Below are 112,265 nucleotides of genomic sequence, written 5' to 3'. Positions count from 1 at the left end.
CCTCGGTTTCGCTGAGGCGGCGGCGCAGCGTCGAAGCGCTCATGTGGAAGGCCGAGGCGACCGCGTCCACGCTCCAGTCGGCATGCGGGCGCTGCGCGACCAGCCGGCGCACCCGCTCGTCCCAGCCCAGTTCGTCCACCGCGCGGAAGTGGTGGCCGCGTTCGGCCAGCAGCAGCAGGACCTCCAGCAGCCGGTGCCGCTGCACCGCAACCGACACCGCCTTGGCCTGCAGGAACGAGGCTGCGCGCTGCATCGCCTCCCGCAGCTCCTCGTCCACCACCAGCAACTGCGCGGCCGGCACCGCAGCGCCAGTCGGCGTGGCCTGGGCCTGGTGCTCTCGCACCAGCTCGTCGCCGAAGAACAGCGCCAGCGATTCGTAACGGCCATGTCCCGCGGGGTCGTTGATCACGTCCCAATGCGTGCCGCGCGCCACCAGCATGCCGTCGCCGCGCTCGGCCACCACGCTTTCGGCGCCAGCCGCCAGCAGCGTCTTGCGGCCCTGCTTGACGACGACCACCGCGTCGTCGCGCATGGTCAAGGTGCTCACGCGGTGGCAGGCCACGGCCGTCACGTGGGCGCACTGCCCGGGGCTGGGCTTGGGCGCGGCGGAGGCGCCGCCACGCGGTTTGGCATTGATCATCGGGGGAGTTTAGGCCGGCCCAAACCCATCGCCTCACCCACCGAAGCCACCGCGCCGGCACCGGCCCGCCAAACGGAACCGATTCCATTTCCGACCGACGCCCAAAGCCCTCGGCCGCCTCTCGACCGCCCACTTGACGCCGGTTTGCAGGAGAGTACGCTGCGCACCGGCCCAGGGTCCCCGCCCATGCCGCGGCGCCCGACAGGCCAAGCCCGAAGCCAAAGAGTCCCGCCCTGTTTGCCTTGTTCAAAGGTGACGGCGCACGCCTGCCTGCGGAGGAGCGAAATGTCGAACGATGATGAATCGCGTCAATACCTGGTGCAGCAAATCGAAGGCAAGCGCCGTTGCATTTCGGCCTTCTTGCGCAAGATGGAACCGCGCTCGGTGCGCCTGACCAACCAGGGCATCATCTTCAGCGCCGTGGCCGCCGCCTTCACCGCTGCGCCGGCCTTTGGGGGCGAGCAGTTCACCGAGTTCATGCGGCAACTGGTCGGCGCGCAGAGCGATTCGTCCATCTGGCGCCTGCTGTGCCTGGCCGCCATGCTGTGCTCGCTGCTTGCCTTGATCTCCACCACGCTGCACAAGACCCACAACCTGAGCGCCAACCTGGCCAAGGCCCATGACCTGAACAGCAAGCTCGAAGGCCTGGCGCTGAGCGTGCACATGGGCATGGACAACACCAAGGCAGCCGAGCTGTTCAAGCAGTACACGACCGAAGCCGCGTTTGTGCCACCGGACCTGACGCCGGTGATGGTCTGAAACCCGCCGGGCCCTCAGTTGCCTAGCGGCCGCAGCACATAGCCTCGCTGCTCGCCTGTCACGCTGTTGTACGCGGTGCCGATGATCGCGCCGCGTTCGTTGACGCCGTTGGCGTCCAGCAGCACCCAGCCGGCGGCGCGGGTCGCGTCGTCCAGCAAGGTGTTGAGGTCGACCGCCACGCCACCCTGCCACATCGCCGCATGGCCCGTCACGTCACCGGCCAGCAGGCTGTTGCCGACGATCAGGCCGGCGTTGTTGATGCCCGCGGCACTGCTGAGCGAGCCGCCCAGCGTGCCCAGGCTGGTCTGCACGCCATCGCTCCACAGCGTGGCCACCTGCCCGTCGGTGCCCACGACCTGGCCGGCGTCGTTGATGCAGAGTGCGTAGCCGCTGCCCAGGTCCGTCAAGCTGCCGGCTTGCCATAGCACGGCCCGCACGCTGGCATTGCCAGGCCCGGTGCTGCTGCCCACGACCTGGCCCCAGCGGTTGATGCTGCGGGCCGAGCTGTAACTGCCACCCAGCGTGCCAAGGTCGGTCACCGTCGTGCCCTGCCACAGCGCCGCATGGGTGGTGCTCAGACCGCCCACCAGCACGTCGCTGTAGCCGACGACCTGGCCCCGGTGGTTGATCGCCAAGGCAATGCTGTAGTGGCCGCCGCCCAGCGTGCCCAGGTCCACCGGCGTGCCGCCGGTCCAGCGCGTGGCATGGCCAGGGCCTTCCGTCGTGGTGCTGTCGCCCACCACCTGGCCCAGGTTGTTGATGCCCTGCGCGCTGCTGTAGGCACCCGGCCCGCCCAGCGACAGCAGCGCAGTGGGCACACCGCGCAGCCAGACGGTGGCACCGTTGGGACCGCCGCCTTCGCCCGAATCGCTGGTGCCGGCCGCCACGCCCAGGTCATTCAAGGCCACGCCAAAACTCTGGCTGGCCCCGGTGATGGGCGCCAGCGCCGTGAAGCGGTAGCTGCCGGCCGCCAAGGCCCCGGTGGCGACGGCGCACGCGGCGGCCATCAGCAGCAGTGGTGCCACAAGGCGCATGCGGCAGCGCGCACGCACAACTTCGAAAGTTCGGCCCATGTTGGTTGGCCCCTTGGTGAAAACTTTGTTGTCGAGGTGCACAGCCCCGGCCAGGCCCGCGGCGCTGCAGGCCGTGGCGCTGCAACGCGAGGCCGGCGGCTATGTGCGCGCTGGCGGACTGCATCGCCAGTGTGGGCCTGGCAAGCTCGCTGCACAAGGCGACAAACACGGCAGGCGCCGCCACCCCCACATCCACCACCTACATCCACCATCCACAACCACCTGCCCGCGTGCGCCCGCGCACCAAGTGCCAACAAATTCACATCCAGCACCCGGTTCCGGCTGTGCAAACGTGCAGAAGTCACAAACCGCGAGCGAACCCCACGCGAAAAATGGATCGCGTGGGGCGACGGGCCTGGCTCGTTGGCGAGGCCGCATCGCGCAGGCCGAATGCACAGAACAATCAACCTCGGGAGACGCAGCCATGGCCAGAAGCAGAGGCAAACGCAGCGCGATGGACGATCTGGCGGATCTGGTTTCGCTGATGCCCTGGTGGGCCGGCGTGGCCGCGGCGCTGGGCTTCTACCTGGTGCTGCACACGCTGGCACAGCCCGGTGCGGCGGCCGTCGTCGCCAAGCCCGCAGACGTCACCCAGGCGGTCGCCCACTCGCTGGGCAGAAGCGCCGCCACCATCGGCCAGTACCTGCTGCCCTTCATCTGCCTGGTGGGTGCGGCCATGTCCGCCTTCAAGCAGCACGAGCGCCGCAAGCTCGTCACCCAGGTCACCCAAAGCGCGTCGGCCGACGCGCTGAACGGCATGAGCTGGCAGCAGTTCGAACGCCTGGTCGGCGAGGCTTTCCGGCTGCAAGGCTTCAATGTCCAGGAAACCGGCCGCGGCGGCCCGGACGGCGGCGTGGACCTGGTGCTGCGCCGCAGCGGCGAGAAGCACCTGGTGCAGTGCAAGCAATGGAAGGCCTACAAGGTCGGCGTGGACGTGGTGCGCGAGCTCTACGGCGTGATGGCCGCCCAGGGCGCCGCCGGCGGCTTCGTCGTCACGTCCGGCCACTTCAGCCGCGAGGCGGAGGCATTTGCCGAAGGGCGCAATGTTCGGCTGGTCGACGGGCTGCAGCTGCAGGGCTTGATCCGGCAGGTGGAGCGGGCGCGGAAGGAGGCGTGTGCGGTACGTGGGGCGGCGAACGTTCGGGGCGCTTCCGCGGCGATGCCGCTGCCGCCGGCCCCGCAAGCTCAGCTGCAGCAGAAGCCAGCGACCGCCACGCCGCCCTGCCCGGCCTGTGCGAAGCCGATGCTCAGGCGCACTGCGCGCAAGGGCGCGAACGCAGGGCGGGAGTTTTGGGGCTGTGAAGCCTACCCGGCTTGCAAGGGCGTGCGCAGCGTCTGAGGGGCTGTTTGGTTCGTCGACCGCCGGGTGCCGACTCAGCAGCTTTTTCACCGAAGGACGATCATCCTTCGGCAGCACAATTTGGCCAAAACACAGAGGGAGTTTCCGCATGGCAATCAGCAATCCGTACACCGCGCCTCAAGCCGAGGTTGCGGACGTAGACAACGCCCATCAGGGCGCATTCCAGGAGATGAGGATTTGGGGATGGCGAGGCCGTTTGGGTCGTCTGCGTTTTCTGGCGTATGGCGCCGTGGCGTATTTGATTTACATGGTGCTGACGGTCGTCGTCACGATACCGGCGACCATGCTCCGTGCCAGTGGCGGCCCCGGCCTGCTTGCCGTTCTGTTCTCGCTGATGATGATTCCCTATTTCGTGTTTTCCGCATTGGTCCTGATCCGGCGTTCACACGACATGGGCTGGTCCGGCTGGATGTCGCTGCTGGCGATCATCCCGCTGGTGGGACTGATCTGGATCTTCAAGGCGGGCAGCCCTGGCGCAAACGCGTATGGCGCGCCGCCGCCGCCGAACGGCACCGGCGTCAAGGTCGCGGCGTTCGGCATCTTCGGGGTGGTGATCCTGGTTGGCACCTTGGCGGCGATTGCGTTGCCGGCGTATCAGCAGTACGTTCAGCGAGCTCAGGCAGCGAAGGCGCTTCAGGGCAAGTAGCGGACTCGCCCGCCCCACCGAGATCTCGGCAACACCGACCAAGAGATCCGACCCGAACGATGGTTCGCGAGGCAAGGTCACCCTGCTTCGGTGTCCGAATTCGTTGAACCGCGACACAAGCCTCCGGACACGCCAGCAAGGTCGGCGGGAAGCGGTTGTAGCCCCAGCATGCCATTGAAGAGCGCGGTCCTTGCGCACCGAAGGCGGTTCAGCTCGACTTGCGTGCGGCTCGCGCCGCGCGCCGGCGTTCCATCCACGCCTCCCGCTTCAGGCCCAGCACCGCGGCAAGGAGCGGCAAGGTCAGACAGCCCGAAACGATGCCGCCGATCAGGTTCGTGTAGGTCCAGTTGAAGGCCGGGTCCGCTTCGGCCGGCCGGCCGGCTTGCGACGCGACGGCGGTCACCAGCACCGCGTTGTCCGCGACCAGCACGCCATCGCGTTCGAAGACGGGCCGCGTCGCAGCGGGCACCGCGCCGTCGACACGCACCAGCAGCGTGGCGTCAGCAGCGCCGGAGCTGCGCTGAAAGTCGTAGAGCTGCTGGGTGCTGTCGAATTGCGCGACGAAATCCACCCGGTCGCCCTGGCGCCAGTCGGCGGCGGCCACCGGCACGAAGATCGCCTGGACCGCGCCGCCGCTTTTGCTGGAGCGGCGCGTCAGCGCGTGATCCCACAGCAGGCCCCCTTGAAGCGCAAGGTGGCTGCCGCTCCCCGGGTGCACCGGGTCCCCGCCGCGGCTCAGTTGCAGCGGGGCGTACGCGCTCACGACGTCGGCCCGGCGCAAGTGCCAGTCCCAGCCGTACCAGGCGAAGACGCAGATCCAGGTCAATGCGATGCAGGCGGCCCACACCGTCAAGCCCATGCGCCAGCCTGAGGGTGCCGGCTTCGGCACCACGGGCGCCATTGGCGCGGCTGCTGCCGCAGCAGGAGCGGGAGCAATCCGAACCGGGGCAGGCGCAGCAGGCGGCGCGGCCTGGCCACTGCGAGCGCGCCAGATGTTCTGGAAGAAGGTCAGCACCTGCAACACGCCCAGGACGACAAGGCAGATCGCCAGCAGCAGGACGATGGCGCTGATCGCGCGCGAGTAGCTGCCGTCGCGGCTGGCCTGCGCGGCGTTGAGCCAGCCGATGGGTCCGGTCTCGCCGAAGGTGGCGTAGCCCGAGAAGGCCAGGACCGCGACCACCAGCAATATGACGATGAATCCACGCATCTCGAATCCTCTGTTCGGTGAACCGACGGACACGCCCCGCCGCTGGCGGAAGGTCCTTGATTCACCGTACGGATTCGCGTGGGCAAACCGGACAGGTGCTGCGCTGCGCTGACGAGGGCCAGTCCCCGAGCAACCACGCCGCCCGGTCATCTCCCGCGTTCAATCCGCGCGGCGCAGCCGCTCGATGCGTTGTGCCATGGGCGGGTGGCTGGAGAACAGGGCCAGCATGCCACCCGGCCGGGCGCTGATGCCCATGGCGCGCATGGCCTTGGGCATCTCGCCCGGATCCATCCCACCCAGCCGGGCGAGCGCATCGATCATCGGCTGTTTGCGCCCCATGAGCCGTGCGGCGCCGGCGTCGGCGCGGAACTCACGTTGCCGCGAAAACCAGGCCACGATCAACGCAGCGACGACGCCCAGCACGAGGTCCAGCACGAGGGTCGTGACGTAGTAGCCCACGCCCGGGCCTTCGTTCTGGTTGCGCAGGACAAGCTTGTCGACGACATAGCCGATCATTCGCGACAAGAAGACCACGAAGGTGTTCATGACGCCTTGAATCAGCGCCATCGTCACCATGTCGCCATTGGCCACGTGCGCCACCTCGTGGCCGATGACCGCTTCGACCTCATCACGCGGCATCGACGCCAGCAACCCTGTGGACACCGCCACCAGGGCCGAGTTCTTGAATGCGCCAGTGGCAAATGCGTTGGGCAAGCCCTCGTAGATGCCGACCTCCGGTGTCTTCACACCCGCCTGCCGCGCAAATCGTTCGACCGTGGCCACCAGCCACGCATGCGCAGGGTCAGTCGATCCGTTGATCACCTGCAGCCGGGTGGTCCACTTGGCCATTGGCTTGCTGATCAACAGCGAGATGAATGCGCCACCGAAACCCATCACCAGCGCAAAACCCAGCAACCCCGTCACGCTCAGGCCGTTGGCGCTGAGAAACCGGTTGAGGCCCAGCACATTGACGGCCAGACCGAGGACAAGCATCACGGCCAGGTTGGTCAGCAAGAACAAGGCAACGCGTTTCATCTTCCAATCCCTCTGTCCATGTCAATGCAGCAGACGCGCGCTTCCATATCCCCGGTGGACAACACGCCCCACCCGGTCACCTGAGCATCTCGCGGTGCAGGCCCCAGTGCTCGACCGCGGCCTTCAGCACGATCGCCTCGCCATCGGTCACTCTCGTGTCGGCCTCGGCGATCTCGACGCACAGGTGCAGCAGTTTTCGACGCAAGGCCGGGTCTTCGATGTCGCCCATCAGGCCGGCCAAGGTGCGCTCATCCACCGGGCAGGTGTCGGACCATTGCAGTTGCTCACTGGACAAGAGGTCTTCGCAGAATTTGTCCAGCACCGCGTGCAACTCGTTGCGGTCGAGGCCGAGCTGTGCATGAACAGCCAGGCGGTCCAGCAGTTCTAGTTCGGAGCTGCCGATGTCCCGGTCTGCCAGCACGGCCAATGCCACGATGCGGGCGGCGGCCTGCGGACTGTCAGGGTGATAGAAGCGCATGTTGTTCGTCCGGGGGGTAAGAGGGCATGGGGCTCAGTCGAAGAAGTCGCTGAGCCACGACTTCCTTCGGGAGTGACTTCGGCTTCGGCCATGCGCATGGTCCGAGTCGACGAATCGGGGCTGTCTCTCGTGGTCGATCCCGGCGCTTCTGGCAGGCGCCGCATAGACCGACCGCTCGACCAGCTTGTCCAGCTCTCCTCGATCGAGCCAGACACCCCGGCAGTGGGGGCAATGATCAATCTCGATGCCTTGGCGATCGCTCATCAGCAGCGTGGAATCAGGACAGACAGGGCACTTCATGCTTTCTCCTTCACGGTTTCCCGGCGTCGTTGACTCAGCCGCGCTGCTCTTCAGCGTGGTTCAGAAAAATGGCGCGTGGGCGCAGCGCTCTCTTGTCATTCCCGCGTCGCCACTGGCGCACGAGAAAGCGCAAAGCGCGCGACAAGGCGTTGTCCAGGGCGGTACGCCAGTCATGCGCCACGGATGCCACCACCACGGTGCCGGCGACCCCGCTCCGGATTTCGACCTGGCAGCGCTTGTCGACGCCGCCGCGCGGGCCATTCACATCTGACAACTGCACGATGGCTTTTGGTGCCAGCCAGCCGAGGCGACGGAAGACGAAGCGCGCACGGCGTTGCGCCACATCCCGCAGTTCGTCGGCTTGCGGATCTCGGGATTTGAATAAAACCTGCATCACGGCGCTCCTTTGGTTCAGGTGTGAACCGAAGATAGGGCGCATTGCCATCCAGAAAAAGCAGCAAATCAGTGAGGCGAAGTTCGGAAAAACCGAACCCTCAGCGCAGCACATTTCCTGAAGAACAAGCCGCTTCCGCGGCATTTGCACCCAGGCTGTGCCCCCCGGCGCCGTCAGCCGCGCGCGCTGTCCAGCAGTTGCACGACAAGCGGGTGGTGTTGGCCGCGGCGCGACCTGATCGCGTGGATCTCCTCGGACACGCCAGGAGAGTGGCCCAGCAAGCGCAAGCCGTGCATCAGGGCCAGATCCGAGGCGCCAAGCTGGCTGACTGGAAACACACCCAGCCCACGCGCTGCGAAGACGGCCATCAGTGCACTGTCTTCGAATTCGCCCACGATCCGGGGCCGCAGGCCCTCGGTTTCAAACCAGCGGTCCAGGCTGAAGCGCAGCGCCGAGTGGCTGGTGGGCAAGAGCACCGGCAACCGGCCGAGTGACTCCGGAAACTCGGCCACGTCGGCTTTTCGGACCAGCGCGGCAGGCCCATACCACGCCACCGGCGATTGCACGAGGCGCTCGCTGGTCAACCGCAAGTTCGAGCTGTTGGGGGCGGACTGTCCGGCCAGCACCAGGTCCAGGTGGTGCATCGCCAGTTCGGCCAGCAACTGCTTCACCTCCCCTTCGTGGCAGACCAGCCGCAGCGACGGCGTGGCCAGAATCGGCGAGAGCATCGCATGCGCCGCCAGCTTGGAGATGCCATCCGAAAAGCCGACGGACAAGCGCACCACCTTGTGATTGGCCGCCTCCCGCACTTCTTCGGCAATCGCTTGCCCGATGTGGAAGACCGCCTCGGCACGCGCGAAGGCGACCTCGCCCGCCTCCGTCAAGGCGACGCCTCGCCCGGCGGGCTTGAGCAGCTGGTGACCCAGCGCCTTCTCCAGCTCGCGCACCTGGGCGCTGATGGTCTGCACGGCCATTTCAAGCCGCTCCGCGGCGCGGGCGAACCCGCCTTCTTTGGTGACGACCCAGAAATAGTACAGATGGCGGAAATTCAGCACGCGGACCTCACTTCGCAAAAGCCGCACCCAAGTGCACTTCAACGCTGTTTTTTCAAATCACCGGGACCCCGAATGTCGCCCCTCTTTTGCACCGCCACTGCCGCTGCCATGGACACTGCTCCCCAGCGGCTGGTGCTGGTGCTGCCCGGCTGCTACCGCACGGTGAGCTGCCTGACGAATGCGCTGGACTGCCGTTGAAGACGGCGGCAGCGAGGTTTCCGATGGGCGGCGAAATGCATGTCAGCTGAGCCTGGCCGTCAAGGGCTGAGACACCCGTGCCAGTGGCTCGACCACAGGTCCAGCAACATTGCGCGCGCAAGTCTGAGCCGCTGTCGGCGGCCTGCGACCCGTTCCAAACGAAGTCAAGTCACAACGCTCCGCCGAAGGCAGCCAGTTCGCGATGTCGCTGCTGTCAAGGAGTGTCCTCAAGCTCACATTCAGCGACAGCCGCATCGTGGTGCTGCGCGCTGGTCTGCGCTACTCATACAGCTCATCCCACGCCAGCCGCTCATTGACGAGTTCATCCAGCTCCGAGAGGTCCAAAGAGGAGAGCAAGGCGCCGAGTTTGACCTGCCCTTTGCACAATGCGAGGGAGGCCAGAATCGCTTGGACGGTCGAGGCGTCTTCTTGCGAAGCCAAGTCACGCAACGCCAAGCGCTGCATGTCCTGCAACGCATCGTCGTAGTCGTCAACCAGCCAGTTGGGCACTGGGGGACTGCTTGATTTGTGCCGTTCGACCTCCATGGTGGAAACGAGCCCGTAGAAATTCCAGTCCCGCTGGTGTGCCTGTGCCGCGATCCGGACCAAGTGCGGCACGGCGGCATACGAAGCTTCGCCGATGTCGCCCTGATGGTGCAGCTCGCTCCACAATTCGTCCCAAGCATCCTCGCCTTGCTCAAGGCGCGACAAGGCGCCAGATGGGTCGTATGGCACCCGATAGCCACCGAGCAGCGTGGCCCACTTCGGGTCAAACAAAGGCAACATGCAGGTCATCCGAGGATTGGCAAGCGATCATTTTGACAAGACGTCTGACTGCCCGAAAGCGCGCCCTGGCGGGCAACCGGAGGTGCCCGACCGCGCTCCGACTTTAGACCTTGCCGCGCTGTCGCATTCGCCGCAATTGGAAATCGAATGACCTGGTTGTCTTGGTGTCTGATCGCGCTGTTCTTGCTGAAGCTCACATGGAACATGCTCGTCCCATGCTTTCTGGAGCGTGCTGCGCGCGCTTGGAAGCGAGGCGACGGGCCGCCCCCTGGCGGGGTGTCGATGTCGCCCATCGTCGAGATGGTGCTGCTGGTCGTGGCTGCAGTCTGGGCCGCATTCCACTTCCAAAATGATCGGCCAGCCGTTCATGCAGCCAGCGTGCTTGGCATCGGCGTGGCGCTGACGGGCCTCTCCTATCTGGCTGCTGTGCTCTTGGGCCGACACCTGAGACGGGACCGAAGGTCGCGCTCCGGAGTCGGGCTCGCCGAATGATCAGGACGGCGAACCGCACCTTCGGGACCTGCAGCCCCTTCTCTACGCCAGCACCCCACCCGAAAAACTCTCGCACAGGCACTGCACGAACGCCGTCACCTTCGCGCTGACGAGCCGCCGGGAGGTGTGCAGCGCCCGGACTTCGACGGGCTTGCCCGGCACGGTGCCCCAGTGCACCAGCCGGCCGCTTGCCAGGTCTTCGGCGGCGATGGATTGCGGCAGCAAGCGCGGCGCCGGCACCGGCGCGGGCGGCGTCGCGCACCATCAGCGTGGACGACAGGCGCAGCAGGGGTTGGGGTTGGAAGCGGTGCTCGGTGCCCTGGGTGTCCTGCACGCGCCATTCGCCTGGCTCGCGCCGGGTGGTGAGCCCTTCCTCGGTCAGCCGGAACGCGCGGCTGCTGCGCTCCAGCAGGCGCAGGCCCAGGCTCTCTTCCAGCGCCATCACGCGGCGCGACAGCGTGGCCTTGGGCCGGCCGCTGGCCTGCGCGGCCTTGCCGAAACCGCCGTGCTGGGCCACCAGCTTGAAGTCGGTGAGGGCGAGCAGGTCCATGAGCCGGGCTTTCGGTTGTTGCCGACTCACTGATCCATCCGTGAGACAGCCTGTCCATTTTCAATGGCTTTCGCTCGCTGGTGGGACAACCTACATTGACTTCACCCCTTTGACTCTCTTTCAGGAGCAGCGACATGACGACCCAACAATCGATCAACCAAACGACCAATCAAGCCATGCGCATCCATGCCTACGGTGGCCCGGAGGTGATGCAGCAGGACGAAGTGCCCACGCCGGTGCCCGGCCCTGGCCAGGTGCTGGTGGCGGTGAAGGCTGCCGGCATCAACGGCCTGGACTGGAAGGTGCGCGCCGGCTATGTGCAGGATGTCTTCAAGCTGGCGCTGCCGGCCACGCTGGGCATCGAGCTGGCCGGCGTGGTGGTGGCGGTCGGCCCGGGCGCTTCGCGCTTCCAGCCGGGCGACCGGGTGATGGGCCCGCTGGGCGGGCTGGGCGCCTATGCCCGCTTCGTCGCGGTGGACGAGGCCAAGCTGGCGCTGACGCCGGCCGCGCTGAGCGACGTGCAGGCTGCCGCACTGCCGGTCGTGTTGCTCACGGCCTGGCAGGCCTTGCGCGCCGCCGGCGAACTGCGCGCCGGGCAGCGGGTGCTGATCCACGGCGCGGCGGGCGGCGTGGGCGGCATGGCGGTGCAGCTGGCCAAGGCGGCCGGCGCCACGGTGCTGGCCACCGCTTCTGCCGGCAGCCGGGCGCATGTGCTGGCGCTGGGCGCGGACGAGGTGTTTGACCGCCACGCGCAGCGCTTCGAGGACACGGCCCGCGGCGTGGACCTGGTGCTGGACCTGGTGGGCGGCGAAACGCTGGACCGCTCGTGGCAGGTGCTGGCGGCCGTGGGCGCCATCGTCAGCACCGCGGCGCCGGATGTGACGGCCCGGGCCCCGGCCGGCCAGCGGGGCCTCTGGTTCATGATGACGCCGGACACGGCACGGCTGGCCGAGCTGGCCGGTGCGGTGGCGGCCGGCCGGCTGCGCTCGACGGTGGCCGAGGTGGTGGGCTTTGCCGAGATTCCCGCGGCCATTGCCCGCAATCAGGCCGGGCATGCGCCGGGGAAGATGGTGGCCGACTTCAACCGCTAAGCCCGGCGCTCATCCGGTCAGAACCGATAGAGATACCCGAATCTGGCGCGGGCGATGTTGTTGCGGCCGACCAGCGGGCTGTCGGTGATGCCGCTGCCCAGATGCGTGCCGCCGACCTCCAGCAGCAGCATCTGGTGTGGCGCCAGCAGGTAGGCGGTGCGCAGGTTCAGGTCCAGGTTGACGGTGGCCTTGCCGTCGTATTGCGGGCGGCCCTGCAGCGCTTCTTCGGCCGTCACGCCGTAGTCGTAGGCCACCACTTTCTTGTCCAGCCAGGTGGCGCCCACGCCGGGGGTGAACATGAAGCGGCCGGCGCGGAATTCCCTGGACAGCATCAGCCTGGCCTGCAGGCCTTCGCTGTTGCCGGACACATCGCGCAGCAGCTCGGCCTGCAGTTCGAACTCGGGCGCATGCCAGCGCGCCGAGCCTCCCAGCCAGGCGCCGCCCTTGCGGTCTTCCATGCCTTCGAGGATGGGCGCGTCACCGCTCTTGTAGGCAGCGCCCATGTAGCGCGCGCTGAGGGCGAACGAGACCGGGCCGGCGTCCGGCAGCTTCAGGTCGATGCCTGGGCCGGCCACGCGCACGTAGCGGTTCTCGAACAGCAGGAAGGGCAGCGCGCACCTTGCGGTCCGCGCCCTCGTAGGCCCGGTTCTCAACGCCGACGCCCAGGCCGAGGCCCCACTGCGTGGCGTTCGGGTCGCGTTCGCCAGGCATGTCCTGGGCCAGCGCAGCTTGCAAGGGTGCGGCCATGCCGATGACGGCAGCGAGACAGATCAGAGGTTTCATGAGGTGAAGGTAGCAGAGTGGGAAGAAGCGCCGGTGGCGGACGATGGTGTGGCCGCGCCGATCAGGTGCATGCGCTGGGCCAAATGCTTCAGCCACAGCAGGAAGTCGTCCACATAGGTGAAGACGACCGGGACCACCAGCAGGCTGAGCACGGTGGAGGTGAGCAGGCCGCCGATGACGACGATGGCCATCGGGCCGCGGAAGCTGTTGTCGTTGCCAATGCCCAGCGCCACCGGCAGCATGCCGGCGGCCATCGCGATGGTGGTCATCAGGATGGGCTGGGCGCGCTTGTGGCAGGCGTCCATCAGCGCGTCCAGCCGGCTCATGCCTTGTTGCCGGTAGGCCACCACCGCGTACTCCACCAGCAGGATGGAGTTCTTGGTGACGATGCCCATCAGCATCAGGAGGCCGATCACCGAAGGCAGCGAAAAGCCGCTGCGGGTGATCCACAAGGCGAGGAAGGCGCCGCCGGTGGACAGCGGCAGCGCGGCCAGGATGGTGGCCGGCTGCATGAAGTCATGGAACAGCAGCACCAGCACGCAGTAGATGCACAACACGCCAATCGCCATCGCAATGCCGAAGCTGGTGAACAGCTCGGCCATGCGCTGGGCGTCCCCGGTCTGCAGCTGCTGCACGCCAGCGGGCAGCGAACGCATGGACGGGAGCGCCTGCACCCGCTTGTTCAGGTCGCCGGTGGCGTACTTGCCCAGCTCGATGCTCAGCGTGACATTGCGCATGCGGTCCAGCCGGCCGATCTGCGCCAGCCCGCCGCCCATGGACAGGTCCGCCACCGAGGACAGCGGCACCGCGCCGTTGCGCCCGGCCACGCGCAGCTGGCCCAGCGCTTCCAGGCTGTCGCGCGTGCCGTCGCCCACCTGCACGCGGATGGCGATCTGCCGCTGCGCGAGGTTGAACTTGGCCATCTGCGCCGAATAGTCGCCGTGAGTGGCCACGCGCAGCACCTTGCCGATGGCCTCGGTGGTGACGCCCTGCTCGGCCATGCGCACAGGATCCGGGTGCACCTGCACCTCGGGCCGTTGCAGCGCCGAACTGTCAGACACATTGCCAATGCCCGGGATGCCGCGCAGCTCCTTCAACACGGCCTGGGTGGTCTTGTTGAGTGCGGCGGCATCGTCGCTGGCCAGCGTGATGTCCAGCGTCTGGCCGTTGCCCATGCCCAGCACCGAAACGCGCGTGCCGGGCAGGCCCTTGAGCAGCGTGCGCAGCTGCTGCTCGATCTCGGGCTGCTTGCGGCTGCGCTCCTCGCGCGGCACCAGGCTCAGCACCAGCGTGGCCTTGTTGACTTCGCTGCTGCTGGCGTCGCTCTCGGCGTCGCCGATCACGGTGAACACCTGGCGCACTTCCGGCACCTGGCGCGCCAGCCAGGTGGCGCGCTCGGCGATGTCGCGCGTGGTCTCCAGCCGCGTGCCGGGCTCCAGCGACAGCGCGATGGTGGTGAGGCTGCGGTCGGCCGCGGGCACGAAGGAGGTGGGCAGCAGCGCGATCAGGCCCAGCGTGGAGATGAAGAACGCCAGCGCCAGCGCGACCGTGGTCTTGCGGTGCTGCTGGCACCAGCGCGCCGCCTTCAGGTAGCTGCGCATCACGCGGCCGTCCTCGCCGGCCGCGTGCCGGTCCACATGCGGCCTCAGGAGATACGCCGCCATCATCGGCGTGAGCAGGCGCGCAACCAGCAGCGAAACCAGCACGGCCACGGACGCGGTCACGCCAAAGGGCTTGAAGAACTTGCCCGGCACGCCGGCCATGAAGGCCGTGGGCAGGAAGACCGCGACCAGCGTGAAGGTGGTGGCGATCACCGCCAGGCCAATCTCGTCGGCCGCCTCCAGCGCGGCCTGCATGGGGCTCTTGCCCATGCGCAGGTGGCGCACGATGTTCTCGACCTCGACGATGGCGTCGTCCACCAGCACACCCACCACCAGCGACAGCGCCAGCAGCGTGATCAGGTTCAGCGAGTAGCCCAGCAGGCTCATCACCGCGAAGGTCGGAATGATGGACAGCGGCAGCGCCACGGCCGAGACCAGCGTGGCCCGCCAGTCGCGCAGGAAGGCCCACACGACGATGACCGCCAGCAACGCGCCTTCGAACAGCAGGTGCATGGACGCGTCGTAGTTGTCCTGCGTGGGCTGCACCGAGTTGTAGGCCTCCGTCAGCCTGACCTGCGGGTGCGCGCCGGCGAACGCCTTCACGGCTTCGCGCACGTCGTGTCGCACCGAGACTTCGCTGGCGCCGCGCAGCCGCTCGATGCGAAAGCCCACGGTGGGCGTGCCGTTCAGCGCGGCGTAGGCGAAGCGGGTCTCGGTGGTGTCGCTCACCCGCGCGATCTGGTCCAGCCGCACCGAGGACTTGTGGCCGCCGGCCGAGGTGACGGGAATCGCCAGCGCGGAGAGTTCGCCGGGCGTCTCCCGCCGGCCGATGGTGCGCATGCTCTGGTTGCTGCGGCCGATCTCGCCGCGGCCGCCGGAGGCATCGGTCTGCACTGCGGCGATCTGCGCCGACACGTCTGCCGGGCTCAGGCCCATGCCGGCCAGCGCAGCCGAGTCCAGCTGCACATGCACCTCGCGCTCCACGCCGCCGAGCCGCGTGAACGCACCCACGCCCCTGACGCCGCGCAGCGCCTTGCCGAGGTCGTTGTCCACGAACCAGGACAGGTCGGCCTCGCTGAGGTGCGGCGCTTGCACGGTGTAGGTGATCAGCGGGTCGCCGGCGCGGGTCACCTTCGCGATGACCGGTGGCGCCACGTCGCTGGGCAGGTCGGCGCGGGCGCTGTCCACCGCGTTGCGCACGGCGCTCAGGTCTTCCTCGGGGTCGGTGTCGGCCTCGAAGTTGATCGTGATGCTGACGGTCCCGTCGGTGACGGTGGTGCTGATGTGCTCGACGTGGCCCAGCGTCGCCAGCTTGTCTTCCAGCTTGCGCGCGACCTCGGTTTCCAGCTGGCTGGGCGCGGCGCCTTCCAGCGTGGCGGTGACCGAGATCGTGGGCGTGTCGAAGTCCGGGAAGTTCTGGATCGGGAGCTGGCGCAGGCCCAGCATGCCGGCCACGCACAGCACCAGGAACAGCAGCAGCGCCGGGACGGGGTTGCGGATCGACCAGGCGGAGACGTTCATGGCGCGCTCCCGGCCGGGGCTGGGCGTGCTGCGGAAGCCAGGTGGACTTCCACCACGTCACCGTCCTTTAGGAAGCTGCCGCCGCCATTGACGAAGCGCGCGCCTGCAGGCAAAGCGTCCAGCACCTGCACCATGTCGCCCACGCGCAGGCCGGTCTGCACCTGGCGCTGCTGCACGCGCGCGTCGGCACCGATCTCGAAGAGGTAGCTGTTTCCGTCGCGCAGCGTGATGGCCGAAGACGGCAGCACATTCGCTCGCGCCGTACCGGTGTGGACCTCGCCGGACACGTAGAGGCCGGGCGCGGCACCGGTTTTCATCGCATCGGCCGGCAGGTCGAAATAGGCCAGGCCCATGCGCGAGCTGGCGTCCAGCGTGGGCGCCACCAGGCGCAGCTTTGCCTCGACCGGCTGGCCGCCCGGCAAATGCAGCACGGCGCGCTGGCCCACGCGCAGCTGGCCGAGCTGGCGCCCGCTCAGCTCGGCGCGCCACTCCAGGCGCTGCTGGCGCACCAGCTGGAACAGCTCGGTGCCGGTGCTGACGACCTGGCCCAGCGAGGCGGTGCGTGCGGTGATCACGCCATCGTCCGGCGCGACGATGCGAGTGTGTTCGAGCTGGATGCGCTGGCTGTCCAGCGTGGCCAGTGCCGAGTCCAGCGCGGCCCTGGCGGTCTGCGCGCTGACCTGGTAGTCCAGCACCTTCTGTTCGGACAGCGTGCCGTTGTCCCGCAGCGTGCGGGCGCGAGCGGCCTCCGCTTCGGCTTGGGCCAGCTTGGCCCGCGCCTCGGCCACGCTGGCCTGTTGGGCGCGCAGCTGGGCGCCCAGGCTGTCGCTGGCAAGCTGGGCCAGCAGCTGGCCTTTGCGCACCACGCTGCCCACGTCCACCAGCAAGGCCTCGATGCGGGGGCCGCTCACTTCGCTGGCCACGCTGGCGCTCTGCCACGCAAAGATGCCGCCCGAGGCGCTCAGGTTCACCGGCCAGTCGCGGGCCTGGGCCTGCACCGCTTCCACCGCCAGCACCGGCACCGCGGCGCTGGGCGGGTTGGCGGCTTCGGCCTTGTTGGCATACGGCCACAGCATGATGGCTGCGGCCACCAGGGCCAGCACCAGCGTGGCACCGGTGATCGAGAGATGTCGTCTTGTGAACTGCATGGGAATCAACGGGTAAGCGTTGCCGTGGTGGCTTGCGGGTCTGGCAGGCTGGTGTCCCAGCCGCCGCCCACGGCCTTGTAGAGGGCCACGCCGTAGAGCAGGCGGTCGCGCTGCACGGCGAGCAGGGCCTGCTCGGCCGAGATGGCGTCGCGCCGGGTCTGCTCCAGCGTCAAGAGGCTTTCGCTGCCGGCGCGCCAGGCGGTTTCGGTGGCGGTGGCCACGCGGCGGTAGCCTTCGGCGCTGCGCCGCAGGTCGGCCTCGCGGGCTTCGGCGCTGCCCAGCCGCACCAGGCCTTGCTCGACTTCCTTGACGGCCGTGCCCACGGCGTCCCGGTAAGCCGCCAGCGCGACCTCGTAGTTCGCCTCGGCCGAGCGCACGTTGGCGCGCGCGGCGCCGCCGTCGAACACCGGCAGCGACAGGCTGGGGCCGAAGGACCAGGGCGTGCTGTAACGCGCGGCGCCGCCCAGGTCCGCCCCGCTGCGGCCGATGGAGCCCGCCAGCGACAGCCGTGGGTAACGCCCGGCCTCGGCCACGCCCACGCTGGCGCTCGCCGCGGCCAGCGCGCGTTCCTTGGCGACCAGGTCTGGCCGCTGACTCAGCAGCGCCAGCGGCAGCCGTTGCACCTCGAACAGCGCCGGCTGCAGTGGCTGCGCGGCCCCCTGGTCCAACAGCTGCTGCAACCTGGCTTCAGGCAGGCCGACCAGCGGCACCAGGCCTTTCACGTCGATCTGGCAATCGGCCTGCTGCGACAACACGCTGGCCCGGCCGCTGGCGGCGCTGGCATTGGCCAGCGCCACGTCAGACGACGCATTGGCCCCGGCGCGGAAGCTGCCCTCGGTGATGCGGGCGGTGGCTTCGCGTGAGGCAGCGTCCGCACGGGCCAGCTTCAGCGTGGCTTCGCAGGCCCGGTAGTTGATGTAGTCGGTGGCGACCTCGGCGGCCAGCGACACGCGAGTGTCGTTCCAGTCTGCCAGCCTGGCCTGTGCCGTGGCCTGGCCAGACTCGACATTGCGCCGCACGCTGCCGAACAGGTCCAGCTCCCAGCTGGCGTCCAGCGCCAGGCTGGCGCTGTTGGTCACGCTGGTGGCCCCGGTCGCACCCATGGCCTTGGCTCGCGAACCGCTGCCCGCCAGCGTCAGGCTGGGTACCTCGGCCGCTTCGGCGCTGGCCAAAGCGGCGCGCGCCGCGCCGATCTGCGCGGCGGCCTTCTGCATCGACGGATTGCTTTTCAGCGCCTGGGCCTGAAGCTCGATCAGCAGCGGGTCCCCGAGCCGGGACCACCAGTCTTCCAGCCCAGCCGTGCTGCCACCGTGCGGCAAAGCGGCCTGCCAATCGGCCGGCACGGTCAGGTCGTCCGGCGACGGGGCCAGGTAGTCCGGCCCGACCGCGGCGCAGGCTGCGAGCAGCAAGGCTGTGAAGCCCGTCACGCTGCGCGCCAACCAGCGGGGGCAGAGGGTCGCAGAGGCAGGGGAAGAAACGGTGGCCGGAGGCATCGGGCAAGGCATGATGACGATGTCGCCATGCTGCAGTGCGGCTCCGACAAGCTGCGTCCGGGAAGTCTAAAGAAACGTAAGGAAGCGCTCGGCCACGCGGGCCCGGCGCGAAGATGCGAGCCCTCAACCTGTTGATGCCTGCCGTGTTCCGCCCAGCCTTGCTCCCCCGCCGGAGCCTTTCATGATCCCCAGCGTGTTGCTTGTCGACGATGACGTGGAACTCGTCGGTTTGCTGGCCGACTACCTTCGCCAGGACGGCTTTCGCACTTCGATGGCGCATGACGGCGAAAGCGCGGTGGCCGCGGCGCTGAGCCAGCAGCACGACATCGTGGTGCTGGACGTGATGATGCCGCGGCTGACCGGCATCGAGGTGCTGCGCCGGCTGCGCGCGCAAAGCCGCATCCCGGTGCTGATGCTCACGGCCCGCGGCGACGACATCGACCGCGTGCTGGGCCTGGAGCTGGGCGCCGACGACTACGTGCCCAAGCCCTGCTCGCCGCGCGAGCTGGCGGCCAGGTTGCGCGCCATCCTGCGCCGGCTGCACCCGGTCGCCGAAGAGGCCGGCGGCCCCCCCGCGCTGCGCGTGGGCGCTGGCGTGCTGTGGCCAGCACGGCGCAGCGCCGAATGGGCCGGCCAGCCGCTGAGCCTGACCGGCGCCGAATTCAACCTGCTGGCCGAACTGATGCGCCAGGCCGGCCGGCTCGTCACCAAGGCCGAGCTCTCCGAGCGCGCACTGGGCCGCCCGCTGGCGCGCTTCGACCGCAGCATCGATGTGCACATCAGCGCCATCCGCCAGAAGCTGGCCAGCTGCCAGCCGGGCGCCGACCCCATCAGGACGGTGCGCGGCATGGGCTATCAACTCACACGAGACTGAAGCGATGCAGGTTGCAATGGGCCGGCTGTTCTGGAAGTTCTTCCTGGGCTTCTGGATCGCGCTGGTGACGGTGGCGGGCTCGGTGGCCGCCGGGGTGTGGCTGGCGCGCTGGTTCGACCTGATTCCCGTCTCGGCTGCCGAGGCGCGGCGCGCGGAGGTGGTGCTGAGCGTGACCAGCGGGCTGCTGGCCTCGCACGACACCGAGGGGCTCAAGCGCGTGGCCGAACTCTTCAAGCGCGCCGGCAAACCGCCGCCCTATCTGCTGGACGCGCAAGGCCACGATCTGCTCGGCCGCATGCTGGACCCGCAGCTGGTGGCCAAGGTCCTGGCCGCCCCCGAACAGACCGACCTGAAACATGGCGGCGACAGCCTGGGCCTGATCGAGCACACGCCCACCGCTTCCGGCCAGGCCATCACCGTCTTCATGCCGGCCGACACGCTGCGTTCGACCCAAGGACCGCTGGAGCGAACGCCACCACCGGTGTGGATTCCGATCCTGGCCACGCTGCTGATCAGCACCCTGTTCGCCACGTTTGCCGCCTGGCATGTGTCGCACCGCATCCACACGCTGCAGGCCGCCTTTCGCCGCCTGGCGGACGGGCAGCTCGACACGCGGGTGTCGATGCCGCAAGGTCGTCGCCATCGTCGCCGCCGCGGTCCCGAAAACGACGACGAAATGGTCCAGCTCGGCGCGGATTTCAACCGCATGGCGCAGCAGCTGCAGCAGCTGGTCGGCGCACAGCAGCGGCTGCTGCACGACGTGTCGCACGAGCTGCGCTCGCCGCTGGCGCGCATGCAGGCCGCCATCGGCCTGGCTCGCCAGCAGCCCGAGCGCATGCCAGCGATGCATGAGCGGGTGGAGCGCGAATGCATGCGGCTGGACGCGCTGGTTGGCGAAGTGCTCACGCTCGCGCGCATGGAGACCACGCAGGCCCAGCCGCCGCGCCTGCCCATCGACGTGGTCGCGCTGATGGCCGAGGTCTGCAACGACGCCCGCTTCGAGGCCCGCGCAGCCCACCGCGACCTGCAGTTCAGCGCCCAAGGCAGCTTCGTCGCCGAAGTCAACGCCGAACTGCTCTGCCGCGCCTTCGAAAACGTCGTCCGCAACGCCGTCAAGTTCACCCGTGAAGCCACCAGCGTGCAAGTCACCGCCGAAGCCAGCAGCACCGCCCTGCTCATCACCGTCCAGGACCAAGGCCCCGGCGTGCCCGAAGAAGCCCGCACTCGCATGTTCGAACCGTTCGAGCGGCTGGGCGAGGCGGGGGTGGAAGGCTTCGGGCTGGGCTTGACGATTGCGAAGCGGGCAATTGAATCGCATGGCGGGCGCATCGAGGCGCATGCGCCGGAAGGTGGTGGATTGGCGGTGGTGATGCGGTTGGGGGCGCGAGGCTGAAGCGGTGGACCGACGACCGCCGCGCGGGCTTCCAGGCCTCTTGCGCCGGCGCCCCCTTTGCGCCCCCCTTTGCGCCCCCCTTTGCGCCTCACTGGCAACTGAAATTCGCGGCGTCATCCAGGCTGCCGCTGCCCTGGTAGCGGGCGACCTGGGGTGACGGGCACAGCGGTCGCGTGCGGGTCGCGGACCAGGTGGCGGGCACGTCGGCGTTGACACCGCCGGCATTGCCAGGGCCGCGCGCAGTGGCGGTGATGGCGCCCGGCGCCTGGCCCTGCTCCACCCATGCCACCAGTTGCGAAAGCATGTCGAATTGGTCGGTGGCCGGGCCGCCGGAACAGTGGTTCATGCCGGGCACGCTGTAGAAGCGTGCGAAATCGCTGGCGTCCCCGCCGTTGGCCTTGGCCAGTGCCTGGTACCAGTTCAAGGTGTCGTCGTGGCTGAAGATCGGGTCGGAGGCACCATGGTAGACCAGCATCTTGGCGCCACGGTACTTCAGCGTGGACAGCTCGGTCTCGTTGGGCGGCACCATGAAGTGCCAGGCCGACTCGGTGAAGACGGCCGTGGTGGCCATCACGCGGGCCAGCATCTGGTCGATGCTGCCCGTGGCGGCGAAGGTGGTGGGCACGAAGGTCGCGGCGTCTTCTGGCGGGGCCTGCCAGACCTGGCCGACAGCCACGGAATCGCGGGTGGCGGGCGCAGAGAATTTCCATGAGGCCCAGCCGTTGGTGGCCAGGCCTGCGTCGTACGGCCAGGCCGCGTAGACCAGGCTGCCGTCGCCCGCCTTGGCGCCAGCGAATAGTTGCTCGATCACCGCCTTCTGTTCGCTGCTGAGGCAGGTGCCGTCCCGAGTGCCGGCGCAGGTGGGCACGTCGCGGTCCAGGCTGAAGGCGCCACGGCAGGCCGCCACGTCCTGCACCAGGCCATCTGTCGCGCCATCCAATGCATCGCACCTGGCCAGCACGGCATTGCTGACCAGCGCACGTTCGGCCTGGGAGAACCCGGTGGACGCATCGCCACTGGTGCTGGCCAGGGTGAGGTACTGCTGGTAGCCGGCGATGTTGGCGATGGCGGCGCGCGGCAGGTGGAAGCCTGGGTCGCCTACCAGGTAGCCGTCGTACTGCTCGGCATCGCGGGCCGCAGCCACCATGGTGTGGCGGCCGCCGTTGGAGCAGCCGCCGATGTAGGCGCGGTCGGGGGCGCGGCCATAGCTGGCCTGCACGAGTTGCTTGGCCATCGGCGTGAGCGTGCCCACGGCCTGGTAGCCATAGTCCAGCCGGGCCTGTGGGTCATTGCCGAAGTTGGCGGCACCCGGCGCGTTCTGCGCATTGCTGTGGCCCGCATCGGAGCTGAGCACCGCGAAGCCCTGCAGCAGCGCGCCGGTCAATGGACCGCCGCCGAGGCCGCCCAGCGCGGTGACCACCGCGCCATCCAGGCCGCCATTGGCCTGGTAATAGAAGCGGCCATTCCAGGCCACTGGCAGGCGCAGCTCGAAGCCGATGGCATAGCTGCCGTTGGTACCGGTGCGGGCGTTCATCGTGCCAGTGACCAGGCAATGCGCCGGCACGGGCTGACCCGCCACGGTCAGGGTCCCGGCCGCCACATCGGTGGCCGCGGTCAGGATGGTGTTGGCAAAACCGAAGCTGGCCACCAGCGTGCTGCACTGGCTCAGCGTGCCGGCGCTGGCCGGGCTCAAACGCGCGATCGGACGGTCACTGCCACCGCAGGCACACAGCGTGGCCGAGGCCAGCAGCGAGGGGAGGAAAAGAAAGGGAAAAGATCGCATGGCGAGGGCTCCAACGATGAGGTTCAGGCGCCGCGCCTGCGTCGCCTCGTGGCGAAATTTATTTCATCAACTAAATCAAATTAATGGCGTTATCCCCTAAGACACGGCGAAATCTCCACGAATTAGTTTCAGTAGGTTAATCAGATAAGACCAACCCACCAAGGCCAAGGCCGCCTTCCGGCCGTGCGTGCTCATCGCTGGACAAGGGAAAGCCCGGCGTCAAATTGACAACCTACCAACTAGTCGGTAGACTGCAATTCATGGCTGACGATTCCACCCTCGACCGAATCCTTCGGTCCGCGCACCAGCTCATCCTGCAGCGCGGCTTTCATGGCTTCAGTTATGCCGACGTGGCGGACCAGGTCGGCATCCGCAAGCCCAGCATCCACCATCACTTCCCGACCAAGGTGGACCTGGTGCGCACCTTGGTGGCGAACTACCGGCAAGCGGCCGCTGCCGGGCTGGCGGCGATCCGCACCAACGTGGCGGATCCTGCCGCACAGCTGCGGGCCTACGTAGGCTACTGGGAACGCTGCGTGGCGACGGACACCGACCCCTTCTGCCTCTGCGCGCTGCTGGCCGCGGAGCTGCCTTCGCTGCCACCGGAAGTGGCGGCGGAGGTGCGCGGCCACTTCCAGGCCCTGGTCGCGTGGCTGCAGGCCGCGCTGCAGGACGGCGCGGCCGGCGGCCAGCTGCGGCTGAGCCAACCCGTCGAAGTGGAAGCCCACACCTTCATGGCCGCCGTGCATGGGGCGCTGCTCACGGCCCGTGCCGCAGGCGAGCCCAGCCTGTTCGGCAGGGTCATGTCCTCCCACCTCCAGCGACTCACGCCTTCGGCGTAGCACGCCCTTCACTCGAAAGACCTAGCCTCATGCCTACCCCGTCCATGCGAGCCGCCGACACCCGTTGGCTGACCCTCTACAGCTTCACCCGCGCCGCGTTTTCGTTCGCCTGGGTCGCCGCAGCCATTGCGCTGGGCCGCCACGACGCGATGATCGCCGCCGTGCTGTTGTGCCTGTACCCCGCCTGGGATGCGGCGGCGAATTACCTGGACGCCATCCGCAGCGGTGGCCTGAAGCGCAACCCGACGCAGGCGATCAATGTCGCCGTGAGCGCCTTGACGACGCTGCTGGTGATCGCGGCAGTGCAGCACAGCCAAAGCTGGGTGCTGGCGATCTTCGGCGCCTGGGCGATTGGCGCGGGCGTGTTGCAGCTCGCCACCGCGGTTCGCCGGTGGAAGAGCCACAGCGGCCAGTGGGCCTCGGTGCTGAGCGGCGCGCAATCTGCGCTGGCCGGCGCGTTTTTCATCCAGCAGTCGTTTGCGCTGTCGGCGCCGCCCATCGTGACCCTCGCGGGCTACGCGGGCGTGGGGGCCGCCTACTTCCTCATCTCGGCGATCTGGCTCGCGGTGAACGCCTCGCGAAGCCGGGCACGCCAGGCCGCTGGCACCTGAGGCAGGCGCGCTCGCAAGCTCACATGGTCACATCGCGCGGCCGTCGTGGTGTGTGACAGGCAAGGCCGCGAGGTCGATGCCTTCGATGCAGCGCACATTGACCGCGGCCATCTCGTCGCCATTCGGCGCCTTGCCTTCGCCATACGGATGGATGCCGCAGGTGGGGCAGAAGCGGTGCTGGATCACATGCTTGTTGAACAGGTAGACGCTGGTGTCCTCCTCGGGCGTGAAAAGGCGCAATGCGCTGCGCGGCACGAACCACATCAGCGTGCCCTTGCGCTGGCACATCGAGCAGTTGCAGGACATGACCGAGGTGAGCTCGCCTTCGGCCTCGAACTTGATGCGGCCGCAGTGGCAGCTGGCCTGGTACACGGTGCTGGGCATGTCATGCCTCCTGAGGTTTGCGTTGCAGGAAGGCGCCCAGCGCCTCGAAGGCGGGCTGCCAGCCGCGCTCGTGGTTGGTGGCGGCCTGGGCGTCGAAGAAGCGGTCGTGCACGAAATGCATTTCAGTGCCTGCGCCGCCATCCACCGCGGCCAGCGTGACGCTGACGCGCGAGACGCGCTCGGGCGTGCTCTGCCAGGCCCAGGTGAAGACCAGCCGGCTGTGCAGCTCGACTTCCTGGTAGACGCCCGAGACTTCGTTCATCTCGCCGTTGGCGCCTTCGAACGCAATGCGGTAGCGCCCGCCCACGCTGAGGTCGATCTCGGCCACGGTGGGCGCGCGGTCCTCGCCCGGATGGCCGAACCACTGGCTCAGCGCTTGCGCCTCGGTCCAGGCGCGCCAGACTTTTTCGGGCGGGACGCGGTAGCGGCGCGTGAGGCTGACTTGGCCTGGGGCTTCGCCGAGGACGGCGGCACGGGATTGGGGCTGGGCAGCGGGCATGGCGTCGATGCTTCCTGTTGGTGGAGAAAACGATCGAGCGCGTCGAAGCGCTCGGTCCAGAAACGCTCGTAGCGGGAGATCCAGCGCGCCGCCGCCTGCATGGGCGCGGCGTCCAGTTCGCAGCGCACCACGCGCCCGGCCTTGGCGCGGGCAATCAGGCCCGCGGCTTCGAGCACGGCCAGGTGCTTCATGAACCCCGGCAGCGACATGCCATGCGGCTGCGCCAGCTCGCTGACGCTGCAGCTGACCTCGCCTTGCTGCGCCAGGCGCTCCAGCTGCACCAGTACGCTGCGCCGCGTCGCGTCTGACAGCGCGGCAAAGACCAGGTCGAGTTGGGTGGCTTCACTGTTAACCATTTGGTTTAGTGTTAGCCAGGGCCTCGGCCTTGTCAAGTCATTGTCTTCACCAGATCAGCTGCTCACAGGCTGCCGAGGTAGGCGCAGAACATGTCGGCCATCGCGTTGGCGTAGGACTTGATCTCCCTCGGCGTGCGCGGGCTTTCCGAGAACTCCTTGCCGACCGCACCCAGCGTGGTGGTGATGAGCTCTGCCGCCAGCGTGCGCGTGGCCTTCGATGCGCTTGGCAGCGCCTCGGCCATGAAGCGCTGCACGGTGCGGTTGCCGGACGCGCGGGCCTCGTGCGCCTCCGGTGCGTCGCGGTACAGCGGCGCGGCGGCAGCCAGCGCGGTGCGCACCTCGGCCTCGTCGCACTCCGAGCGGATGAAGGCATGCACCAGCACCCGCAAGCGCTCCAACGGCGGCTGGCGGGTGTCTTCCAGGATGCGGCTCAGCATCTCGGTGGTCTGCCGCCATTCGTCGCTCTGCAGGCGAAACAGGATGGCCGCCTTGTTCGGGAAGTACTGGTAGACCGAGCCGATGCTGACGCCGGCCCGCTCGGCCACGCGCGTGGTGGTGAAGCGGCGCGCGCCTTCCTTGGCCAAAACCTGAAGGGCCGCTTCGAGGATGGCGGCAACCAGGTCGTTCGAGCGGGCCTGCTTGGGCTGCCTGCGCGAGGCGATAGGGGCGCTGGGGCGGGTGGTCATGGCGATGGCTCCAAACGCGAATGGAAAACTTGAATGTTTCTTCATATTATTCCGCCACTCGGCGCCATGACGAAGGAGACCGTCACGGTCACACCCACCTTCCTGCCCCTTGCAGCGCCGAGGGAAATCGACAGCCGCCAGCCAGCTTGGCCGTAAGCGTTCACGTCAGTCAACGCACTCACCGATCTCGCTGATCGGGGTGTGCGCTTGCCTGTGCTTTCGCCTGCCGCATCCCGTCGACGCGAGACCCACTGGACATGCATGCCATGCGTTTCTCTTCTTTCTCGACCGATGCCCCCGCGCAGCGCCAGCTGCTGCTGCTCACCGCGCTGCTCTTCGTGGCCTATCTCTGCGTGGGCATGGCCCTGCCGGTGGTGCCGGTCTTTGTCACCGGCCGGCTGGGCCTCGGCCATGCCTGGGCCGGGCTGGCCGTGGGCATCGCCTTCCTCGCGACCATCCTGACGCGCGGCCACGCCGGCAGCATCGCGGACCGGCGCAGCGCCAAGCTCGCGGTGTCGCGCGGGCTGCTGTTCTACATCGCCGGTGCACTGGCCTCGATGGCGGCCGGCATGGCTTCGCTGCCTGCCGTGGCCGCTTTTGCGGTGCTGGTCGCCGGCCGGCTGTTGCTGGGGCTGGGCGAAAGCCTGGTCGCGGTGGGCGTGATCGCCTGGGGCATCGGCCTCGTCGGCCCGGCCCGCTCGGGCCAGGTGCTGGCGCTGGTGGGTGCGGCCATTTATGCGGCGCTGGCCGTGGGCGGGCCGCTGGGGCTGGTGCTGCAGCAGCAGGTGGGCTTTGCGGGCGCGATGGCTGCGAGTGCGCTGTTGCCCGCACTGGGCTGGCTGGCGGTGCGTGGCCTGCCCGTGGTGGCGGTGCCGTCAGCTGCGCAGCGGCCTTCGCTGCGCAAGGTGCTGGGCCAGATCTGGGCCCACGGCCTCGTGGTCTGCCTGCAGGGCATTGGCTTTGCGGCCATTGGCGCGTTTTTCAGCCTGAGTTTCCTGGACCGCCACTGGCCGCATGCCGGCCTTGGGCTGACGGCGTTTGGTGCCGGCTTTGTGCTGGTACGCGTGCTGTTCGGCCGGCTGCCGGACCGCATCGGCGGGCTGCCAGTGGCCATCGGTTCGCTGGTGGTGGAAACGCTGGGCCAGGGTTTGATCTGGCAGGCCACCACGCCGGCCCTGGCGCTGGCTGGCGCCTTCCTGACCGGCCTGGGTTGCTCGATGATCTTCCCGGCCATGGGCCGCGAGGTGGTGCAGCGCGTGGCGCCGCCGCTGCGCGGCACGGCCATGGGCGGCTTCTCGGCCTTCCAGGACCTGGCCTACGGCCTCACCGGGCCGTTGGCCGGGCTGCTGGCGGACAGCGCCGGCCTGTCCAGCGTGTACCTGGTGGGCTGCCTGGCTGCGGCGGCCGGACTGCTGGTGGCGCTGTGGTTGCGATTGCGGGAAAGCGCCCAGGCACGGTAGCAGCGGCCGGTTGGTGAAGGCCGAGGCGCTGCGCTGGGCCGGCGGGGTCAAGGCCAGCGGCTTCCAGGACGAGTGAGGGCCCGCCGTAGGTCGGGCCCTACGCCAGCCTCCGCGCTTGGCTGATGCGCGGCCAGGGAGCGGGCCCCTAAAGTGCAATCCACGCCGTGCCCTGCCCCCGGCGTTCAAAGGAGTTCCCCATGTCGTTTGCAATCTTCCTGATCGGGCTCGTGCTGCTGGTGGCCGGCGTGGCCTGGGGCATGGTCGCAGTGGGCATTGCGCCGCTGTACATCGGCATCACCTGCCTGATCGTGCTGGGCATCGGCATCATGTCGGCCGTCTCGCGCACACGAACCAAGGACGTGTCGAGCTGACCCCTGCTCAAACCGGGAGCACGGCAAGGAAAACGCCACAGCCACAAGGACTTGGCGCCGCTGGTCACGGCTTGGACACAAGCTTGTCCACAGCGGCTGTGGACGGTGGTTGCCGCTTTTTTCAGCGTGTGGCGGCGTCCATCCCGGCAAAAATCTCGACCGCCCAATCCACGAACACACGCAGCTTGGCATTCAGCTGGCGATTGCCGGGATAGACCAGGTGCAGCGGCGTGAGCGGGCGGCTCCAGTCCGCCAGCACCTCGCGCAATTGCCCGCTCTGCAGGTAGGGCGCGGCCCTGTAGCCGACCACGCCATGTCCAGCCAGCGCTCGCGGTGCAGCGGCGGCCGGCAGCAGCTCGGACGGATGCTTCGGCGTGCCACGCGCCTGCAGGTACCGCGGGCTGAACCCGCGCCCATGCGGATGCAGCCTCGGGGCTGCGCCCGCGCGGGCCACGCTTTCGTCCGTCGATTTCGGTGCTCAATCCCGGGGCACCGCAAGCAAAGCCCAGCGGCGACAAGGACTTGGCGCCGCTGGGCACCGCTTGGGCACATGGTTGTCCACAGTGGCTGTGGATGGGATCCGATGCCACGCCGCTGAGGGAGCTGCCTCAGTTCAAGGGCGCATCGAATATCAGCGCCAGACGCTCTGCTGCATCCCGCAGGGGCACGAAAAACGCCAGGCCGGATGCGCTGTTCAGCTTGAAGGTGGTGATGCCCACTGCATTGCCCGCAGCATCGAGCAGCGGACCGCCGCTGTTGCCGGGATTGACGGCCACGTCGCTCTGGTAGAAGCGGACGCCCTCAGACTCACGCACGCCGCTGAGCACGCCACGCGTGAACGTGCCAGCCAGCTTCTGCGAGAGTGGCGTGCCGATGGCGTAGACATCCTCGCCGACAGCAGGGTCCGCAAGCCGCAGGCTCAGCGAAGGAACCGCGACGGACTCGGTCTTCAACAAGGCCACGTCACGCGGGCCATCCTCGCGGACCAGTTCCCCAACAACCTCCTTGCCATCGTCCAACTTGATCTTTACGTACTTGGATTGCCCCACCACGTGCTTGTTCGTCAGCACGTAGCCATCGGACACATAAAAGCCGGTACCCGACCCCTTGTCGCTCAAGATGGTCACGACGGCGGTGCGCAATCGAGCAGCATTGGTCTGCGTGCCACCCAGTTGGACACGACTTGCTGGCAGGTGCATCGGCGACAAAGTCACCGGCGGCAGCGCTGGCAGGTTGCCTGAGAAGATGGCCTTTGCGTCCGCGTCAGTCAACAGGTCGCGCAGGTTGCGACCGAACGCGCGCAACATGAAGTCGCGCCCCGTGATGTTCTCGAAGCCAGGGATGCGCTCCGCAGAAGACACCGTCTTGCTGAAGACGACGCGCTGCTGTCGTGTCGAAAAAAGGTCCCACTTGATCGTGAGCTCAATCACACCCTTGCGACCGCTTGGATATGTACATTCCGAATCGTTGAAATTGGAGATCACACCGCCGACTCGAAAATCGGCATCGGAGGGTTGCGACGTGTCGAACGCAGACACTTCGGTTGAAGAACCGGTCAATCCTTGGGCCTTCAACTCGATTTTGAAAGCTGCTTCCGCAAAGCCACTGACCACCGACTCAAAGCGATCTGAAGCATGTTGGTCACCATTGTTGAAGCAGAAAAACCCGCCTTCCAAATGCCCGATCTTTTCACCCGGAACAATCTTCGACCGAAGCTTGGCGAATTCGATCTTCGGTGTTGCGGCAGCCTTGGCGGGCTCAGCCGGGGACGACGGCGCAGTCGAGGCGTCTGCTGTTGGATCCGCCGCAGTCGCAAAGCCGCTAGCTACCGTGGATAGGATCGCAACAAACAAGGCTGGCGCGAGCAGACGATTTGAGGTCATGGTTTCTCCTTGAGCCCTCGCCGGGCTCCGCAAAAATTTTGAGACTGGCGCGTCCGGCAATCAAAAGAGGGTGCGCGGCAATCGGGTAAACGGGGTCAGCAAGTCTCTCCCGCGTTGCCGCAGAGAGTTGCCAATGAACGCGGGCCGTGAATATGAAACTTGCCCGACTGTCCCTCGGTGACAACCTGGTCGGAGGGTGCAGCACCGATGCTCGACATCGCTGCGGGGCAAGACTACGACCAGCCGCCGTCACAGGCGACCACCAACATCGGCAAGCCAAGTAGCCATGCCACGGGCGCTTCTTCATTTCGACTCCCTCAAGGCCCGTGGCACGCATGGTGCGGGGCACTCCCTTTTGAATGACAAATCCACGTGGCGCGACCCGTGTTTTTATGGTCGGTTTGGAAAGCGCGACGGAATCTAGCATCCGCGCGATGGCGCTATCTCAGGCTCTCTTCCCCTTACTTGGGGGATCGCGGTCTGAAATTTAACAAATCGCGAACTACTTCACGACTCTTAACACTAACCGCCGGCAGCAAATCGGCTTGGTCAGCTCACGCAACCCCGCGCATCCACCGCCCACACCGTCTCGACCACCCCGTCGCTCAAGCCCCCGCGCACAGCGACAAGGTGGTCGTGCAAATTGACCGTTGGGTCGCAGTGCCCCGGCACCAGCCAGACGATGTCGCCGAGCTGCGGCAGCACATCCGCGCTGGCATGCGGCGCGGGATGCAGGATGCCGTGTTCGTCGCCGCCGTTGGTGACGGTCAGGTCGCTGCGCTGCCAGACCGTTGGCAGGCCGCTGTCGATGGCGTAGGTCTTGTGGCCAGCGTCGACGACGGCGTGGGCCTCGCCGCGGCTGATGACCTGGCTTTTGATGAACAGTGCCTGCTCGAAGACCGGGGCGCCGGGGGCGGGTTGGTTCTCGGCGTAGTCGCGGTCCATGAAGAGGTAGCTGCCGGCTTGCAGTTCGCCCCACAGGCCGCTGGCGGCTTCGAAGGTGAAGCTGCCGGTGCCGGCACCGGTGACGAGCGGGCAATGGATGCCGGCGGCTGTGACCGTGGCCTGTGCGGCGCGGGCCAGTGAGGCGGCGTGGTGGATCGCGGCCTCGCGCTCGGCGGCGCTGCGCAGGTGTTGCGCGCGGCCGTGATAGGCCTGCAGGCCGGCGAAGCGCAGGCCTGCAGAAGCGTGCGCGACGACCTGCTGCGCCAGCGCGCCGGCGGCAGTCGGCGCCACGCCGCAGCGGCCCTGGCCGACATCGACCTCGACGAACACGTCGATCTGGCTGCCGGCAGACTGCATGGCCAGCGCCAGCCGCTCGACGCCGAGCTTCGAGTCGACGGCGATGGCCAGCGTCACCCGGCCGGCGAGTTCGGCCACCCGGGTGAGCTTCGCCGGGTCGATGACCTCGTTGCTGATGAACAGGTCCGTGATGCCGGCCGCCGCCAGCGCTTCGGCCTCGGAGAGCTTCTGCACGCACACGCCGACCGCCCCTGCGGCGATCTGCAGCTTGGCAATGGCGGCGCACTTGTGCATCTTCGCGTGCGGCCGCAGGCGCAGGCGGTGCTGGCGCGCGAAATCGGCCATGCGCTGCAGGTTGCGCTGCATCGCGTCGAGGTCCACGACCAGGGCGGGCGTGAGCAGGGCGGCGATGTTGTCGCCGGGTGCGGGTGGGGTGCAGGGATGCTTGTTCATGCGTCGTTCGGACAGTGCTTTGCCAGCAGTGTGGCAGGCCTTTCGCGGCATTGGGGACAATGCAGCCTCGGCGCGCTGGCGCTGGCCTTGCCCTGCAAGCATTCACTGCTTTTCGACTGAACCTCTTGACTCCACGCCCCGGCATTGGCCGCCTGCTGTACTTGACAGCCTTCCTGCTGGCACTGGCATGCAGCAGCTTCGCGGCGCGTGCGACGGCGCCGCCGCTGAGCGAGTTCATGCACATCTCGCGCACGGTGACCGACGGGGCGCCGGCCGACATCTGGACGCTCGCGCAGTCGCCGACCGGCTCGCTGTGGCTGGGCACCGGCCTGGGCCTGTACCGCTTCGACGGCGCCCGCTTCGACCGCTACCCGCTGCGCGAGGGCCAACGGCTGCGCTCGACCAACATCAACGCCCTGAAGGTGCTGCCCAACGGGGACATCTGGCTCGGCCTCTACACCGGCGGGGTGGTTCGCCTGCGCGACGGCATGGTGACGGCCTACGACCAGGCGCAAGGCATGCCGGCCGGCCGCGTGCTGCGCATCGTGACCACGCCCGACGGCGCGCTGTGGGCGGCCGCTGGCGAGGGCCTGGCGCGTTTCGACGGCCAGCGCTGGCAGCGCATCGGCAGTGACTGGGGCTTTCCTGACGACGGCGCCGACGGCCTGCTGACCGACCACCGCGGCGTGCTGTGGGTGACCACATCCAACACCTTGTTCTACCTGAAACCGGGCGAGCGCCAGTTCAGGCCCACCGGTGAGTGGCTGATCCACGAGCCGGTGATGGCCGAGGACCGCGCCGGGCGGCTCTGGGTCTCGGAGCCCGCAGGAGGCACGCGGCCGCTGCCGGACTACGCGCAAGGCGCACCGCTGTCGTCTGCGCTGGCCCAGGCCACCGCCACCCATGCGGCGCTGCCTGCCAACCCGTTCCTCCGTGTCAAGCAGATGCTGTTCGCGCGCGACGGCAGCATGTGGATGACCGAGTCCGGCGCCGGCGTGCGGCGGCTGCGCGACCCGTCGGCCGTGCCCACCGGCCAACGCCTCGCGCCGCAGGACTCCGAACTGTTCTCCGGGCCGGACGGCCTGGCGTCCGAGGTGGTGGTGCCGCTGCTGGAGGACGGCGACGGCGACATCTGGGTCGGCACGAACTACGGCCTGGAGAGCTTTCGGCACATGCGGCTGCACCCTGTGGCCGCCTTCTCGCAGGGCGTGCCGGGCCGCCTGGCCGTCACGCCCTCGGGCAGCGGTGTGCTGGTCGCCAATCGCAACCAGACCTTGTGGCTGGACCCGCCCAACCCGCCTCAGGTGCGCAATGAGCGGCACGGCGCGCACGCGATGATGCAGGCCCCCGATGGCGCGCTGTGGGTGCTTGACGACACCATGACCCGGCTCCATGGCGGACAGCGCCAGCTCGTCGACTTCACGTCGGTCGCCAGCAGCGTCTCTGAGCGAGCCTTTGCCCCCGACCATGCGGGCGGCGCCTGGGTCTCGCTGGTCGGCAAGGGCGTCTACCACGTCGCGCCGAACAGCGTGCAGCGCGAACAGCGCATCGACAATGGCGGCTCGCCACCGACGGCGATCACCGTGGCCGACAACGGCGACACCTGGTTCGGCTTCGATGACGAGGTGGTGCAGCTGGCCGGCGGCACACTGCGCCGCTACGGCAACGCCGACGGGCTGTTGACCGGCCGCACCACGGCGATTCACGTCGGCCGCGATGCGATCTTCGTGGCCGGTGAGTCCGGCTTCGCGCGCTTCGACGGCCGGCGTTTTTCGACCGTCTCGGCCGAGCGCGACGATGCCTTCGGCCATGTCTCCGGCATTGCCGAGACGCGCGACGGCGACCTGTGGCTGAACGGTGCGCGCGGTGTGGTGCAGGTCAAGCCGGCCGACCTGCCGGCGATGTTCGAGCAGCAGCCGCCCCGCCTGAATTACCGCCTGCTGGACTGGCACGAGGGCCTGCCTGGCATTGCCCAGCAGGCGCCGCTGCAGTCCACGCTGGTGCGGGACGCGCAGGACCGGCTGTGGTTCGCGACCAACCACGGCCTGGCCTGGCTGGACCCGGCCGAGCTGCCGCGCAACATACGGTCGCCGACAGTGGAGATCCAGCAGCTGCGGGTGGGAGACGTGCCCCATGCACCGGTGCCGGACCTGCAACTGCCGGCCGGCACGCGCAACCTGGCGATCCGCTACACCGCGCTGACGCTGGCCGTGGCCGACCGCGCGCGCTTCCGCTACCGGCTGGATGGCGTGGACAACGACTGGCAGGAGGCCGGCACGCGACACGAAGCCACCTACGCGAACCTGGCGGACGGGCACTACCGCTTCCGCGTCGTGGCGGCCAACGGGGACGGCGTGTGGAACCCGCAGGAGACGACGCTGGACTTCCGCATTGCGCCGACCTGGCAGCAGAGCCGGCTGTTCGCGCTGGCCTGCGGCGTGGCGCTGCTGCTGGTCACGGGTGGGCTCTACCTGCTGCGCGCGCGGGCGATCGCCCTGCGCGTGCGGCGCGAGCTGCAGGTGCGCCACAGCGAGCGCGAGCGCATCGCCCGCGAGCTGCACGACACCTTGCTGCAGAGCACGCAGGGCCTGATCGTCAACGTGCAGGGCCTGGCCTCGACGCTGCCGGCCGATGCGCCGGTGCGGCAGCAGATCGAGACGCTGCTGGACAAGGCCGACGACGTGGTGCTCGAAGCCCGCGAGCGGGTGCGCGACCTGCGCAGCCCGCAGGTCGACGGCACCGAGCTGGCCCAGGCGCTGGAGGCGCTGGGCCGCGTGCTGGGCTCGGGCTCGGCTGCGCGCCTGCGCGTCACCACCCAGGGCCAGCCGCGGGCGCTGCAGCGCAAGGTGCTGGACGAGCTGTACTGCATTGCCCGTGAAGGTCTGCTGAACGCCTACCGGCATGCAAATGCCAACCAGATCACGCTGGTGATCGCCTACGGCAGCGACGGGCTGCTGCTGTGCGTCTGCGACGACGGCATCGGCCTCAGCCCGCAGGTGCGGGACCGTGGTGCCGCCGACGGCCACTGGGGGCTGGCCGGCATGCATGAACGCGCCGCACTGATAGGCGCCCGCCTGACGCTGGCCAGCGAAGTGCCCACCGGCACCCGCATCGAAGTGCGGGTGCCCGCGCTGCTGGCCTACGAGGAGCCCGGCTTCGGCCACTGGCTGGCACCGCGATGGCTGCGCCGCCGCCGGGCCAGGCAGCAACTGCACAAAACCCGGGCACCCCAGACAAAAGCCTGACGCGACCGGCACTTGGCGCCACTGGGCACGGCTTTGACACAGGCTTGTCCACAGCCGCTGTGGACATCGCCAGGCCTCATTCGGCGGGCGCTGACTGCTCGAAATCGCCGCGCGCCTGCTGCAGCGGCTGCCAGTCCGCCAGGTGCAGCAAGGTCCAGCTGCTGCCCCAGCCTGCCAGCAGCGCCACCGCCAGCCGCAGCAACAGCGCCAGGCCCTGCGAGCGCAGGTTGCCGGCGGACGCCACCAGTGCGCCCATCAGGCCACCGGCGAGCAGCCCGCCCACGTGCGCGGACTGGTCCACGCCGCTGATCAGGCTGCCGGCCACCAGGTTGATCAACACCACTTGTCCCAGCGCCCTGCCAAAGCCGGCGCCCAGCCGCGACGGCTCGCGCTGCAATTTTTGCCAGGCCAGCGAGGACAGCAGCGCGCCGCACAAGGCCATGATCCCGCCCGACGCACCCGCGCTGACGACCATCCACTGCGCAGGATGGCCGCCCTGCACATACTCGCGCAGCAGATGCCAGCCGAACCAGCCGCTGCTGGCGCAACTGGCCGCCCAGCCGCCGGCCAGGAAAACCAGCAGCAGGCCGCTGCGGCCGAGCTGGCGCTGGGCGGCAGGGCCCAGCAGCCACAGCATGTACATGTTCATCGCCAGGTGCAGCAGCCCGCCGTGCAGGAAGACGCTGGCACCCAGCCGCCACAGGTCGCCGGTCAGGCTCAGCAAGGCCAGGTTGCCGCCCCAGGCCAGCATCTCCTGCGGCGAGCGCTCGATCCAGGACTGGCCGGACAAGGCCTGCACCAGGTACAGCACGACGTTGAGCAGCACCAGCGCGGCGGTGGTCAGGCCCACGCGCTGCAGGGCCGAGGGTGAAGAGGCAGTGGTCATGGCGTGGTCGCAGGTTCAAGCAGGGCCTGGCGCAGCGCGGCCACGTCCAGCCGGTCCAGGTAGCGCGGGATGTTGCGCCACAGCGTGTGGTAACCGTAGCCGCCGCGGAACATCTCGTGGCGGGCGGCGTCCTTGTCCCAGCCTTGCAGCACCATGCGGTAGGCTGCGGCGACGACACCGGTGCGGTCAGCGCCATGCCAGCAGTGGACCAGCACCGGGCCACGCTGTTCGGCGGCGCGGATCGCGCGCAGCGCCTGCAGCACCTTCTCGTCGTCGATGGCCCAGGTGTCGATGGGCACGCGGACCTGGCCGATGCCGCTGCCGGCCAGCGCACGCTCGTCGCTGTTGAAGGAGCGGAAACTGACGACCGTGCGGATGCCCAATGCGTGCAGTGCCGGCAGGTCGTTGCGCCGGGGCTGGGCGCTGCGGTACAGCGTGGGCGTGATGCGGTGCAGGTTGGCCAGCGCATGCGGCTGGCCGGTCAGCGGATCGGCCCAGTCTTCCGGCCGCACGCCGGGCACCGCGTAGTGCTTCTGCTTGGTCCGCCGGGATTCGCGCTTCATGTCCCGCCCTCGCGGCGCGGCCGGTGGCGCAGCGCGACGATCAGCGCGGCGCCACCCAGGCCGACCCAGTAATCCGTTGGCGCAAACAGCAGCCAGTGCTTGTGCCAGGGCACGTGGGCCGGGTTGAACTGCTGCCAGCCATAGGCAGGGTTCAGCACGAACCACAACCAGTCCTCGACGATCCAGAACGTCATCAGGCCGGCCAGCGCCAACGCGGCGTCTCGCCAGCCGAAGCGGCCATTGAAGGCCAGCGGCATGAAGAACACCAGCGCCATGAAGCTGAAGACCCAGGCGTGGTAGCCGGTCATCGCGCGGCCGCCCCAGAAGATGTCCAGCAGCCAGTGCGACTCGACGCGCCAGGTCGGCAGCGCCGCGGCCCAGCCGGCCGGGCCTTCAATCTGCACCTCTACGTTGGCAAAGAAGAACGCCACCACCAGCACCCACAGCAGGTAGACCACGGTACGGCGCAACCCAGTCTCTTCGCGCCCGCTCATCGTCCCAGCACCTGTTCCAGCACGCGGCGCGCCGCCTGCGGCTTGCCCAGTGCGTGGCTGGCGGCGGCCATCTGCCCGAGCTTGTCAGGCATGGCCATCAGCCGCGCCACCTTGTAGCCCAGGCCGATCGCGTCATAGGCCAGCCACGCGGCCCCCTCTTCGAGCAGGAAGCCGGCGTTGTGCTCTTCCTGGCCGGGGATGGGCGACACCAGCAGCATGGGCTTGCCCAGCGCCAGGCATTCGGAGATGGTCAGCCCGCCGGGCTTGGTGACCACCAGGTCGGCCGCGGCCATCAGCCGCTCCATCTCCTGCGTGAAGCCGATGGCGACCAGCCGCCCCGGCACGCGCTGCGCCAGCGCCTGCAGCGCCGCGTGCGCCGCCGCGTTGCGGCCGGCCACGGCAATCACCTGGAAGTCGCAGCCCGGGCCTTGCAGCGCCAGCACCTGCTCGACCATGCTGGGCAGGTCGCCCACGCCGGCGCCGCCCGAAGCCATCAGGATCACGCGGCGCACAGGGTCCAGCCCGAGGCGGGTGACGTTGGCACTGCGCGCCAATTCAGGTGCCTCAGGTTGAGAGAAGCCGGGCATGACCGGGATGCCGGTGACATGGATGCGGTCCGCTGGCAGGCCACGCTCGCGCATCCGGAAAGCCACCTCCTCGGTCGCCGCGAGGTAGCCGGCCATGCCGGGCACCAGCCACATGTTGTGCAGGTCGTAGTCGGTGACCTGCAGCCAGATCGGCGCGTCCAGCCGGCCCTTCTGCTGCTCGCGCATCAGCAGCTCGGCTGGCAGGAAATGGGTGCAGACGATGGCTTTTGGCCGCGCCTTGCACACCTCGCGCAGCAGGTCCCCGGCGCTGACGCGCTCGATGGCCCGCCGCAGCCGCTGCGAGGTGGCGCTGTGCGGCGTCTCGTCGGTCTTCTGGTGCAGGTAGGACCACAGCTCCGGTGCACGGTTGACGAGCTGGATGTACCAGTCGGTGTAGACCTTGCGGAAGCCGGCGGCGACATGCGCCATCGCGTCCACATGGGTGGCGCTGCAGGCTGGCTGCAGCGTGGCCGCCGCAGCGGCCAGCGCCTGCGCGGCCCGCACATGGCCGTTGCCGGCGCTCACGCTGAGGATCAACAGGTCCTGGGGTGTCGAGGTGCTCGGTGTCTGGTTCATCAAGTTGCTTGGCGCACGCGCCGCTGGCGCCCTCGCTGCGGGCTGTGCGGGGGATTGTGACGGGCTCCATGCCGTGGATTTGCGCAGACTGTTCCGGCGGCCCTATGATCAGCGCACCATGAAGCCCTCGCAACTGCTTGAACTTCACCGTGAAGCCTTGCGCATCCTTGTTGCCAAACAAGCCCGCCTGCGCAACCTCCGTGTATTCGGCTCCGTCGCCAGCGGGAAAGACACCGAAGCCAGCGACATCGACTTCCTGATCGAACCGCTGGATGGCGCCTCGCTCTATGACCTGGCTGGTCTGCACGTCGAGCTGGAAGAACTGCTGGGCGTGAAAGTTGACCTTGTGACCCCCAGAGGCCTGCCGAAACGCTCCCGTGACCGCATCATCAGCGAAGCCCTGCCGGTATGAATCAGCCCAGGCTGCTTGTAATGTGGACCTGAGCATCGTGTGGCACACCTGCCATCCTTGCGCAAGGTGCTCGCCCCGCTGAGAGCCACAGCACAGAAGATCGAGCCGCGCTGCGACGAAGACGGCTAGTCAACGCGGAAAGCACCTTGGCGACGCCGCGGCACGGCACGGCCTTGAGCTTGACCAACAGGTTCATCCCCTCGACGCCCAGCCTTGCAACCCGGCGTCGCGAAGGAGCAGCCTGGCCCCGGTCTGGCCGCTGTCGGTAAAATCCGACGTTTTTTCGATTGGGAACCTTGAACGGCAGCAAGGCGCAAGTGACGCGCCGCCCCCTGGTGACCGGCTCGGCGTTGGTGCGCCTGCTGGCCGCGCTGACAGACGCCGCGGACGTGCCGGCCTCGAAGGCAGCCTTCGCCGAGCGCCTGAGCGGCTGGGTGGACTGGCGTGACGCGATTTCGCTGTCTGCCGCCTTGAATAGCGCGCCCGCGGTGGCGCCAACACCCCCCCCCCGAACCCGCGCCCTGCCGCCCGCCACTGCGGCGGAGCGCGAATACCGCCGCGTGCGGGCCGAGCTGACGACCCTCGTCGAACAGGCCCCCGCCGGCAAGACCGAGCCCCGCCCGTTGAACCCGACCGCTGCCGCCAAGCGCGCCGCCCCAGAGGCCGCCGCGCTCGACTTCCCGTCCTACCGCCAGCGCTACCTCGCCGCGCAGCAGGCCATGGACGCGCAGATCAGCACGCTGCGCGAGCGCCTGCAGGCGGCCCTGGCCACCCAGTCGCCCGAGATGGCCAGGCTGGCAGCGCTGGACGTGGCGATGGCACCCATCATCGGCGCGCAGGAGCAGGCGCTGCTGGCCAGCCTGCCCGCTTCGCTGGGCGTGCATTTCGAGCGCCTGCGCCGCGCGCAGGCCGCCGAGGCCACTTTGCAGACCGAGCCCGAAGCCACGCCGTCCACCGCGTGGCTGGACCATTTTTGCCAGGACATGCGCGCGCTGCTGCTCGCCGAACTGGACCACCGCATGCAACCGCTGGAAGGGCTGCTCGCCGCCCTTCGCGGCTCGTGAACAGATTGCCATGAACAGATTCCTTCGCCTCGCCACCTTCGCTGCCGGCCTGGCCGTGGTCGGCTGGATTGCCGCCGGCTACCTTGGCACCAGCCTGCTGGCACTGGCCGTCACCGTGCTGATCGCTGCGTTCTTCCTGATGGGCGCGCTGGAGCTGCAGCGCTTCGAGCAGGCGACCGCCGGGCTGGCGCAAGCGCTGGCCGAAATGCCAGCGCCACTGCCCGAACTGCGCCCCTGGCTGGACCGCGTGCCGGCCGCGCTGCAGCCCGCCGTGCGCCGCCGCATCGACGGCGAATCGGCTGGCCTGCCCGGCCCGGCAATGGCGCCTTACCTCGCGGGTCTCCTGGTGCTGCTGGGCATGCTGGGCACCTTCCTCGGCATGGTACTGACGCTGCGTGGCACCGGCAGCGCGCTGGCCGGTGCGGCAGACCTGGCCGCCGTGCGCGACTCGCTGGCCGCGCCGGTGCAAGGCCTGGGCTTGGCCTTTGGCACCTCGGTGGCCGGCGTGGCTGCTTCGGCTGCGCTGGGGCTGATGTCGGCACTCGGCCGCCGTGAGCGAGTGCAGGTGGCGCAGCTGCTGGACACGAAGATTGCGGACAGCCTGCACGTGTTCTCCAAGGCCCGCGCACGGAACATCGAACGCGACAGCCACCGCGAGCAGACGCTGGCACTGCTGCAGCGCCAGACCGAGCAGATGCCGGCGCTGGTCGAACAGCTGCAGGCCCTGATGGCCACGCTGGCGCGCCAGGCCGAGCAGTCCAACACCCAGCTGCTGGCCAGCCAGGAACGCTTCCAGGCCCAGGCCGGCACGGCCTATGCCAGCCTCGCGGCTTCGGTCGACAAGACCTTGAAGGACAGCCTCACCGCCAGCGCCCGCGCGGCCGGCGACACGATCCAGCCCGTGGTCGAAGCCACGCTGGCCGGCATTGCCCAGGAGACCCGCGCGCTGCATGCCACGCTGGCGGGCTCGCTGCAGCAGCAGCTGGACCAGCTCTCGGCCCGTTTCGAAGCCAGCAGCAGCCGCGTGGCCGACACCTGGCAGGCGGCGCTGGGCCAGCACGAGCGCAGCAGCCAGGGCCTGAGCGAGGCGCTTGGTGCCTCGCTGACCCGCTTCGCCGACACCTTCGAGCAGCGCTCCGCATCGCTGCTGGACACCGTGGGCCAGCACCAGGCCGCATCCCAGCAGGCGCTGGCTGACGCGATGGCCGAGCTGGCGCGCGACAGCAGCGCCTTGCAGGAACGCCTGGCCAGCACTGCCACCGAGCAGATCAGCAGCGTGACCGCGCGGCTGGACGACACCGCACAGCGCGTGACCGACGGCTGGCAGGCAGCGTTGGCCCAACACCAGCGGGCCAGCGAACAGGCCGCGCACAGCACGCAGCAGGCCCTGAGCACCGCCGCGGCCAGCTTCGAGCAGCATGCCGCCTCGCTGCTGCAGACCGCCAGCCAGGCGCATGACCAGCTGCAGTCCGCCTCGGCCACGCAGGACCAGCAGCGCCTGGCCGCAATGACGCAGGCGCTGGAACAGATGGCCGCTTCGCTGCGCGCGGAATGGCAGGCGGCCGGCGCGCAGACGCTGGCGCAGCAGGCGCGCATCTGCGAGACGATGGAACGCACCGCGCGCGAAATCACCACGCAGGCCGAGACCCACGCCGCCAGCACCATCGCCGAGATCGGCCAGCTGATGCAGGCCGCGGCCGAGGCGCCGCGCGCCGCCGCCGAGGTGATTGGCGAGCTGCGCCAGAAGCTGTCCGACAGCATGGCGCGCGACAACGCGCTGCTGGAGGAACGCGCGCAGGTGCTGGAGACGCTGGGCACGCTGCTCACCGCCGTGAACCAGGCCGCGACCGAACAACACGGCGCGATCGATGCGCTGGTCGAACAGTCCGCCGGAATGTTGGCGCGCGTGGGCGAGCAGTTCGGCGCGCAGGTCGAAACCCAGTCTGCGCAACTGACCGAAGCCGCGGCGCAACTCACCGGCAGCGCCGCCGAGGTCGGCAGCCTGGGCGAGGCCTTTGGCACCGGCGTGCAGCTGTTCAGCGACTCGAACGAGAAGCTGGTCTCGCAGTTGCAGCGCATCGAAGGCGCCTTGAGCAAGTCGCTCTCGCGCAGTGACGAGCAACTGGCCTATTACGTGGCCCAGGCGCGCGAGGTGATCGACCTGAGCATGCTGTCGCAAAAGCAGATCATCGAGGAACTGCAACGCGTGTCCGGCAACCTGGCCAGCGCGGAAGCCGCTTGATGACGAGCGACGAACTGGAGATGGACGCGGGCGTCGAGGCATCTGCGCCGGTTTGGGCGGTCTTCGGCGACCTGATGGCCGGCCTGCTGGGCGCGTTTGTGCTGATCCTGCTGTTCGCGCTGGCTTCGCAGCTGGAGCTGGCCGCGCGGCTGGAAATGGAGGTCAAGCAGCGCCAGCTGGAAACCCAGCGCCGCACCGAGCTCGAGCGCGCGCTGGCGGTGCCGCTGGCAGCCGGCCGCGTCACGCTGGACCATGGCCGCATCGGCATTTCCGGCAGCGTGCTGTTCGGCTTCAACTCGGCCGAGCTGCAGCCCGAAGGCCGGCAGCTGCTGAAGAGCCTGGCGGCGCCGCTGGCGACCTATCTGCAGTCGCGCGACGAAGCGCTGATGGTCAGCGGCTTCACCGACGACCGCCTGATGCGCGGCGGCAAGAACCAGGTATTTGCCGACAACTGGGAACTCTCGGCCCAGCGCGCGCTGACCGTCACACGCACCCTCATCGAAGAAGGCGTGCCGGCTTCGGCGGTGTTCGCCGCCGCCTTCGGCGCCCAACAGCCGGTGGCCTCGAACGACAGCGCCGAAGGCCGTGCAAAAAACCGCCGCGTGGAGATGGCGCCCACGCCCAAGCCCTCGCGCGAGGCCGCCCCGTCGCCATGAACGACAGGCTGCAGGCCCTGCAGGCGCGCGGCGCGGCGCGGCTGTTGCCGGTGCGATGGCAGTTGCTGCAGTCGCTGGCCCGGCGCGCCGCCATGCATCAAGGCGCTGCGCGGCGCGTGCTGGACGAGAAGCTGGCCCGGCAGCTCGCAGCCTGTGAAGACGAACTCGAGACACGACTGGCTGCGGAAACCGGGGCCACGCCAAAGCCGATGCCCAGCCCGTTCAAGGCCTTGATGGCCGGCATGACCGAGCCCGCGCAGATGGCCCTGCCGGCCAATGCGCCAACATCCGCCCGCACCGCGCCTGGCGAGCTGAAGGCCATGCAGCTGTTCAAGCGCACCTGGTCCCGGCTCAGTGCCGAGCAGCGCCTGGCGCAGTCGCTGGCCTCGCTGCCGGACAACGCCGGCCCGCTGAACTCGCAGCACCTGGTGCACCGCTCGCTGCACCTGATGCGCGAACTCTCGCCGGCCTACCTCGAGCATTTCATTGCGCATGCGGATGCGCTGCTGTGGCTGGACCGGGTGAACATCAGCAACGGCCGTTAAGCGCGGGCCAAATGCCGTTCAGGCGAACCGTTGCAGCTCGCCAGACAACAGGACTTCCTGCCCCTGCGCCACCGGCACGCGCGCGGCCAGCGCACGCGCCACGCGCGCCGCGTCAACCGGCCGGTAGTTCGCCGGAATCAGCGGCCCCAGCCAGTGGCCGACAGTCTCGGCAATCTGCTCGCCGCGGCGCAGCGGCTGGCCCAGCGCCACACGGTCGCCGACCAGCATGGAAGGCCGCGCGATGACCCAGGCGTCGAAGCCCACGGTCGCCAGTGCGTCTTCCATCTCGCCCTTCACGCGGCTGTAGAAGACGCTGGCGTTGGCCTTTGCGCCCATCGCACTGACCAGGCCGGCACGCCGGGCGCCCGCAGCCCGCGCCGCGCGGGCCACCGCCAGATTGGCATCGAAATCCACCGCCCGGAACGCCGGCTGGCTGCCAGCGATCCTGATCGTCGTACCCAGCGCCAGGTAGACCTCGTCGACCGAGGGCAGCGGTGGCAAGGCAGCGAAGTCCACGACATGCGCGCTGAGCTTCGCGTGCCTCGCCGCAAGCGGGCGCCGGACCAATGCATGCACCTGCATGACCGAAGCATTGGCCAGCAGCAGCGCCAACAAGGCCTGGCCCACCAGCCCGGTCGCACCGGCGATCAGGACCCTGCGGCCGGGATTCACGCGAGCTTCATCGGTCATGACAGGCCTCTGGTCAGCAAAGGGGCCGATGTTAGGCGCTTGGTGCAGGCCGCTCCGGTCCGGCCTGCCTGGCTTCACTCGCCGGTCGGATGCGCGACAACCGGGCAGTCCGGCACATAGCCCGTCGGCAGCGCCGAGGGGAAGTGGTACAGGTCGAAGAAGTGCGTGAAGTTGGCGTAGCCGTTGTAGGGCCCGCTCTTGTGGTCGTATTTCTTCGCCACCCCGTGGCAGGCCACGTCACCGGAACCCTTGGCCTGGTACGCGGCAGACAAGGCGACACCGAAGTTCGCGTCGTGCAGGTCGAAGTAGTCGGCCCAGACGGTGCCCGGGCGCGGGTATTGCGCGCGGCAGTTGGTGTCGCTGTTGTCGCTGCACCAGTGCTGCAGCGTCACGCTACCGTGGCTGATCGGCTCTTCGTCGTACATCACGCGGATCGGCGGCAGCGTGGCACCGGAAGTGGCCGCTTGAACGTCTTCGAGCGCGCAGCCGGCGTCGTAGCTGTCAGGCAGGTTGTAGTTGTCCGGGTCATTGACATAAGCGCTGTAGTCCTCCGGCAGGATGAAGGTCTTCTTGACCTTGGCCTTCTTGTAGCAGCTCTGCGCCTGGTAATCCCACACCGCGCGCACCGTGCTGCTCTCTGCACGCCAGGGCTTGCCGGGCACGGATGCCGCAGCGTCGGGCCGGATCGCCCACAGCATGTTCAGCGTGCCGCGCGACTGGCCGACCAGGAACACGTTGGCCGGGTCGATGTGAAGCTCGTCCGCGTGGTACTTCAGGTACTGGACCGCATCGCGGATGTCGGTGTTGCCGGGCAGGTCGGTGGGATGGGCGGGGTCGTAGGAAGCCGTCGGATGGCGGAACTGCAGCGATGCGACGGCATAACCCGCCTGCATCGCCGGCACCAGCACGCTCTGGAAGATGGTGGACTCTTCGTAGGGCGCGTTTTTCGCAGCCCGGAAGTCTTCGGTCATGCCGGTGGGATGCGTCCAGATGATCAGCGGGCGGACCACATTGATGTCGGACGTGGGATACCAGAGGTCAGCGCGCTGCACCAGGCGGCCCTGCGTCGGTGCCGGTTCGTACCAGTCCTGCGCATCGCCGTAGCAGTAGTCCTGCGCGGTCCAGAAGGTGTAGGTCTGAGGGTTGCCGTTGTAGTCGATCACGGTGCGGCTGACCTTCTGGGGCGTGGGCACCGCTGTCGAACAGGCGATGTCGTCCGCGGCGAGCGCAGCGTGGGCCAGGCCCATGCCGAGGGCAACGCCACACAGCAGGCGAGTGGGGAAGAACAACTTCGAAAACATGGATCCTCCGATGCGAAATTCGCGACTTTAGGAGCCGCTGTTTCGCGGTGGAAGCCCCGCTTGCCCTGGAAATCCCCGTCCCCCCACGATCCACGTAAGCAAACGCTTCAGGCCCGGCACCGCAAGCCCGCGGCGGCGCTCAAAACCCGGTGGCCAGGGCCTGGACCTCGGCCATCGCACCGGCCCGCGCAGACTGCGTCCGGGCTTCCGAAATGCTGGTGCCGTCGATGCCCACCACCGTCACTTCCGGCACGCCCAGCATGCCTAGCCAGTGGCGCAGGTAGGGTGTCACGAAGTCCCAGGCGGCCGTGGGCGAGCCAGGCGCATAGATCCCGCCTCGCGCCGAGACCACCAGCGCCTTGCGGGCCTTCAGCAAGCCCTCCATGCCCTTCTGCGGGTCAGGGCGGAAGGTCAGGCCGGGTTGGGTGACCACGTCCAGCCAGTGCTTGAACCTGTAGGGCACGCCGAAGTTCCACAGCGGCACGCTGAGCAGCAGCAGCTCGGCGCGCTGCAGGCGTTGTGCGTGGCGACTGACCTCGGCCCACGCAGCCGCTTCCTCCTGCGTGTGCGGCAAACCGCTGCGGGCTGCGAATTTCGCACTCAGCGCGGCGCCGTCGAATTCGGGCAAGGTCAAGTCCGGCGTCCACAGGTCCCAGGTGTCGAGCTCGACTTCGGGGTGTCGCGTCAGGTAGGCATCCAGGAAGGCGCGGGCGACGGCGGCGGAGTGGGAGCGCTGTTGGCGCGGAGAAGATTCAATGTAGAGCAGCGTGGTCATGAAGGTCATCAGTCAAAAAGCTTCGATGGCCCGAATGCTAGGAAGCAGCGGCTGGACTGTGAATGACACAGAATCCACAAATCATGACGCAGCGTCCAAGCCTTTCTTCCGCCGCAGCGGCGCCTCCGGGCCTGGTCGACAAGTCCGTGCCGCCCCTGCCGGTGCCCGCCTTCGATGCCTTGTTCCAGGCGCTGCGCATCAAGGGCGTGGTCTATTACGCGCAGGACTTCCACGGCGACTGGGCGATGCACTTTCTCCACACCGTGCACGCGCGTATCCACGTGGTGCTGTGGGGCCGCTGCTGGTTGCAGGTCGGCGGGCAGACGCTGGCGCTGAGGGCCAACGACCTGGTGCTGATGCCCGAAGGCGTGGAACACGTGCTCGGCCACGGCGACCCTGCGCAGGCCGCGATCGCGCCCGACGCGCGCGACGTGGGTCGCATGATCCGCGCCGGCGCGCTGCCCACCCAAGGCGAGCGCAGCGCGCGCCTGATCTCCGGCCACTTCGAGTTCGACCCGCAGGTGCGCGGGCTGCTGGTGAAAAGCCTGCCCACGCTGATCCGCACCCGAGCCCGCACCGGCGCCAACCGCGAACTGGTGCACGCGCTGCCCAGCTTCATGGCGGCCGAGCTGCGCAACCGGCGGCCAGGCAGCGCGGTCATCATCGAGCGCCTGGCCGAGATCTTCCTGGTGCAGGTGGTGCGCGCGCATTTCGAGGCCGCGGCACCGGTGGCTCAAACACCGAGCCTGATGGCGGCCTTCTTCGAGCCGCGCCTGAATGCCGGGCTGAACTTCATGCACGCGCGCTGCCACGAGCCCTTGACCTTGGCGCAGATCGCCAGCGCGGCGGGCATGTCCCGCTCGGCCTTCGCGCAGCGTTTCAAGGCCACCACCGGCGAGATGCCCATGGCCCACCTGGCCGAGTGGCGGCTGCTGAAGGCCGCCCAACTGCTGGCCAGCTCCGACCAGTCCATCGCCCAGGTGGCGGCCGCCTGCGGCCACCGCTCCACCGAAGGATTCAGCCGTGCCTTCAAGCGGCGCCATGGGCAGAGCCCGGCGCAATGGCGGGCCACCGCCGCGGCGGCAGCCTGAAGTCACCGTTGTTGTTTTTCATCTGCCAGCGTCAACCGCATTGACAGAAATGGTAAAGACTATTTACAGTTCCACCCAGTTCAACGCAGCACCCGAGACTTCATCGTGACCGCCACCTTTTCGTTCCACCGCCACCGCGCCCACGGCCTTGCCGTGTGCTTGCGCGTGGGCGGCGGTTCGCGTGGCATCGCGATGAAAGGACGCGTCGGGCGCGATGCAGGCAGTCACCTGTATCGGCCATCGAGTTCGCACCAGCAGCAGGCGTGGCTGGGGGATTCGACGCATCCGGGAGAGGACCGCGCATAGCCGCGCACCCTCGTCGCTCTGTACCCACACAGAGGCCCGGACACCCGCAAGGTGCCCGGGCCTTTTTGTTTTTCCCAATCGCTCAACGGAGAGCTGCCCGAGTGGCAAGGGGCCGGCTTGCTAAGCCGAGGCCGGTGACGAGAGTCGCCGCGAGCGTTCGATCCGCTCGCTCTCCGCCAACCTTGTTTCCTCGACCCGAATGCGGTGTGGTCGAGTGGCCTCAGACACCAGCCTTTGAAGCTGGGGACCTTGGTTCGAATCCAAGCGCCGCTGCCATTCACCCAGGTCCTTGTCCACCCGCGGCCATGAAAGGAGGCCCGCCATGCATCGCCCTCACCAACACGTGTTGCAGCTCGACATCCAGGGCACGCCGCAGGCGTGGATCTCGCTCGAACAGGCTGTTGTGCACATCGCCACCGGCTCGGTCGCCTGGACCGATGGTGACGGCCCGCTGGCCACGCTGCGCGGCGGTACCAACGTCGCCAGCGGCCGGCAGTCGCTGATCAAGGTGCACCCGATCATCGCGTTGCGGGGCGCCTCGAAGCTGAACCTGTTCGACGTGGTGCCCGGCTTCACCAAGGCCAAGCTGCTGCGGCGCGACCGCATGACCTGCGCCTACTGCGGCCAGCGCTTCCAGGAGCGCGAGCTGCAGTGTGAACACATCCAGCCCGAGTCACGCGGCGGCGGCTGGACCTGGATGAACCTGGTCGCGGCCTGCGGCCCGTGCAACAACCGCAAGGCCGCCCGCACGCCCGAGGAAGCCGGCATGCCGCTGCTGTACCTGCCCTACGTGCCCAGCCGGTTCGAAAGCTTCCTGCTCGAAGGCCGGCACATCCGGGCCGACGTGCACGAGTGGCTGGCCGCGCGGCTGCCCAAGGGCTCGCGGCTGAACTGAGCCCTCGCGATTTCGCGGGGGTCTCTCAAGAAAACGCAGGGCCGCCCCAAGTTTTCTTGACCCCCTCGGGGGGCCTGGCGACCGAAGGGCGCCAGGTTTGGGGGCGCTCAACAGCGGCCGGAGCGCCGGCTGCGCGGCTGCAGCTTGTCCAGCTCTGCGATCTGCTGCTTAAGCAGGATCAGCAAGGTGCGGGCGTGCTCGACGGGCATGCGCAGGCGGCTGCTGGCAGCGCCTTCGTCGCGTGGCGGAAGGTTCACCACCGTGAGGTCCACGCGGAGTTCGATCAGGCCCATGTCGTGTCTGGCCGACTTCAGGTTCTGGACTTCAATGTCGTAGGTCTTCAAGCGCGTTCTCCTGCGTTCTGGGCAATGCGCGATTGTCGGCTGGCGGGGACCCGCTTGCCGCCAGCGCACCCTGCCAACCCGACCGCCCCTCGGGCACGGGTTTCCACCAAGTCCCTGAACTTGCGCTGGATCAACACCGGATCTATTATTTACCGATCGGTCGGTCAATTGTGTCTGACCTGCCACCGGTGCTTTCCCGCCCCAACACCGCGCATGGCTTCGCCCATGATGACCGGCTCACTCGGCCGGACGCTGCAGAACCCCATGAGCTCTTTCTCCAAGCTTGATCCGTCCACCCGCGTTGCCGTGATCGGCGCCGGCAGCATGGGTGCCGGCATTGCCCAGCTGGCCGCGCAGGCCGGCCATGAGGTCTGCCTGTTCGACCTGGCGCCCGGCGCGGCGGCCAAGGCCATCGCCCGCATCGGTGCGGACCTGGACCAGGCCGTGCAGCGCGGCCGGCTGACGGTTGACGAACGCGCCACCGTGGGCAGCCGCCTGCGCGCCACCGAGCAACTGGCCGAACTGGCCGGCTGCGGCCTGGCGGTGGAAGCCATCGTCGAACGGCTGGAGCCCAAGCAGGGCCTGTTCCGCCAACTGGAGGAACTGCTGGGCGACGAGGCGGTGCTGGCCACCAACACTTCGTCGATCTCCATCACCGCGATTGCCTTCGGCCTGAAGCGCCCCGCTCGCCTCGTCGGCTGGCACTTCTTCAACCCGGCCACGCGCATGAAGCTGGTCGAGATCATTGGCGGCGTGGAGACCGCACCGGCCTTGGTCGATGCGATGCGCGTGCTGTCGCTGGCCTGGGGCAAGACGCCGGTGGACGCGCCGAACGCGCCCGGCTTCATCGTCAACCGAGTGGCCCGCCCGTATTACGCCGAAGGCTTCAAGCTGCTGGCCGAGCGCGTGGCCGAAGCGCCGGCCATCGACCGCCTGCTGCGGGAGGCCGGCGGCTTTGCGATGGGCCCGTTCGAGCTGACCGACCTGATCGGCCAGGACGTGAACCTCTCGGTCACCGAGTCGGTCTTCCAGGCCACTGGTTACGACCCACGCTACGCACCGAATTTGATCCAGCAGGAGCTGGTGCGCGCAGGTCGCCTGGGCCGCAAGAGCGGGCGCGGCTTTTACGACCATGCCAAGGATGCCGCAGCGCCTGTCGTCACGCTGGTCACGCCCGCAGCCAACCCACCCTCGGTGCGGGCGCCGCGCGACGCCGGCCTGCTCGCGCCGCTACTGCAGCGCCTGGCAACAGCCGGCGTGAGCATCCACGTGGACAGCACGCTGCCAGCCGAACACCTGCAGCTTGGCGAATTGCAGCTCGCCCTGACGGACGGCCGCACCGCAACCGAACGCGCAGCCGGCAAGCCGATGCTGCTGCTGGACCTGGCGCGCGACTTCGCCAGCACCCCCCTGCTGGGCGCCGCCGCCAGCGCTGGCGCCAAGACCCACCTGGCCGACCTGGCCACGCTGCTGCACACCGCCGGCATCGGCCTGCTCGCACTGAACGACGTGGCCGGCCTGGTGGTGATGCGCACCGTCTGCTGCCTGGCCAACGAGGCCTCGGAATTGATGACCACCTCGACTACGCGCGCGGCCGACATCGACACCGCCATGCGCCTGGGCACCAACTACCCGCTGGGCCCGCTGGCCTGGGCCGACCAGCTCGGTCCCAGCCGGGTGTTCGGTGTGTTGGCGAACCTGCAGCAGCACTACGGCGAGACGCGCTACCGCCGCGCGCCGCTGCTCTCGCGCCACCACTTTGCAGGCAGCCACTTCCACGGTGAATGAGGCCGCAGAGCCCACGCCCCGGCCCTTGATTTTCGGAGAGAGACATGCCCGCCAAGCGACCCGCCCCTGGAGATCTGGAGACCATCGAGACCGCCAGCCGTGACGAGATCGAAGCGCTGCAACTGCAGCGCCTGCGCTGGACGCTGCAACACGCCTACGACCACGTGCCGCACTACCGCCAGACCTTCGATTCAGCCGGCGTGCACCCCGGTGACCTGAAGGCGCTGGCCGACCTGGCGAAGTTCCCGTTCACCACCAAGCGCGACCTGCGGGACAACTACCCCTTCGGCCTGTTCGCCGTGCCGCGCGAGCAGGTCGCGCGCATCCATGCGTCTTCGGGCACCACCGGCAAGCCGACCGTGGTGGGCTACACCAAGAAGGACATAGCCACCTGGGCCGACCTGGTGGCGCGCTCCATCCGCGCCGCCGGCGGCCGGGCGGGCGACCTCGTCCACATCGCCTACGGCTACGGCCTGTTCACCGGCGGCCTGGGCGCGCACTACGGCGCCGAGCGGGCCGGCTGCACCGTGATACCGATGTCCGGCGGCCAGACCGAAAAGCAGGTCCAGCTGATCCACGACTTCAAGCCCGACATCATCATGGTGACGCCCTCGTACATGCAGGTCATCATCGAGGAGTTCACCCGCCAGGGGCTGGATGCGCGCGAAAGCTCGCTGAAGGTCGGCATCTTCGGCGCCGAGCCGTGGACCGAGGCGATGCGGCGCGAGATCGAAGGCAAGGCCAGCATCGACGCGGTCGACATCTACGGCCTGTCCGAAGTGATGGGCCCGGGTGTGGCCAGCGAGTGCATTGAAAGCAAGGACGGGCCGGTCGTCTGGGAAGACCATTTCTACCCCGAGATCATCGACCCGCTGACCGGCGAAGTGCTGCCCGACGGCAGCGAAGGCGAGCTGGTGTTCACCTCGCTGAGCAAGGAGGCGCTGCCCATCATCCGCTACCGCACGCGCGACCTGACGCGCCTCTTGCCGCCCACGTCCCGATCGTTTCGCCGCATGGGCAAGATCGTCGGCCGCAGCGACGACATGCTGATCATCCGCGGCGTGAACGTGTTCCCCACGCAGATCGAGGAGATCGTGCTGCAGCACCAGCAGCTCTCCGGCCAGTACCAGATCGTTGTCAGCCGTGAAGGCCTGCTGGACCAGGTCGAGGTCGTCTGCGAACAGCATGCCGGCGCGAGCCTGAATGACAGCGAGCTGCGCGACATCGCCGGTTGGCTGCAGCACCGCATCAAGACCCTGGTGGGCATTTCCGTCAAGCCCAGCGTGCAGACCAACGGCAGCATCGAACGCACGCTGGTCGGTAAGGCCCGTCGCGTGGTCGACAAGCGGCCGAAGTAAGCCACGCCCCTGTCACCCATTCACCCAAAGGAACGCGCATGTACACCCAAGCCATGGACCTGATGGCCAAGGAAGGCGGCCCGGCGCAGAAGCCGCTGCGCAGCGCCGAGGAGGTGCAGCTGGAAGCCCGCTTCGAAGCCCGCATTGACGACGGCGGCTTCATCGAAGCCAAGGACTGGATGCCCGAGCACTACCGCAAGACGCTGGTGCGGCAGATCAGCCAGCACGCACATTCGGAGATCGTCGGCATGCTGCCCGAGGGCAACTGGATCACCCGCGCGCCCACGCTCAAGCGCAAGACCATCCTGCTGGCCAAGGTGCAGGACGAAGCCGGCCACGGCCTCTACCTCTATGCGGCGGCCGAGACCTTGGGCACCTCGCGCGACCAGATGTACGAGGCGCTGCACACCGGCCGCGCCAAGTACAGCTCGATCTTCAACTACCCCACGCTGAGCTGGGCCGACATGGGCGTGATCGGCTGGCTGGTGGACGGCGCAGCCATCATGAACCAGGTGCCGCTGTGCCGCTGCTCGTACGCGCCGTATGCGCGGGCGATGGTGCGCATCTGCCGCGAAGAAAGCTTTCACCAGCGCCAGGGCTACGAGGCCTTGCTGACGATGATGAACCATGGCACCGCGGCGCAGAAAGAGATGGTGCAGGACGCGGTGAACCGCTGGTGGTGGCCCTCGCTGATGATGTTCGGCCCGCCGGATGCGGAGAGCCCAAACTCGGCGCAGTCCATGCGCTGGGGCATCAAGCGCATCTCCAACGACGCACTGCGCCAGAAGTTCATCGACGCCACCGTCGAGCAGGCCAAGCTGCTGGGCGTGAGCCTGCCGGACCCGGACCTGAAGTGGAACGAGGAACGCCAGTCCCACGATTACGGCCCCATCGACTGGGCCGAGTTCTGGCGCGTGGTCAATGGCGACGGCCCCTGCAACCGCGAGCGCCTGAACGCCCGCGTGGACGCCTGGGAAGACGGCGCCTGGGTGCGCGATGCCGCCATGGCGTACGCCCGCAAGCAACAGCAGATTGACAAGGAAGCAGCATGAGCACCGGCAACAGCCAGAACCCGAAGGTCGACCCCAAGGCAGCGCAGGAATGGCCGCTGTGGGAAGTGTTCGTGCGCAGCAAGGCGGGGCTGGACCACAAGCACTGCGGCAGCCTGCACGCACCCGACGCGGCCGGCGCGATCCAGCTGGCGCGCGAGGTCTACACCCGGCGCCAGGAAGGCACCAGCGTGTGGGTCGTGCAGTCCAAGGACATCGTCGCCAGCGACCCGTCGGACAAGGACATGTACTTCGACCCGATGGAAGACAAGGTCTACCGCCATCCGACCTTCTACGAGCTGCCGGCTTCGGTCGACCACATGTGATCGGGGGCCCTGCAACATGACCGCTTCGATTCAAGTCACCACCAACCCCGCCGTGCAATACGTGCTGCGACTGGGCGACACCTGCCTGATCGCCGGCCAGCGACTGGCCGAGTGGTCGGGCCGCGGCCCGGTGCTGGAAGAAGACATCGCCTTGTCCAACATGGCGCTGGACCTGGTAGGCCAGGCGCGTGCGCTTTTGACCCATGCCAGCAAGCTCGAAGGCGCGGGCCATGACGAAGACCAACTGGCCTTCCTGCGCGACGAGCGCGACTTCCTGAACCCGACCCTGGTCGAGCTGCCGCGCGGCGACTTCGCCGTCACGGTGTTGCGCAATGCCATTCTCGCCACCTTCCTGAAGCAGCTGTGGATCCGCCTGCAAGGCTCCAGTGACAGCGAGCTGGCCGGCATTGCCGGCAAGGCCGTGAAGGAAGCGCGCTACCACCAGCAGCACGCCGCAGACTGGGTGGCTCGCCTGGGCGACGGCACCGATGAATCGCGCCGCCGCATGGAACGTGCGCTGCGCGACCTGTGGCTGTACGTGGCCGAGCTGTTCGACGCCGATGCGGTGGACGAAGCGGCGGCTGCCAGCGGCCTGGGCCCGCGCTGGTCCGACGTGCAGGCCGCGTGGACCGCCGAGATGGACCAGATCCTCGAAGGCGGCAAGTTGCAAGCGCCCAAGCTCGGCGCCTTCCGCAGCGACGGCAAGCGCGGCCGCCACAGCGAGCACATGGGCTACATCCTGGCCGAGATGCAGCATTTGCAGCGCAGCTTCCCTGGAGGCGTCTGGTGAACCTGGTCGCGCCGCCGAAACAGGACACGGCCCGCCTCGAACAGGTCTGGGCGGTGCTGGACACCGTGCTGGACCCGGAGGTTCCCGCCGTCTCGGTGCGCGACCTGGGGATCGTGCGCGACGTGATCGCCACCAGCGACGGTGGCATCGAGGTCGTGCTCACACCCACCTATTCCGGCTGCCCGGCCACCGAGGTCATCGAGCGTGACGTGCTGGCTGCCGTGCACGCAGCGGGCCTGGGCCCCGCCCGCGTGCGCCTGCAGCGCGCCCCCGCCTGGACCACCGACTGGATCAGCGAAGCCGGCCGCCAGAAGATGAACGCCTACGGCATCGCGCCGCCCGGGCCGGTGCTGGACCAAGGCGAGTCGCTGGTGCGTGTCATCCCCCGGCTGGCCTGCCCGCGCTGCGGCAGCAAACGCACCGAGCGCCTGTCCGCCTTCGGTTCCACCGCCTGCAAGGCCCTGTACCGCTGCATCGCGTGCCAGGAGCCTTTTGAACACTTCAAACCCATATGAGCGGCCTGCACTTCCACCCTTTGCGCGTGCGCGCGCTGCTGCCAGACACCGACGAAGCCACCATCGTGTCGTTTGAGGTGCCTGAATCCCTGCGCGAGCAGTTCCGCTTCAAGCCTGGCCAGTACCTGACGCTGCGCACCGAAGTCGACGGCGTGGACCTGCGGCGCTCATACTCGATTTGCTCGGCCAGCGGCGACGAGCTGCGCGTGGGCGTGCGCAAGGTGCCGGGCGGCGTGTTCTCCACCTGGGTCAACGAACACCTAAAGCCGGGCGACCTGCTGCAGGTCATTCCGCCGCAGGGGCATTTCACGGTGCCTGCGCTGCCGGCGGCTGACGCGCCAGCGCGCCACTACCTCGGCATTGCCGGCGGCAGCGGCATCACGCCCATCCTGTCCATCATGAAGACGGTGCTGGCCGAGCAACCCAAGGCCCGCTTCACGCTGATCTACGGCAACCGGCAGCAGAAGTCCACGATGTTCAAGGAAGAACTCGAGGACCTGAAGAACCGCTACCTGACGCGGCTGGTGCTGCACCACGTCTTCTCGCGCGAAGTAATGGACACGCCGCTGAACGGTGGCCGGCTGGACCGCAACAAGCTGGCCGAGTTCTTCCGCACGCTGGTGAACCCCGCAGGCATCGACCACGCCTTCGTCTGCGGCCCGTTTGGGGTGAACGACGAAGCCGAGGCCGCGTTGCGAGCCGCTGGCCTGTCGGACGACCAGATCCACATCGAGCGCTTCGGCGTGCCGGATGCCGAGCGCGCCGCGCAGGTGCACCTGCCGCAGCCTGGCGACGCCGAAAGCGCCCGCGTCATCATCATCCGTGACGGGCTGGAGCGCGAGATCTCGTTCCGCAAGAGCGACCCCAGCATCCTGGACGCCGCGGCTGCAGCCGGCCTGGAAGTGCCGTTCTCGTGCAAGTCCGGTGTGTGCTGCACCTGCCGCGCCAAGCTGCTCGAAGGCCAGGTGCGCATGGACCGCAACTTCGCGCTGGAGAAGCACGAGGTCGAGGCCGGCTTTGTGCTGACCTGTCAGTCGCACCCGCTGACCGAGCGCGTGGTGCTCTCCTTCGATGAACGCTGAGAATCCGGCTTCCCCTCACTGACAAGGAAAGCCGTGGCCCGCGGACGTTCTCCCGGATACGACAACCAGCGCGACGCCATCCTGGCGCGTGCGGCCGAGCTGTTTGCCCAGCAGGGCTACCCGGGCACTTCGATGAACCAGGTCGCGCAGGCCTGCGGCCTGTCCAAGCCCGCGGTCTACCACTACTTCCGCGACAAGTACGCGCTGCTGGTCGAGATTGCCGAAGGCCATGTGGCACGGCTGCAGGAGCTGGTGCAGGAGGTCGAAGCAGCCGACCTGTTGCCAGAGCCGCGGCTGCGCGAGTTGATCCACCGCTTCGTCGAGGAATACGGCAGCGCCCAGCATGCGCACCGGGTGCTGACCGAGGACGTGGGCATCCTCGAACCAGCCGACCGCGAACGGGTGCTGAACAAGGAACGCCAGGTGGTGGAAGGCTTTGCGCGGGCCATCCGCCAGATGCGTCCGCGGCTGGCCGAGGGCGGCATGAGCAAGCCGTTGACCATGCTGCTGTTCGGCATGATCAATTGGATGTTCACCTGGCTGCGCCCGGATGGCGCGCTGACCTACGCCGCGATGGCCCCCGTCGTCACGGACCTGTTTTTCGGCGGCATCGGCGCGGTGCGCCCGCCGCTGCCGGCCGAGCCGCCACCCGATCCCAAGACATCCAACGGAGACTGAACCCATGACCCCCTCGCCTCGCCACGCCTGGATCATCGACGGCGTGCGCACCCCCTTCGGCCGTTACGGCGGCAGCCTGGCGGGCGTGCGCACCGACGACCTCGGCGCCGTGCCCATCAAGGCCTTGATGGACCGCAACCCCGGCGTGGACTGGGCGGCGGTGGACGACGTGCTCTACGGCTGCGCCAACCAGGCCGGCGAGGACAACCGCAACGTGGCCCGCATGGTTGCGCTGCTGGCGGGCCTGCCGGTGGACGTGCCGGGCAGCACCATCAACCGCCTGTGCGGCTCCGGGCTGGACGCGGTGGGCAGCGCGGCGCGCGCCATCGTCGCGGGCGATGCGGACCTGGTCATAGCCGGCGGTGTGGAGAGCATGACGCGCGCGCCCTTCGTGATGGGCAAGGCCGACAACGCGTTTTCGCGCAGCGCCAAGGTCGAGGACACCACCATCGGCTGGCGCTTCGTCAACGCGAAGATGAAAGCCTCGCACGGCATCGACTCGATGCCCGAGACGGCAGAAAACGTCGCCACCGACTACAAGGTCTCGCGCGCCGACCAGGATCAGTTCGCCTGGACCTCGCAGCAGCGCACCGAGGCCGCACGCCGGGCCGGCTTCTTCGACGGCGAGATCGTGCCGGTGGTCATTCCTTCATCCAAAACATCAGCCAAGGGCAATGGCGAGCCGATCAGCATCACCACCGACGAACACCCGCGCCCCGACACCACGCTGGAGCAGCTGAACCGCCTGAAGGGCGTAGTGCGGCCAGACGGCAGCGTCACCGCCGGCAATGCCTCGGGCGTGAACGATGGCGCGGTGGCGCTGCTGCTGGCCTCCGACGAGGCCGTGAAGCGCTACAAGCTGAAGCCGCGCGGCCGTGTGCTGGCGATGATGGCCGCGGGCGTGCCGCCACGCATCATGGGCATGGGCCCGGCGCCGGCCACGAAGAAGCTGCTGGCCCACCTGGGCTGGACGCTGGACGAGGTCGACACCATCGAGCTCAACGAAGCCTTTGCCGCGCAAGGTCTGGCGGTGATGCGCGAACTCGGCCTGCCCGACGACTCGGCCAAGGTCAACCCGAACGGCGGTGCCATCGCCATCGGCCACCCGCTGGGTGCCTCCGGTGCACGCCTGGTGCTGACCGCACTGCGCCAGCTGGAGCGCACCGCCGGCCGCCGCGCGATTGCCACCATGTGCATCGGCGTCGGCCAGGGCATCGCCATCGCCATTGAACGCGCTTGACCGGAGCCTCGACATGACAACCCCTGTTCTTCAAAGTTTCATCGGCGGCCGCTGGATCGGCCAGCAGGCATCGCAGTCGCTGCTGAGCGCCATCAACGGCCAACCTGTGGCCGGCACACATGCCGAAAGCCTGGACTTCGGCGAGGCCGTCACGCACGCCCGAGGCCCTGGCGTGGCCGCGCTGCTGAAGCTGGACTTCCAGCAGCGTGCCGCGCGGCTGAAGGCGCTGGGCGCCTACCTCAACGAGCACAAGGAAACGCTGTACGAAATCTCGCGCCACACCGGCGCCACACGCAAGGACAGCTGGGTCGACATCGAAGGCGGCTCCGGCACGCTGTACGCCTACGCCAGCCTGGGTGCCAACGGCCTGCCCTCGGGCAATGTGCTCCACGAGGGCCCGGTGATTCCGCTGGGCAAAAAAGGCGGCTTTGCCGGCACCCACATCCTGGTGCCACGCGGCGGCGTGGCGGTGCACATCAATGCCTTCAACTTCCCGGTCTGGGGCATGCTGGAAAAGTTCGCGCCCAGCTTCCTGGCCGGCATGCCGTGCATCGTCAAACCGGCCACCGCCACCAGCTATTTGACCGAAGCCACTGTGCGGCTGATGCACGCCAGCGGCCTGCTGCCCGAAGGCAGCCTGCAACTGGTGATCGGCAGCACCGGGGACCTGCTGGACCGCCTGGCCGGCCAGGACATGGTGACCTTCACCGGCTCGGCCGACACCGCCGCCAAGCTGCGCGTGCACCCGAACCTGATCCGCCAATCGGTGCCCTTCAACGCCGAGGCCGATTCGCTGAACTGCGCCATCCTCGCGCCCGACGTGACGCCGGACGACGAGGAGTTCGAGCTCTTCGTGCGCGAAGTGGCCAACGAAATGACCACCAAGGCCGGCCAGAAGTGCACCGCCATCCGCCGCGCCATCGTGCCGCGCCAGTACGTGGACGAAGTGGCCACGCGGCTGCGCAAGCGCCTGGCGGCCACCGTCGTGGGCGACCCGGCGCGCGAAGGCGTGCGCATGGGCGCGCTGGCCTCGCATGCGCAGCAGGCCGACGTGGCCGAGCGGGTGGCCCGGCTGCTGCAAAACGCCGAGCTTGTCTATGGCGAACGCGACGGCTTTGCGCCGGTGGGCGACGGCGTCGCCGAAGGCGCCTTCTTCTCGCCCACGCTGCTGCTGGCGCGCGACTCGCACCACGCCGACGTGCACGACATCGAAGCCTTCGGCCCGGTCAGCAGCCTGCTGCCTTATGACGGGCTGGACGAAGCGCTGGCGCTGGCCGCTCGCGGCAAGGGCAGCCTGGTCGGCACACTGGTCACGCGCGACCCTGCCATTGCGGCGCGCGCGATTCCCGCCGCCGCGATGTGGCACGGCCGCCTGCTGGTGCTGGACCGCGAGGCCGCGGTCGAGTCCACCGGCCACGGCTCGCCGCTGCCAGCCCTCAAGCACGGCGGCCCCGGCCGTGCCGGCGGCGGCGAAGAACTGGGTGGCCTGCGCGCGGTGCACCACTACCTGCAGCGCACCGCCGTGCAAGGCTCGCCCACCATGCTGGCCGCGATCACCGGCGAGCATGTGCGCGGCGCCAAGGTCATCGAGACCGAGGTGCACCCGTTCCGCCGTCACTTCGAGGATCTGCAGATCGGCGAATCGCTGCTCACGCACCGCCGTACCGTGGGCGAGGCCGACATCGTCGCCTTCGGCGGCATCTCGGGTGACTTCTTCTACATGCACTTCGACGAGATCGCCGCCAGGCAAACCGACTTCGGCCAGCGCATCGCCCACGGCTACTTCGTGCTCTCCGCCGCCGCCGGCCTGTTCGTCTCACCCGCGCCCGGCCCGGTGCTCGCCAACTACGGCCTGGACACCCTGCGCTTCACCAAGCCCGTCGCCATCGGCGACACCATCCAGGCCCGCCTGACCTGCAAACGAAAGATCGACCGCAACAAGCGCGACGCCAAAGGCATCGGCCAAGGCGTCGTCGCCTGGGACGTGGAAGTGCGCAACCAGCACGGCGAGATGGTAGCGAGCTATGACATCCTGACCTTGGTGGCGAAGAAGGTTTGATCGACGTTCCACCTGCACAATCCCGTCGTCAGCGTCGCGGAACGGTAAACGCACGGCACCAGCCGTCCTCGCAACGGGTGCAGGTTTCGATGCCTGCCGCTGACAAACTTTATGCGGTCACGGCGCGATGTCCGGCCAGTGGCTGGTGGTCGCCAGTGGCGGCACTCGGATAGCCATGCATAGGGCTGCAGCGATGCCTTGAAAAGGGGAGCCATGCTGTATTCGATCCTGACTTCTCTCGCCGTACTGGCGACATTGATTGCAGTCGTCGCGTGGATCGTGGGATTCGTGTCTGCGGCCCGGGCCTTTGGACACCGCGGATCTCAACTTCTTTCGACCGAGATAAAGGCACTGCGCCCCCCTGGCGTTACAACAGACACGGACCGGGTGGAAAGCGCAGTCGAAGATCTCAAGCGCCGTTTGTTCAAATCGATGCTCGTGTTCATCATTTGCCTCGCCCTTAGCACCGGCCTGATCTTGCTCAGAAATTGGGCCCTCGCCGAAAGCTAGCTCGCAGGTGTCAGGCCTCCCATTTCTCTCGCCCGCCAGCGGCGCAGCATCTTGCCGGAGCAGATCAGCTGATCGCCAGCCAAAACATGCCGCCGCCGGTGTCCAGGAAGGCCCGCATGATCGGGCCTTGATGCGCGGCTAACTGCTGAGCGCGCTCTGGATGTCTTCCAGCGCAATGCCCCGGGTCTCGACGCCACTGCGCCACAGCATGGCGGCCGACACGGCCATGGGCAAGGCTAGTGCGACGGCCGAAAGCGCGAAATGATCGAAGAAGCTGAAGAGCGCCAACGCGGCGCCCAGGATGCCGCCGAACTTGGAGCTGGCGGCAATCACCCCGGACCCACTTCCGCGCAGGTGCACAGGGTAGATCTCGGCCGCGTAGGGAATGAGCATTGCGATCACGCCGCTGACGCTGACGAGCAGGGCCGCCGTGGCCACCGTCGTCAGGCCCGTCGACCGGATCTGGAAGGCGGCCAAGGCGGCGAAACCGAGCAGCACCGCGGCCGTGAGTGCAATGAACAGCACCAGCGCCTTGAAGCTGCTCCAGCGCTGGTAGAGAAGGATGACGACCGCGATGCCGGGCAAGGCAAAAAAGGCCGACTTCGCCAGCAGCGCGCTGGCCGCAGCAGGGTCTACGCCCAGCTCCTTCAGGTTCGTCGGCAACCACAGCAGGAAGCCGAAGTTCGCCAGACCCCAGCCGGTGCCGCAGACCAGCAACGCCCAGGTGATGCGGGCATGCCGGCCTCGCATCAGTTGGCGAATGCCTGACACAGGATGGCTTTCGTCGATGACGGCCGGACCGGGATGCGCCGGGTCATCGGCCTCGAGGGCCCGCTTCGAGCCTGCGAACTGGCGCAGGATCGCGTGGGACTCTTCGTGACGGCCCATGGCGGCCAGGAAGCGCGGAGACTCGGGAATGAAGCGGTTCAGGAAGATGATCGCGGCACCCGTGGGCAAGCCCAGCAGCCACAGCACGCGCCAGTTGAAGAGCGGCTCCAGCCACGCAGCCGATCCCGCCGCAATCATGTAACCCGCAGAGGTGCCGATGCCGCCCAGCGCGACCATCAGCCAGCCCCGATGCCGGGCCGGCACCGTCTCCGCCATCAAGGTGAATGCGATGGGCAGCAAGCCGCCGGCCGATGCGCCCATCAGGAAGCACATCGCGAGGTTCCATTCGAAGGTCGGCATCGCGCCGCAGATGGCCGTGCCGATGAACATCAGCGCCGAAAACAGGATGGCCGCCCGCCGGCCGAAGCGGTCGGCAATGCGCCCCCAGATGACCGAGCCCACGGTCGTCCCGGTGAGCGCGAACAGCGCCAGCAGGCTCGCGTGGGACCTGGGCAGCGCATATTCGGCACTCAAGCCCGGCATCACAAAGCCGAGCGTTGCCGGCTTCATCACGTCGATGGCGAGGGTGACGATGAGCACGAGCACCAGCTTCCAGTGCTCGCGGTTCAGTGCCACGCCGTCGGCGACATGCAGGTACCTGGCACTGGCCTGCGGAGTAGACGATTCGGCCCGCGCCCGCGGCGGCATCAACGCGTAGAACGACAGCGAAAGACCGATGGGGATGAGCGCCATGCCAATCCACATCTCCGCCGTCATCGGCATGCCCACCAGCCGCCAATGCGTGTGCTGGCCCATCAACAACATGGGCACATGCGCGAGCACGCCCGCGGTGATCAGCGCGCAGCCGACCCAGAAAGCCAGAGGATGTTGGAAGAGGACTCGCTTGGCTTGCATGCGGTGAGACGCTCGGTGAGGCGGGCAGTCTAGCGCGGGGCATGTTCGACACCGCGACGTCGGCCGCGAAGGCAGCCGCGCCACCGGCCGTCATGCAGCCGCCAGATCGAAATCAGCCATGCGGCATGGGGTATCCCCGCCGACAGATGAGCAAGACCTTGGCATACCCTTTGCGTGGCTGGCTCCCTGCCATCTTCCTCAACCCAGCAGAGCCCGTTCATGCCGAACCTTCCGATCCGCCCGACGCCACGCGCATCCCTTGCGCTGGCGCTCGCAACGTGTGCGCTTGCACTTTTCATCAGCGGCTGTGACGGGGATGGCGACGGGGCTTCCACGCCCGGTGCCGTGGTGCCCGTGGCGGCTCTGGCCGCCTCCGCCGGCGCCACCGGCGCGGTGGTGGCCGATGCGCCGCTGCCCAGGCCCACCAGCACACCGTGCACGATCACGCTGTACAGCGGCATGACCTACAGCGGCTTCGACGCCCATGCCTTCGCCTACCCCGGTTCGGGCGCCTGCACCGGCAAGTTCGCCAAGGTGGTGCTGGAAGCGGACTTCTCGGTCAATGCCGGCCGGCAGTTCGACCGCACCGCGCTGATCTCCATCGGCGGCGTGAACCTGTATTTCGGCACCACGCAGGAGCCTTCGGCCACCGTGGCGCCAAGCTGGCACGTCGAGCGGGACCTGACGGACTATGCCAACGCGCTGACTGCCGCGGCCACCGGCTACGTGCGGCTGGACAACGTTGTCGACGACACCTACACCGGCCTGCTCCTGGGCTCGGCCAGGCTGGTGTTCTATCCGGCAGCGACCGATGCCGACGACGCCACCTCGCGCGTGGCAGACGCGGTGATTCCCTTCGCTGGCGACCTGGTGACCGGCGACCCGGCCAGCCTCGCCACGGCCACCGACGCGCTGCAGCGCAGGCTTTCGCTGCCGACCAACATCGTGCGGCTCTACCTGGACGTGCAGGCCGAGAGCCAGGGCGACGACGAGTTCTGGTACACCTGCGTGCCCGACGACCAGACCAGCGCTCTGCAAAGCTGCGGGGGTGGCAGCTTCCGCGAGGTGCTGGTCACCATCGACGGCCAGCCGGCCGGGCTGGCGCCGGTCGTTCCGCGCGTCTACACCGGCGGCATCGACCCCGGCCTCTGGCGCCCGACACCCGGTGCCGAGACCCTCGCCTTCAACCCTTCCCGCGTCGACCTCACGCCGTTCGCCGGTGCGCTGAGCGACGGCGCGTCGCACACGGTGGCCATCTCGGTCGAAGGGGCCCAGGACCACTACTCGGTCGTCGGCAACCTGCTGGTCTACCGGGACGCAGGCACCGCCACCACGGGCGGCGCCGTCAGCAGCAACACGCTGACCAGCACCGCACTGACCGCGCCCGTCACGATCAACGAGGTTGTCGTGGCTGACGACGGCAGCGCGAATGACCCGCTGAGCGTGACGGCCACGCGCAGCTATGCGATCACCGGCTACGTCGACACGTCTAAAGGCCGCGTGACCACCACGGTGCAGCAGGATCTGACGTTCAGCAACCTGCAGACCTTCCAGATCACCGACATTCTGTATTCGCAGACCATCGCCCAGAAGTCCACCGTGGCCGCCACCGTGACGACCACCAGCGGCAAGAACAAGACGGTCGACACCTTCGCCTTCAGCTACCCGCTGGACGTGGGCTACGTCTACGACGGCGATGCGAACACCCAGAACAGCACCATGGCCCAGGACTTCAGCACCACCGTGTCGCGCAAGGTCAACGACAAGGCCGTGTTCAACAGCGCCTTCGAGAACAGCCTCACTTCGAAGTCCGGGCTGATCTTCAGCAACACCGGCGGCGCCACCCAGCGCGTGGGCCAGGAGGGCACGCAAACGGTCAGCTACAGCGACAACATCGGCAGCTGCTACAAACGCAGCATCGCCACCGCCCTCAACGCCCTCACCTCTGTGGAAGAAGGCACCGGCTGCGCCAAAGGCAACGTCCTGAACTGGCTTGCCCAACCCGACGGCGCGCCGGCGCAGGGCGTGCTGGAACAGGTGACGGCGGACTGAGGGCGCCAAGGGAGGAGAGGCCCCGCAATGACGGTTCGCGAACGCGTCCTTCCTGCGCCAGACTTGTACGCGGTATGCCCGCTGCGTGGTCCGATCCTGCCGTTCTACGAAGGCGTCTTCGAAGCCGCATACATCATCCTCAACCCCTTCATGCGACCCAGACCGTCGTCAGTCGGCCCATCGGTCGAAATGATGGCGGACCTGAGCGCAGACAAGCTTTGTCGAGCATATGAGCCGGTGAGCTGGGCACAAATCCTGGAACTGTCCGGACTACCTTCGCTCGCATCGATCGATGTGGCACTGAGGACAGCGATTGGTGGCCTGAACGCCCAACATGCCAACAAAGAAAATGCCGCGTTGCTTGACGTTTCGCTGAAGCGGCACGGGTTGCTCCCTCCCTGCGAAGGCCTGTTTCCCGAACTGATGCAGGACCCGATGCTTTCCTTCATGCAATCGCTCGATCAGGACTGGGCCTGGGTCGGAGATGATGTCGGGACCGAGCGGAAGCTGCATTGGATCGACGACCTGAAGCCCGCGAGTGCCAAGCATCACCTGGTCCGTGCGAGTGTGTTCACGCCGGACAAGACAAGTCTCTGGACAGTCCATTGGGACAGCCACTTCTCGCTGTTCTGCTCAACGCAGGAAAACATCGCGCGTCTCGCTGAACATCCGGGCCTTGAAGGATTCGCATGCGACACCAGCACCGAGATCTACTGGGGCGTGCCAGCGGCCTGATCGTTCGGTCGGACTCATGGGACGTTGCTTGCCCATCAACGCGTGAGGTAGAACGCCCTCAAGTTGCCGTTGCCCCGCCTGCCAAAGGATGACGCGGTTGCAACCCTCGCGCCAATGTAGTAATGTTTCTACATTCAAGAAGGGCTAACCGTGAGCATCACCACTTTGTCCAGTCGCGAGTTCAACCAGGACACGGCCAGGGCTAAAAAGGCCGCCGCGCAGGGGCCTGTGTTCATCACGGACCGCGGGCGCCCGGCGCACGTGCTGCTGACAATCGAAAGCTACCAAGCGTTGGCTGGCTCCTCCGCCAGCATCGTCAGCCTGCTTTCGATGCCGGGCGCCGGAGACGTCGAATTCGACCCACCACGTGCCGGTGAGCTCTATCGCGAGGCGGATCTGAGCTGATGTACGTGTTGGACACCAATGTCGTCTCCGAACTGCGCAAAGCGTCTGCAGGGCGAGCAGACACGAACGTCGTCGCCTGGGCAAGCAAGGTTGCCACTGGCACCTTGTATGTCTCGGCAATCACCGTACTGGAGCTTGAGCTCGGCATTCTTTCTCTCGAGCGCCGCGATGCGCCTCAAGCAGCGGTTTTACGCGTCTGGATGCACAGCCACGTCCTGCCGGCCTTCGCTGGAAGAGTCCTGGCGGTCGACACGGCGGTGGCGCTCCAATGCGCCCAAATCCACGTCCCAAATCGACGCTCGGAGCGTGACGCCATGATCGCGGCGACAGCCATGGTTCATGGCATGACCGTCGTGACCCGCAACGTGGCCGACTTCCAAGGAACCGGAGCGACGCTGCTCAACCCCTGGGTGCAATGAAGCACTCCGTGCATCATTTCCATACGGCGATCTTCGGTGTAACCATGGAGGTCCAGCGCGGTGCCTCGCAGCGCCCTGCCCTCTGCCAACAGGCGCATCGCCAGCGGCATCCATGGGCCTAGGCGGATCTTGCGCGGCGCCTGGCAGGTCGACCCCGCGACACCGGCACCCTTTGCTCACGCGTTGACCCGTCGTGCCATCGCGCTCAGGATCGCGTCTCGCAACTCAAGCAGAGGCGCCGAAAGGGCGGCCACCACGGCTTCCATGCTCTCAACGGTCGACACGCTGACATTCAGCGAATAGCAGGCTTCCTCGGTGTTGACTGGCGTGGCAAGCGCGACCACCTCGGGTTGCCAGGAGGCTGCGCAGAATCCCGACTCGCGCACCCGCGTGATGGAGCGCTCGATCTCCCCAAGCAACAGCGGCCACTGCGTGCTCCGTCGCGCCTTGAACACCTCGTAGAGCGCCTTGCGCCGTGCCGTTGAGCATGTGGCCAGGTGGGCATGTCCCAGCGAGGTCAACTCCATCGGTACGCGCTGGCCGGAGACGACGTTGCGAAATGCGACCCGGCGGCTGTAGCGGATGGATTCGAGGTAGACCATCTCGTCACGATCCGGTGCGGCCAGTCCGACATTGATGCGCTTGCTCTCGGCCAGCGCCCGCATCAGCGGCGCTGCGACCTGCAGGATCGTCGATCCGGATCGCATGGCGTGCGCAAGGCTCAGCACCGCGGGCGCCAACCTGTAGCCCTTGCGCAGCGGCTCCTGCTGGAGCAGGCCCATGCCAACAAGTGTCTGACTCAAGCGGCTGACGGTGGCCCGCGACAGGCCGGTTCGGTCGGCCAGTTCGCCGTTACCCAGGAGATCCGAACCGGGCCGGAATGCGCGCAGGATCTCGACGCCGCGTTCCAGAGACCGATTGGCAGGTGACGTGCCGGGTTTGTCTGGAGATGTCCTTTTGGGATCCGTGGGCATCACCGGTTCCATGGAGGTTGCCTTGCCTGCGGCGGGCGGGAGGCGACGCCGTGCATTTCCATTCTATGGAAATCGCAGGCAGACGTTTCGGTCCGGGCCGCCTACTCTTCGCATCCCGCAGACGCCACTCGAATCGAAATGCACAGCATTCCGGCGAATGCAAAGTCCATGAGATCACAGGAGACAACCTGATGGCATGCCATATTGTTTTGCGGCGCCTCGCCGCCTTCGTCTGCGCCGCAGCGGCGCTCGCTTCCGCCCATGCCGTCGCGGCCTATCCCGAGAAACCCGTCCGGCTCGTCGTTCCTTTCGCTCCAGGCGGTGGCACCGACCTTGTCGCCCGCACGCTCGCCGTGGGCATGGGCAAGGAACTGGGACAGCCGGTCATCATCGACAACAAGCCCGGCGCAGGAACGATCATCGGCACCGACAGCGTCGCCAAGAGCCCGGCCGACGGCTACAGCATCGTCATCGCGACCTTCGCTCATGCTGTCAACCCCAGCATGATGCCCAAGCTCCCGTTTGATACGAGCAAGGCCTTCGCCCCGATCACCCTCATCGCCAAGGGCCCGAACGTGCTGGTCGTGCGGGCGGAGAGCCATTTCAAGTCGATCAAGGACGTGATCGCTGCCGCCAAGGCCGAGCCCGGCAAGCTGACGTATGCCTCGCAGGGCAACGGCACCTCGGCGCACCTGGCCGGCGAGATGTTCACCAATCTGACCAAGGTTCAGATGACCCATGTGCCGTATCGCGGCGCAGGCCCCGCCATCACCGATCTGCTGGGTGGGCAAGTGGACATGATCTTTGGCACTGCGGCTGCGGTCGCGCCATTTGTCGACAGCGGCAAGCTCAGGGCCATCGGCATCACCTCCGCCAGCCCCTCCGCGGCGATGAAGGGCGTGCCGCCCATCGGTGTAGACGTGCCCGGCTATCAGGTGGAAAGCTGGTACGGCCTGTATGCCCCCGCCGGCACGCCAGCCGACGTGATCGCCAAGCTGAACGCTGCAGCCAAGAAGGCTGCTGCCAGCCCTGACTTCGCCAAGAAGATCGAGCAGGAAGGTCTGACCGTCGTCGTCGGCGACCCGGCCGAACTCGACCGCTACGTGAAGGCCGAAGAAGTGCGCTGGAGAAAGATCGTCAAGGAAAACAACATCAAAGCGGATTGAGCCTGCGCCCTGCCGCCCTTGTTTCGGAGAAACCCATGAGCTTCACATTCATCGACCTGCGGGTCGAAGCCGCGATCGCCACGATCACCCTGAACCGCCCCGACAAGCGCAATGCGATGAGCGATGCCATGCGCACCGAATTCATCGAAGCGCTGGAGAGGGTTGCGGCCGACAAGGCCATCAAGGCCCTGGTGCTGACCGGCGCCGGCAAGGGCTTCTGCGCCGGTGGCGACATCAGTGGCATGGAAAAGCGCATGAACGCGCCTGCCGGTGAAGTGGGTTTCAACGGCTGGCACCGCCAGCAGCGCGTGCACCACACCCAGGCCCTGCTGCACACCATGCCCAAGCCGGTGATCGCGGCGGTCAACGGTGCGGCATCGGGCCTGGGTGCCGACACGGCACTGGCCTGCGACTTCATCATCGCCAGCGAGTGGGCCAACTTCACCTGGAGCTACATCCACCGCGGCATCGTTCCTGACGGCGGCGGCATGTATTTCCTGCCGCGCCGCGTCGGCCTGGCCAAGGCGAAGGAGCTGATCTTCACCGGCCGCAAGGTGGACGTGGACGAAGCCCTGAAGCTCGGCATCGTCGACCGCAAGACCGCGGGCGACACGCTGCTGGGTGATGCACAGGCCTGGGCGGCCGAGCTCGGCAAGGGCTCGTCCACCGCGCTGGCGCTGACCAAGACCATCCTGAACCAGAGCTTCGAGCTGTCCTCGCACGACGTGTTCGCGCAGGGCAGCCAGGCCCAGGGCGTTTGCTACACCAGCACCGAGCACCGCGAATCGGTGATGGCCTTCCTGGCCAAGTCGGCACCGGCACCGGCCGCGGCCAAGGAGTGATGAAGATGGACGCGATCTCCCGCCTGCTGCAACCGCGCAGCGTCGCCATCATCGGCGCCTCGGCCGACCCGACCAAGACCGCCGGCCGCCCCGTGGCCTACCTGCGCAAGCACGGCTATGCCGGGCAGATCCTGCCGGTGAACCCGAAGGCCGACCGCATCGGCGACCTGCCTTGCTACGCCGACATTGCCTCGCTGCCGGTCGTGCCCGACGTGGGCATCGTGCTGCTGGGCGCAGAGCGTGCCCACCTTGCCGTGCGCGACCTGGCCGCCCGCGGCACCGCCGCCGCCATCGTGCTGGCCAGCGGCTACACCGAAACCGGCGAAGACGGCGCGCGCCGCCAGCGCCAGCTGATCGAAGCCGCAGGCTCGATGCGCATCCTCGGCCCGAACACCATCGGCCTGGTGAACCTGACCGACAAGATCGTGCTGTCGGCCACAGGCGCACTGGAGATGGACCACTTCCCGGTAGGTGGCATCGGTGTCGTGTCGCAAAGCGGCGGCATCCTCGGCTCGCTACTGTCGCGCGCCTCGGCGCGCGGCGTCGGCCTGTCCAAACTGATCTCGACCAGCAACGAGGTCGACCTGGAACTGGCCGACTTCATCGACCACCTGGCCGACGACGAGGCCACCAAGGTCATCGCGCTCTATGTCGAGACGGTGCGCAACCCGCAGAAATTCCGCGCTGCCGCATTGAAAGCCGCGCGAGCCGGCAAGCCCGTCGTCGCGTTCAAGATCGGCCGCTCCGAAGCCGGCGCCGCCGCTGCCGTGTCGCACACCGGTGCGATGGCCGGTGCCGACCGCATGTACGACGCGCTGTTCCGCCAGACCGGCGTGATCCGCGCGCAGAGCTTCAGCGACCTGCTGGACATCCCCGTGGCGTTGGCGACCGGCCGCAAGCTGCGCGGCAACCGTGTGGCCATCCTCACGTCCACCGGCGGCGCTGGCACGCTGGTCAGCGACGACCTCGGCCTGCACGGCTTCGAGACGCCGGCACCCGATGCCGCCACCGCCGAAGCGCTGCGCGTGCTGCAGACCGGCAGCGAGGCGGTGCTCGACCGAAACCCCATCGACGTGACGCTGGCCGGCCTGCGGCCCGATCTGCTGCGCGGCGCCATCACCGCGCTGCTGGCAAGCCCGAGCTACGACGCATTGACCATCATCGTCGGCTCGTCCAGCCTGGCGCAGCCCGAGCTGATGGCTGGCGCCATCCAGGATTGCCTGCCGCAGACCGACAAGCCCGTGATGGCCTACGTCAGCCCGCATGCGCCCGAGATTGGCGCACTGCTGACCCAACGCGGCGTGCCGGCCTTCGCTGCCGCTGAAAGCTGCACCGCGGCCTTGGGCGCGATGCGCAAGGCCAGCCGCTTCGTCGCGCCCGATGAGGCGCAGGCCGCAGGCCTGGCCGTGGCGGTGGATGACTTCGCACCGGGCTCGCTGGACGAGGCCCAGGCCAAGCAGCTCTTCGCACGTTTCGGCGTGCCGTGCGCGAGCGAGATCATCGTCAGCACACCGGCCGAGGCCAAGGCGGCGGCGGCGCAGCTGGGCGGGCGTGTGGTGCTGAAGATGCTGTCGGCGCAGGTCACGCACAAGAGCGATGTCGGTGGCGTGGCCGTGGGCCTCGATGAAGAAACCGTGGGCGCGCGCCTCACGCAGATGGCCGCCGACGTGGAGGCCAAGGCCGGCTTCCGGCCCAAGCGCTACCTGGTGCAGCAGATGGTCGGTGGCGGCACCGAGCTCATCCTCGGCATGCACCGCGACCCGCTGGGCACGGCCATCCTGCTGGGCATGGGCGGCGTGACGGCAGAGCTGTTCAAGGACACCACGATGCGGCTGCTGCCGGCTGACGCGAATGGCCTCAGTGCCTTGAGCCGTGCCGAGGCCCTGAGCATGGCCAGGGACCTGAAGACCTGGCCCTTGCTCGACGGTTTCCGCGGCCGCCCCAAGGCCGACGTGGAAGCGCTGGTCGACGCCATCGTCGCCTTCTCGCGCATGGCCGCGCAACTGGGCGAGCGCCTGGTCGAAGCCGAGATCAACCCGGTCTTCGTGCTGCCGCAAGGCCAGGGCGTGCGCGCGGCCGACGGCGTGGTCGTGCTGGCCTGAGGAATCACAGATGGAACAGCAACGCGTGCGCCTGGAACGCGACGGCGACATCGCCGTCATCGTCATCGACAACCCGCCGATCAATGCCGGTTCGGCGGCAGTGCGTGAAGGCCTGATGAGCGCCATCGCTACCGTGCGCGCCGAGGACAGCCTGCGCGGCGCGGTGCTGATCGGTGCCAGCAACACCTTCATCGCGGGCTCCGATCTGCGCGAGTTCGGCCAGCCGCTGGCGGAGCCGCAGCTGCCCACCGTGATCCGGGCCATCGAAGACTGCGGCAAGCCGGTTGTCGCGGCCCTGCATGGCGCGGCACTGGGCGGTGGTTTCGAGCTGGCCCTGGGTTGCGATGCACGCATTGCCGCGCCGGGCACGGTGGTCGGCTTGCCAGAAGTGACGCTAGGCATCATCCCCGGTGCCGGCGGCACGCAGCGGCTGCCGCGCATCGTGGGCATACCGCGCGCCATCGGCATGATCTGCAGCGGCGAGCGCATCAACAGCGCTGCGGCCCTCGCTGCAGGCTTGATCGACGCCGAAGCAGCGGGTGATCTGCGCAGCGCTGCCGTGGCCCATGCGCGCCAGCTGGCCGGCAAGCAACGCCTGCGCGACCGCGCGGTGCCAGCGGCAGATGCCGCAGCCGTCGCAGAGGCCTCGGCCGCCGCACTCAAGGCCGGCAAGCGCCGGCCGCAAGTGCAAGCCGCCATTGACGCCATCGTGGCCACGGCCACGGTCGGGATTGAAGAGGGATTGTCCAACGAACGGGCCGTCTTCCAACGCCTGCGCGTGTCGCGCGAAGCCTTTGCGCTGCGCCACCAGTTCTTCGCTGAACGAGACAGCGCCAAGCACCCTGCACTGGGTGATGCCAGGCCGCGCGACGTTCGGTGCATTGCCGTGATCGGCGCCGGCACGATGGGTTCGGGCATCGCCATCGCCGCGCTGGACGCAGGCTACGAGGTGCTCTTGCTCGAACAGGAAGCCGCGGCACTGGACAGGGGGGCGAGCCGCATCCACGCGCACTACGCCAGCCGCGTGAAGGGCGGCAAGGTCAACGCGTCTGTGGCGGCCGCCTGCGAAGCCCGCCTGAGCCCGAGCCTGGACTGGCCGCGCATCGCCGAGGCCGACCTGGTCATCGAGGCCGTGTTCGAGGAGATGGGCGTCAAGCAGCAGGTCTTCCAGCGCATCGACGCGCTGGCCCGGCCCGGCGCCGTGCTGGCATCCAACACGTCCTACCTGGATCTGGACGCCATTGCCGCGTCAACGTCTCGCCCGCAGGACGTGATCGGCCTGCACTTCTTCAGCCCGGCCAACGTGATGAAGCTGATGGAGGTCGTGCGCGGCAAGGCTTCGGCGCTGGATGCATTGGCCACCGGCCTGTCCATCGGCCGCGCGCTGAAGAAGCTGCCCGTGCTGACCGGCAATGCCTTTGGCTTTGTCGGCAACCGCCTGTATGCCGCGTACCGGCGTCAGTGCGAGTTCATGGTCGAGGAAGGCGCGGCACCGGAGCAGGTGGACGCCGCGCTGGAAGCCTTCGGTTTTGCGATGGGCCCGTTCGCGGTGGCCGACCTGTCGGGCCTGGACATCGCCTGGCGCATGCGCCAGGCGCAGGTGGCCACGCGGGAGCCGGCCGCGCGCCATGTGCACATCGCCGACCGCCTGTGCGAAGCCGGCCGGCTGGGCCGCAAGACGGGCGCCGGCTACTACCGCTACCCCGAAGGCGCGTCGCGCCCGCAGATCGACCCGGCCGTGACCGAGCTGATCGCAAAGGCGCGCAGCGACAAGGGCATCGTGCCGCGTGAATTGGGCGCCGCGGAGATCCAGCGCCGCGTGATGCTGACACTGGTCAATGAAGCGGCGCTGCTGCTGGCCGAAGGCGTGGCCGAACGGGCCACCGATGTGGACGTGGTGCTCGTCAACGGCTACGGCTTCCCGCGCTGGGAAGGTGGGCCGGTGTTCTGGGCCCGCGAGCGGGGTGCTGCGGCCTTGCAGGCTGACTTGCGCGAATTGGCAGCATGGAGTGGACCCGGTTTCGTTCCAGGCGACGTGCAGCATGTGCTGAACGTGGAAGGTTGACATGCTGGCAACGCAAGTCCTCGCCCGCTTCGCCCATGCGTCAGCGCAGCACGCGCTGCCGCCCGAGGTGCTGCACCACGCGCAACGCGCCGTGGTGGATTGGTATGCGTCGCTCTATCCCGGCCTGGCCATGCCGGCTGTTCAGGTGCTCGAGGCCACGATGACCGAAGACCTGGACCGCGGCGAGGCTCGCCTGGCCCTGGGCCGTGCGGCCACCACGCGAGCGGCGGCGCTGATCAACGGCACGGCAGCCCATGCCGCCGAGGTGGACGACAGCTTCCGCGATGCGATGTACCACCCAGGCGCGGCCACCATCGCCGCCGCTCTGGCGGTGGCGCAGGCGACGAAGGCCACAGGCACCGAGTTCCTGCGCGCCGTGGTGCTGGGCTACGAAATCTCGACCCGCATCGGCGTGGTGATGGGCAGGCCGCACTACAAGTTCTGGCACAACACCGGCACGATGGGCAGCTTCGGCGCCGCGGCGGCAGCAGCAAGCCTGCTGCGCCTGGACGAAGGCGCTTTCGCGCAGGCCCTGGCCCTGGTCGCCACGTTCACCGCCGGGCTGCAGCAGGCCTTCCGAACCGAGGCCATGGGCAAGCCGCTGCACGCTGGCCGGGCGGCCGAAGCCGGGGTACTGGCTGCTCAGCTGGCCGCGCGTGGCATGCGGAGTTCGCTGGACGTTCTGGAAGGCGAATCCGGCCTGGGCATGGCCATGAGCAACGGGCCCGACTGGTCGGCCATCGGCGCCACGCTGGGCAGCGACTGGCACATCACGCGCCTGACATTCAAGAACCACATCGGCTGCGGCCACAACTTCGCGGCCATCGACGGCGCGCTGGCCCTGCAACAGCTGCACGGCTTCTCTCACGCCGACATCGCGTCCATGCACCTGGGCGTGTACCGCGCCACGCTGGACATCGCGCCGCACGTCAATCCGCAGAACGCCGACCAGGCCCGCTTCAGCCTGCATTACATGGTGGCTTCCGCGTTGGTGCACGGCAGCGTGCGACTGTCCGCCTACGAGCCGGCGCGACTGCAGGACCCGGCCACACGCGGGCTGATGCAACGCATCACCAAGGCGCTGGATCCAGAGGTCGACGCCGGCTTTCCCGGCCGGCGAGCGGCGCGCGTGTCGATCACGCTGCGCGATGGCCGCCACCTGTCCCATCTGCAGCCCGACCGCAAAGGCGACCCCGAACTTCCACTGAGCGATGCCGACCTGGCGGACAAGCTTCTGGAACTGGCAGCGCCCGTCATCGGTGAGCCCGAGGCACGCGCGCTGCTCGCGCGCATCTGGGCCTTAACGACCCACCCTTTCTTGCCCACCTGAGCCTTCCGCCATGAGCCAACACGCCTACATCTGCGACGCCGTTCGCACGCCTTTTGGCCGCTACGGCGGTGCGCTCGCCAGCGTGCGCGCAGACGACCTGGGCGCCGTGCCGCTGGCCGCGCTGATGGCGCGAAACCTGACGGTCGACTGGCAAGCCGTCACCGACGTGATCTACGGCTGCGCCAACCAGGCGGGCGAAGACAACCGGAACGTCGCGCGCATGAGCGCGTTGCTGGCCGGCCTGCCGCTGGAAGTGCCTGGCTCCACGGTCAACCGGCTCTGCGGCTCCGGGCTGGACGCACTCGGAACCGCTGCTCGTGCGATCCGGTCCGGCGATGCCGACCTGATGCTGGCTGGCGGCGTCGAGAGCATGTCGCGTGCGCCGTTTGTCATGCCCAAAGCCGAGAGCGCCTTTTCGCGCAGCAACCGCATCGAGGACACGACCATTGGGTGGCGCTTCGTCAATGGGCTGATGAAGGCGCGCTACGGCGTGGACGCCATGCCAGAGACGGCCGAGAACGTGGCCACCGAATTCGGGATCGAACGCGAAGCCCAGGACCTCATGGCACTTTCCTCGCAGACGCGGGCCCTGGCAGCGCAGGAGCGCGGGTTTTTCGACGCCGAGATCGTCCCGGTTTCGATCCCGCAGAAAAAGGGCGATGCCATCATCGTCGCGAAGGACGAGCATCCCCGAACCACCAGCCTCGAAGCCCTGGCCAAGCTCAAGGGCGTTGTGCGTCCCGACGGGACCGTGACCGCCGGCAACGCATCGGGCGTCAACGACGGCGCCTGCGCGCTGCTCCTGGCCAGCGAGGCCGCGGCGAACAGGCACGGCCTGACGCCTCGCGCCCGTGTCGTTGGCATGGCCTCGGCCGGTGTGCCGCCTCGCATCATGGGCATGGGGCCGGCGCCAGCCACACGCAAGGTGCTGGCGCTCACGGGCCTGACACTCGCCCAACTCGACTTGATCGAGCTGAACGAGGCATTCGCTGCACAGGGCCTGGCCGTTCTGCGCGACCTGGGGCTGCGCGACGACGACCCGCGCGTCAATCCGAACGGCGGCGCGATCGCCCTCGGCCATCCGCTGGGCGCTTCCGGCGCGCGGCTGGCGACGACTGCGGTGAACCAGCTTCACGCCACCGGCGGTCGCTACGCGTTGGTCACGATGTGCATCGGCGTCGGCCAAGGCATCGCGGTCGTGCTCGAGCGCGTCTGAGAAACACCCCGCCCTCACCGAAGGAAACCAGCCATGAATTTCTCGCTCCAAACCTGCGCAAAGGCCATCGTGTTGAGCGCGCTGTTGTGTGCCGCCGGGGCCCGCGCCGACGACATCAAGGTCCTGACCACCGGCATTCTGAAGGGTGCGTTCACACCGATCGCCACCGAATTCGAACGCCAGACCGGCCACAAGGTGACGATGTCCTGGGGCCCGTCCTCGGGCAATTCGCCAGAAGCAAGTCCGGTGCGCGTGCGCAGCGGTGAGGCGCTGGACGTGTTGATCATGGTGGACACCGGGATGGATGACCTGGTTCGCACTGGCCACTTCGTGCCGCAGCAGCGCCGCAACGTGGCGGTGTCCGGCATCGGGGTCGCCGTGAAGGCGGGCCATCCGCTGCCCGACATCTCGACAACGGCCGCGTTCCGAAGCGCCCTGCTGGCCGCCAAGTCAGTGGGCTATTCGGAAGGCGCCAGTGGCATGCACTTCATCAAGGTGGTCGTGCCCCAGCTGGGGCTCACCGAGGCCATGGCCAGCAGGGGGCATGTGGTGCTGGGTCGACGTTTCGTTGGCGAAGAACTTGCCGACGACGTTGTCGAACTGGGCATCCAGCAGCTCAGCGAACTGAAGCTTGAGCCCGGCATCACCGTGGTGGGGCCGCTGCCCAACGAGCTGCAGAAGCTCAGCGTCGTCTCGGCGGCAGTGTCGTCCAAGGCGAAGGCGCCAGAGGCAGGCCGGCAATTCCTGGACTTCCTCGACACCCCATTCGCACACAAGGCCATCCGCGACAGCGGCCTGGACCTTCCGAAGGTGCGTTGAGCAGCACCCGGCCGCGTCCGCCAGGGACGCGGTTCGGTCAGGCGCCGCTTCAGCCCGCCACCACCGCCACGCCGCGGATCTGCCCGGCCTTGGTGGACGACGGCGGCTTCGGGTAGCGCTGCGGCAGGTAGCGGTGCATCAGCTCGGCCTCGCGGGCGCGAGCGAGTGCGACGTTGGCCAGCTTGATGTGGCCGTAGCCGCGCATGCTCATGGGCACCGCCGCGATTTGGGCAGCCAGCGCCTGCTTGTCGGCTGCCAGGCCTGCTGTCAGTTCCTGGGTGCGGGCCTCGAACTGGCCAATCAGCTGCCGCTCCATGCGGCGCTCTTCGCTGTAGCCAAAGAGGTCCAGCGCGGAGCCTCGCAGCGCCTTGCCCTTGGCCAGCAGGCGCATCGCCGGCAGCATCCAGGCGCCCAGGCGGATCTTGCGCGGGGCCTGGCCGTTTTTCGGGCGGGACAACAGCGGCGGCGCCATGTGGAATTCGAGTTGCAGATCGCCCTCGAACTGCTCGCTGAGCTTGCGGCGGAAATTGCCGTCGGTGTAGAGCCGGGCGACTTCGTATTCGTCCTTGTAGCTCATCAGCTTGAGCAGGCTGGCAGCCACGGTGCGGGTGACCGGCAGGCTGGCGTCACCACCCGCCAGCGCCGACTCGGCCTCGCGCACGCGCTGAACGGTGGCTTCAAAGCGCTGGGCCCACGCCTGGTTTTGATAGCCGGCAAGATGCGCCATCGCACGCGCCACCAGTGCGTCGACGGACTCATCAAGAGGCAGCTCTGATGCCCCGCCGCGCAAGGCTTGCAGGCCTTGCGGATCGGCCGCGGCCAGGCGGCCCAGCGAGAAGGCCAGCAGGTTGGATTCGACCGCCACCGCGTTCAGCGCTATGGCCTTGGTCAGCGCGGCCAGGCTGATGGGCACCAGGCCGCGCTGCCAGGCGTAGCCCATGGCGAGGATGTTGGACGTGATGGTGTCGCCCAGGAACTCTTCGGCCAGGGCCTGGGCGTCGAAGGTCTCAACCTGTTCGTCACCGGCCACGAAGCGCATCTTCTCCAGCAGCAGGTCGACCTTGAGGCTGGCGTCCGGGTTGCGCAGCGACTCGGCGACCGGGATCTGGTGCGTGTTGGCGAGGATGCGGGTGCGGCCGTGGCGCACGGTCTGCAGCGCGTCCGGCGAAGCGCCGACGACCACGTCGCAGGCCAGGATGGCGTCGGCCTGCTGGGTGTCGATGCGCACCTGGTTCAGGCGCTCGGGCACGTCGGCCAGGCGCACGAAGCTCAGCACCGCGCCGCCCTTCTGCGCAAAGCCCATGAAGTCCAGCACGCTGGCGCGCTTGCCTTCCAGGTGCGCGGCCATTGCGATGACCGCGCCCACGGTGACCACGCCGGTGCCGCCGACGCCGGTGACCAGCAAGTCGTACGGCGCGGCCCAGGTGTGCGCGGCCGGGTGCGGCAGCGCTTCGACACGGGCCAGGAACGCCGCCTTGCCGGTGCTCAGCGCTCCCGCGCGCTTGCGCAGCTTGCCGCCGGTCACGCCGACAAAGCTCGGGCAGAAGCCCTTGGCGCAGGAATAGTCCTTGTTGCAGTTGCTCTGGTCGATCTTGCGCTTGCGGCCCAGCTCGGTTTCCAGCGGCAGCACGGCCACGCAATTGCTCTGCACCGTGCAGTCGCCACAGCCTTCGCAGACCGCCTCGTTGATGAACAGGCGCTTCGCAGGGTCGACCATCTCGCCCTTCTTGCGGCGGCGGCGCTTCTCGGCCGCGCAAGTCTGTTCGTAGATCAGCACGGTGACGCCGGCCACCTCGCGCAAGCGGCGCTGCACGGCGTCCAGCTCGGCTCGGTCGTGGAACTCGGTGCCGGCGGGGAAGCGCTCGCGCATCTCGTCGTACTTGGCTATGTCGTCGCTGACGACCACGACCTGCTTGACACCTTCGCTCTCCATCTGGCGCGCAATCGCGTCCACGCTGATCACGCCGTCCACCGGCTGGCCGCCGGTCATGGCCACTGCGTCGTTGAAAAGGATCTTGTAGGTGATGACGGCCTTGGCCGCGACCGCCTGGCGCACCGCCAGGTAGCCCGAGTGATAGTAGGTGCCGTCGCCCAGGTTCTGGAAGACGTGCGGCACCTTGGTGAACATCGAATGCGAGATCCAGTCCACGCCTTCGCCGCCCATCTGGATCAGGCCCTCGGTGTCGCGGTTCATCCAGTTGGCCATGAAGTGGCAACCGATGCCGGCGCGGGCCGTCGATCCTTCAGGCACCTTTGTGCTGGTGTTGTGCGGGCAGCCGGCGCAGAAGTACGGCAGGCGCTTGACCGTGTCGCCGCCGTTGGACAGCAATGCGGGCGGCGTGAAGTCCCGCACATGGCGCAGGTGATCGCCAAAACGCGCTTCGCCGAAGTGCTCGGCCAGCCAGTGCGCAGTGATCTCGATCAGCCGCGAAGGCCGCAGTTCGCCCAGCGCCGAGACCAGCGGCTTGCCGTCGCGGTCGTGCTTGCCGACCAGGGCCGGGCGCGCGTCGGCCGGCGCGTTGTAGAACAGGTCGCGCAGCTGCGTCTCAACGACCGCGCCCTTCTCCTCGACGATCAGGATCTCCTTCAGGCCTTGCGCAAAGGCCTTCACCCGGGTGGTTTCGATGGGAAAGCTCAGGCCCACCTTGTAGAGCCGCACGCCGGCCTCGGCCAGCATCTCGGGCGAGATCTCCAGCCGGCGCAACACTTCCATCAGGTCGTAGTGGGCCTTGCCGCAGGTAATGATCCCGACCGTCGCGTGCGGGCTCGCTATGACTTGGCGGTCGATGCTGTTGACCTTGGCGAATGCGGCAGTGGCCTGCAGCTTGGCGGCCATGCGGGCCTCGATGGCCAGCGACGGCAGGTCCGGCCAGCGGATGTGCAGGCCGTCCGCTGGCGGCTGGTAGCCGGTGGCGGCGGTGACGCTGGCCGCATCGACCCAGGCCGCGGCGCGGGCGTTGACCAGGTCCAGGTCCACCGTGGCCCCGCTCTCCACCACTTCCGACAGCGCGGCCATGCCGACCCAGGCGCCCGAGTAGCGCGACAGCTCGTAGCCGTAAAGGCCGAACTCCAGGTACTCGGCCACGCTGGCCGGCTGCAGCACCGGCATGCCCCAGGCCTGGAAGGCCTGGTCGCTCTGGTGCGGCATCGAAGACGACACGCAGCCGTGGTCGTCACCCGCCACCACCACCACGCCGCCGCGCGGCGACGAGCCGAAGGCATTGCCGTGCTTGAGCGCATCACCCGCGCGGTCCACGCCGGGGCCCTTGCCGTACCACATGCCAAACACGGCATCCACCGTGCGCTCCGGGTCCAGCTCCACGCGCTGCGTGCCCAGCACCTGCGTGGCGCCCAGCTCCTCGTTGATAGCCGGCACGAAGCGGATGCCGGCTTCGGTGAACTTCTTGCCGGCCTTCCAGATCGCCTGGTCCACCATGCCCAGCGGCGAACCGCGGTAGCCGCTGATGAAGCCTTGCGTGTTCAGGCCCCGCGCCTGGTCGCGCTCGCGCTGCATCACCAGCAGGCGCACCAGCGACTGGGTGCCGGTGAGGAACACGACCCCGTCCTTGGCCCACAGGTTGTCGGACAGGCGGTAGTCGGGGCGGCGGATGGGGGAAGCGGAACCAATGCTCATGCAGGATTGTTCTTCTCCCAACCGAGGAAAATCTTCTTCAATGCACAGGGGTTCTCCCGTGTTCGGAGAATTTCCTTCTCACCAGCCACCCATCACGCGAAAAAGCCGCTTCAATCGTCCAGCAGTGACAGGTCGCGCACGGCGCCCTTGTCGGCCGACATGACCAGCTTGGCGTAGGCCTTCAACGCGGCCGAGACCTTGCGCGGACGCGGCTGGGCCGGCTTCCAGCCCTTGGCGTCCTGCTCGGCGCGGCGCGTGGCCAGTTCCGCGTCGGACAGCAGCACATTGATCGTGCGGGCCGGGATGTCGATGCGGATGCGGTCGCCGTTGCGCACCAGGCCGATGGCGCCGCCGGCCGCCGCTTCGGGCGAGCAGTGGCCGATGGACAGGCCCGAGGTGCCGCCGGAGAAGCGGCCATCGGTCAGCAGTGCGCAGGCCTTGCCCAGGCCCTTGGACTTGATGTAGCTCGTGGGGTAGAGCATTTCCTGCATGCCAGGGCCGCCCTTGGGGCCTTCGTAGCGCACGATGACCACGTCGCCAGCCTTGACCTGGTCGGCCAGGATGTTCTCCACCGCCTCGTCCTGCGACTCGGTGACGTGGGCGTTGCCTTCGAAGACCAGGATGCTGTCATCCACGCCGGCCGTCTTGACCACGCAGCCGTGGAGGGCGATGTTGCCGGTCAGCACGGCCAGGCCGCCTTCCTTCGAGAAGGCGTGCGCGTAGGAGCGGATGCAGCCTTCGGCGCGGTCCAGGTCCAGGCTGGGCCAGCGGGTTTCCTGGCTGAAGGCCACCTGGGTCGGGATGCCGGCAGGGCCGGCCATGTAGAAGCGGCGCACGTCGGGGTCGGTGGTCTGCGCAATGTCCCACTGGGCCAGCGCTTCCTTCATCGTCGGCGTGTGCACGGTAGGCACGTCGGTGTGCAGCTTGCCTGCGCGGTCCAGCTCGCCGAGGATGGCCATGATGCCGCCGGCGCGGTGCACGTCCTCGATGTGGTACTTGTTGGTGTTAGGTGCCACCTTGCACAGCTGCGGCACCGTGCGCGAGAGTCGGTCGATGTCGGCCATGCCGAAGTCGATCTCGGCCTCGCGGGCGATGGCCAGCAGGTGCAGGATGGTGTTGGTCGAGCCGCCCATCGCGATGTCCAGCGTGATCGCGTTCTCGAAGGCCTTGAAGCCGACCGAGCGCGGCAGCACACGGGCGTCGTCCTGCTCGTAGTGCTGCCGGGTGATCTCGACGATGCGGCGGCCGGCGCGCCTGAACAGCATCTCGCGGTCCGCGTGCGTGGCCACCACGGTGCCATTGCCCGGCAGCGAGAGGCCCAGCGCCTCGGTCAGGCAGTTCATCGAGTTGGCGGTGAACATGCCCGAGCAGGAGCCGCAGGTGGGGCAGGCCGAGCGCTCGACCTCGGCGACTTCGGCGTCCGAATACTTCGCGTCGGCCGCGATCACCATCGCGTCGATCAGGTCCAGCTTCTTGAACTCCATGACCTTGGTAACCGGGTTGGCCAGCTTGGTCTTGCCGGCCTCCATCGGGCCGCCCGAGACGAACACCACCGGGATGTTCAGCCGCATCGCGGCCATCAGCATGCCGGGCGTGATCTTGTCGCAGTTGGAGATGCAGACCATCGCGTCGGCACAGTGCGCGTTGACCATGTACTCGACCGAGTCCGCGATGATGTCGCGGCTGGGCAGCGAATACAGCATGCCGTCGTGGCCCATGGCGATGCCGTCGTCCACCGCGATGGTGTTGAATTCCTTGGCGACGCCGCCAGCCGCCTCGATCTCGCGGGCGACGAGCTGGCCCAGGTCCTTCAGGTGCACGTGGCCGGGCACGAACTGGGTGAACGAATTGACCACCGCGATGATGGGCTTGGCGAAGTCCTCGTCTTTCATGCCGGTGGCGCGCCACAGGGAGCGGGCCCCGGCCATGTTGCGGCCGGCGGTGGAGGTCTTGGAACGGTATGCGGGCATCGTGCTTGCTGAAAAGGGTCGCTGCAAAGAAGGCTGGCCACAGGGATAAGGCCTCACTTGCGCCCGTGCAAACAACCTCTTGAGCCGTGCCCTGGGCAAACAATGGCAATTGTCCACCACGCGTTGCCAGAGCAGCCCGGCCGCGTCGCCGTCAGCCGCCCGCCCCGTCCAGGCGACGCGCACGCTGCAGGCGCCACGCCTCGTCGGGAAGGGTGGGATCGAAAACCTGCTCTGCCGTCGTGCCGGTCTCGCGCAACCGGGTGTCCAGCGCCACGCGCTTGTCGAACACGAAACACTCGCCCTGCCAATCGCGCTCGGCATCGGGCAGGCTTTGGAAGTAGTTCAGGATGCCGCCGTCCAGCTGCCACACATCCAGCCCCTGGCTGCGCAGCCACGGCGCCGTCTTGTCGCAGCGAATGCCGCCGGTGCAGTACATGGCCACCGGCCGGCCGGCGGCTCGCCAGGCCGGTGCTTGCGCCTGCACGTAGGCGACAAAGTCGCTGAAGTTGTGCACCTGCGGATCGACCGCGCCACGGAAATGGCCGAGGCGGAACTCGAAGTGGTTGCGGTTGTCCAGCAGCACCACGTCGTCCCGCGCGAGCAGCGCGCGCCAGGCCTCTGGCGACAGGTGACTGGCGTCGCGCTCGTCCGGCGGCGGCAGCGCAGCTGCCGGGTCTTGCGGCAAACCCAGCGCCACGATCTCCGGCTTGACGCTGACCTTGAGCCGGCCGAACGGCGGCGTGGCGCATTCGCTGTGCTTGAACGGCATGCCGCGAAACGCGCCCGCCAGCACGTCCGCCTGCTGCAGCGCCGCCTCGAAGGCCGCCACCGCTTGCGGCTCACCGGCCACGGTGCCGTTGATGCCTTCCGCGGCCACCAGGATGCTGCCTTGCAGCGCATGCGCCAAGCTGCGCAGCTGCACTGCCGCAGCCTGGGGGTCGGACAGCGGCACGAAGCGGTAGAAGGCGCTGTGCAGCAGCGAGGCGGAAGGCGTGCTTGTCATGCGCCCAATTGTCGCGGCGCGGCGCACGCCAGGGCGGCCACCACGCCAAAGACAGCCGGAGGCCCTGGTACATACCCGCTACTTGCCGACGGCTCAGCTGCTGTGAAATACGGCCGCCCGCGAGTTGTACGATGACTGACGATGTGCGGAGCGACCCACCGCGCATCCCGCGCTTCATCAAAACTCGAACAGCGGCACATTCATGCGCAAAGCATTGCTCGGCGGTCTTTTCCTGGCCACATGGATGGGCGCATGGCCGGCGTCCGCGCAGACCCAGCTCCGCGCGTGGAACACCCACCCGGACGGTTATCCGGTGACGGAGGCCATGAAAAGCTTCATCCACGAGGTCGAGCTGGGCACCAAGGGCGCCGTCAAGATCGAGCTGTTTTCCAACGCATCGCTGGGCGACCAGGCCAAGGCCGTGACGATGTTCAAGGCCGGCGAAATCGACGTGGCCGAGTTCAACTCGGCGCCACTGTCTGAAGCGGCGCCCGGCCTGAAGGCCTACAACCTGCCCTTCCTGTTCATCGATGCGGCCCACATGTTTCGCTTCCTCGACGGGGCCGCCGGTGAGCGCCTGGCCGAGAAGTTGAAGGCCTCCGGCTTTGTCGTGCTGGGCTGGTACAACGGTGGCGCCCGTTCGTTCTTCTGCGCCAACAAGCTGATGACGCGGACGGAAGATTTCGCGGGGCAGAAGATCCGCGTGCAGCAATCCGAGGCCTACATCGAGATGGTCAAGCTGCTCGGCGCCACCCCGGTGGTGTTGCCCTACAAGGACGTGCTGGACGGCCTGCAGAAAGGCACCGTGGACTGCGCCGAAGGCAACATGGTGTCCTACGAATCCACCGGCCAGTACAAGGCCGCCAAGTACATGCTGCTGGACAGCCACATGGTGTCACCCGAAGCCTTGGTCGTCTCCACCAAGCTGTGGGACAAGCTGAGCCCGCAGGACCGGGTCGTGTTCCAAAAGGCGGGCAAGAGTTCTGCCCTGTTGATGCGCGAGCTGTGGGACAAGCGGGTCGTCACCGCTCGCGCAGCGGTGACCAAGGACGGCGCCCAATTCGCGAACGTGATCGACTTTTCGCCCTACGTTCGCAGGATGTCCCCGCTGTACAGCAAATACATGGCCGACCCAGCCGTGCGGGGCGAGCTGCTGGAGATCATCAGCAACAAATAGGGCATGTGAACAGGGCATGTGGTCCCACACTGCAGCGGTGGTGCTGGCGACAGCCGCCCGCGAAATGCCGCGCCAGGCTCACTCCACCGTCACGCTTTTTGCCAAGTTGCGCGGCTTGTCCACGTCCGTCCCGCGCGCCACCGCGGTGTGATACGCCAGCAGTTGCAGCGGCACCACGTGCAGGATGGGGCTCAGAGCGCCGTAGTGCTCGGGCATGCGGATGACGTGCAGGCCTTCGGCGTTGGTGATGCGGGTGTCGGCGTCGGCGAAGACGTAGAGCTGGCCGCCGCGGGCGCGGACTTCTTGCAGGTTGCTCTTGAGCTTCTCCAGCAGTGCGTCGTTCGGGGCCACCGTGACCACCGGCATTTCGGAGGTGACCAGCGCCAGCGGACCGTGCTTGAGCTCGCCTGCGGGGTAGGCCTCGGCGTGGATGTAGCTGATTTCTTTCAGCTTCAGCGCGCCTTCGAGGGCGATGGGGTAATGCAAGCCACGCCCGAGGAAGAGTGCGTTTTCCTTGCGGGCGAAGGCCTCGGCCCAGGCCACGACTTGCGGCTCCAGCGCGAGCACGGCCTGCAGCGCGGCGGGCAGGTGGCGCATGGCCTTGAGGTGGGCTGCTTCCTGTACGTCGCTCAGGTGGCCGCGCACTTGGGCCAGCGCCAGCGTCAGCAGGAACAGGCCGGCGAGCTGGGTGGTGAAGGCCTTGGTGCTGGCCACGCCCACCTCCACGCCGGCGCGCGTGATGTAGGCCAGCTTGCATTCGCGCACCATCGCGCTGGTGGCCACGTTGCAGATGGTCAGCGTGTGCGGCATGCCCAGCGCGCGGGCGTGCTTGAGCGCGGCCAGCGTGTCGGCCGTTTCGCCGCTCTGGCTGATGGTGACGACGAGGGTGCGCGGGTCCGGCACGCTGTCGCGGTAGCGGTATTCGCTGGCGATCTCGACGCTGGTGGGAATTTTCGCGATGCTTTCCAGCCAGTACTTGGCGGTGGAGCCGGAGTAGTAACTGGTGCCACAGGCGAGGATCAGCACGCGGTTCACTTCCTTGAAGACCTTGTACGCGCCGTCGCCAAACAGCTCGGGCGTGATGCCGGCCACGCCTTCGAGCGTGTCGGCAATGGCGCGCGGCTGCTCGAAGATTTCCTTCTGCATGTAGTGGCGGTACGGGCCCAGCTCGGCGGCGCCGGTGTGGGCCTGCACGATGCGCACTTCGCGCGGCACCGGGCGGAACTGGCCATGCTCGTCCCTGGCGACGATCCAGTGCTTGCCGATCTGGATGTCGACCACATCGCCCTCTTCGAGGTAGACGATGCGGTCGGTGACACCGGCCAGCGCCATCGCGTCGGACGCCAGGTAGTTGGCGCCGCCGCTGGCCTCCGTGCCCAGGCCCAAAATCATCGGCGAGCCTTCGCGGGCGCCGACCACGCGGTGCGGCTCGTCGCGGCAGAAGACAGCGATGGCATAGGCGCCCTTCAGGCGCAGCACGGCGCGCTGCACGGCGTCGAACAGGTCGCCGTCGTAGAGGTGGTGCACCAGGTGGGCGATGACCTCGGTGTCGGTCTGGCTCTCGAAGGCGTAGCCCTTGGCCTTCAGCTCATCGCGCAACTGCTCGTGGTTCTCGATGATGCCGTTGTGGACCAGCGCAATCTTGCCGCTGGAGAAGTGCGGGTGCGCGTTGTGCACCACCGGCGCGCCGTGCGTGGCCCAGCGGGTGTGGGCGATGCCGGTGCCGCTGGCCACGCCGTCGGTGTCGATCTGCTGCTGCAACTCGGCGACACGGGCCGTCGAGCGGGTGCGGCGCAGCTCGCCGTCCTGGTACACCGCCACGCCGCAGGAGTCATAACCGCGGTACTCCAGCCGCTGCAGGCCTTGCACGAGGACGGGGACGATGTTGTGGTGGCTGACTGCGCCGACGATGCCGCACATGGGGTGCTCGCTTTCTGTGAGGGAACGGGGCGAATCGTAGGCCCGAGAACACAACAGAAGCTTGCTAGATCGATATCAATGTGAAATATTCAATCACCAGTGATTGACGATGGCTGAATATTTCAAAGTGAGTGCATCAGAGAATTTTTCCGCCAATCTGGACGCCATTGACTGGCGCCTGCTGGACCTGCTGCAGGCCGACGCCAGCCTCACCAACCAGGCACTGGCAGAGGCCGCGCATGTGTCACCCGCCACCGCGCTGCGCCGCGTGAAGCGGCTGCGCGAGCTGGGCGTGATCGAGCGCTTCACCGCGCTGCTGGCACCCGCCTTCGCCGGCCGCGGGCTGCAGGCCATCTGCGAGGTGACGCTGGATCGCCAGGGCGCCGAGCACCTGGACGCCTTCGAGGCGCGCGCGCTCGCCTTCGACGGCGGCGCAGCCAGCGTGCTTCAGCAATGCTGGCGTGTGTCGCCCGGGCCGGATTTCGTGCTGGTGACCTGGGCGGCCAACATGCCGGCCTTCCTGGCGCTGACGCAATCGCTGTTCACGCAGGACGCGAACGTGCGCAACGTGAAGAGCTTCTTCGCGGTGAAGCGGGCGAAGTTCGACCCACGAATGCCTGCGCCCTCGCCAGCCTGATCAGGCCACCGCCTTCGGAATTGGCGGTGTGAACTGCAGGCTGCCGGCAATGCGGTTCCAGGCATTGATTGCACCGATGGACGTCGTCAGCAGCGCAATCTCCTTTTCACTGAACTGCGCCTGCAGCTCGCCGTAGGCCGCGTCGGCGATGGGCCGGTCGGCCATCAACGTGAGCGCTTCGGTCCATTGCAGCGCAGCTCGTTCGCGGGCGGTGTAGACGCTGCCGGCTTCACGCCAAGTGGCGGCCAAGTCCAGCTTGGGCGCCGGTACACCAAGTTTGCGGGCCAGGTTCAGGTGGAACTGCAGGCAGAAGGCGCAGCCGTTGAGCTGCGAGGCGCGCACCTTCAGCAGCTCGGTCAAGGACTTGTCCAGCCCGCCTTCGTCGACCGCCTGGCCGAGCGCGCGCAAGGCCTTGATGACCTCCGGCGCATGGGTTTCGAAACCGGCCCAGTCAATGCGCGGGCCGTGGGAATCCTGGGATGAAGTGCTCATGCCCGAACGATAGCCAGTTTCACGACACGCGCTTGTACCCACCCGGCACACCGCGCGGCGACAACACCCATTGCCAGAGCTGGATGTCCCTCGCACGGAACGCACCGGCGCAGCTCAGCAGGTAGTAGCGCCACATGCGGTGGAACCGTTCGCCCAGGCGTTCGGCAAAGCGCGGCCACGCGGCCTCGAAGCGCTGGCACCAGCACATCAGCGTGTGGTCGTAGTCGGCGCCGAAGTTGTGCAGGTCCTCGACGACGAAATGCGGCTCGGCGCTACGCCCGATGCGCGCAACGCTGGGCAGCTCGCCGTTGGGGAACACATAGCGGTGCACCCACGGGTCGGTGCCGTGCGCGCTGTCGTTGCGGCCGATGGTGTGCAGCAGGAACAGCCCGTCTTCGGCCAGGCAGCGGCGGGCCACCGCCATGTAGGTGCCGGCGTTCTTGTGGCCCACGTGCTCGAACATGCCCAGGCTGACGATGCGGTCGAAGCGCTCGTCCAGCTGCCGGTAGTCCTGCAGCCGGAACTCGACCGGCAGCCCTTCGCACAGTTGCTGGCCCAGCGCCACCTGCTCGGCGGAGACGGTGACACCCACGCAGCGCACGCCGTATCGCTCGGCCGCGAATTTCATGAAGCTGCCCCAGCCGCAGCCGATGTCCAGCACCCGCATGCCCGGCTTCAGGCCCAGCTTGCGGCAGACCAGTTCCAGCTTGGCTTCCTGCGCGGCGTCCAGCGCGGCTGGCGCCACCCCCGGCTGGCCGCCCCAGTAGGCACAGGTGTAGGTCATGCGCGGGTCCAGCATGGCCTGGTAGAAGTCATTGCCCAGGTCGTAATGCTGCTCGCCGACCTGGAAGGCACGGCGCGGATTCTGCAGGTTCAAGAGCTTGGCCTTCAGCCCGTGCCACAACACCGGCCAGGGTGTGACCCGCTGGTCCAGCCTGGCCTTGAGCAGGCGCTCGAACAGCTGGTCCAGCCGGTCCGCGACCCACCAGCCGTCCATGTAGGCCTCGCCCAGGCCGAGCGAGCCTTCGGCCAGCACGCGCTGCGGCAATTGCTCGAACTGCGCGGCAGCGCCCGGCGCCGGGCGGATGTCCCAGGGCCGGTCGCCGCCCAGGCGCACATCGGCCAGTTTCAGCAGGCTTTGCAGCGCATCGCGCGCACCTGCGGTGCCCCTGGCTCGCCCGGCGGACGAGCCCTTGTCCAGCAATTCCCCATCCATGCTTTGGAACCTCGCGCTTGGTCGGAGGCCGCAGGCCAGGACGACTCGCTCGGTGCTTCACATCGCACGGCGAGGCGGCGCGCGGCAGTTGTCACGAAGGAAAAACCTTAGCGTCTGGATCGCACCAAGACATTTCCAGCGGTGAAAACCAACGCAATGAAAAGGGGATTCGGCCTATTTCTTGAGGATGACCAAGCCCTTCAGGTACTCGCCCTCGGGGAAACACACCGTCGTCGGATGGTCCGGTGCGGCTTCCAGGCGCTGCAGCAGGTAGCCGTCAGCCGGCGCGTCCATGCCGGCACCGGCGACGATCTTGTGGAACAGGTCGGCGCTGATGCCGCCGGAGCAACTGAAGGTCAACAGCAAGCCACCGGGCGCCAGCAGCTTGAAGGCCAGCCGGTTGATGTCCTTGTAGGCGCGGCTGGCGCGCTCGGCATGCGCCGCAGTGGGCGCAAACTTCGGCGGGTCGAGCACGATGGCGTCGAACTGCTTGCCCTCTTGCAGGCACTGGCGCAGCGTGGCGTTCACGTCGGCGTCCAGCGCGGTGTGGCGGGCCGGATCGTAGCCATTCAGCGCGACGTGGGCGGTGGCGCGGGCCAGCGACGGGCCGGAGGAGTCCACGCTGGTGACCTCGGTGGCGCCGCCGGCCAGCGCGGCGATGGAGAAGCCGCCGGTATAGCTGTAGCAGTTCAGCACCCGCTGGCAGCCGAACTGGCGCACCAGGCGGGCGAACAGCGCGCGGTTCTCGCGCTGGTCCAGGTAGTAGCCGGTCTTGTGGCCCTCGGCCACGTCCAGCGTGAGCTGGATGTCGTGCTCGCGCAGCGTGACGCCGGTGTCGCCCTCGCCGCGCAGCCAGCCGGTTACCTCGGGCAGGCCTTCGAGTTCGCGCACGTTCACGTCCGAGCGCTCGTACAGCCGGGTGCAGCCCAGCGCCGCGGTTTCGGCCAGCAGCGCATCGGCAATCACCGCTTTCCAGCGCTCGCTGCCGGCCGAGAGGAACTGCGCGCTGAGGATGTCGCCGTAGCGGTCCACCACCAGGCCGGGCAGGCCGTCGGCCTCGCCGTGCACCAGGCGCACGCCATTGCTGGCCACCGCCAGGCGCTGGCGCATGGCAACCGCGGCGCGGATGCGGCGCTGGAAAAAGGCGGCGTCAATGCGCTCGGCCTCGTCGAAGCTCCAGGCCCGCACGCGGATCTGCGACAGCGGGCTGAACGCAGCCCAGGCGAGGAACTGGCCATCGTGGCTTTCGACGCGCACCGTCTCGCCCGCATCGGCCTTGCCTTTTTCCACGCTGCCGGCGAACACCCAGGGGTGGCGGCGCAGCAGCGAACGTTCTTTTCCTTCGCGCAGGCGGATGGCTTTCATGCGCCGGATTGTCGCCTGCCCTGCCGTGGCAACCAGGGCAGCGACCTGACCTTGGATGCGGCAAAGCTGCCACCTAGCGTTCAATCTGTATCCAATTCCACTGACATGGGGAAAACCTGGGCATTTGTGCGCAATGAAGTACAGACACTGGCGGCGGCAGTATCAAAACCACAGCCCTCCCTCGCTGAAGATGCGCACGCTGCGCCATGCGGGCAGGCAGCGACAACACCAAACGCCCCGACATCTCAGGAGACACACAACATGAACCGCAGTAAGACCTGCCTGACCCTCGTCGTCCAGGCCGCGCTGGGTGCGCTGGGCCTGGCCTCGGCCACCCTCACCCACGCCGCCACCGAGCTGGTGATCGCCACGGTGAACAACGGCCACATGATCGAAATGCAGAAGCTCGGCAAGAACTTCGAGCAGGCCAACCCCGGCATCACGCTGAAGTGGGTCACGCTGGAAGAAGGCACGCTGCGCCAGCGCGTGACGACCGACATCGCCACCAAGGGCGGCCAGTTCGACGTGATGACCATCGGCCTGTACGAAGCGCCGATCTGGAGCAAGAAGGGCTGGCTGCAGCCCCTGAAGACCGACGCCGCATACGACGTGGACGACCTGCTGCCAGCCGTGCGCAGCGGCCTGTCGCTGGACGGCAAGCTCTACGCCGCGCCCTTCTACGCCGAAAGCTCGATGCTGATGTACCGCAAGGACCTGGCGGACAAGGTCGGCGTGACCGTGCCGGAGCGCCCGACCTGGACCCAGATCAAGGACCTGGCGTCCAAGATCCACGACCCGAAGAACGGCGTGTACGGCATCTGCCTGCGCGGCAAGCCGGGCTGGGGCGACAACATGGCCTTCCTCACCACGCTGGTGAACACCAACGGCGGCCAGTGGTTCGACATGCAGTGGAAGCCGCAGATCGACACCAAGCCCTGGCATGACGCGATCACCTTCTACGTCGACCTGCTGAAGAACTACGGCCCCCCAGGCTCCTCGGCCAACAGCTTCAACGAGATCCTGGCGCTGACCAACGCCGGCAAGTGCGGCATGTGGATCGACGCGACGATTGCCGCTTCCTTCGTCAGCGATCCGAAGCAGTCCAAGGTGGCCGACAAGATGGCCTTTGCGCAGGCCCCCACCGCCGTCACGCCCAAGGGCGCGAACTGGCTGTGGTCCTGGAACCTGGCCATCCCGGCCGGCTCGCAGAAGGTGGACGCGGCGCAGAAGTTCATCACCTGGGCCACCAGCAAGGAATACATCCAGCTGGTCGCCAAGACCAACGGCTGGGCCAATGTGCCCACCGGCACCCGCAAGTCCACCTACGCTTCGCCGGAATTCCAGAAGGCCGCGCGTTTTGCCGCGGCCGAGAAGACCGCCATCGACAGCGCCAACCCGAACGACTCGACGCTGCCGAAGTCGCCGTACGTGGGCGTGCAGTTCGCGGCCATCCCTGAGTTCCAGGCCATCGGCATTGCGGTGGGCCAGCAGATGAGCGCGGCCCTGTCGGGCAAGACGACGGTGGACGCGGCGCTGAAAGCCAGCCAAATCTCCGCCGAACGTGAAATGAAAAAGGGCGGCTATTACAAGTAAGCCGGCACCTGCCGCCTGACGGGCCACCGCTGCGGCGGTGGCCAGCCTCATTGCCGAGACCTCGCCATGAATCGCTTCATGCCCCGCGCCCTGATGGCGCCGGCCATCGGCACGCTCTTCCTGTGGATGATCGTGCCGCTGGTCATGACGCTGTACTTCAGCGCCATCCGCTTCAACCTGATGCAGCCGGACGTGACCGGATTTGCGGGGCTGGAGAACTTCGAATATTTCATCACCGACGCCTCGTTCTGGCCGGCGGTGATGAACACCGTGCTGCTGCTCGGCAGCGTCATCGTCATCACCGTGGTGATGGGCGTGGGGCTGGCCTTGCTGATCGACGCACCCTTCCCCGGCCGCGGCCTGGTGCGCGTGCTGCTCATTTCGCCTTTCTTCGTCATGCCCACGGTCAATGCGCTGCTGTGGAAGCACATGATGATGAACCCGATCTACGGCGTGCTGGCGCAGGTCTGGCAGGCCTTCGGCGCGCAGCCGGTGGACTGGCTGACCGACTGGCCGCTGCTCAGCGTGATCATCATGATCAGCTGGCAGTGGCTGCCGTTTGCCACGCTGATCTTCATGACCGCGCTGCAGTCGCTCAACCGCGAGCAGCTCGAAGCCGCGCGCATGGACGGCGCCAACTACCTGCAGCAGCTGCGCTACATGGTGCTGCCGCACCTGGGCCGCTCGGTGGCGGTGGTGGTGATGATCGAGATGATCTTCCTGATCAGCGTGTTCGCCGAGATCTTCACGACGACCTCCGGCGGCCCAGGTGATGCCAGCACCAACATCGCCTTCCTGATCTTCAAGCAGGCGCTGCTGAACTTCGACGCCGGCGTGGCTTCCGCAGGCGCGCTGTTCGCCGTCGTGCTGGCCAACATCGCGGCGATCTTCCTGATCCGCCTCGTCGGCAAGAACCTCGATTGAGGGAACGACATGCCCACCACCACTTCTTCCACGCTGCCCACTGTGGACACCGCGCCGGCCGAGATCCTGCTCGCGCCGCGCCGCTTCCCGCTGGCGCTGGTCGTGCGCACCCTCGTCGCCTGGCTGGTCACGCTGCTGCTGTTCTTCCCGCTGGGCTTCCTGATCGCCACCGCGTTCAAGACCGAGCTGCAGGCGATTGCGGTACCCACCGAATGGCTGTTCTCGCCCACGCTGGAAAACTTCCACGAGGTGCAGGCCCGCAGCGACTACCTGCTCTACGCGACCAACTCGCTGATCACCAGCGTGGTGTCCACCGTGCTGGGCCTGATGATCGCCGCACCCGCGGCCTATTCGATGGCCTTCTTCCGCAGCAAGCGCACGCGGGACATCCTGATGTGGATGCTGTCGACCAAGATGATGCCGGCCGTCGGCGCGCTGGTGCCGATCTACGTGCTGGCCCAGCAAAGCGCGCTGCTGGACACGCGCACCGGGCTGATCATCGTGTTCACGCTGAGCAACCTGCCCATCATGGTCTGGATGCTGTATTCGGCCTTCAAGGACATCCCGCCCGAGATCCTGGAAGCCGCGCGCATGGACGGCGCCACGCTCTGGCAGGAGGCCTACAAGGTGCTGCTGCCGCTGGGCATGGGTGGCCTCGCGTCCACCGGCTTGCTGTGCCTGGTGCTGAGCTGGAACGAGGCCTTCTGGTCGCTGAACCTCAGCTCCGCCAAGGCCGGCACGCTGGCCACGCTGATCGCCTCCTACGCCAGCCCCGAAGGCCTGTTCTGGGCCAAGCTCTCCGCCGCCTCGCTGATGGCCATCGCGCCCATCGTCGTGTTCGGCTGGTTCAGTCAAAAACAGTTGGTGCAAGGCTTGACCTTCGGCGCCGTCAAGTGATCAAGGAGACCATGCCATGGCATACCTTCAGCTCAAGCAATTCCGCAAGCAGTTCGGCGCGGTCGAGACCATCAAGGGCGTGGACCTGTCCATCGAGCCCGGCGAGTTCGTGGTGTTCGTGGGCCCTTCAGGCTGCGGCAAGTCCACGCTGCTGCGCCTGATTGCCGGGCTGGAAACGGTGACCAGCGGCCAGCTGATGCTGGATGGCCGCGACATCACGCACGCGCCCTCCTCCAAGCGCGACCTGGCAATGGTCTTCCAGAGCTACGCGCTGTACCCGCACATGAGCGTGTACGAGAACATGAGCTTCGCGCTGAAGCTGGCCAAGGTCAGCGAAAGCGAGATCCGCGAGAAGGTCGAGCGTGCCGCGAAGATCCTGAACCTCACCGCCTACCTGCAGCGCACGCCCAAGGAGCTGTCCGGCGGCCAGCGCCAGCGCGTGGCCATCGGCCGCGCCATCGTGCGCTCGCCCAAGGTCTTCCTGTTCGACGAGCCGCTGTCCAACCTGGACGCCGCGCTGCGCGGCCAGACCCGCGTGGAGATTGCCAAGCTGCATCGCGAGCTGGGCGCCACCACCATCTACGTGACGCACGACCAGGTCGAAGCGATGACGCTGGCCGACCGCGTGGTGGTGCTGCGCGACGGCAAGATCGAGCAGGTCGGCACGCCGCTGGAGCTGTACGACAAGCCGGCCAACCAGTTCGTGGCGCAGTTCATCGGCACACCGCAGATGAACGTGGTGGCCGCCGCACAGATGCCGCAGGCCGCCGCCGCTTACGGCCTGCCGGTCGCGGCAGACGGCTTCATCGGCCTGCGCCCCGAGAACCTGGCCGTGCTGCCGGCCGGCCAGGGCCAGCTCAGCGGCCAGGTCGAGCTGGTCGAGGCGCTGGGCGCCGAGACGCTGATCTACGTCAGCACCGACAGTGGCGCGCAGCTGGTGGCGCGGCAGAACTCGCGCAGCGCGCTGTCCGCCGGTGACCGCGTGGGCCTGCAGCTGCAGCCCGAGACCGTGCACCTGTTCGACGCCGGTGGCCGCGTGACACGCACGGGTGTCGCCGTCGCCGCGACCCATTGAGATTCCTCTTCATTTCCCCCTTGCTTCCATGACCACCGCCTCTCCCTCCTCCGCCGAAGCCCCGTTCGTGATGCTGCACCTGGGCCTGGGCGCGTTCCACCGCGCGCACCAGGCTGTCTACCAGCAGGCGCTGCACGACGCCGGTGACCGCCGCTGGGTGCTGGCCGGCGGCAATATCCGGCCCGATGGCGCCGACACCATCGGCGCGCTGCAGGCCGCCGGCGGCGCCTACACGCTGGAAACCGTGTCACCGGCCGGCGAGCGGGTCTATCAGCGCATCAGCGCCATCACCCGCGTGATCGGCTGGGACGCGCAGCTGCAAGGCCTGGTCACCGCCGGTGCGGACCCACTGACTCGCATCGTCTCGTTCACCGTGACCGAAGCGGGCTACTACCTCGATGCAGACCACCAGCTGGACCTGAACTTCGCCGACCTGGCCGCCGATGTCGAAGCCCTCAAGGCGAACAAAGCCGGCACGACGATCTACGGCGCGCTGACGCAGATCCTGCGCGCCCGCATGCAGCAGGCCAGCGGCCCGGTCACGCTGCTGAACTGCGACAACCTGCGCCACAACGGCGACCGCGTGCGCAGCGGCCTGCTGCAGTTCATCGACCTGATCGGCGACAGCGCGCTGCGCGAGTGGGTGGAGGTCTGCACCACCTGCCCGAATGCGATGGTGGACCGCATCACGCCCCGCGCCACGCCCGCCGTGCGCGAGCGCGTGCTGGCAGCGACCGGCGTGGACGACGCTGCCGCGCTGATGGGCGAAAGTTTCATCCAGTGGGTCATCGAGGACCGCTTCGCCGCTGGCCGCCCGGCCTGGGAGACTGTCGGCGTGGAAATGGTTTCGTCGGTGGATGCCTACGAGGAAGCCAAGATCCGCCTGCTGAACGCCACGCACAGCTGCATCGCCTGGGCCGGCACGCTGGTCGGCCACACCTACATCCATGAAGGCACGCAGGACGCGGCCATCCGCCAACTGGCCTTCGACTACGTGACCAACGACACCATCCCGGTGCTGGACACGCCAGCCAAGCCCAGCCCGATCGACCTCGCCAAGTACCGCGACGTGGTGCTGGACCGCTTCGCCAACCCTGCCATTGCCGATACCAACCAGCGCGTGGCGATGGACGGCTTCTCGAAGATCCCCGGCTTCATTGCGCCGACGCTGCGCGAACGCCTGGCCGCGGGCGCCAGCATTGCCAGCGTGGCGATGCTGCCGGCGCTGTTCCTGGCCTACCTGCAGCGCTGGCATGCCGGCACGCTGCCGCACGTCTACCACGACCAGGCGATGGACCCGGCGGTGGCGCACGCGATCTGCGGCGCGGCGGACCCGGTCGCAGCCTTCGCGGCGGACACGGTGCTGTTCGGTGAACTGGCCGGCACGCCCGCGCTGCTGGCCGCTTTGCAAGGCGCCAGCGCGCGCGTGGCAAGCTTCGTTGCTTCGCACTCGCCCGTCACAGCCCGCTGATGCAGCATCCGCCGCAACTCCCCCGCCAGCGCCAGCCCGAGCTGGAGCATGACTATGCCCGCAGCCCGGCGCTGGGCTACGAGGCGCCGGAGGACGTGGGCTTCATCCGCTGCCTGTCGCACGGCTTTCCGACGCCGCTGGCGCGCTGGCACCACCACGACGAGTACGAACTGCACCTGATCGTCGCCAGCTCGGGCAAGGCCTTCGTGGGCGACTGGATCGGGCCGTTCCAGCCCGGCCACCTGGTGCTGTGCGGCCCGCGGCTGCCACACAACTGGATCTCGATGGACCTGCCCGAAGGCGGCTTTGCGCAGCGCGACCTGGTGATCCAGTTTCCCCACGCGCCGATTGCCGCCGCGGCCGAGCACATTCCCGAGCTGGCCGAAGCGCTGCCGCTGCTGGAGCGGGCGCGCCGCGGCATCGAGTTCTTCGGCCTGGCCGAGCAGGCGCGTGCGCACTGGGAGCGTGTGAAGGCCACGCACGGGCTGCTGCGCTTCGCGGCCTTTGCCGAATTCCTCGGCGAGCTGGCGCACTGCACCGACTACCGGCTGCTCTCCAGCGTGCAGATGCAGAGCGCCGACGACGACACCCAGCTGGATCAGATCAACGCCATCGTCAGCCGCATCACCGACAACGTGGCCCAGCCGCTGTCGGCCAGCGAACTCGCCGGCGAACTCGGCATGAGCGAGAGTCGCTTCTCGCGCTTCTTCCGCCGCGCCACCGGCAACACCTTCACCGACTTCGTCAACCGCATCCGCGTGAACCGCGCCTGCCAGCTGCTGATGGACTCGGACCGGCTGGTCACGCACATCTGCTTCGAGGTTGGCTTCAACAACGTCGCCAACTTCAACCGCCGTTTCCTGGACATCAAGGGCATGACGCCCACCGAATTCCGCCGCCAGTCCGGCCAGCGCTTCGGCCTGCTGCCCGACGGCCGAAGGAACTGAACCCCATGTACCTTGGCATCGACCTCGGCACCTCCGAGATCAAGCTGCTGCTGCTCGACATGCGGCAGCGCATCGTCGCCACCACCGGCGAAGCCCTGACGCTCTCGCGCCCGCAGCCACGCTGGAGCGAACAACATCCGCTGCAGTGGTGGACCGCGGCCGACGCCGCGATGCAGCGCCTGGCCGCCACCCACCCCGCCGCAATGGCAGAGGTGCGCGCCACCGGCCTGTCCGGCCAGATGCACGGCGCAGTGCTGCTGGACGAGGCCGACCAGGTGCTGCGGCCGGCCATCCTGTGGAACGATGGCCGCGCCGGCGCCGAATGCGCAGAGCTGGAGGCCACCTGCCCGGAGCTGCACGCCATTGCCGGCAACCTCGCGATGCCGGGCTTCACGGCACCCAAGCTGCTGTGGGTGAAGAAGCACGAGCCCGAACTCTTCGCCCGCGTCGCCAAGGTGCTGCTGCCCAAGGACTGGCTGCGGCTGCAGCTGACGGGCGAGGCCATCAGCGACCTGTCCGACGCGGCCGGCACGCTGTGGCTGGACGTTGCAAAGCGCCGCTGGTCACCCGAACTGCTGGCCGCGACCGGCCTCACCGAAGCGCAGATGCCGGCCCTGGCCGAAGGCAGCGCGGTGGCCGGCCGCCTGCTGCCGGCGCTGGCCGCGCGCTGGGGCCTGAAGCGCGGCGAAGACGGTGGCCTGCCCATCGCCGGCGGCGGTGGCGACAACGCAGCCAGCGCAGTCGGCATTGGCGCGGTGCGGCCCAACCAGGGCTTTGTCTCGCTGGGCACCTCTGGCGTGATCTTCCTGACCAACGACCGCTTCCGACCCAACCCGGCCTCGGCCGTGCATGCTTTCTGCCACGCGCTGCCGGCCACCTGGCACCAGATGAGCGTGATGCTCTCGGCCGCCAGCGCGCTGCGCTGGGTGCGCGAGCTGACGGGCCTGGCCAGCGAGGCCGAACTGGTCGCCAAGGTCGCCGCGCTCAGCCCGGCCGAGCGCGACGCCGCCCCGCTGTTCCTGCCCTACCTCAGCGGCGAACGCACGCCGCACAACGACGCCAACGCCCAAGGCGTGCTGTTCGGCCTCACCGGCAGCCACAGCGCCGCCCACCTCGGCTACGCCGTGATGGAAGGCGTGGGCTTCGGCCTGCTGGACGGCTGGCGCGCACTGGGCGCCGCGCCCGGCGCGGTGCAGGCGCTGTCGCTCGTCGGCGGGGGCGCGCGCAGCCCCGAATGGGCGCAGCTGCTGGCCAGCACGCTGGGCGTGGCGCTGCACACGCACGAAGGCGGCGAAGCCGGCGGCGCGCTGGGCGCGGCCCGCCTCGCGTGGCTGGCCGACCTGTCGCCCGCGCTGGACGCCGACGGCAGCCTGCCCGGCTCGCTGCTGGCCGACATCTGCCCCGCGCCGCCGATGGCAAGGCTCTTCGAACCGAACGCCGCCGAAACCGAACGCCTGGCGCCACGTCAGGCACGCTGGGCGCAGCTGTATCCCAGATTGAGGAACCTGTTTCCAGCTGGTTGACCTGCAGACGTTGCCTTAGACCTGCTCGGCCGTGTAATAGCCGCCATCCACCAGCACCGATTGCAGGTTGGCCTTGTCGACCAGCACGGGCTTGATCAGCAAGGCAGGAACGACCTTCACACCGTTTTGATAGGTCTTCTGGTCGTTGAAGCTGACGGGGCGGCCTGAGAGGGTGTCGTCGACCATGCGCGCCGCCTGCTTCACCAGCAGCCGGGTGTCCTTGAACACCGTGGACGCCTGCTCGCCGTGCTTGATGGACCTCACCGACGCGAGTTCCGCATCCTGGCCGGTGATGACCGGCAAGGGCTGCGCGGCCTGCCCGTAGCCGGCGAACTTGACGGCACTCAGCAACTCGATGCTGATGCCGTCATAGGGCGACAGCACTGCGTCGAGGCGGCGCCGGGCATAGGTGGTGCCAAGCTCCCCCTGCAAGCGCGCCTTGGCATGCGCGCCATTCCAGTGCGGCGTGTAGATGTCCTTGAGTGCGACCTTGCCCGAACCGACGACCAACTGGCCATTGTCGATGTAGCGCTTGAGCACCGACATCGATCCGTCGTAGAACATGTGGGTGTTGTTGTCGTCCGCGTCGCCCGCGAACAGCTCCACCGTGGAGGGCCGCGTGGCAGCGGTCAAACGCAATCGCGCCTCGATGTCACGGGCCTGCAGTTCGCCCACGGCAAAGTTGTCGAAGGTTGCATAGCTGTCCACGTTGGCCGTGTCGCGGATGAGCCGGTCGTAGGCGAGGACCTTCACACCGCGCTTGGCCGCCTCCGCCAGCACGCCTGTCAGCGCACCGCCGTCCACTGCGCCGATCACCAGCATCCGCGCACCTTTGCCCACCATCGCCTGGAGGTGGTCGATCTGGGTCTTGGCACTGTCGTTCGCGTACTGCAGGTCCGCCGTGTAGTCGAGCTGGTTGAGCGCGCGCATCACGCCCAGCCCGTCATACACCCAGCGCAGGGATCCCATCGTGGGCATCGAGATGCCGATCAACCCCTTGTTGCTGGCTGCCGCTCGCGACGTTCCCCAAACGTGACCCAAGGACAGCGCTGCCAGCGCCTTCACGGACTGCCGTCGATTCATCTTGTCTCCGAAAACTGCGCCGAACTGCCTTGCGCAATTCCATGCCTGCTTCTTGTCAATCGGTTCGATTGCTTTGGGACGCATTGTCTGGATTCCGGCCAGCGGCCGAATCCCCCGAATCCCCAATGTGAAAACCCATATACCGGCATGCGCATACCGACATGGCTGCGCCCGAGGCAGATGGAAGTGTGATGGTTCGCTTCAGGCCGCCAAGGCCGCCTGCCGTTTGCGCCGCTGCCGGTTCGCACCGCACATGAAAAAAGCCCCTCGCGAGGGGCTCTTGCTTGTGGGTGTCGAGTTTCAGGCCCGTTGCCGCCGCAGCACCAGCAGCACGTAGCTCAGCACCGCCAGCAGCAGGCCCCAGGCCATCGCCGGGTCGACCAGTTCGCCCAGCACGCGCTGGGTGTCGCTCAGCAGCCATTGCGGCAGTTGGGTGAGCTGCCCGTCCCAGGGAACGGACTCGAAATCGTGGCGAGCCACCGGGAAGATGGCGTCGCGGAAGCGTTCGGCCATGGTCACCAGCGTCTGCAGCAGCCAGGGCATGCCATAGACCTTGGCCAGGATCACGCTTCCCAGGCCCAGCGCACCCACCGCGGCAATGCCGCCCCAGCGCTTGAGCCACGCGGAGGCCGCCATCACGAACAACATCACCGGCGCAGCCCACAGCGCCGCAGCACCGACTGCCACCAGCACGCGCGGCACGGCGGCCACGATGACCGCGCTCAGCGTGCCCCAGGGCAGCGAGGCCACGCCGCTCAGGCCGTAGACGCGGGCCACGGTAAGCACCGCTACAACCAGGCCGCAGACGAACGCGATACCCGCGACCATCAGCTGGAACACCAGCACGTGCATCAGCGCGGTGGCGCCCACTGCCGCCCAGTCGCTCACCGGCAGCGAGCGCCAGAACTCGATGCTGCGGTCCTGCCGGTCGCGCTGGCCCAGCCCGGAGGACTGGAAGCCGGCGCCCACCCAGCCCGCCATCATCACCGCGCCGATGTAGCCACCAGCCAGCGCCACCAGCACGCTGAGCGCGCTTTCATCGGAGGACACATGCACATTGCCCACCACGATGGCGAACAGCATCATGCACAGCGGCACCGCGCTGAAGATCAGCCAGCCGCGCCGGTGCTGCATCCATTCGCGCTGCATCAGCGCCAGGAAAGTCGTTGCGTTCATCTCATTGCTCCTTGGGTCGCGTCGCGGCTCAGCGGCTGGCGCGCGGATTCAGCTCGGGGGCGCGCGTGAGCGCGACGAACAGGTCGACCAGGCTGGGCCGCACGCGCTGGCCCAGGGCCTCGACCTCGCTGGGCATGGCGCCGTCGAAGATCGCGGTGGACGCGCCGTTGGGCGAGCCGTAGCGCAGCAGCGGATGCGCCGCAGCCACGGCGTTGGCAGCCGCAGGCGCATGGCTCAGCGCCGAGTAGCGCTGGTCCAGCTGGTCCAGGCTGATGTTGAGCACCAGCTTGCCGTCGTTGAGCATCATCACGTCCGACAGCAACGCTTCCACTTCCTCGACCTGGTGGGTCGAGATCAGCACCGTGCGCTCACCATCGCACCACTCGTTGATCAGCAGCTCGTAGAAAGCCTTGCGCGACAGCACGTCCAGGCCCAGCGTCGGCTCGTCGAGGATCATGATGCGGGCGTCCACCGCGGCGATCAGCGCCAGGTGCAGCTGCACCACCATGCCACGCGAGAGCTGCTTGACCTTGTCGTTCAGGCCGACGCTGGTGCGGCGCAGCAGCTCGCGGGAGCGGTCGGCCGAGAACTTCGGATGCATGCCACTCATCAGCGTGATCAGCTCGTGCACCCTGGCCCAGCGCGGCAGGATGGCCACGTCCGGGATGTAGCACAGCGACTGCAGCAACTCGGTGCGCTGTTTGCGCGGATCCAGGCCCAGCACGTCCAGGTGCCCGGCGTGGTTGGCCAGGCCCACCATCGCCTTCATCAGCGTGGTCTTGCCCGCGCCGTTGTGGCCCAGCAGGCCGACCACGCGGCCCTTGGGGATCGTGAAGCTCAGGTTGTCCAACACGGTCTTCTTGCCGTAGCGCAGGTTCACGCCTTCGGCGCGGATCAGCGGTGCACCTGGCTCGGTGCTGCTGATGTTGATGTTGTCGCTCATGGCGTCATGCCTCCCAGTCAAGTTGTTCGGGTCCCAGGCCCAGCTGGCGCAGGCGCCGCCGCAGTTGCGGCCATTCCAGCTCCAGGAAGCGTTGCCGCTCCAGTTCCTTGAGCCGCTGCCGCGCGCCGCTGCGCACGAACATGCCCAGCCCGCGCCGGCTCTCCAGCAGCCCGTCCTCGCTCAGCGCCTGCAGCGCCCGGCCCACGGTCAGCGGATTCAGCACGTAGTGCGAGGCCAGCGCCCGCACCGAAGGCATGGGCTCGCCCTCCGGCGGGCTGCCATCGAGCAAGCCGCCGGCCAGTCGGTCGGCCAACTGCCGGTAGATCGGTTGCCGGTTGTCCCAGGTCTGCATGGGCCGCTCCAGTGTGTTGGTGATGTAGCACACTGTAAAAAACGGGCGGCCGATTGTCTGCCGGTGTGCGACGAGTTGCGGGAATCGAGCGATGAAATGCAAAGCCGCGGCCTGGCCAGGTCACGAATGCCTCGCGGCATTGGCCTGGTGCTCGCACCCATTTCGGGGATGTGCAGCACCCGGCCCACGCGGCATCATGCGCAGCACTTTTTCCGTTCAAGCCTGAGGAGACCTTGATGATGCGCAGTTTTGCCCTGCCCGCCGCCCCTACCACCCGCCTTCAACTGGCACTGGCAACGCTCGGCCTGGCAGCCGGCCTCACCGCCTGCGGCAAGGTCCAGGAGGTGGCCACGCAGAAGGCGACCGAGAAGTTGATCGAGTCTTCGATCAACAAGGATGGCAACACCAATGCCAAGGTGGACCTGGGCAGTGGTGGGATGAAGGTCGAAGGTCAGGACGAACACGGCAAGGCCTTCAAGATGGAAATGGGCTCGGCCCAGATCAGCGAGAAGGAACTGGGGTTGCCGTTCTACCCCGGCGCCAAGCCGGCCGACAACAAGGGCACGCGCATTGTCAACGGCGACGGCATGATGATGCAGGTGGAGCTGACCAGCAGCGACGACCCGAAGAAGGTTTCGGAGTGGTACCGCGCGCAGCTCAAGTCCAGCCAGGAGAACAAGCTGGTGATGGACCAGGGCAAGGAAAAAGGCATGACGCTGAGCATCTCGGACACCAAGGCCGAGAGCAATGTGATGGTCGACGTCAGCGACGACGGCAACAACGGCAGCCACATCTCTCTGATGTACAGCGCAAAGACCAAGCCGGGCGCCTGACAAGGCCGCTTCAGGTTTCGCCGGTCTTGCGCTTGGCCCGCGGATGGGCGGCGTCATACGCCTTGGCCAGGTGCTGGAAGTCCAGCTTGGTGTAGATCTGCGTGGTGCTGATGCTGGCGTGGCCCAGCAGTTCCTGCACCGCGCGCAGGTCGCCGCTGGACTGCAGCAGGTGCGAGGCGAAGCTGTGGCGCAGCATGTGCGGGTGGACCGACGTGGGCAGGCCGGCGCTCAGCGCAAGGGCCTTGAGCCGCGTGCGCACCTGGCTGGTGGACAGGCGGGTGCCGCGGTTGCTGACGAACAGTGCCGGCTCGCCGGGGCTGGCGACCAGGTCGCGCTCGGCGCGCCAGGCGGCCAGCGCTTCCAGCGCCTTGCGGCCTACCGGCACGGCGCGGCGCTTGCTGCCCTTGCCGAGCACGTGCACCGTCGCGTCCTGCTCGTCGATCCAGCCGACCGCGGCCGGGCCGGGCGAGGCGTCCAGGCTGACCAGTTCGGCCACGCGCAAGCCGCTGCTGTAGAGCAGCTCGACGATGGCATGGTCGCGTGCGCCCAGTGCCGGGTCGCCGGTGTCGGGCTGGGCTTCGGCCAGCGCCACGGCCTGGTCCACCGCCAACGCCTTGGGCAATGGCTTGGGGGCCTTGGGCGGGCGCACGCCATCGACCGGATTCAACGGCACGCCGCCTTCGCGGCCCCACCAGCGGTAGAAGCCGCGCCAGGCCGAGAGCTGCAGCGCCAGGCTGCGCGGCGCCAGGCCCTGGCTGTGCAACTGGGCGGCCATGCGGCGCACGTGGTGCGTGAGCAGCCGGTCCAGCGGCAAGTTTTGCGCGGCGGCGGCGGCGGCCAGCCGGGTCAATGCGTCGGTGTAGAGGGTCAGCGAGCGTTCGGCCAGGCGCCGGTCCACCCGCAGGTGGCTGAGGTAACGCGGCAGCGGATCCGGCAGCAGGTCCGGCCCGACGGTAGGCGGTGCCGCGTCGACCATCGCGGCGCTTATTCGCCCACCAGCAGCCGGCCCAGCGCGGCGCTGGCAATGTCGCCGACCTGGACCAGGAACTCGGTGCCCATGTCGCTCTGGTAGCGCAGCGCGTCCGGCGAGCCCAGCACCAGCAGGCCGAAGCATTCGCCAGCGGACTTGCCCAGGCGCAGCGGCACCAGCGCGACGGACTGCGCCGGCGTCGGGTCGCCCAGCCAGCTGGTGGCCTCGAACTGGGCGTTCAGGCCGCAGTAGGGCTGGGTCAGGCTGGACGCGAAGGTCTTGATGTCGTCGCTCACGGCCTGCGCCCACGGCAGGTGGCCGTGGCCGGCCGAGACGCCCCAGACCCGCACAGCGGCCTGCGGGATCAGGAACTCGTGCTTCAGCTCCTCGATCAGCACCTGGCCCAGCAGCGAGGCACTGCGCGCCAGCATCAGCGCGCAGGTCCAGCGGTGCATGCGCTCGGCGATTACCACGTTGTCCTGCCCGGCGCGGATCATCTCGATGATCTTGCGCTCCAGCCCCTTGATGCGCTCGCGCAGCATTTCCATCTGCCGCTCCTGCAGCGAAACGGCGCGCAGCCCGTGCGGGCTGGTCAGCTGCACGGTGGACAGCAGTTCGGCATGGCGCTCGAAGAAACCGGGCGTGTTGACCAGGTAGTTGGCGATGTCGTCTTCGGTGATGCCTTGCAGCGGGGTGGTCACAGTTCGATCTCTCCTTCAAACACGGTCACCGCGGGGCCGGTCATCAAGACCGAATGCCCGGGGCCGTTCCATTCAATCGTCAGCACGCCGCCACGGGTGTGCACGTCCACCTTGCTGTCCAGCCAGCCCAGGCGAATGCCGGCGACGACCGCCGCGCAGGCCCCCGTGCCGCAGGCCAGGGTCTCGCCCGCGTCGCGCTCGAAGACGCGCAGCTTCACTTCGCTGCGGCTCACCACCTGCAGGAAGCCGGCGTTGACCTTCCGGGCGAAGCGCGCGTGGACCTCGATGCGCGGGCCCCAGCTGGCCACCGGTGCGGCGTCCACCTCGGGCACGCGCAGCACGGCGTGCGGGTTGCCCATGGAGACGACGGCCACTTCGGCGGTGTCGCCCCCTGCGTCGCCATCACCCAGGTCCAGCGGCCACAGCTCGAAGCCGTTGACCATGCGCGGCACCAGACCCGAAGGGTCGAACGGCAGGCGGGCCGGCTCGAAGACGGGCTGGTTCATGTCCACCGTGACACGGCCATCGGCCTGCAGGCGCAACTCCAGCTCATTGTTGACGGTGGCCACGCGGATGGTGTCGCGCTCGCTCAAGCCATGGTCGCGCACGTAGCGCACGAAGCAGCGCGAGCCATTGCCGCACTGCTCGACCTCGTCGCCACTCGCGCCATTGAAGATGCGGTAGCGGAAGTCCACGCCGGGCCGGTCCGCGGCCTCGACGACCAGGATCTGGTCCGCACCGACGCCAAAGCGCCGGTCGCCCAGCAGGCGCAGCTGATCGCGGCTCAGCGCCAGCGGCGCCTGGGTCGCGTCCAGCACGACGAAGTCGTTGCCGGCGCCGTGCATCTTGGTGAATCGCAAACGCATGGCGCGATTATCCGCGCTCGCGCGCTGCCGGCCCCTCGGTTCGCGGGGTTTGCCCAGGGATTTTCGACCGGCTGGCTTAAGGGCCGCGCCAGCACCGACGCCTAGTCACGGTGAGGGCGTCGCAAGGCGGCCCTGACTTCCAACCCAGCCAAGGAGTTCCCCATGCTCAGCCTGAACACCAATGCCGCCGCCCTGTCGACGCAAAGCGCCCTGGCCAACAGCCAGAAGGCCCTGACCACCTCGATGACCCGCCTGGGCACCGGCAACCGCGTCAATTCCGCGATGGACGACGCCGCCGGCCTTCAGATCGCCACCCGCCTGAACGCGCAAACCCGCGGCATGGCCGTGGCCCAGCGCAACACGCAAAACGGCATCTCGATGATGCAGACGGCCGAAGGCGCATTCAGCGAGGTCACCGACATGCTGCAGCGCATGAAGGACCTGGCCACCGAAGCAGCCAACGGCACCTCGTCTGCCGACGACAAGACCGCCATGCAGTCCGAATACGACGCGCTGGGCCAGGAGCTTTACAACGTGATGAACAACACCACCTTCGGCGGCGCCAAGCTGCTGGCCGGTGGCACGCTGGGCGCCGGTGGCGTGACCTTCCAGATCGGCGCCAGCGCCAGCGAAACCATGGCGGTGAACGTCTCGACCGACATGACCACGCTGGGCACCGACCTGCTGGCCGCCACCGCCAACTACGCGGCAGCTGGCAGCACCGGCACCGAACTCACCGCCGCCGGTGGCGCCAATGCCGCCATCACCAAGCTGGACACGGTGCTGAAGGACGTAGGCAAGGTGCGCTCGGCCCTCGGTGCCGCGTCCAACCGGCTGGATCACGTCTACAACAACCTGGCCAACATGAGCACCAACACGACCGCCGCCAAGGGCCGCATCATGGACGTGGACTACGCCACCGAAACGTCCAACATGACCGCCAAGCAGATGCTGCTGCAGGCCGGCACCTCGATGCTCAAGCAATCGGGCTCGATGTCGCAGATGGTCCTGTCGCTGATGCAATAAGCCTCGGCCCCTCCCATGAGCAAGCCACCTCCGGGTGGCTTTTTTCATGCCCTGCTTTAAGCGCCGAGCGCCACCGGTCGCCTATCAGGGGTGAGGGCGTCGACACGAGGCCCCGACTTTCCAACCCAGCCAGGAGTTCCCCGTGCTCAGCCTCAATACCAACGCCGCCGCCCTGTCGACGCAAAGCGCCCTGGCCAACAGCCAGAAAGCCCTGACCACCTCGATGACCCGTCTGGGCACCGGCTATCGCGTGAATTCCGCGATGGACGATGCCGCCGGCCTGCAGATCGCCACCCGCCTGAACGCCCAGACCCGCGGCATGGCCGTGGCGCAAAAGAACACCCAAAACGGCATCTCGATGATGCAGACGGCAGAAGGCGCATTCAGCGAAGTCACCGACATCCTGCAGCGCATGAAGGACCTGGCGACCGAGGCGTCCAACGGCACCTCGTCGGTTGACGACCAGGATGCCATGCAGTCGGAGTACGACGCGCTGGGCCAGGAAATCGGCAACATCATGAAGAACACCACCTTCGGCGGCGCCAAGCTGCTGGTCGGCGGCACGATGGCCGCAGCGGTGACCTTCCAGATCGGGGCCTCGGCCGCCGAAACCATGACCGTCAATGCCAGCACCGATCTGGCCACGGCAGTGACGGACATCACCGCAGCCACCGCCAACTACGCGGCCGCCACGGCGCACGCCACCGGCACCGGTGAAATCAATGCCGCCAATGCCAATGGCACGATCGACAAGCTGACCACGGCGCTGAAATCCGTCGGCGCGGTGCGCTCCACCCTGGGTGCAGCGTCCAACCGTCTGGACCATGTGTACAACAACCTGTCCAACATGAGCACCAACACGACCGCCGCCAAGGGTCGCATCATGGACGTGGACTACGCAACGGAAACGTCCAACATGACTGCCAAGCAGATGCTGCTGCAGGCCGGCACTTCGATGCTCAAGCAATCGGGCTCGATGTCGCAGATGGTGCTGTCGCTGATGCAGTAAGCCTCCGCTTTGTCAGCCGCCAAGCCACCTTCGGGTGGCTTTTTTCATTCCCGGGTTTAAGCCCGATCGAAACCTCGTCGCCTATCCGGGTTGAGGGCGTCGACACGAGGCCCCGACTTTCCAACCCAGCCAGGAGTTCCCCATGCTCAGCCTCAATACCAACGCCGCCGCCCTGTCGACGCAAAGCGCCCTGGCCAACAGCCAGAAGGCCCTCACCACCTCGATGACCCGCCTGGGCACGGGCTATCGCGTCAATTCCGCGATGGACGACGCAGCGGGCCTGCAGATCGCCACCCGCCTGAACGCCCAGACTCGCGGCATGGCGGTCGCCCAGCGCAACACGCAAAACGGCATTTCGCTGATGCAGACGGCAGAAGGCGCCTTCAGCGAAGTGACGGACATCCTGCAGCGCATGAAGGACCTGGCCACCGAAGGTGCCAACGGCACGGCTTCGACCGACGACAAGACCGCCATGCAGTCGGAATACGACGCGCTGGGCCGCGAGCTGAAGAACGTCATGGACAACACCAGCTTCGGCGGCCAGTCCCTGTTCGCCACCGGCACCAACGCCGCGGCCGTGACCGGCGGCACCAGCACGCTGGGCAAGACCGGCGGCGTGACCTTCCAGATCGGCGCCAGCGCCAGCGAAACGATGACGACCAACGTCTCGGCATCGGTCGCCGGGCTGACGAACGACGGCGGCACGCTGGGCCTGGCCAGCGCCGCCTACAAGACCACGGCCACCGCGGCCACGGTGGGCACCGAGATCGGTGCCGCGGCGACCATCACCTTGCTGGACAACGCACTGAAGGACGTCGGCACGGTGCGCTCGGCCCTCGGCGCGTCCTCCAACCGCCTGGACCACGTCTACAACAACCTGGCCAACATGAGCACCAACACCACGGCTGCCAAGGGCCGCATCATGGACGTGGACTACGCCACGGAAACGTCCAACATGACTGCCAAGCAGATGCTGCTGCAGGCCGGCACTTCGATGCTCAAGCAATCGGGCTCGATGTCGCAGATGGTGCTGTCGCTGATGCAGTAAGCACCGGCCCATCCATCACCAAGCCACCTCCGGGTGGCTTTTTTTCATTCCGGCGTTTAAGTGCGGTTCGCTGCCTGTCGCCTTGACTGGTTAAGGGCATCGAGACGAAGCCCACCCTTCCCCACCAGCCCAGGAGTTCCCCATGCTCAGCCTCAATACCAACGCCGCCGCCCTGTCCACGCAAAGCGCCCTGGCCAACAGCCAGAAGGCCTTGACCACCTCCATGACCCGCCTGGGCACCGGCTACCGCGTCAACTCCGCGATGGACGACGCCGCCGGCCTGCAGATCGCCACCCGCCTGAACGCGCAAACGCGTGGCATGGCCGTCGCCCAGCGCAACACGCAGAACGGCATCTCGATGATGCAGACGGCAGAAGGCGCGTTCAGCGAAGTCACCGACATCCTGCAGCGCATGAAGGACCTGACGACCGAAGGCGCGAACGGCACCGCGTCGACCGACGACAAGGCCGCCATGCAGTCCGAATACGACGCGCTGGGCCAGGAGCTCTACAACATCACCGCCAACACCACCTTCGGCGGCGCCAAGCTGCTGGACGCCGCGACCGGCTCGTTGGCCGCCACCACCGGCGTGACCTTCCAGATCGGTGCCAGCGCCAGCGAAACCATGAAGGTGGACGTGTCGGCCAGCCTGAAGACTGGCGGCACGCTGGACGCCGCGCTGAAAGCCGCCAGCGCCAACAACTACAAGGCCTCGGGCTGGACGGCCGGCACCGAAATCGGCTCTGCCGCGTCGATCACGCTGCTGGACACTGCACTGAAGGAAGTTGGCACCGTGCGCTCGGCACTGGGCGCCGCGTCCAACCGGCTGGACCATGTCTACAACAACCTGGCCAACATGAGCACCAACACCACCGCTGCCAAGGGCCGCATCATGGACGTGGACTACGCGACGGAAACGTCCAACATGACTGCCAAGCAGATGCTGCTGCAGGCCGGCACCTCGATGCTCAAGCAATCGGGCTCGATGTCGCAGATGGTGCTGTCGCTGATGCAGTAAGCCTCGGCCCATGTCACAAGCAAGCCACCTCCGGGTGGCTTTTTTCATGCCCTGCTTTAAGCGCCGAGCACCACCGGTCGCCTATCAGGGGTGAGGGCGTCGACACGAGGCCCCGACTTTCCAACCCAGCCAGGAGTTCCCCATGCTCAGCCTCAATACCAACGCCGCCGCCCTGTCGACGCAAAGCGCCCTGGCCAACAGCCAGAAGGCCCTCACCACCTCGATGACCCGCCTGGGCACCGGCTACCGCGTCAACTCCGCGATGGACGATGCCGCGGGCCTGCAGATCGCCACCCGCCTGAACGCCCAGACCCGCGGCATGGCCGTGGCCCAGCGCAACACGCAGAACGGCATCTCGATGATGCAGACGGCCGAAGGCGCGTTCAGCGAAGCCACCGACATCCTGCAGCGCATGAAGGACCTGGCGACCGAGGCGTCCAACGGCACCTCGTCGACCGACGACAAGACGGCCATGCAGTCCGAATACGACGCGCTGGGCCAGGAACTCGGCAACATCATGAGCAACACCACCTTCGCTGGCGCGAAGCTGCTCAAGGGTGGCACGCTGGCGACCGCCGCGGTGAAGTTCCAGATCGGTGCCAGCGCCAGCGAAACCATGTCGGTCGACGTGTCCACCGCGCTCGGCACCACGCTGGAAGCCTCGCTGACCGCTGCTTCGAGCAACTACACGGCGGCCGGCACTGGCACCGAACTGACGGCCACCGCCAACGCCACCATCACCAAGCTGGACACCGCGTTGAAGGACGTGGGCACGGTGCGCTCGGCCCTCGGTGCTGCGTCCAACCGGCTGGACCACGTCTACAACAACCTGGCAAACATGAGCACCAACACCACGGCTGCCAAGGGTCGCATCATGGACGTGGACTACGCCACCGAAACGTCCAACATGACCGCCAAGCAGATGCTGCTGCAGGCTGGCACCTCGATGCTCAAGCAATCGGGCTCGATGTCGCAGATGGTCCTGTCGCTGATGCAATAAGCCTGACCCCGCGCCACCCCACGCACCGGAGCGCCCGCCATGCTGGTCACCCCCCGTGTCGGCCCGGTGCCCATGCTGCGCGCGGCGCTGCCGGCCGGCCCCTGGATCGGCCAGGGGCCGCGGCCGGGCGACGTGCTGTGGCTGCGCCTGGCCGGCGCGCCCGGTGGCGAGCGCCAGTTGCTCGCGCAGGACGGCCGGCCGCTGCAGCTGGGCCGGCTGCCGGCCGAGCTGGCGAATCTGCCGGCCGGCACGCCGCTGGCCTGGACCGTCGTCGGCACCGCGCCGCAGCTCATGCTCAGCCTGGGGTCGCTGGACCCGGCCCACGCGGCATCGCCGCTGCCGGCCGCGGTGCCCGCCGAAGCCCCCTCCCCCGAACGCGGCACCGCCGCCGAAACGCTGCGGCCTGACGCGCAGGCGCTGCGACTGCAGCATGCCTTCAGCGACGAAGCCACCCGCCTGGCCCTGCGCTGGCGCCAGCGTGCGCTGGCCGGCGTGGACACGCCGCCGGACCGCCGCAGCCCCGGGCGCCAGGCGGCGGCGACCGGCCGCTGGCCCTGGTCGCTGCTGCCGCTCGACGGGGAACCGCCACCGCCTCCGTTGCCCAGCCCCGCTGCGGACACGCCCCTGCCCACCCTCGCCGATGCGGCGCGCTGGCAGTTCGAGCTGACCGAAGGCGCCCAGCGCCTGGGCCTGCTGCTGGTGGAGCCCGACCTGTTGATCACCTCGCCACCGCCGCACGACAACGAGCCTGGCTCAGGCCACGCCCCGCTGATGCGAGCCCTGGCGCTGCGCCTGCTGCTCACGCTGCCTGGCCTGGGCCTGGTCGTGCTGCAGCTGCAATTCACCCGCGGCGGCACCGGCCTGGCGCTGCGCATGGCCGCCGGCCAGGCGCAGGCCTTGGCCACGCTGCGCCGTTGCCTGCCGGCCATGGCTTCAGCGCTGGCCCGCCTGGACCTCGCGCTGCAACACTGCCAGCTCGACCTGAATGGACCGGGCCTGCGCCCGTGGTCGCCCGCGCCTCGGCTGCTGCAGGCCGAACGGCTGCCGCCGCTGCTGTTTCGCGCGGCAACCGAGCTGGTGCTGTGCCTGTGGCAGGCCAGCGGTGTCGTGCAGCCCGCCTCGGCGGCGCGGCAGCCGCCTGCAGCTCAGCCCAAGGAGCCGACGATGCTGACGTCCCGCTGCTCGGGCATCTCGTTGTACGACAGCACATGCAGCCCCGGCGCAAAGAGCCGCGCATAGCGGGCCAGCAGCGGTCGGATCTGCGGCATCACCAGCAGCACCGGCGTGGCCGCCTGCTGCTTCATCTGCTCGCGCACCGAAGGCATGTTGATCTGCAGCTGCGAGAGCAGCTGCGGGTCGACCGGGAAGTTGTCCAGCGCGACCTTGGCCCCGCCCTGGCGCGCCTGGTTCAGCGCGCCCAGCAGCATGTTCTCCAGCTCACCGCTGAGGTTGAAGGCCTTCATCTCGGCGGACGGGCCGCACAAGGCCTGCACGATCTGCCGCCGCAGCGTGCAGCGCACCTCGGCCGCCAGCATCAGCGGGTCCTTGGTGGCCTCGGCATGTTCCAGCAGCGTGGTGGCCACCGGCACGATGTCCTTCAGCGACACGCTTTCGGCCAGCAGCACACGGAAGACCTTCAGCAACTGGCTGTGGTTCAGCGCCTTCTCCAGCGCGGCGGCCAGCTTGGGCGCCTGCGCGGCCAGCCGCTCCTGCAGCGCCGCCACGTCGTCATGGCGGATCAGCTCAGGCAGTCGCTCGCGCACCAGCTTGGACAGGTGCGTGGCAATCGCACTGGGCACGTCCACCACCTGGTAGCCCAGGCCCAGCGCATGGGCCTTGTCGGCCGGCGCAATCCAGACCACCGGCATGCGGTACGCAGGCTCGACACCCGGGATGCCATCGACCTCGCCATAGGTCTGCGGTGACGGAATGGCCATCAAGCGTTCGGCCTGCACGTCGCCGGTGGCCAGCACCGTGCCATTGAGCAACACCGCGTACTGCGAAGGCTTCAGCGCCAGGTCGTCGCGCACGCCGATGGCCGGCAGCAGCAGGCCCATCTGCTCGCTGAGCGTCTGGCGCAGGCCCTTGACGCGCTGGGTCAGCGGTGCGCCGTGCGCCTGGTCGATCAAGCCGACCAATTTGTAGCCCACGGTCAGCGTCAGCGGCTCCACCACCGGCAGGCTGCGCCAGTCCAGCTCGGGCGGGCGCTCCATCACCAGCGCGGACTGCAGCGCCAGTTCGGTCGACGGCTCGGCCGGCGCCTTCTTGCGCTGGCTCATGCGCCAGCCGGCGTAGCCCAGCAGCGCGGCAAAAGCCAGGAAGGTGTGCCAGGGCATGCCCGGGATGCTAGCCAGCAAGGCCATCATGCCGGCCGCGCTGAACAGCACGCCGGGCGAGGCCAGCAGCTGCTCGCCGACCTGCTCTTCGAAGTCGCCCGAATCGCTGATGCGGGTGACGATGATGGCCGCGGCCGAGGACAGCAGCAGTGCCGGGATCTGCGCCACCAGGCCGTCGCCGATGGTCAGCAGCGCGTACTGGCGGAAGGACTCGGCGAACGACAGGTCGTGCATCAGCGAGCCGATGGCCACGCCGCCGATCATGTTGATGACCAGGATCAGGATGCCGGCCACCGCGTCGCCGCGCACGAACTTCGAGGCGCCGTCCATCGCGCCGTAGAAGTCGGCTTCCATGCCCACGTCGCGGCGCCGCGCCTGGGCTTTTTCCTGGTTGATCAGGCCGGCGTTCAGGTCGGCGTCGATCGCCATCTGCTTGCCGGGCAGCGCGTCCAGCGTGAAGCGCGCCGAGACTTCGGAGATGCGCTCCGCGCCCTTGGTGACCACCACGAAGTTGATGATCATCAGGATCACGAAGACCACCAGGCCGACGACGATGTTGCCGCCGATCACCACGTTGCCAAAGGCCTCGATGACCTGGCCGGCCGCGTGCGTGCCTTCGTGGCCGTGCAGCAGCACCACGCGCGTGGAGGCCACGTTCAGCGTCAGCCGCATCAGCGT

Annotated in this window: 104 protein-coding genes, 1 tRNA gene and 2 pseudogenes (2 of these 107 running past the window's edge); 59 read left to right on the top strand and 48 right to left on the bottom strand. The window is 67.9% G+C overall.

Features of this window, described 5'->3' with window-relative positions:
• A protein-coding gene (locus LRH25_RS02610) for a helix-turn-helix transcriptional regulator (RefSeq protein WP_141287410.1) crosses the window boundary here: on the bottom strand, positions 1–640 show its 5' portion. Its footprint begins 221 nt before the window's first position; only the first 640 of its 861 coding nucleotides appear in the window; it begins with the start codon at positions 638–640; its stop codon lies off the left edge, out of view.
• Positions 641–925: 285 nt separating this feature from the next.
• On the opposite strand from LRH25_RS02610, the gene LRH25_RS02605 reads away from it, so the two are divergent.
• Positions 926–1,399 (top strand): hypothetical protein, encoded by a 474-nt coding sequence (locus LRH25_RS02605; protein WP_141287411.1) that lies wholly within the window; start codon positions 926–928, stop codon positions 1,397–1,399.
• A gap of 14 nt (positions 1,400–1,413) precedes the next feature.
• Here LRH25_RS02605 and LRH25_RS02600 read toward each other — a convergent pair whose 3' ends face one another.
• Positions 1,414–2,433: a hypothetical protein gene (locus LRH25_RS02600; RefSeq protein ID WP_170200837.1), complete on the bottom strand. Its 1,020-nt coding sequence runs from the start codon at positions 2,431–2,433 to the stop codon at positions 1,414–1,416.
• 463 nt (positions 2,434–2,896) lie between these two features.
• Between LRH25_RS02600 and LRH25_RS02595 the strand changes: the two genes are divergently transcribed.
• Positions 2,897–3,811 carry a restriction endonuclease gene (locus LRH25_RS02595; RefSeq protein ID WP_141287413.1) on the top strand — a complete coding sequence of 305 codons (915 nt, stop codon included), beginning with the start codon at positions 2,897–2,899 and terminating at the stop codon, positions 3,809–3,811.
• 109 nt (positions 3,812–3,920) lie between these two features.
• Positions 3,921–4,478 carry a DUF805 domain-containing protein gene (locus LRH25_RS02590; RefSeq protein WP_141287414.1) on the top strand — a complete coding sequence of 186 codons (558 nt, stop codon included), beginning with the start codon at positions 3,921–3,923 and terminating at the stop codon, positions 4,476–4,478.
• A gap of 208 nt (positions 4,479–4,686) precedes the next feature.
• On the opposite strand, the gene LRH25_RS02585 is transcribed toward LRH25_RS02590, so the two are convergent.
• The 7 genes from LRH25_RS02585 to LRH25_RS02555 form a co-directional block, all read right to left on the bottom strand.
• On the bottom strand, positions 4,687–5,685 hold the full coding sequence (locus LRH25_RS02585; RefSeq protein WP_141287415.1) for a hypothetical protein: 999 nt from the start codon (positions 5,683–5,685) through the stop codon (positions 4,687–4,689).
• 159 nt (positions 5,686–5,844) lie between these two features.
• Entirely contained in the window at positions 5,845–6,720 is an 876-nt protein-coding gene (gene htpX / locus LRH25_RS02580; RefSeq protein WP_141287416.1) for a protease HtpX, read from the bottom strand.
• Between the two features lie 76 nt (positions 6,721–6,796).
• Positions 6,797–7,198, bottom strand: coding sequence for a tellurite resistance TerB family protein (locus LRH25_RS02575; RefSeq protein WP_141287417.1), 402 nt, complete (start codon positions 7,196–7,198; stop codon positions 6,797–6,799).
• A gap of 33 nt (positions 7,199–7,231) precedes the next feature.
• Positions 7,232–7,498, bottom strand: coding sequence for a TFIIB-type zinc ribbon-containing protein (locus LRH25_RS02570; RefSeq protein ID WP_141287418.1), 267 nt, complete (start codon positions 7,496–7,498; stop codon positions 7,232–7,234).
• A 34-nt stretch (positions 7,499–7,532) separates the two neighbouring features.
• Positions 7,533–7,892, bottom strand: coding sequence for an HPF/RaiA family ribosome-associated protein (locus LRH25_RS02565; protein WP_141287419.1), 360 nt, complete (start codon positions 7,890–7,892; stop codon positions 7,533–7,535).
• 173 nt (positions 7,893–8,065) lie between these two features.
• Entirely contained in the window at positions 8,066–8,947 is an 882-nt protein-coding gene (locus LRH25_RS02560; protein ID WP_141287420.1) for a LysR substrate-binding domain-containing protein, read from the bottom strand.
• A 477-nt stretch (positions 8,948–9,424) separates the two neighbouring features.
• Positions 9,425–9,931, bottom strand: coding sequence for a hypothetical protein (locus tag LRH25_RS02555; RefSeq protein ID WP_141287421.1), 507 nt, complete (start codon positions 9,929–9,931; stop codon positions 9,425–9,427).
• On the opposite strand from LRH25_RS02555, the gene LRH25_RS02550 reads away from it, so the two are divergent.
• Together LRH25_RS02550 and LRH25_RS02545 are read left to right on the top strand one after the other, a co-directional pair.
• Positions 9,930–10,082 carry a hypothetical protein gene (locus LRH25_RS02550; RefSeq protein ID WP_231010113.1) on the top strand — a complete coding sequence of 51 codons (153 nt, stop codon included), beginning with the start codon at positions 9,930–9,932 and terminating at the stop codon, positions 10,080–10,082. The two genes, LRH25_RS02555 and LRH25_RS02550, sit on opposite strands and share 2 nt — an antisense overlap.
• Entirely contained in the window at positions 10,079–10,423 is a 345-nt protein-coding gene (locus LRH25_RS02545) for a hypothetical protein (protein WP_141287422.1), read from the top strand. Before LRH25_RS02550 ends, LRH25_RS02545 begins: the two co-directional genes overlap by 4 nt.
• A gap of 42 nt (positions 10,424–10,465) precedes the next feature.
• Here the strand turns inward: LRH25_RS02545 and LRH25_RS02540 are convergent.
• Positions 10,466–10,973, bottom strand: a pseudogene (locus LRH25_RS02540) (LysR family transcriptional regulator).
• Between the two features lie 134 nt (positions 10,974–11,107).
• Between LRH25_RS02540 and LRH25_RS02535 the strand changes: the two are divergent.
• Entirely contained in the window at positions 11,108–12,064 is a 957-nt protein-coding gene (locus LRH25_RS02535; RefSeq protein WP_231010112.1) for an NADP-dependent oxidoreductase, read from the top strand.
• Between the two features lie 17 nt (positions 12,065–12,081).
• On the opposite strand, the gene LRH25_RS02530 is transcribed toward LRH25_RS02535, so the two are convergent.
• From LRH25_RS02530 to LRH25_RS02515, 4 genes are all read right to left on the bottom strand, one after another.
• Positions 12,082–12,717: a MipA/OmpV family protein gene (locus LRH25_RS02530; RefSeq protein ID WP_170201010.1), complete on the bottom strand. Its 636-nt coding sequence runs from the start codon at positions 12,715–12,717 to the stop codon at positions 12,082–12,084.
• Positions 12,718–12,843: 126 nt separating this feature from the next.
• Positions 12,844–15,969, bottom strand: a complete 3,126-nt coding sequence (locus LRH25_RS02525; RefSeq protein ID WP_141289848.1) for an efflux RND transporter permease subunit — start codon at positions 15,967–15,969, stop codon at positions 12,844–12,846.
• Complete coding sequence (locus tag LRH25_RS02520) at positions 15,966–17,117, bottom strand: efflux RND transporter periplasmic adaptor subunit (RefSeq protein ID WP_231010111.1); 1,152 nt, start codon at positions 17,115–17,117, stop codon at positions 15,966–15,968. The genes LRH25_RS02525 and LRH25_RS02520 overlap by 4 nt, the downstream gene beginning before the upstream one ends.
• 5 nt (positions 17,118–17,122) lie before the next feature.
• Positions 17,123–18,544: an efflux transporter outer membrane subunit gene (locus LRH25_RS02515; RefSeq protein WP_231010110.1), complete on the bottom strand. Its 1,422-nt coding sequence runs from the start codon at positions 18,542–18,544 to the stop codon at positions 17,123–17,125.
• A 250-nt stretch (positions 18,545–18,794) separates the two neighbouring features.
• Here LRH25_RS02515 and LRH25_RS02510 point away from each other — a divergent pair, with 250 nt between their 5' ends.
• Both LRH25_RS02510 and LRH25_RS02505 read left to right on the top strand, forming a co-directional pair.
• Positions 18,795–19,484 (top strand): response regulator transcription factor, encoded by a 690-nt coding sequence (locus LRH25_RS02510; RefSeq protein WP_231010259.1) that lies wholly within the window; start codon positions 18,795–18,797, stop codon positions 19,482–19,484.
• Positions 19,485–19,488: 4 nt separating this feature from the next.
• Positions 19,489–20,877 (top strand): ATP-binding protein, encoded by a 1,389-nt coding sequence (locus LRH25_RS02505; RefSeq protein ID WP_170200924.1) that lies wholly within the window; start codon positions 19,489–19,491, stop codon positions 20,875–20,877.
• 88 nt (positions 20,878–20,965) lie between these two features.
• On the opposite strand, the gene LRH25_RS02500 is transcribed toward LRH25_RS02505, so the two are convergent.
• A complete protein-coding gene (locus tag LRH25_RS02500; protein WP_141288439.1) occupies positions 20,966–22,660 on the bottom strand; it encodes a tannase/feruloyl esterase family alpha/beta hydrolase in 1,695 nt (564 codons plus the stop codon).
• Positions 22,661–22,920: 260 nt separating this feature from the next.
• On the opposite strand from LRH25_RS02500, the gene LRH25_RS02495 reads away from it, so the two are divergent.
• Positions 22,921–23,502, top strand: coding sequence for a TetR/AcrR family transcriptional regulator (locus tag LRH25_RS02495; RefSeq protein ID WP_141288438.1), 582 nt, complete (start codon positions 22,921–22,923; stop codon positions 23,500–23,502).
• Between the two features lie 29 nt (positions 23,503–23,531).
• Positions 23,532–24,113, top strand: a complete 582-nt coding sequence (locus LRH25_RS02490) for a DUF308 domain-containing protein (RefSeq protein ID WP_141288437.1) — start codon at positions 23,532–23,534, stop codon at positions 24,111–24,113.
• A 27-nt stretch (positions 24,114–24,140) separates the two neighbouring features.
• On the opposite strand, the gene LRH25_RS02485 is transcribed toward LRH25_RS02490, so the two are convergent.
• From LRH25_RS02485 to LRH25_RS02470, 4 genes are all read right to left on the bottom strand, one after another.
• The gene (locus tag LRH25_RS02485; RefSeq protein ID WP_141288436.1) at positions 24,141–24,497 is read right to left on the bottom strand and encodes a GFA family protein; all 357 of its coding nucleotides are present in this window, start codon (positions 24,495–24,497) and stop codon (positions 24,141–24,143) included.
• Between the two features lies 1 nt (position 24,498).
• Positions 24,499–24,870 carry an SRPBCC family protein gene (locus LRH25_RS02480; protein ID WP_141288442.1) on the bottom strand — a complete coding sequence of 124 codons (372 nt, stop codon included), beginning with the start codon at positions 24,868–24,870 and terminating at the stop codon, positions 24,499–24,501.
• Positions 24,867–25,352 carry an ArsR/SmtB family transcription factor gene (locus LRH25_RS02475; protein ID WP_141288435.1) on the bottom strand — a complete coding sequence of 162 codons (486 nt, stop codon included), beginning with the start codon at positions 25,350–25,352 and terminating at the stop codon, positions 24,867–24,869. The genes LRH25_RS02480 and LRH25_RS02475 overlap by 4 nt, the downstream gene beginning before the upstream one ends.
• A 62-nt stretch (positions 25,353–25,414) precedes the next feature.
• Positions 25,415–26,038 (bottom strand): TetR/AcrR family transcriptional regulator, encoded by a 624-nt coding sequence (locus LRH25_RS02470; RefSeq protein WP_141288434.1) that lies wholly within the window; start codon positions 26,036–26,038, stop codon positions 25,415–25,417.
• Between the two features lie 266 nt (positions 26,039–26,304).
• Here LRH25_RS02470 and LRH25_RS02465 point away from each other — a divergent pair, with 266 nt between their 5' ends.
• Both LRH25_RS02465 and LRH25_RS02460 read left to right on the top strand, forming a co-directional pair.
• Positions 26,305–27,498 carry an arabinose transporter gene (locus LRH25_RS02465; RefSeq protein ID WP_231010109.1) on the top strand — a complete coding sequence of 398 codons (1,194 nt, stop codon included), beginning with the start codon at positions 26,305–26,307 and terminating at the stop codon, positions 27,496–27,498.
• 197 nt (positions 27,499–27,695) lie between these two features.
• Positions 27,696–27,869: a hypothetical protein gene (locus LRH25_RS02460; RefSeq protein WP_170201035.1), complete on the top strand. Its 174-nt coding sequence runs from the start codon at positions 27,696–27,698 to the stop codon at positions 27,867–27,869.
• 121 nt (positions 27,870–27,990) lie between these two features.
• On the opposite strand, the gene LRH25_RS02455 is transcribed toward LRH25_RS02460, so the two are convergent.
• The 3 genes from LRH25_RS02455 to LRH25_RS02445 all read right to left on the bottom strand — a co-directional run bounded on the left by LRH25_RS02455 (position 27,991) and on the right by LRH25_RS02445 (position 31,447).
• Positions 27,991–28,323: a type 2 periplasmic-binding domain-containing protein gene (locus LRH25_RS02455; protein WP_141290070.1), complete on the bottom strand. Its 333-nt coding sequence runs from the start codon at positions 28,321–28,323 to the stop codon at positions 27,991–27,993.
• Positions 28,324–28,477: 154 nt separating this feature from the next.
• A complete protein-coding gene (locus LRH25_RS02450; protein ID WP_141290071.1) occupies positions 28,478–29,752 on the bottom strand; it encodes a S1C family serine protease in 1,275 nt (424 codons plus the stop codon).
• Between the two features lie 549 nt (positions 29,753–30,301).
• On the bottom strand, positions 30,302–31,447 hold the full coding sequence (locus LRH25_RS02445) for a DSD1 family PLP-dependent enzyme (RefSeq protein ID WP_231010108.1): 1,146 nt from the start codon (positions 31,445–31,447) through the stop codon (positions 30,302–30,304).
• 125 nt (positions 31,448–31,572) lie between these two features.
• Between LRH25_RS02445 and LRH25_RS02440 the strand changes: the two genes are divergently transcribed.
• Entirely contained in the window at positions 31,573–34,692 is a 3,120-nt protein-coding gene (locus LRH25_RS02440; RefSeq protein ID WP_231010107.1) for a sensor histidine kinase, read from the top strand.
• 76 nt (positions 34,693–34,768) lie between these two features.
• Here LRH25_RS02440 and LRH25_RS02435 read toward each other — a convergent pair whose 3' ends face one another.
• From LRH25_RS02435 to LRH25_RS02420, 4 genes are read right to left on the bottom strand one after another with little or no spacing between them, the layout of a single operon-like run.
• Entirely contained in the window at positions 34,769–35,578 is an 810-nt protein-coding gene (locus LRH25_RS02435; RefSeq protein ID WP_141288531.1) for a rhomboid family intramembrane serine protease, read from the bottom strand.
• Positions 35,575–36,141 (bottom strand): tyrosine-protein phosphatase, encoded by a 567-nt coding sequence (locus LRH25_RS02430; protein ID WP_141288532.1) that lies wholly within the window; start codon positions 36,139–36,141, stop codon positions 35,575–35,577. Before LRH25_RS02430 ends, LRH25_RS02435 begins: the two co-directional genes overlap by 4 nt.
• On the bottom strand, positions 36,138–36,635 hold the full coding sequence (locus LRH25_RS02425) for a hypothetical protein (protein ID WP_141288533.1): 498 nt from the start codon (positions 36,633–36,635) through the stop codon (positions 36,138–36,140). The genes LRH25_RS02430 and LRH25_RS02425 overlap by 4 nt, the downstream gene beginning before the upstream one ends.
• A complete protein-coding gene (locus LRH25_RS02420) occupies positions 36,632–37,798 on the bottom strand; it encodes an MGDG synthase family glycosyltransferase (RefSeq protein WP_231010106.1) in 1,167 nt (388 codons plus the stop codon). The genes LRH25_RS02425 and LRH25_RS02420 overlap by 4 nt, the downstream gene beginning before the upstream one ends.
• 118 nt (positions 37,799–37,916) lie before the next feature.
• On the opposite strand from LRH25_RS02420, the gene LRH25_RS02415 reads away from it, so the two are divergent.
• The 5 genes from LRH25_RS02415 to LRH25_RS02395 all read left to right on the top strand — a co-directional run bounded on the left by LRH25_RS02415 (position 37,917) and on the right by LRH25_RS02395 (position 42,717).
• Positions 37,917–38,210, top strand: a complete 294-nt coding sequence (locus tag LRH25_RS02415; protein WP_141291836.1) for a nucleotidyltransferase family protein — start codon at positions 37,917–37,919, stop codon at positions 38,208–38,210.
• A gap of 317 nt (positions 38,211–38,527) precedes the next feature.
• Positions 38,528–39,274, top strand: a complete 747-nt coding sequence (locus tag LRH25_RS02410; protein ID WP_231010105.1) for a DUF3348 family protein — start codon at positions 38,528–38,530, stop codon at positions 39,272–39,274.
• Between the two features lie 10 nt (positions 39,275–39,284).
• Positions 39,285–41,516 carry a DUF802 domain-containing protein gene (locus tag LRH25_RS02405; RefSeq protein WP_231010104.1) on the top strand — a complete coding sequence of 744 codons (2,232 nt, stop codon included), beginning with the start codon at positions 39,285–39,287 and terminating at the stop codon, positions 41,514–41,516.
• Positions 41,516–42,172, top strand: coding sequence for an OmpA family protein (locus LRH25_RS02400; RefSeq protein ID WP_231010103.1), 657 nt, complete (start codon positions 41,516–41,518; stop codon positions 42,170–42,172). Before LRH25_RS02405 ends, LRH25_RS02400 begins: the two co-directional genes overlap by 1 nt.
• A complete protein-coding gene (locus tag LRH25_RS02395) occupies positions 42,169–42,717 on the top strand; it encodes a DUF2894 domain-containing protein (RefSeq protein WP_231010102.1) in 549 nt (182 codons plus the stop codon). Before LRH25_RS02400 ends, LRH25_RS02395 begins: the two co-directional genes overlap by 4 nt.
• Before the next feature lie 18 nt (positions 42,718–42,735).
• On the opposite strand, the gene LRH25_RS02390 is transcribed toward LRH25_RS02395, so the two are convergent.
• The 3 genes from LRH25_RS02390 to LRH25_RS02380 form a co-directional block, all read right to left on the bottom strand.
• Positions 42,736–43,407 (bottom strand): NAD(P)H-binding protein, encoded by a 672-nt coding sequence (locus tag LRH25_RS02390; protein WP_231010101.1) that lies wholly within the window; start codon positions 43,405–43,407, stop codon positions 42,736–42,738.
• A gap of 74 nt (positions 43,408–43,481) precedes the next feature.
• Positions 43,482–44,708 (bottom strand): alpha/beta hydrolase family protein, encoded by a 1,227-nt coding sequence (locus LRH25_RS02385; RefSeq protein ID WP_141290694.1) that lies wholly within the window; start codon positions 44,706–44,708, stop codon positions 43,482–43,484.
• Between the two features lie 139 nt (positions 44,709–44,847).
• Positions 44,848–45,492, bottom strand: coding sequence for an FMN-dependent NADH-azoreductase (locus LRH25_RS02380; RefSeq protein ID WP_141290696.1), 645 nt, complete (start codon positions 45,490–45,492; stop codon positions 44,848–44,850).
• A gap of 74 nt (positions 45,493–45,566) precedes the next feature.
• Here LRH25_RS02380 and LRH25_RS02375 point away from each other — a divergent pair, with 74 nt between their 5' ends.
• From LRH25_RS02375 to LRH25_RS02365, 3 genes are all read left to right on the top strand, one after another.
• Positions 45,567–46,574, top strand: coding sequence for an AraC family transcriptional regulator (locus tag LRH25_RS02375; protein ID WP_231010100.1), 1,008 nt, complete (start codon positions 45,567–45,569; stop codon positions 46,572–46,574).
• 393 nt (positions 46,575–46,967) lie between these two features.
• Positions 46,968–47,059: transfer RNA gene (locus LRH25_RS02370), tRNA-Ser, on the top strand.
• A gap of 143 nt (positions 47,060–47,202) precedes the next feature.
• Entirely contained in the window at positions 47,203–47,775 is a 573-nt protein-coding gene (locus LRH25_RS02365) for an HNH endonuclease (RefSeq protein ID WP_141290306.1), read from the top strand.
• Positions 47,776–47,882: 107 nt separating this feature from the next.
• On the opposite strand, the gene LRH25_RS02360 is transcribed toward LRH25_RS02365, so the two are convergent.
• Positions 47,883–48,119, bottom strand: coding sequence for a hypothetical protein (locus LRH25_RS02360; RefSeq protein WP_141290305.1), 237 nt, complete (start codon positions 48,117–48,119; stop codon positions 47,883–47,885).
• A 264-nt stretch (positions 48,120–48,383) separates the two neighbouring features.
• Between LRH25_RS02360 and LRH25_RS02355 the strand changes: the two genes are divergently transcribed.
• The 11 genes from LRH25_RS02355 (at position 48,384) to LRH25_RS02305 (ending at position 59,514) form a co-directional block, all read left to right on the top strand.
• Positions 48,384–49,907, top strand: coding sequence for a 3-hydroxyacyl-CoA dehydrogenase (locus LRH25_RS02355; protein ID WP_231010099.1), 1,524 nt, complete (start codon positions 48,384–48,386; stop codon positions 49,905–49,907).
• 44 nt (positions 49,908–49,951) lie between these two features.
• Positions 49,952–51,265 (top strand): phenylacetate--CoA ligase PaaK, encoded by a 1,314-nt coding sequence (gene paaK / locus LRH25_RS02350; protein ID WP_141288095.1) that lies wholly within the window; start codon positions 49,952–49,954, stop codon positions 51,263–51,265.
• A gap of 38 nt (positions 51,266–51,303) precedes the next feature.
• Complete coding sequence (gene paaA, locus LRH25_RS02345) at positions 51,304–52,317, top strand: 1,2-phenylacetyl-CoA epoxidase subunit PaaA (RefSeq protein WP_141288096.1); 1,014 nt, start codon at positions 51,304–51,306, stop codon at positions 52,315–52,317.
• Positions 52,314–52,640 carry a 1,2-phenylacetyl-CoA epoxidase subunit PaaB gene (paaB, locus tag LRH25_RS02340; RefSeq protein WP_141288097.1) on the top strand — a complete coding sequence of 109 codons (327 nt, stop codon included), beginning with the start codon at positions 52,314–52,316 and terminating at the stop codon, positions 52,638–52,640. The genes paaA and paaB overlap by 4 nt, the downstream gene beginning before the upstream one ends.
• Positions 52,641–52,656: 16 nt before the next feature.
• Positions 52,657–53,430, top strand: a complete 774-nt coding sequence (gene paaC / locus LRH25_RS02335; RefSeq protein WP_141288098.1) for a 1,2-phenylacetyl-CoA epoxidase subunit PaaC — start codon at positions 52,657–52,659, stop codon at positions 53,428–53,430.
• Positions 53,424–53,945, top strand: coding sequence for a 1,2-phenylacetyl-CoA epoxidase subunit PaaD (gene paaD / locus LRH25_RS02330; protein ID WP_375142153.1), 522 nt, complete (start codon positions 53,424–53,426; stop codon positions 53,943–53,945). Before paaC ends, paaD begins: the two co-directional genes overlap by 7 nt.
• Positions 53,942–55,027, top strand: a complete 1,086-nt coding sequence (paaE, locus tag LRH25_RS02325) for a 1,2-phenylacetyl-CoA epoxidase subunit PaaE (protein WP_141288099.1) — start codon at positions 53,942–53,944, stop codon at positions 55,025–55,027. The genes paaD and paaE overlap by 4 nt, the downstream gene beginning before the upstream one ends.
• A 33-nt stretch (positions 55,028–55,060) precedes the next feature.
• Positions 55,061–55,705, top strand: coding sequence for a TetR/AcrR family transcriptional regulator (locus LRH25_RS02320; RefSeq protein ID WP_141288100.1), 645 nt, complete (start codon positions 55,061–55,063; stop codon positions 55,703–55,705).
• 4 nt (positions 55,706–55,709) lie between these two features.
• Positions 55,710–56,945, top strand: coding sequence for a 3-oxoadipyl-CoA thiolase (gene pcaF / locus LRH25_RS02315; protein WP_141288101.1), 1,236 nt, complete (start codon positions 55,710–55,712; stop codon positions 56,943–56,945).
• Positions 56,946–56,958: 13 nt separating this feature from the next.
• Positions 56,959–59,004 carry a phenylacetic acid degradation bifunctional protein PaaZ gene (gene paaZ / locus LRH25_RS02310; RefSeq protein WP_231010097.1) on the top strand — a complete coding sequence of 682 codons (2,046 nt, stop codon included), beginning with the start codon at positions 56,959–56,961 and terminating at the stop codon, positions 59,002–59,004.
• A 213-nt stretch (positions 59,005–59,217) separates the two neighbouring features.
• Entirely contained in the window at positions 59,218–59,514 is a 297-nt protein-coding gene (locus tag LRH25_RS02305; protein WP_141287199.1) for a hypothetical protein, read from the top strand.
• Between the two features lie 138 nt (positions 59,515–59,652).
• Here the strand turns inward: LRH25_RS02305 and LRH25_RS02300 are convergent, their stop codons facing one another.
• Positions 59,653–61,257 carry an MFS transporter gene (locus LRH25_RS02300; protein WP_141287201.1) on the bottom strand — a complete coding sequence of 535 codons (1,605 nt, stop codon included), beginning with the start codon at positions 61,255–61,257 and terminating at the stop codon, positions 59,653–59,655.
• A 219-nt stretch (positions 61,258–61,476) separates the two neighbouring features.
• On the opposite strand from LRH25_RS02300, the gene LRH25_RS02295 reads away from it, so the two are divergent.
• The 4 genes from LRH25_RS02295 (at position 61,477) to LRH25_RS02280 (ending at position 64,868) form a co-directional block, all read left to right on the top strand.
• Complete coding sequence (locus LRH25_RS02295) at positions 61,477–63,309, top strand: peptide-N4-asparagine amidase (protein ID WP_141287203.1); 1,833 nt, start codon at positions 61,477–61,479, stop codon at positions 63,307–63,309.
• 27 nt (positions 63,310–63,336) lie between these two features.
• Positions 63,337–64,044, top strand: coding sequence for a DUF2711 family protein (locus tag LRH25_RS02290; protein ID WP_141287205.1), 708 nt, complete (start codon positions 63,337–63,339; stop codon positions 64,042–64,044).
• Between the two features lie 150 nt (positions 64,045–64,194).
• Positions 64,195–64,449 (top strand): type II toxin-antitoxin system prevent-host-death family antitoxin, encoded by a 255-nt coding sequence (locus tag LRH25_RS02285; protein WP_141287207.1) that lies wholly within the window; start codon positions 64,195–64,197, stop codon positions 64,447–64,449.
• The gene (locus LRH25_RS02280; protein ID WP_211361351.1) at positions 64,446–64,868 is read left to right on the top strand and encodes a type II toxin-antitoxin system VapC family toxin; all 423 of its coding nucleotides are present in this window, start codon (positions 64,446–64,448) and stop codon (positions 64,866–64,868) included. Before LRH25_RS02285 ends, LRH25_RS02280 begins: the two co-directional genes overlap by 4 nt.
• On the opposite strand, the pseudogene LRH25_RS33255 reads toward LRH25_RS02280, so the two are convergent.
• Together LRH25_RS33255 and LRH25_RS02275 are read right to left on the bottom strand one after the other, a co-directional pair.
• A pseudogene (locus LRH25_RS33255) lies at positions 64,787–65,005 on the bottom strand (DUF6537 domain-containing protein); the annotation flags it as partial. The gene LRH25_RS02280 and the pseudogene LRH25_RS33255 sit on opposite strands and share 82 nt — an antisense overlap.
• A 39-nt stretch (positions 65,006–65,044) precedes the next feature.
• Positions 65,045–65,854 (bottom strand): IclR family transcriptional regulator, encoded by an 810-nt coding sequence (locus LRH25_RS02275; protein WP_231010096.1) that lies wholly within the window; start codon positions 65,852–65,854, stop codon positions 65,045–65,047.
• 179 nt (positions 65,855–66,033) lie between these two features.
• Here LRH25_RS02275 and LRH25_RS02270 point away from each other — a divergent pair, with 179 nt between their 5' ends.
• Genes LRH25_RS02270 through LRH25_RS02240 form a run of 7 tightly spaced genes read left to right on the top strand, consistent with a single transcriptional unit; the run spans position 66,034 to position 75,382 of the window.
• Positions 66,034–67,008 (top strand): tripartite tricarboxylate transporter substrate binding protein, encoded by a 975-nt coding sequence (locus tag LRH25_RS02270; RefSeq protein ID WP_141287215.1) that lies wholly within the window; start codon positions 66,034–66,036, stop codon positions 67,006–67,008.
• A 35-nt stretch (positions 67,009–67,043) separates the two neighbouring features.
• On the top strand, positions 67,044–67,850 hold the full coding sequence (locus tag LRH25_RS02265; protein WP_141287211.1) for an enoyl-CoA hydratase/isomerase family protein: 807 nt from the start codon (positions 67,044–67,046) through the stop codon (positions 67,848–67,850).
• A gap of 5 nt (positions 67,851–67,855) precedes the next feature.
• The gene (locus LRH25_RS02260) at positions 67,856–69,952 is read left to right on the top strand and encodes an acetate--CoA ligase family protein (protein WP_141287212.1); all 2,097 of its coding nucleotides are present in this window, start codon (positions 67,856–67,858) and stop codon (positions 69,950–69,952) included.
• Positions 69,953–69,962: 10 nt separating this feature from the next.
• Positions 69,963–72,017, top strand: a complete 2,055-nt coding sequence (locus LRH25_RS02255; RefSeq protein ID WP_231010095.1) for a 3-hydroxyacyl-CoA dehydrogenase NAD-binding domain-containing protein — start codon at positions 69,963–69,965, stop codon at positions 72,015–72,017.
• Between the two features lies 1 nt (position 72,018).
• Positions 72,019–73,347, top strand: coding sequence for an MmgE/PrpD family protein (locus tag LRH25_RS02250; RefSeq protein WP_141289054.1), 1,329 nt, complete (start codon positions 72,019–72,021; stop codon positions 73,345–73,347).
• A gap of 10 nt (positions 73,348–73,357) precedes the next feature.
• Positions 73,358–74,563 carry a 3-oxoadipyl-CoA thiolase gene (pcaF, locus tag LRH25_RS02245; protein ID WP_141289052.1) on the top strand — a complete coding sequence of 402 codons (1,206 nt, stop codon included), beginning with the start codon at positions 73,358–73,360 and terminating at the stop codon, positions 74,561–74,563.
• A 33-nt stretch (positions 74,564–74,596) separates the two neighbouring features.
• Complete coding sequence (locus LRH25_RS02240; RefSeq protein WP_141289051.1) at positions 74,597–75,382, top strand: molybdate ABC transporter substrate-binding protein; 786 nt, start codon at positions 74,597–74,599, stop codon at positions 75,380–75,382.
• Between the two features lie 49 nt (positions 75,383–75,431).
• On the opposite strand, the gene LRH25_RS02235 is transcribed toward LRH25_RS02240, so the two are convergent.
• From LRH25_RS02235 to trhO, 3 genes are all read right to left on the bottom strand, one after another.
• On the bottom strand, positions 75,432–79,016 hold the full coding sequence (locus LRH25_RS02235) for an indolepyruvate ferredoxin oxidoreductase family protein (RefSeq protein WP_231010094.1): 3,585 nt from the start codon (positions 79,014–79,016) through the stop codon (positions 75,432–75,434).
• Positions 79,017–79,126: 110 nt separating this feature from the next.
• Positions 79,127–80,986 (bottom strand): dihydroxy-acid dehydratase, encoded by a 1,860-nt coding sequence (ilvD, locus tag LRH25_RS02230; RefSeq protein ID WP_141286116.1) that lies wholly within the window; start codon positions 80,984–80,986, stop codon positions 79,127–79,129.
• 151 nt (positions 80,987–81,137) lie between these two features.
• Positions 81,138–81,989: an oxygen-dependent tRNA uridine(34) hydroxylase TrhO gene (gene trhO, locus LRH25_RS02225; protein ID WP_141286118.1), complete on the bottom strand. Its 852-nt coding sequence runs from the start codon at positions 81,987–81,989 to the stop codon at positions 81,138–81,140.
• A gap of 202 nt (positions 81,990–82,191) precedes the next feature.
• Between trhO and LRH25_RS02220 the strand changes: the two genes are divergently transcribed.
• Positions 82,192–83,166, top strand: coding sequence for a TRAP transporter substrate-binding protein (locus LRH25_RS02220; protein ID WP_141286120.1), 975 nt, complete (start codon positions 82,192–82,194; stop codon positions 83,164–83,166).
• 78 nt (positions 83,167–83,244) lie between these two features.
• Here the strand turns inward: LRH25_RS02220 and glmS are convergent, their stop codons facing one another.
• Positions 83,245–85,086, bottom strand: coding sequence for a glutamine--fructose-6-phosphate transaminase (isomerizing) (glmS, locus tag LRH25_RS02215; protein WP_141286122.1), 1,842 nt, complete (start codon positions 85,084–85,086; stop codon positions 83,245–83,247).
• Between the two features lie 127 nt (positions 85,087–85,213).
• On the opposite strand from glmS, the gene LRH25_RS02210 reads away from it, so the two are divergent.
• Entirely contained in the window at positions 85,214–85,723 is a 510-nt protein-coding gene (locus LRH25_RS02210; protein WP_231010093.1) for an Lrp/AsnC family transcriptional regulator, read from the top strand.
• Here LRH25_RS02210 and LRH25_RS02205 read toward each other — a convergent pair whose 3' ends face one another.
• The 3 genes from LRH25_RS02205 to LRH25_RS02195 form a co-directional block, all read right to left on the bottom strand.
• Positions 85,724–86,215, bottom strand: a complete 492-nt coding sequence (locus tag LRH25_RS02205; protein ID WP_141286126.1) for a carboxymuconolactone decarboxylase family protein — start codon at positions 86,213–86,215, stop codon at positions 85,724–85,726.
• 19 nt (positions 86,216–86,234) lie between these two features.
• Positions 86,235–87,431 carry a cyclopropane fatty acyl phospholipid synthase gene (gene cfa / locus LRH25_RS02200; RefSeq protein WP_141286128.1) on the bottom strand — a complete coding sequence of 399 codons (1,197 nt, stop codon included), beginning with the start codon at positions 87,429–87,431 and terminating at the stop codon, positions 86,235–86,237.
• A 174-nt stretch (positions 87,432–87,605) separates the two neighbouring features.
• On the bottom strand, positions 87,606–88,796 hold the full coding sequence (locus LRH25_RS02195; RefSeq protein ID WP_141286130.1) for a class I SAM-dependent rRNA methyltransferase: 1,191 nt from the start codon (positions 88,794–88,796) through the stop codon (positions 87,606–87,608).
• A 261-nt stretch (positions 88,797–89,057) separates the two neighbouring features.
• Between LRH25_RS02195 and LRH25_RS02190 the strand changes: the two genes are divergently transcribed.
• The 7 genes from LRH25_RS02190 to xylB all read left to right on the top strand — a co-directional run bounded on the left by LRH25_RS02190 (position 89,058) and on the right by xylB (position 97,226).
• Positions 89,058–90,389, top strand: a complete 1,332-nt coding sequence (locus LRH25_RS02190; RefSeq protein WP_375142149.1) for an ABC transporter substrate-binding protein — start codon at positions 89,058–89,060, stop codon at positions 90,387–90,389.
• Positions 90,390–90,455: 66 nt separating this feature from the next.
• Positions 90,456–91,313, top strand: coding sequence for a carbohydrate ABC transporter permease (locus LRH25_RS02185; RefSeq protein ID WP_141286134.1), 858 nt, complete (start codon positions 90,456–90,458; stop codon positions 91,311–91,313).
• Between the two features lie 9 nt (positions 91,314–91,322).
• Positions 91,323–92,210: a carbohydrate ABC transporter permease gene (locus tag LRH25_RS02180; protein WP_141286136.1), complete on the top strand. Its 888-nt coding sequence runs from the start codon at positions 91,323–91,325 to the stop codon at positions 92,208–92,210.
• Between the two features lie 16 nt (positions 92,211–92,226).
• Positions 92,227–93,285 (top strand): ABC transporter ATP-binding protein, encoded by a 1,059-nt coding sequence (locus LRH25_RS02175; protein WP_231010092.1) that lies wholly within the window; start codon positions 92,227–92,229, stop codon positions 93,283–93,285.
• 28 nt (positions 93,286–93,313) lie between these two features.
• A complete protein-coding gene (gene dalD, locus LRH25_RS02170) occupies positions 93,314–94,756 on the top strand; it encodes a D-arabinitol 4-dehydrogenase (RefSeq protein ID WP_231010091.1) in 1,443 nt (480 codons plus the stop codon).
• On the top strand, positions 94,756–95,703 hold the full coding sequence (locus LRH25_RS02165; protein ID WP_141291324.1) for an AraC family transcriptional regulator: 948 nt from the start codon (positions 94,756–94,758) through the stop codon (positions 95,701–95,703). The genes dalD and LRH25_RS02165 overlap by 1 nt, the downstream gene beginning before the upstream one ends.
• Before the next feature lie 5 nt (positions 95,704–95,708).
• Positions 95,709–97,226, top strand: coding sequence for a xylulokinase (gene xylB / locus LRH25_RS02160; protein WP_231010090.1), 1,518 nt, complete (start codon positions 95,709–95,711; stop codon positions 97,224–97,226).
• 15 nt (positions 97,227–97,241) lie between these two features.
• Here the strand turns inward: xylB and LRH25_RS02155 are convergent, their stop codons facing one another.
• The 4 genes from LRH25_RS02155 to LRH25_RS02140 all read right to left on the bottom strand — a co-directional run bounded on the left by LRH25_RS02155 (position 97,242) and on the right by LRH25_RS02140 (position 100,780).
• Positions 97,242–98,309: a substrate-binding domain-containing protein gene (locus LRH25_RS02155; protein ID WP_141289709.1), complete on the bottom strand. Its 1,068-nt coding sequence runs from the start codon at positions 98,307–98,309 to the stop codon at positions 97,242–97,244.
• Positions 98,310–98,609: 300 nt separating this feature from the next.
• Complete coding sequence (locus LRH25_RS02150) at positions 98,610–99,485, bottom strand: hypothetical protein (protein ID WP_141289708.1); 876 nt, start codon at positions 99,483–99,485, stop codon at positions 98,610–98,612.
• Between the two features lie 28 nt (positions 99,486–99,513).
• Positions 99,514–100,428, bottom strand: coding sequence for an ABC transporter ATP-binding protein (locus LRH25_RS02145; RefSeq protein ID WP_141289707.1), 915 nt, complete (start codon positions 100,426–100,428; stop codon positions 99,514–99,516).
• 4 nt (positions 100,429–100,432) lie between these two features.
• On the bottom strand, positions 100,433–100,780 hold the full coding sequence (locus LRH25_RS02140) for a GntR family transcriptional regulator (protein WP_141289706.1): 348 nt from the start codon (positions 100,778–100,780) through the stop codon (positions 100,433–100,435).
• Between the two features lie 236 nt (positions 100,781–101,016).
• Between LRH25_RS02140 and LRH25_RS02135 the strand changes: the two genes are divergently transcribed.
• A complete protein-coding gene (locus LRH25_RS02135; protein ID WP_141289705.1) occupies positions 101,017–101,613 on the top strand; it encodes a hypothetical protein in 597 nt (198 codons plus the stop codon).
• 10 nt (positions 101,614–101,623) lie between these two features.
• Here the strand turns inward: LRH25_RS02135 and LRH25_RS02130 are convergent, their stop codons facing one another.
• The 3 genes from LRH25_RS02130 to dapF are packed head-to-tail and all read right to left on the bottom strand — an operon-like array spanning position 101,624 to position 104,150.
• Positions 101,624–102,589: a tyrosine recombinase XerC gene (locus LRH25_RS02130; protein ID WP_231010089.1), complete on the bottom strand. Its 966-nt coding sequence runs from the start codon at positions 102,587–102,589 to the stop codon at positions 101,624–101,626.
• An 8-nt stretch (positions 102,590–102,597) separates the two neighbouring features.
• Positions 102,598–103,284 (bottom strand): DUF484 family protein, encoded by a 687-nt coding sequence (locus LRH25_RS02125; RefSeq protein WP_141289265.1) that lies wholly within the window; start codon positions 103,282–103,284, stop codon positions 102,598–102,600.
• Positions 103,281–104,150 (bottom strand): diaminopimelate epimerase, encoded by an 870-nt coding sequence (gene dapF, locus LRH25_RS02120; RefSeq protein ID WP_141289264.1) that lies wholly within the window; start codon positions 104,148–104,150, stop codon positions 103,281–103,283. Before dapF ends, LRH25_RS02125 begins: the two co-directional genes overlap by 4 nt.
• Before the next feature lie 162 nt (positions 104,151–104,312).
• On the opposite strand from dapF, the gene LRH25_RS02115 reads away from it, so the two are divergent.
• From LRH25_RS02115 to LRH25_RS02090, 6 genes are all read left to right on the top strand, one after another.
• A complete protein-coding gene (locus LRH25_RS02115; protein WP_141289263.1) occupies positions 104,313–105,176 on the top strand; it encodes a flagellin N-terminal helical domain-containing protein in 864 nt (287 codons plus the stop codon).
• Between the two features lie 142 nt (positions 105,177–105,318).
• On the top strand, positions 105,319–106,185 hold the full coding sequence (locus tag LRH25_RS02110) for a flagellin N-terminal helical domain-containing protein (protein WP_141289262.1): 867 nt from the start codon (positions 105,319–105,321) through the stop codon (positions 106,183–106,185).
• Positions 106,186–106,327: 142 nt separating this feature from the next.
• The gene (locus LRH25_RS02105) at positions 106,328–107,233 is read left to right on the top strand and encodes a flagellin N-terminal helical domain-containing protein (protein WP_141289261.1); all 906 of its coding nucleotides are present in this window, start codon (positions 106,328–106,330) and stop codon (positions 107,231–107,233) included.
• 142 nt (positions 107,234–107,375) lie between these two features.
• A complete protein-coding gene (locus tag LRH25_RS02100) occupies positions 107,376–108,251 on the top strand; it encodes a flagellin N-terminal helical domain-containing protein (RefSeq protein ID WP_141289260.1) in 876 nt (291 codons plus the stop codon).
• Positions 108,252–108,393: 142 nt separating this feature from the next.
• Positions 108,394–109,251 (top strand): flagellin N-terminal helical domain-containing protein, encoded by an 858-nt coding sequence (locus LRH25_RS02095; protein ID WP_231010088.1) that lies wholly within the window; start codon positions 108,394–108,396, stop codon positions 109,249–109,251.
• Positions 109,252–109,290: 39 nt separating this feature from the next.
• Positions 109,291–110,490 carry a hypothetical protein gene (locus tag LRH25_RS02090; RefSeq protein WP_231010087.1) on the top strand — a complete coding sequence of 400 codons (1,200 nt, stop codon included), beginning with the start codon at positions 109,291–109,293 and terminating at the stop codon, positions 110,488–110,490.
• Here LRH25_RS02090 and LRH25_RS02085 read toward each other — a convergent pair.
• Positions 110,397–112,265 carry the 3' portion of a flagellar biosynthesis protein FlhA gene (locus tag LRH25_RS02085; RefSeq protein WP_141289227.1) on the bottom strand. The gene runs 225 nt beyond the window's last position, so only the last 1,869 of its 2,094 coding nucleotides appear in the window; its start codon lies beyond the right edge, outside the window; its stop codon occupies positions 110,397–110,399. The two genes, LRH25_RS02090 and LRH25_RS02085, sit on opposite strands and share 94 nt — an antisense overlap.

The organism is Ideonella azotifigens (genome assembly GCF_021043325.1).
Lineage (GTDB): Bacteria > Pseudomonadota > Gammaproteobacteria > Burkholderiales > Burkholderiaceae_C > Ideonella > Ideonella azotifigens.
This window is presented reverse-complemented; position numbering and strand designations above follow the sequence as displayed.

Excerpts from the sequence above, each read along its gene's own strand:
- LRH25_RS02460 (WP_170201035.1), top strand. The coding sequence starts at position 27,696 with ATGTCGTTTGCAATCTTCCTGATCGGGCTCGTGCTGCTGGTGGCCGGC.
- LRH25_RS02385 (WP_141290694.1), bottom strand. The coding sequence starts at position 44,708 with ATGTTTTCGAAGTTGTTCTTCCCCACTCGCCTGCTGTGTGGCGTTGCC.
- LRH25_RS02605 (WP_141287411.1), top strand. The coding sequence starts at position 926 with ATGTCGAACGATGATGAATCGCGTCAATACCTGGTGCAGCAAATCGAA.
- LRH25_RS02205 (WP_141286126.1), bottom strand. The coding sequence starts at position 86,215 with ATGAGCACTTCATCCCAGGATTCCCACGGCCCGCGCATTGACTGGGCC.
- LRH25_RS02145 (WP_141289707.1), bottom strand. The coding sequence starts at position 100,428 with ATGAGCGACAACATCAACATCAGCAGCACCGAGCCAGGTGCACCGCTG.
- dapF (WP_141289264.1), bottom strand. The coding sequence starts at position 104,150 with ATGCGTTTGCGATTCACCAAGATGCACGGCGCCGGCAACGACTTCGTC.
- LRH25_RS02475 (WP_141288435.1), bottom strand. The coding sequence starts at position 25,352 with ATGGTTAACAGTGAAGCCACCCAACTCGACCTGGTCTTTGCCGCGCTG.
- LRH25_RS02420 (WP_231010106.1), bottom strand. The coding sequence starts at position 37,798 with ATGAACCAGACACCGAGCACCTCGACACCCCAGGACCTGTTGATCCTC.
- LRH25_RS02500 (WP_141288439.1), bottom strand. The coding sequence starts at position 22,660 with ATGCGATCTTTTCCCTTTCTTTTCCTCCCCTCGCTGCTGGCCTCGGCC.
- LRH25_RS02305 (WP_141287199.1), top strand. The coding sequence starts at position 59,218 with ATGCTGTATTCGATCCTGACTTCTCTCGCCGTACTGGCGACATTGATT.
- LRH25_RS02425 (WP_141288533.1), bottom strand. The coding sequence starts at position 36,635 with ATGAGCGGGCGCGAAGAGACTGGGTTGCGCCGTACCGTGGTCTACCTG.
- LRH25_RS02415 (WP_141291836.1), top strand. The coding sequence starts at position 37,917 with ATGAAGCCCTCGCAACTGCTTGAACTTCACCGTGAAGCCTTGCGCATC.
- LRH25_RS02115 (WP_141289263.1), top strand. The coding sequence starts at position 104,313 with ATGCTCAGCCTGAACACCAATGCCGCCGCCCTGTCGACGCAAAGCGCC.
- LRH25_RS02600 (WP_170200837.1), bottom strand. The coding sequence starts at position 2,433 with ATGCGCCTTGTGGCACCACTGCTGCTGATGGCCGCCGCGTGCGCCGTC.
- paaC (WP_141288098.1), top strand. The coding sequence starts at position 52,657 with ATGACCGCTTCGATTCAAGTCACCACCAACCCCGCCGTGCAATACGTG.
- LRH25_RS02505 (WP_170200924.1), top strand. The coding sequence starts at position 19,489 with ATGCAGGTTGCAATGGGCCGGCTGTTCTGGAAGTTCTTCCTGGGCTTC.
- pcaF (WP_141288101.1), top strand. The coding sequence starts at position 55,710 with ATGACCCCCTCGCCTCGCCACGCCTGGATCATCGACGGCGTGCGCACC.
- LRH25_RS02585 (WP_141287415.1), bottom strand. The coding sequence starts at position 5,685 with ATGCGTGGATTCATCGTCATATTGCTGGTGGTCGCGGTCCTGGCCTTC.
- LRH25_RS02575 (WP_141287417.1), bottom strand. The coding sequence starts at position 7,198 with ATGCGCTTCTATCACCCTGACAGTCCGCAGGCCGCCGCCCGCATCGTG.
- LRH25_RS02270 (WP_141287215.1), top strand. The coding sequence starts at position 66,034 with ATGGCATGCCATATTGTTTTGCGGCGCCTCGCCGCCTTCGTCTGCGCC.
- xylB (WP_231010090.1), top strand. The coding sequence starts at position 95,709 with ATGTACCTTGGCATCGACCTCGGCACCTCCGAGATCAAGCTGCTGCTG.
- LRH25_RS02235 (WP_231010094.1), bottom strand. The coding sequence starts at position 79,016 with ATGAGCATTGGTTCCGCTTCCCCCATCCGCCGCCCCGACTACCGCCTG.
- LRH25_RS02195 (WP_141286130.1), bottom strand. The coding sequence starts at position 88,796 with ATGAAAGCCATCCGCCTGCGCGAAGGAAAAGAACGTTCGCTGCTGCGC.
- trhO (WP_141286118.1), bottom strand. The coding sequence starts at position 81,989 with ATGACAAGCACGCCTTCCGCCTCGCTGCTGCACAGCGCCTTCTACCGC.
- LRH25_RS02260 (WP_141287212.1), top strand. The coding sequence starts at position 67,856 with ATGGACGCGATCTCCCGCCTGCTGCAACCGCGCAGCGTCGCCATCATC.
- LRH25_RS02405 (WP_231010104.1), top strand. The coding sequence starts at position 39,285 with ATGAACAGATTCCTTCGCCTCGCCACCTTCGCTGCCGGCCTGGCCGTG.
- paaB (WP_141288097.1), top strand. The coding sequence starts at position 52,314 with ATGAGCACCGGCAACAGCCAGAACCCGAAGGTCGACCCCAAGGCAGCG.
- LRH25_RS02525 (WP_141289848.1), bottom strand. The coding sequence starts at position 15,969 with ATGAACGTCTCCGCCTGGTCGATCCGCAACCCCGTCCCGGCGCTGCTG.
- htpX (WP_141287416.1), bottom strand. The coding sequence starts at position 6,720 with ATGAAACGCGTTGCCTTGTTCTTGCTGACCAACCTGGCCGTGATGCTT.
- LRH25_RS02365 (WP_141290306.1), top strand. The coding sequence starts at position 47,203 with ATGCATCGCCCTCACCAACACGTGTTGCAGCTCGACATCCAGGGCACG.
- LRH25_RS02155 (WP_141289709.1), bottom strand. The coding sequence starts at position 98,309 with ATGAATCGACGGCAGTCCGTGAAGGCGCTGGCAGCGCTGTCCTTGGGT.
- glmS (WP_141286122.1), bottom strand. The coding sequence starts at position 85,086 with ATGTGCGGCATCGTCGGCGCAGTCAGCCACCACAACATCGTCCCCGTC.
- LRH25_RS02190 (WP_375142149.1), top strand. The coding sequence starts at position 89,058 with ATGAACCGCAGTAAGACCTGCCTGACCCTCGTCGTCCAGGCCGCGCTG.
- LRH25_RS02390 (WP_231010101.1), bottom strand. The coding sequence starts at position 43,407 with ATGACCGATGAAGCTCGCGTGAATCCCGGCCGCAGGGTCCTGATCGCC.
- LRH25_RS02290 (WP_141287205.1), top strand. The coding sequence starts at position 63,337 with ATGACGGTTCGCGAACGCGTCCTTCCTGCGCCAGACTTGTACGCGGTA.
- LRH25_RS02490 (WP_141288437.1), top strand. The coding sequence starts at position 23,532 with ATGCCTACCCCGTCCATGCGAGCCGCCGACACCCGTTGGCTGACCCTC.
- LRH25_RS02485 (WP_141288436.1), bottom strand. The coding sequence starts at position 24,497 with ATGCCCAGCACCGTGTACCAGGCCAGCTGCCACTGCGGCCGCATCAAG.
- dalD (WP_231010091.1), top strand. The coding sequence starts at position 93,314 with ATGACCACCGCCTCTCCCTCCTCCGCCGAAGCCCCGTTCGTGATGCTG.
- pcaF (WP_141289052.1), top strand. The coding sequence starts at position 73,358 with ATGAGCCAACACGCCTACATCTGCGACGCCGTTCGCACGCCTTTTGGC.
- LRH25_RS02165 (WP_141291324.1), top strand. The coding sequence starts at position 94,756 with ATGCAGCATCCGCCGCAACTCCCCCGCCAGCGCCAGCCCGAGCTGGAG.
- LRH25_RS02090 (WP_231010087.1), top strand. The coding sequence starts at position 109,291 with ATGCTGGTCACCCCCCGTGTCGGCCCGGTGCCCATGCTGCGCGCGGCG.
- LRH25_RS02375 (WP_231010100.1), top strand. The coding sequence starts at position 45,567 with ATGACGCAGCGTCCAAGCCTTTCTTCCGCCGCAGCGGCGCCTCCGGGC.
- LRH25_RS02240 (WP_141289051.1), top strand. The coding sequence starts at position 74,597 with ATGAATTTCTCGCTCCAAACCTGCGCAAAGGCCATCGTGTTGAGCGCG.
- LRH25_RS02105 (WP_141289261.1), top strand. The coding sequence starts at position 106,328 with ATGCTCAGCCTCAATACCAACGCCGCCGCCCTGTCGACGCAAAGCGCC.
- LRH25_RS02400 (WP_231010103.1), top strand. The coding sequence starts at position 41,516 with ATGACGAGCGACGAACTGGAGATGGACGCGGGCGTCGAGGCATCTGCG.
- LRH25_RS02250 (WP_141289054.1), top strand. The coding sequence starts at position 72,019 with ATGCTGGCAACGCAAGTCCTCGCCCGCTTCGCCCATGCGTCAGCGCAG.
- LRH25_RS02355 (WP_231010099.1), top strand. The coding sequence starts at position 48,384 with ATGAGCTCTTTCTCCAAGCTTGATCCGTCCACCCGCGTTGCCGTGATC.
- LRH25_RS02130 (WP_231010089.1), bottom strand. The coding sequence starts at position 102,589 with ATGGTCGACGCGGCACCGCCTACCGTCGGGCCGGACCTGCTGCCGGAT.
- LRH25_RS02555 (WP_141287421.1), bottom strand. The coding sequence starts at position 9,931 with ATGTTGCCTTTGTTTGACCCGAAGTGGGCCACGCTGCTCGGTGGCTAT.
- LRH25_RS02135 (WP_141289705.1), top strand. The coding sequence starts at position 101,017 with ATGATGCGCAGTTTTGCCCTGCCCGCCGCCCCTACCACCCGCCTTCAA.
- LRH25_RS02535 (WP_231010112.1), top strand. The coding sequence starts at position 11,108 with ATGACGACCCAACAATCGATCAACCAAACGACCAATCAAGCCATGCGC.
- LRH25_RS02570 (WP_141287418.1), bottom strand. The coding sequence starts at position 7,498 with ATGAAGTGCCCTGTCTGTCCTGATTCCACGCTGCTGATGAGCGATCGC.
- LRH25_RS02255 (WP_231010095.1), top strand. The coding sequence starts at position 69,963 with ATGGAACAGCAACGCGTGCGCCTGGAACGCGACGGCGACATCGCCGTC.
- LRH25_RS02495 (WP_141288438.1), top strand. The coding sequence starts at position 22,921 with ATGGCTGACGATTCCACCCTCGACCGAATCCTTCGGTCCGCGCACCAG.
- cfa (WP_141286128.1), bottom strand. The coding sequence starts at position 87,431 with ATGGATGGGGAATTGCTGGACAAGGGCTCGTCCGCCGGGCGAGCCAGG.
- LRH25_RS02175 (WP_231010092.1), top strand. The coding sequence starts at position 92,227 with ATGGCATACCTTCAGCTCAAGCAATTCCGCAAGCAGTTCGGCGCGGTC.
- LRH25_RS02520 (WP_231010111.1), bottom strand. The coding sequence starts at position 17,117 with ATGCAGTTCACAAGACGACATCTCTCGATCACCGGTGCCACGCTGGTG.
- LRH25_RS02275 (WP_231010096.1), bottom strand. The coding sequence starts at position 65,854 with ATGGAACCGGTGATGCCCACGGATCCCAAAAGGACATCTCCAGACAAA.
- LRH25_RS02180 (WP_141286136.1), top strand. The coding sequence starts at position 91,323 with ATGCCCACCACCACTTCTTCCACGCTGCCCACTGTGGACACCGCGCCG.
- LRH25_RS02445 (WP_231010108.1), bottom strand. The coding sequence starts at position 31,447 with ATGAACAAGCATCCCTGCACCCCACCCGCACCCGGCGACAACATCGCC.
- LRH25_RS02565 (WP_141287419.1), bottom strand. The coding sequence starts at position 7,892 with ATGCAGGTTTTATTCAAATCCCGAGATCCGCAAGCCGACGAACTGCGG.
- LRH25_RS02295 (WP_141287203.1), top strand. The coding sequence starts at position 61,477 with ATGCCGAACCTTCCGATCCGCCCGACGCCACGCGCATCCCTTGCGCTG.
- paaZ (WP_231010097.1), top strand. The coding sequence starts at position 56,959 with ATGACAACCCCTGTTCTTCAAAGTTTCATCGGCGGCCGCTGGATCGGC.
- LRH25_RS02395 (WP_231010102.1), top strand. The coding sequence starts at position 42,169 with ATGAACGACAGGCTGCAGGCCCTGCAGGCGCGCGGCGCGGCGCGGCTG.
- LRH25_RS02550 (WP_231010113.1), top strand. The coding sequence starts at position 9,930 with ATGCAGGTCATCCGAGGATTGGCAAGCGATCATTTTGACAAGACGTCT.
- LRH25_RS02100 (WP_141289260.1), top strand. The coding sequence starts at position 107,376 with ATGCTCAGCCTCAATACCAACGCCGCCGCCCTGTCCACGCAAAGCGCC.
- LRH25_RS02265 (WP_141287211.1), top strand. The coding sequence starts at position 67,044 with ATGAGCTTCACATTCATCGACCTGCGGGTCGAAGCCGCGATCGCCACG.
- LRH25_RS02435 (WP_141288531.1), bottom strand. The coding sequence starts at position 35,578 with ATGACCACTGCCTCTTCACCCTCGGCCCTGCAGCGCGTGGGCCTGACC.
- LRH25_RS02140 (WP_141289706.1), bottom strand. The coding sequence starts at position 100,780 with ATGCAGACCTGGGACAACCGGCAACCGATCTACCGGCAGTTGGCCGAC.
- LRH25_RS02150 (WP_141289708.1), bottom strand. The coding sequence starts at position 99,485 with ATGAACGCAACGACTTTCCTGGCGCTGATGCAGCGCGAATGGATGCAG.
- LRH25_RS02185 (WP_141286134.1), top strand. The coding sequence starts at position 90,456 with ATGAATCGCTTCATGCCCCGCGCCCTGATGGCGCCGGCCATCGGCACG.
- LRH25_RS02430 (WP_141288532.1), bottom strand. The coding sequence starts at position 36,141 with ATGAAGCGCGAATCCCGGCGGACCAAGCAGAAGCACTACGCGGTGCCC.
- LRH25_RS02300 (WP_141287201.1), bottom strand. The coding sequence starts at position 61,257 with ATGCAAGCCAAGCGAGTCCTCTTCCAACATCCTCTGGCTTTCTGGGTC.
- LRH25_RS02465 (WP_231010109.1), top strand. The coding sequence starts at position 26,305 with ATGCGTTTCTCTTCTTTCTCGACCGATGCCCCCGCGCAGCGCCAGCTG.
- LRH25_RS02095 (WP_231010088.1), top strand. The coding sequence starts at position 108,394 with ATGCTCAGCCTCAATACCAACGCCGCCGCCCTGTCGACGCAAAGCGCC.
- LRH25_RS02380 (WP_141290696.1), bottom strand. The coding sequence starts at position 45,492 with ATGACCTTCATGACCACGCTGCTCTACATTGAATCTTCTCCGCGCCAA.
- LRH25_RS02220 (WP_141286120.1), top strand. The coding sequence starts at position 82,192 with ATGCGCAAAGCATTGCTCGGCGGTCTTTTCCTGGCCACATGGATGGGC.
- paaA (WP_141288096.1), top strand. The coding sequence starts at position 51,304 with ATGTACACCCAAGCCATGGACCTGATGGCCAAGGAAGGCGGCCCGGCG.
- paaE (WP_141288099.1), top strand. The coding sequence starts at position 53,942 with ATGAGCGGCCTGCACTTCCACCCTTTGCGCGTGCGCGCGCTGCTGCCA.
- LRH25_RS02590 (WP_141287414.1), top strand. The coding sequence starts at position 3,921 with ATGGCAATCAGCAATCCGTACACCGCGCCTCAAGCCGAGGTTGCGGAC.
- paaK (WP_141288095.1), top strand. The coding sequence starts at position 49,952 with ATGCCCGCCAAGCGACCCGCCCCTGGAGATCTGGAGACCATCGAGACC.
- LRH25_RS02545 (WP_141287422.1), top strand. The coding sequence starts at position 10,079 with ATGACCTGGTTGTCTTGGTGTCTGATCGCGCTGTTCTTGCTGAAGCTC.
- ilvD (WP_141286116.1), bottom strand. The coding sequence starts at position 80,986 with ATGCCCGCATACCGTTCCAAGACCTCCACCGCCGGCCGCAACATGGCC.
- LRH25_RS02470 (WP_141288434.1), bottom strand. The coding sequence starts at position 26,038 with ATGACCACCCGCCCCAGCGCCCCTATCGCCTCGCGCAGGCAGCCCAAG.
- LRH25_RS02595 (WP_141287413.1), top strand. The coding sequence starts at position 2,897 with ATGGCCAGAAGCAGAGGCAAACGCAGCGCGATGGACGATCTGGCGGAT.
- LRH25_RS02450 (WP_141290071.1), bottom strand. The coding sequence starts at position 29,752 with ATGACCTCAAATCGTCTGCTCGCGCCAGCCTTGTTTGTTGCGATCCTA.